102 protein-coding genes, 1 tRNA gene, 5 pseudogenes and 1 riboswitch (2 of these 109 only partly in view) are annotated in these 113,052 nt (G+C 70.7%); of the genes and pseudogenes, 44 read left to right on the plus strand and 64 right to left on the minus strand.

Going from position 1 to position 113,052, the window contains the following annotated elements; genetic code table 11:
* Positions 1-199 (minus strand): annotated as a pseudogene (locus EDD90_RS59040) (hypothetical protein); its annotated part reaches 59 nt to the left of the window's first position; the annotation flags it as partial.
* A 151-nt stretch (positions 200-350) separates the two neighbouring features.
* On the opposite strand from EDD90_RS59040, the gene EDD90_RS19130 reads away from it, so the two are divergent.
* On the plus strand, positions 351-1,670 hold the full coding sequence (locus EDD90_RS19130) for a sulfatase (RefSeq protein WP_260327934.1): 1,320 nt from the start codon (positions 351-353) through the stop codon (positions 1,668-1,670).
* Positions 1,671-1,801: 131 nt separating this feature from the next.
* On the opposite strand, the gene EDD90_RS19135 is transcribed toward EDD90_RS19130, so the two are convergent.
* Positions 1,802-2,641, minus strand: coding sequence for a rhomboid-like protein (locus EDD90_RS19135; RefSeq protein WP_123974189.1), 840 nt, complete (start codon positions 2,639-2,641; stop codon positions 1,802-1,804).
* 255 nt (positions 2,642-2,896) lie between these two features.
* Between EDD90_RS19135 and EDD90_RS19140 the strand changes: the two genes are divergently transcribed.
* From EDD90_RS19140 to EDD90_RS19155, 4 genes are all read left to right on the plus strand, one after another.
* On the plus strand, positions 2,897-3,592 hold the full coding sequence (locus EDD90_RS19140; RefSeq protein ID WP_123974190.1) for a spermidine synthase: 696 nt from the start codon (positions 2,897-2,899) through the stop codon (positions 3,590-3,592).
* 110 nt (positions 3,593-3,702) lie between these two features.
* Positions 3,703-4,443, plus strand: a complete 741-nt coding sequence (locus EDD90_RS19145) for a response regulator transcription factor (RefSeq protein ID WP_123974191.1) — start codon at positions 3,703-3,705, stop codon at positions 4,441-4,443.
* Positions 4,440-5,573: a HAMP domain-containing sensor histidine kinase gene (locus tag EDD90_RS19150; protein WP_123974192.1), complete on the plus strand. Its 1,134-nt coding sequence runs from the start codon at positions 4,440-4,442 to the stop codon at positions 5,571-5,573. The genes EDD90_RS19145 and EDD90_RS19150 overlap by 4 nt, the downstream gene beginning before the upstream one ends.
* 362 nt (positions 5,574-5,935) lie before the next feature.
* On the plus strand, positions 5,936-9,760 hold the full coding sequence (locus EDD90_RS19155; protein ID WP_123974193.1) for a multifunctional oxoglutarate decarboxylase/oxoglutarate dehydrogenase thiamine pyrophosphate-binding subunit/dihydrolipoyllysine-residue succinyltransferase subunit: 3,825 nt from the start codon (positions 5,936-5,938) through the stop codon (positions 9,758-9,760).
* A gap of 75 nt (positions 9,761-9,835) precedes the next feature.
* Here the strand turns inward: EDD90_RS19155 and fxsT (EDD90_RS19160) are convergent, their stop codons facing one another.
* The 13 genes from fxsT (EDD90_RS19160) to EDD90_RS19225 all read right to left on the minus strand — a co-directional run bounded on the left by fxsT (EDD90_RS19160) (position 9,836) and on the right by EDD90_RS19225 (position 31,879).
* Positions 9,836-12,781, minus strand: a complete 2,946-nt coding sequence (gene fxsT, locus EDD90_RS19160) for an FxSxx-COOH system tetratricopeptide repeat protein (protein WP_398928545.1) — start codon at positions 12,779-12,781, stop codon at positions 9,836-9,838.
* Between the two features lie 653 nt (positions 12,782-13,434).
* Positions 13,435-14,745 (minus strand): hypothetical protein, encoded by a 1,311-nt coding sequence (locus EDD90_RS19170; protein ID WP_260327936.1) that lies wholly within the window; start codon positions 14,743-14,745, stop codon positions 13,435-13,437.
* The gene (locus EDD90_RS19175) at positions 14,742-16,529 is read right to left on the minus strand and encodes a magnesium chelatase (protein WP_123974194.1); all 1,788 of its coding nucleotides are present in this window, start codon (positions 16,527-16,529) and stop codon (positions 14,742-14,744) included. Before EDD90_RS19175 ends, EDD90_RS19170 begins: the two co-directional genes overlap by 4 nt.
* A 10-nt stretch (positions 16,530-16,539) precedes the next feature.
* A complete protein-coding gene (locus EDD90_RS19180) occupies positions 16,540-17,484 on the minus strand; it encodes an AAA family ATPase (RefSeq protein ID WP_185149152.1) in 945 nt (314 codons plus the stop codon).
* Positions 17,481-17,858 carry a CU044_2847 family protein gene (locus EDD90_RS19185; RefSeq protein ID WP_260327937.1) on the minus strand — a complete coding sequence of 126 codons (378 nt, stop codon included), beginning with the start codon at positions 17,856-17,858 and terminating at the stop codon, positions 17,481-17,483. Before EDD90_RS19185 ends, EDD90_RS19180 begins: the two co-directional genes overlap by 4 nt.
* A gap of 99 nt (positions 17,859-17,957) precedes the next feature.
* Positions 17,958-20,963 carry an FxSxx-COOH system tetratricopeptide repeat protein gene (gene fxsT / locus EDD90_RS19190; RefSeq protein ID WP_123974195.1) on the minus strand — a complete coding sequence of 1,002 codons (3,006 nt, stop codon included), beginning with the start codon at positions 20,961-20,963 and terminating at the stop codon, positions 17,958-17,960.
* A 121-nt stretch (positions 20,964-21,084) separates the two neighbouring features.
* Positions 21,085-22,485: an aKG-HExxH-type peptide beta-hydroxylase gene (locus tag EDD90_RS19195; protein WP_123981382.1), complete on the minus strand. Its 1,401-nt coding sequence runs from the start codon at positions 22,483-22,485 to the stop codon at positions 21,085-21,087.
* Positions 22,485-23,639: an FxsB family cyclophane-forming radical SAM/SPASM peptide maturase gene (locus tag EDD90_RS19200; RefSeq protein ID WP_123974196.1), complete on the minus strand. Its 1,155-nt coding sequence runs from the start codon at positions 23,637-23,639 to the stop codon at positions 22,485-22,487. The genes EDD90_RS19195 and EDD90_RS19200 overlap by 1 nt, the downstream gene beginning before the upstream one ends.
* 178 nt (positions 23,640-23,817) lie before the next feature.
* Complete coding sequence (gene fxsA / locus EDD90_RS19205; protein ID WP_123974197.1) at positions 23,818-23,970, minus strand: FxSxx-COOH cyclophane-containing RiPP peptide; 153 nt, start codon at positions 23,968-23,970, stop codon at positions 23,818-23,820.
* Between the two features lie 27 nt (positions 23,971-23,997).
* Complete coding sequence (locus EDD90_RS58585) at positions 23,998-27,297, minus strand: SAV_2336 N-terminal domain-related protein (protein ID WP_123974198.1); 3,300 nt, start codon at positions 27,295-27,297, stop codon at positions 23,998-24,000.
* Between the two features lie 727 nt (positions 27,298-28,024).
* Positions 28,025-29,056 (minus strand): MoxR family ATPase, encoded by a 1,032-nt coding sequence (locus EDD90_RS19215; RefSeq protein WP_123974199.1) that lies wholly within the window; start codon positions 29,054-29,056, stop codon positions 28,025-28,027.
* A gap of 112 nt (positions 29,057-29,168) precedes the next feature.
* A complete protein-coding gene (locus tag EDD90_RS19220) occupies positions 29,169-31,421 on the minus strand; it encodes a trypsin-like peptidase domain-containing protein (RefSeq protein WP_123974200.1) in 2,253 nt (750 codons plus the stop codon).
* A complete protein-coding gene (locus EDD90_RS19225; RefSeq protein ID WP_123974201.1) occupies positions 31,418-31,879 on the minus strand; it encodes a CU044_2847 family protein in 462 nt (153 codons plus the stop codon). The genes EDD90_RS19220 and EDD90_RS19225 overlap by 4 nt, the downstream gene beginning before the upstream one ends.
* 226 nt (positions 31,880-32,105) lie before the next feature.
* Between EDD90_RS19225 and EDD90_RS19230 the strand changes: the two genes are divergently transcribed.
* Positions 32,106-32,285 carry a DUF6104 family protein gene (locus EDD90_RS19230; protein WP_023586593.1) on the plus strand — a complete coding sequence of 60 codons (180 nt, stop codon included), beginning with the start codon at positions 32,106-32,108 and terminating at the stop codon, positions 32,283-32,285.
* Between the two features lie 133 nt (positions 32,286-32,418).
* Here EDD90_RS19230 and EDD90_RS19235 read toward each other — a convergent pair whose 3' ends face one another.
* Positions 32,419-33,231, minus strand: a complete 813-nt coding sequence (locus EDD90_RS19235) for a hypothetical protein (protein ID WP_123974202.1) — start codon at positions 33,229-33,231, stop codon at positions 32,419-32,421.
* Positions 33,232-33,499: 268 nt separating this feature from the next.
* Between EDD90_RS19235 and EDD90_RS19240 the strand changes: the two genes are divergently transcribed.
* Both EDD90_RS19240 and EDD90_RS19245 read left to right on the plus strand, forming a co-directional pair.
* Positions 33,500-34,438: a DUF4097 family beta strand repeat-containing protein gene (locus tag EDD90_RS19240; RefSeq protein ID WP_123974203.1), complete on the plus strand. Its 939-nt coding sequence runs from the start codon at positions 33,500-33,502 to the stop codon at positions 34,436-34,438.
* 1 nt (position 34,439) lies between these two features.
* On the plus strand, positions 34,440-35,522 hold the full coding sequence (locus EDD90_RS19245) for a PadR family transcriptional regulator (protein ID WP_123974204.1): 1,083 nt from the start codon (positions 34,440-34,442) through the stop codon (positions 35,520-35,522).
* Between the two features lie 51 nt (positions 35,523-35,573).
* Here EDD90_RS19245 and EDD90_RS19250 read toward each other — a convergent pair whose 3' ends face one another.
* Positions 35,574-36,539 carry a zinc-binding dehydrogenase gene (locus EDD90_RS19250; protein ID WP_123974205.1) on the minus strand — a complete coding sequence of 322 codons (966 nt, stop codon included), beginning with the start codon at positions 36,537-36,539 and terminating at the stop codon, positions 35,574-35,576.
* 290 nt (positions 36,540-36,829) lie between these two features.
* Positions 36,830-38,062 carry an NADP-dependent malic enzyme gene (locus EDD90_RS19255; RefSeq protein WP_123974206.1) on the minus strand — a complete coding sequence of 411 codons (1,233 nt, stop codon included), beginning with the start codon at positions 38,060-38,062 and terminating at the stop codon, positions 36,830-36,832.
* Positions 38,063-38,646: 584 nt separating this feature from the next.
* On the opposite strand from EDD90_RS19255, the gene EDD90_RS19260 reads away from it, so the two are divergent.
* From EDD90_RS19260 to EDD90_RS19270, 3 genes are read left to right on the plus strand one after another with little or no spacing between them, the layout of a single operon-like run.
* On the plus strand, positions 38,647-39,609 hold the full coding sequence (locus tag EDD90_RS19260; RefSeq protein WP_123974207.1) for an ABC transporter substrate-binding protein: 963 nt from the start codon (positions 38,647-38,649) through the stop codon (positions 39,607-39,609).
* Positions 39,610-39,657: 48 nt separating this feature from the next.
* Entirely contained in the window at positions 39,658-40,587 is a 930-nt protein-coding gene (locus tag EDD90_RS19265) for an amino acid ABC transporter permease (RefSeq protein WP_123974208.1), read from the plus strand.
* Positions 40,584-41,384 carry an amino acid ABC transporter ATP-binding protein gene (locus EDD90_RS19270; RefSeq protein WP_123974209.1) on the plus strand — a complete coding sequence of 267 codons (801 nt, stop codon included), beginning with the start codon at positions 40,584-40,586 and terminating at the stop codon, positions 41,382-41,384. Before EDD90_RS19265 ends, EDD90_RS19270 begins: the two co-directional genes overlap by 4 nt.
* Positions 41,385-41,461: 77 nt before the next feature.
* Here EDD90_RS19270 and EDD90_RS19275 read toward each other — a convergent pair whose 3' ends face one another.
* From EDD90_RS19275 to EDD90_RS19285, 3 genes are all read right to left on the minus strand, one after another.
* Positions 41,462-42,190 (minus strand): hypothetical protein, encoded by a 729-nt coding sequence (locus EDD90_RS19275; protein ID WP_123974210.1) that lies wholly within the window; start codon positions 42,188-42,190, stop codon positions 41,462-41,464.
* Positions 42,187-42,675, minus strand: a complete 489-nt coding sequence (locus EDD90_RS19280; RefSeq protein ID WP_123974211.1) for a SigE family RNA polymerase sigma factor — start codon at positions 42,673-42,675, stop codon at positions 42,187-42,189. Before EDD90_RS19280 ends, EDD90_RS19275 begins: the two co-directional genes overlap by 4 nt.
* A 146-nt stretch (positions 42,676-42,821) precedes the next feature.
* Entirely contained in the window at positions 42,822-43,592 is a 771-nt protein-coding gene (locus EDD90_RS19285; RefSeq protein WP_123974212.1) for a trans-aconitate 2-methyltransferase, read from the minus strand.
* Positions 43,593-43,692: 100 nt separating this feature from the next.
* Here EDD90_RS19285 and EDD90_RS19290 point away from each other — a divergent pair, with 100 nt between their 5' ends.
* Complete coding sequence (locus tag EDD90_RS19290; RefSeq protein ID WP_123974213.1) at positions 43,693-44,334, plus strand: ABATE domain-containing protein; 642 nt, start codon at positions 43,693-43,695, stop codon at positions 44,332-44,334.
* Here EDD90_RS19290 and sodX read toward each other — a convergent pair.
* On the minus strand, positions 44,226-44,672 hold the full coding sequence (sodX, locus tag EDD90_RS19295) for a nickel-type superoxide dismutase maturation protease (protein WP_123981384.1): 447 nt from the start codon (positions 44,670-44,672) through the stop codon (positions 44,226-44,228). The two genes, EDD90_RS19290 and sodX, sit on opposite strands and share 109 nt — an antisense overlap.
* A 145-nt stretch (positions 44,673-44,817) precedes the next feature.
* Here sodX and sodN point away from each other — a divergent pair, with 145 nt between their 5' ends.
* Positions 44,818-45,213 (plus strand): superoxide dismutase, Ni, encoded by a 396-nt coding sequence (gene sodN, locus EDD90_RS19300; protein WP_055634112.1) that lies wholly within the window; start codon positions 44,818-44,820, stop codon positions 45,211-45,213.
* A 7-nt stretch (positions 45,214-45,220) separates the two neighbouring features.
* Here the strand turns inward: sodN and EDD90_RS58590 are convergent.
* Positions 45,221-45,755 (minus strand): annotated as a pseudogene (locus EDD90_RS58590) (site-specific integrase); the annotation flags it as partial.
* A gap of 244 nt (positions 45,756-45,999) precedes the next feature.
* On the opposite strand from EDD90_RS58590, the gene EDD90_RS19310 reads away from it, so the two are divergent.
* Positions 46,000-47,241 carry a PP2C family protein-serine/threonine phosphatase gene (locus tag EDD90_RS19310; RefSeq protein WP_123974214.1) on the plus strand — a complete coding sequence of 414 codons (1,242 nt, stop codon included), beginning with the start codon at positions 46,000-46,002 and terminating at the stop codon, positions 47,239-47,241.
* Between the two features lie 14 nt (positions 47,242-47,255).
* Here EDD90_RS19310 and EDD90_RS55545 read toward each other — a convergent pair whose 3' ends face one another.
* Entirely contained in the window at positions 47,256-47,423 is a 168-nt protein-coding gene (locus tag EDD90_RS55545) for a hypothetical protein (RefSeq protein ID WP_185149153.1), read from the minus strand.
* Between the two features lie 5 nt (positions 47,424-47,428).
* Positions 47,429-48,034 (minus strand): DUF5994 family protein, encoded by a 606-nt coding sequence (locus tag EDD90_RS19315; RefSeq protein ID WP_123974215.1) that lies wholly within the window; start codon positions 48,032-48,034, stop codon positions 47,429-47,431.
* Between the two features lie 88 nt (positions 48,035-48,122).
* On the opposite strand from EDD90_RS19315, the gene EDD90_RS19320 reads away from it, so the two are divergent.
* A complete protein-coding gene (locus EDD90_RS19320; RefSeq protein WP_260327941.1) occupies positions 48,123-49,748 on the plus strand; it encodes a GNAT family N-acetyltransferase in 1,626 nt (541 codons plus the stop codon).
* Between the two features lie 37 nt (positions 49,749-49,785).
* On the opposite strand, the gene EDD90_RS19325 is transcribed toward EDD90_RS19320, so the two are convergent.
* From EDD90_RS19325 to EDD90_RS19365, 9 genes are all read right to left on the minus strand, one after another.
* Positions 49,786-50,271 (minus strand): DUF5994 family protein, encoded by a 486-nt coding sequence (locus tag EDD90_RS19325; RefSeq protein ID WP_123974217.1) that lies wholly within the window; start codon positions 50,269-50,271, stop codon positions 49,786-49,788.
* A 284-nt stretch (positions 50,272-50,555) separates the two neighbouring features.
* Entirely contained in the window at positions 50,556-50,828 is a 273-nt protein-coding gene (locus EDD90_RS19330) for a hypothetical protein (RefSeq protein ID WP_123974218.1), read from the minus strand.
* 43 nt (positions 50,829-50,871) lie between these two features.
* Positions 50,872-51,081 (minus strand): hypothetical protein, encoded by a 210-nt coding sequence (locus EDD90_RS19335; RefSeq protein WP_123974219.1) that lies wholly within the window; start codon positions 51,079-51,081, stop codon positions 50,872-50,874.
* Positions 51,082-51,088: 7 nt separating this feature from the next.
* A complete protein-coding gene (locus EDD90_RS19340; RefSeq protein WP_123974220.1) occupies positions 51,089-51,619 on the minus strand; it encodes a DUF5994 family protein in 531 nt (176 codons plus the stop codon).
* A gap of 195 nt (positions 51,620-51,814) precedes the next feature.
* The gene (locus tag EDD90_RS19345; protein WP_123974221.1) at positions 51,815-52,792 is read right to left on the minus strand and encodes a magnesium transporter CorA family protein; all 978 of its coding nucleotides are present in this window, start codon (positions 52,790-52,792) and stop codon (positions 51,815-51,817) included.
* Positions 52,793-53,046: 254 nt separating this feature from the next.
* Positions 53,047-53,601 carry a GNAT family N-acetyltransferase gene (locus EDD90_RS19350; RefSeq protein ID WP_123974222.1) on the minus strand — a complete coding sequence of 185 codons (555 nt, stop codon included), beginning with the start codon at positions 53,599-53,601 and terminating at the stop codon, positions 53,047-53,049.
* Positions 53,602-53,719: 118 nt separating this feature from the next.
* On the minus strand, positions 53,720-54,634 hold the full coding sequence (gene ppk2 / locus EDD90_RS19355; protein WP_123974223.1) for a polyphosphate kinase 2: 915 nt from the start codon (positions 54,632-54,634) through the stop codon (positions 53,720-53,722).
* 40 nt (positions 54,635-54,674) lie between these two features.
* Positions 54,675-54,905 carry a hypothetical protein gene (locus EDD90_RS19360; protein WP_123974224.1) on the minus strand — a complete coding sequence of 77 codons (231 nt, stop codon included), beginning with the start codon at positions 54,903-54,905 and terminating at the stop codon, positions 54,675-54,677.
* Between the two features lie 14 nt (positions 54,906-54,919).
* A complete protein-coding gene (locus EDD90_RS19365; RefSeq protein ID WP_123974225.1) occupies positions 54,920-56,074 on the minus strand; it encodes an inorganic phosphate transporter in 1,155 nt (384 codons plus the stop codon).
* 106 nt (positions 56,075-56,180) lie between these two features.
* Here EDD90_RS19365 and EDD90_RS19370 point away from each other — a divergent pair, with 106 nt between their 5' ends.
* The 6 genes from EDD90_RS19370 (at position 56,181) to EDD90_RS19395 (ending at position 60,143) form a co-directional block, all read left to right on the plus strand.
* Positions 56,181-56,579 carry a helix-turn-helix transcriptional regulator gene (locus EDD90_RS19370; protein ID WP_123974226.1) on the plus strand — a complete coding sequence of 133 codons (399 nt, stop codon included), beginning with the start codon at positions 56,181-56,183 and terminating at the stop codon, positions 56,577-56,579.
* Between the two features lie 147 nt (positions 56,580-56,726).
* A complete protein-coding gene (locus tag EDD90_RS19375; protein WP_123974227.1) occupies positions 56,727-57,095 on the plus strand; it encodes an effector-associated constant component EACC1 in 369 nt (122 codons plus the stop codon).
* 1 nt (position 57,096) lies between these two features.
* Positions 57,097-58,416: a caspase domain-containing protein gene (locus EDD90_RS19380; protein ID WP_123974228.1), complete on the plus strand. Its 1,320-nt coding sequence runs from the start codon at positions 57,097-57,099 to the stop codon at positions 58,414-58,416.
* Positions 58,397-58,894, plus strand: a complete 498-nt coding sequence (locus EDD90_RS19385) for a Clp protease N-terminal domain-containing protein (protein WP_123974229.1) — start codon at positions 58,397-58,399, stop codon at positions 58,892-58,894. The genes EDD90_RS19380 and EDD90_RS19385 overlap by 20 nt, the downstream gene beginning before the upstream one ends.
* A 37-nt stretch (positions 58,895-58,931) precedes the next feature.
* Complete coding sequence (locus EDD90_RS19390; protein ID WP_123974230.1) at positions 58,932-59,351, plus strand: VOC family protein; 420 nt, start codon at positions 58,932-58,934, stop codon at positions 59,349-59,351.
* Positions 59,352-59,369: 18 nt separating this feature from the next.
* Complete coding sequence (locus EDD90_RS19395; protein ID WP_123974231.1) at positions 59,370-60,143, plus strand: VOC family protein; 774 nt, start codon at positions 59,370-59,372, stop codon at positions 60,141-60,143.
* Here EDD90_RS19395 and EDD90_RS19400 read toward each other — a convergent pair.
* The 4 genes from EDD90_RS19400 to EDD90_RS19415 all read right to left on the minus strand — a co-directional run bounded on the left by EDD90_RS19400 (position 60,103) and on the right by EDD90_RS19415 (position 63,472).
* Positions 60,103-60,441 carry a DUF952 domain-containing protein gene (locus EDD90_RS19400; protein WP_123974232.1) on the minus strand — a complete coding sequence of 113 codons (339 nt, stop codon included), beginning with the start codon at positions 60,439-60,441 and terminating at the stop codon, positions 60,103-60,105. The two genes, EDD90_RS19395 and EDD90_RS19400, sit on opposite strands and share 41 nt — an antisense overlap.
* A gap of 9 nt (positions 60,442-60,450) precedes the next feature.
* A complete protein-coding gene (locus EDD90_RS57420; protein WP_123974233.1) occupies positions 60,451-60,681 on the minus strand; it encodes a hypothetical protein in 231 nt (76 codons plus the stop codon).
* 170 nt (positions 60,682-60,851) lie between these two features.
* Entirely contained in the window at positions 60,852-61,952 is a 1,101-nt protein-coding gene (locus EDD90_RS19410) for a family 2 encapsulin nanocompartment cargo protein polyprenyl transferase (RefSeq protein ID WP_123974234.1), read from the minus strand.
* Positions 61,953-62,065: 113 nt separating this feature from the next.
* Positions 62,066-63,472: a family 2B encapsulin nanocompartment shell protein gene (locus EDD90_RS19415; protein WP_123974235.1), complete on the minus strand. Its 1,407-nt coding sequence runs from the start codon at positions 63,470-63,472 to the stop codon at positions 62,066-62,068.
* A gap of 286 nt (positions 63,473-63,758) precedes the next feature.
* Here EDD90_RS19415 and EDD90_RS19420 point away from each other — a divergent pair, with 286 nt between their 5' ends.
* Together EDD90_RS19420 and EDD90_RS19425 are read left to right on the plus strand one after the other, a co-directional pair.
* Entirely contained in the window at positions 63,759-64,349 is a 591-nt protein-coding gene (locus tag EDD90_RS19420) for an N-acetylmuramoyl-L-alanine amidase (protein WP_123974236.1), read from the plus strand.
* Positions 64,350-64,382: 33 nt separating this feature from the next.
* On the plus strand, positions 64,383-65,264 hold the full coding sequence (locus EDD90_RS19425) for a 1-aminocyclopropane-1-carboxylate deaminase/D-cysteine desulfhydrase (RefSeq protein ID WP_123974237.1): 882 nt from the start codon (positions 64,383-64,385) through the stop codon (positions 65,262-65,264).
* 36 nt (positions 65,265-65,300) lie between these two features.
* On the opposite strand, the gene EDD90_RS19430 is transcribed toward EDD90_RS19425, so the two are convergent.
* On the minus strand, positions 65,301-66,896 hold the full coding sequence (locus tag EDD90_RS19430; RefSeq protein WP_123974238.1) for a Na+/H+ antiporter: 1,596 nt from the start codon (positions 66,894-66,896) through the stop codon (positions 65,301-65,303).
* 61 nt (positions 66,897-66,957) lie between these two features.
* On the opposite strand from EDD90_RS19430, the gene EDD90_RS19435 reads away from it, so the two are divergent.
* The 3 genes from EDD90_RS19435 to EDD90_RS19445 all read left to right on the plus strand — a co-directional run bounded on the left by EDD90_RS19435 (position 66,958) and on the right by EDD90_RS19445 (position 69,048).
* The gene (locus tag EDD90_RS19435; RefSeq protein ID WP_123974239.1) at positions 66,958-67,218 is read left to right on the plus strand and encodes a UBP-type zinc finger domain-containing protein; all 261 of its coding nucleotides are present in this window, start codon (positions 66,958-66,960) and stop codon (positions 67,216-67,218) included.
* A 289-nt stretch (positions 67,219-67,507) separates the two neighbouring features.
* Complete coding sequence (locus tag EDD90_RS19440) at positions 67,508-67,921, plus strand: anti-sigma regulatory factor (RefSeq protein ID WP_004925829.1); 414 nt, start codon at positions 67,508-67,510, stop codon at positions 67,919-67,921.
* A 17-nt stretch (positions 67,922-67,938) separates the two neighbouring features.
* Positions 67,939-69,048: an RNA polymerase sigma factor SigF gene (locus tag EDD90_RS19445; protein ID WP_260327944.1), complete on the plus strand. Its 1,110-nt coding sequence runs from the start codon at positions 67,939-67,941 to the stop codon at positions 69,046-69,048.
* Between the two features lie 116 nt (positions 69,049-69,164).
* Here the strand turns inward: EDD90_RS19445 and EDD90_RS19450 are convergent, their stop codons facing one another.
* Positions 69,165-69,605, minus strand: a complete 441-nt coding sequence (locus tag EDD90_RS19450; protein ID WP_123974241.1) for a hypothetical protein — start codon at positions 69,603-69,605, stop codon at positions 69,165-69,167.
* A gap of 137 nt (positions 69,606-69,742) precedes the next feature.
* Between EDD90_RS19450 and EDD90_RS19455 the strand changes: the two genes are divergently transcribed.
* Both EDD90_RS19455 and EDD90_RS19460 read left to right on the plus strand, forming a co-directional pair.
* Positions 69,743-70,711 carry a diacylglycerol kinase family protein gene (locus tag EDD90_RS19455; RefSeq protein WP_123974242.1) on the plus strand — a complete coding sequence of 323 codons (969 nt, stop codon included), beginning with the start codon at positions 69,743-69,745 and terminating at the stop codon, positions 70,709-70,711.
* A 320-nt stretch (positions 70,712-71,031) separates the two neighbouring features.
* Complete coding sequence (locus EDD90_RS19460; protein ID WP_010353616.1) at positions 71,032-71,289, plus strand: WhiB family transcriptional regulator; 258 nt, start codon at positions 71,032-71,034, stop codon at positions 71,287-71,289.
* 169 nt (positions 71,290-71,458) lie between these two features.
* On the opposite strand, the gene EDD90_RS19465 is transcribed toward EDD90_RS19460, so the two are convergent.
* The gene (locus EDD90_RS19465; RefSeq protein WP_185149613.1) at positions 71,459-72,925 is read right to left on the minus strand and encodes a sensor histidine kinase; all 1,467 of its coding nucleotides are present in this window, start codon (positions 72,923-72,925) and stop codon (positions 71,459-71,461) included.
* Positions 72,926-73,526: 601 nt separating this feature from the next.
* Between EDD90_RS19465 and nagB the strand changes: the two genes are divergently transcribed.
* Entirely contained in the window at positions 73,527-74,312 is a 786-nt protein-coding gene (nagB, locus tag EDD90_RS19470) for a glucosamine-6-phosphate deaminase (protein ID WP_123973602.1), read from the plus strand.
* A gap of 97 nt (positions 74,313-74,409) precedes the next feature.
* On the opposite strand, the gene EDD90_RS19475 is transcribed toward nagB, so the two are convergent.
* The 4 genes from EDD90_RS19475 to EDD90_RS19490 all read right to left on the minus strand — a co-directional run bounded on the left by EDD90_RS19475 (position 74,410) and on the right by EDD90_RS19490 (position 79,208).
* Entirely contained in the window at positions 74,410-75,894 is a 1,485-nt protein-coding gene (locus EDD90_RS19475) for a glycoside hydrolase family 3 protein (RefSeq protein ID WP_123974244.1), read from the minus strand.
* A 9-nt stretch (positions 75,895-75,903) separates the two neighbouring features.
* On the minus strand, positions 75,904-76,743 hold the full coding sequence (locus tag EDD90_RS19480) for a carbohydrate ABC transporter permease (RefSeq protein WP_123974245.1): 840 nt from the start codon (positions 76,741-76,743) through the stop codon (positions 75,904-75,906).
* Positions 76,740-77,714: a carbohydrate ABC transporter permease gene (locus tag EDD90_RS19485; RefSeq protein ID WP_123974246.1), complete on the minus strand. Its 975-nt coding sequence runs from the start codon at positions 77,712-77,714 to the stop codon at positions 76,740-76,742. Before EDD90_RS19485 ends, EDD90_RS19480 begins: the two co-directional genes overlap by 4 nt.
* 204 nt (positions 77,715-77,918) lie before the next feature.
* Positions 77,919-79,208 carry an extracellular solute-binding protein gene (locus tag EDD90_RS19490; RefSeq protein ID WP_123974247.1) on the minus strand — a complete coding sequence of 430 codons (1,290 nt, stop codon included), beginning with the start codon at positions 79,206-79,208 and terminating at the stop codon, positions 77,919-77,921.
* A gap of 310 nt (positions 79,209-79,518) precedes the next feature.
* On the opposite strand from EDD90_RS19490, the gene EDD90_RS19495 reads away from it, so the two are divergent.
* From EDD90_RS19495 to mctP, 3 genes are all read left to right on the plus strand, one after another.
* Positions 79,519-80,283 (plus strand): GntR family transcriptional regulator, encoded by a 765-nt coding sequence (locus tag EDD90_RS19495; protein WP_123974248.1) that lies wholly within the window; start codon positions 79,519-79,521, stop codon positions 80,281-80,283.
* 222 nt (positions 80,284-80,505) lie between these two features.
* Positions 80,506-80,778: a DUF3311 domain-containing protein gene (locus EDD90_RS19500; RefSeq protein WP_123974249.1), complete on the plus strand. Its 273-nt coding sequence runs from the start codon at positions 80,506-80,508 to the stop codon at positions 80,776-80,778.
* A complete protein-coding gene (mctP, locus tag EDD90_RS19505; RefSeq protein WP_123974250.1) occupies positions 80,775-82,403 on the plus strand; it encodes a monocarboxylate uptake permease MctP in 1,629 nt (542 codons plus the stop codon). Before EDD90_RS19500 ends, mctP begins: the two co-directional genes overlap by 4 nt.
* A gap of 31 nt (positions 82,404-82,434) precedes the next feature.
* Here mctP and EDD90_RS19510 read toward each other — a convergent pair whose 3' ends face one another.
* A complete protein-coding gene (locus EDD90_RS19510) occupies positions 82,435-86,061 on the minus strand; it encodes an ATP-binding protein (protein WP_123974251.1) in 3,627 nt (1,208 codons plus the stop codon).
* Positions 86,062-86,218: 157 nt separating this feature from the next.
* Here EDD90_RS19510 and EDD90_RS19515 point away from each other — a divergent pair, with 157 nt between their 5' ends.
* The 3 genes from EDD90_RS19515 to EDD90_RS19525 all read left to right on the plus strand — a co-directional run bounded on the left by EDD90_RS19515 (position 86,219) and on the right by EDD90_RS19525 (position 90,401).
* Positions 86,219-86,725 (plus strand): GNAT family N-acetyltransferase, encoded by a 507-nt coding sequence (locus EDD90_RS19515; protein ID WP_123974252.1) that lies wholly within the window; start codon positions 86,219-86,221, stop codon positions 86,723-86,725.
* A gap of 45 nt (positions 86,726-86,770) precedes the next feature.
* A riboswitch (cobalamin riboswitch) is annotated at positions 86,771-86,903 on the plus strand.
* Positions 86,904-87,027: 124 nt separating this feature from the next.
* Complete coding sequence (locus tag EDD90_RS19520) at positions 87,028-89,388, plus strand: ribonucleoside-diphosphate reductase subunit alpha (protein ID WP_123974253.1); 2,361 nt, start codon at positions 87,028-87,030, stop codon at positions 89,386-89,388.
* Positions 89,388-90,401 carry a ribonucleotide-diphosphate reductase subunit beta gene (locus EDD90_RS19525; RefSeq protein ID WP_123974254.1) on the plus strand — a complete coding sequence of 338 codons (1,014 nt, stop codon included), beginning with the start codon at positions 89,388-89,390 and terminating at the stop codon, positions 90,399-90,401. The genes EDD90_RS19520 and EDD90_RS19525 overlap by 1 nt, the downstream gene beginning before the upstream one ends.
* A 15-nt stretch (positions 90,402-90,416) precedes the next feature.
* On the opposite strand, the gene EDD90_RS19530 is transcribed toward EDD90_RS19525, so the two are convergent.
* Both EDD90_RS19530 and EDD90_RS19535 read right to left on the minus strand, forming a co-directional pair.
* Entirely contained in the window at positions 90,417-91,196 is a 780-nt protein-coding gene (locus EDD90_RS19530; RefSeq protein WP_123974255.1) for a hypothetical protein, read from the minus strand.
* A 34-nt stretch (positions 91,197-91,230) separates the two neighbouring features.
* The gene (locus EDD90_RS19535) at positions 91,231-91,425 is read right to left on the minus strand and encodes a hypothetical protein (protein ID WP_260327945.1); all 195 of its coding nucleotides are present in this window, start codon (positions 91,423-91,425) and stop codon (positions 91,231-91,233) included.
* Between the two features lie 93 nt (positions 91,426-91,518).
* Here EDD90_RS19535 and EDD90_RS19540 point away from each other — a divergent pair, with 93 nt between their 5' ends.
* Positions 91,519-92,484, plus strand: a complete 966-nt coding sequence (locus EDD90_RS19540; protein ID WP_123974257.1) for a helix-turn-helix domain-containing protein — start codon at positions 91,519-91,521, stop codon at positions 92,482-92,484.
* A gap of 24 nt (positions 92,485-92,508) precedes the next feature.
* On the opposite strand, the gene EDD90_RS19545 is transcribed toward EDD90_RS19540, so the two are convergent.
* The 10 genes from EDD90_RS19545 to EDD90_RS19590 form a co-directional block, all read right to left on the minus strand.
* Complete coding sequence (locus EDD90_RS19545) at positions 92,509-93,960, minus strand: cytochrome P450 (RefSeq protein ID WP_260327946.1); 1,452 nt, start codon at positions 93,958-93,960, stop codon at positions 92,509-92,511.
* Positions 93,957-95,042, minus strand: a complete 1,086-nt coding sequence (cyc1, locus tag EDD90_RS19550) for an epi-isozizaene synthase (RefSeq protein ID WP_123981388.1) — start codon at positions 95,040-95,042, stop codon at positions 93,957-93,959. The genes EDD90_RS19545 and cyc1 overlap by 4 nt, the downstream gene beginning before the upstream one ends.
* 292 nt (positions 95,043-95,334) lie before the next feature.
* Positions 95,335-95,985: a peptide deformylase gene (gene def / locus EDD90_RS19555; RefSeq protein ID WP_123974258.1), complete on the minus strand. Its 651-nt coding sequence runs from the start codon at positions 95,983-95,985 to the stop codon at positions 95,335-95,337.
* A gap of 123 nt (positions 95,986-96,108) precedes the next feature.
* The gene (locus tag EDD90_RS19560) at positions 96,109-97,089 is read right to left on the minus strand and encodes a hypothetical protein (protein ID WP_123981390.1); all 981 of its coding nucleotides are present in this window, start codon (positions 97,087-97,089) and stop codon (positions 96,109-96,111) included.
* Between the two features lie 114 nt (positions 97,090-97,203).
* Complete coding sequence (locus tag EDD90_RS19565) at positions 97,204-98,433, minus strand: HD-GYP domain-containing protein (RefSeq protein WP_123974259.1); 1,230 nt, start codon at positions 98,431-98,433, stop codon at positions 97,204-97,206.
* Positions 98,430-99,782 (minus strand): HD-GYP domain-containing protein, encoded by a 1,353-nt coding sequence (locus EDD90_RS19570; RefSeq protein WP_123974260.1) that lies wholly within the window; start codon positions 99,780-99,782, stop codon positions 98,430-98,432. Before EDD90_RS19570 ends, EDD90_RS19565 begins: the two co-directional genes overlap by 4 nt.
* Positions 99,783-99,928: 146 nt before the next feature.
* Positions 99,929-100,240 (minus strand): mycothiol system anti-sigma-R factor, encoded by a 312-nt coding sequence (gene rsrA / locus EDD90_RS19575; protein WP_123974261.1) that lies wholly within the window; start codon positions 100,238-100,240, stop codon positions 99,929-99,931.
* A complete protein-coding gene (gene sigR / locus EDD90_RS19580) occupies positions 100,237-100,920 on the minus strand; it encodes an RNA polymerase sigma factor SigR (RefSeq protein ID WP_221305112.1) in 684 nt (227 codons plus the stop codon). Before sigR ends, rsrA begins: the two co-directional genes overlap by 4 nt.
* Positions 100,921-101,176: 256 nt before the next feature.
* Positions 101,177-101,809 (minus strand): alpha/beta family hydrolase, encoded by a 633-nt coding sequence (locus tag EDD90_RS19585; RefSeq protein WP_123974263.1) that lies wholly within the window; start codon positions 101,807-101,809, stop codon positions 101,177-101,179.
* Positions 101,810-101,818: 9 nt separating this feature from the next.
* Positions 101,819-102,634, minus strand: a complete 816-nt coding sequence (locus EDD90_RS19590) for an SOS response-associated peptidase (RefSeq protein WP_123974264.1) — start codon at positions 102,632-102,634, stop codon at positions 101,819-101,821.
* A 50-nt stretch (positions 102,635-102,684) separates the two neighbouring features.
* Between EDD90_RS19590 and EDD90_RS19595 the strand changes: the two genes are divergently transcribed.
* The 4 genes from EDD90_RS19595 (at position 102,685) to EDD90_RS19610 (ending at position 106,329) form a co-directional block, all read left to right on the plus strand.
* Positions 102,685-103,407 carry a M50 family metallopeptidase gene (locus EDD90_RS19595; RefSeq protein ID WP_123974265.1) on the plus strand — a complete coding sequence of 241 codons (723 nt, stop codon included), beginning with the start codon at positions 102,685-102,687 and terminating at the stop codon, positions 103,405-103,407.
* A gap of 170 nt (positions 103,408-103,577) precedes the next feature.
* Positions 103,578-104,906, plus strand: coding sequence for a 3-phosphoshikimate 1-carboxyvinyltransferase (aroA, locus tag EDD90_RS19600; protein ID WP_123974266.1), 1,329 nt, complete (start codon positions 103,578-103,580; stop codon positions 104,904-104,906).
* A 12-nt stretch (positions 104,907-104,918) separates the two neighbouring features.
* The gene (gene rsgA / locus EDD90_RS19605; protein ID WP_123974267.1) at positions 104,919-105,929 is read left to right on the plus strand and encodes a ribosome small subunit-dependent GTPase A; all 1,011 of its coding nucleotides are present in this window, start codon (positions 104,919-104,921) and stop codon (positions 105,927-105,929) included.
* A 76-nt stretch (positions 105,930-106,005) separates the two neighbouring features.
* Positions 106,006-106,329, plus strand: a complete 324-nt coding sequence (locus EDD90_RS19610; protein ID WP_123974268.1) for a multidrug efflux SMR transporter — start codon at positions 106,006-106,008, stop codon at positions 106,327-106,329.
* Positions 106,330-106,340: 11 nt separating this feature from the next.
* Here EDD90_RS19610 and EDD90_RS19615 read toward each other — a convergent pair.
* From EDD90_RS19615 to EDD90_RS19625, 3 genes and pseudogenes are all read right to left on the minus strand, one after another.
* A pseudogene (locus EDD90_RS19615) lies at positions 106,341-108,255 on the minus strand (dipeptide ABC transporter ATP-binding protein).
* The gene (locus EDD90_RS19620; protein ID WP_123974269.1) at positions 108,252-109,148 is read right to left on the minus strand and encodes an ABC transporter permease; all 897 of its coding nucleotides are present in this window, start codon (positions 109,146-109,148) and stop codon (positions 108,252-108,254) included. Before EDD90_RS19620 ends, EDD90_RS19615 begins: the two are co-directional and overlap by 4 nt.
* Positions 109,145-109,537: pseudogene (locus EDD90_RS19625) on the minus strand (ABC transporter permease); the annotation flags it as partial. The gene EDD90_RS19620 and the pseudogene EDD90_RS19625, both read right to left, overlap by 4 nt.
* Between EDD90_RS19625 and EDD90_RS19630 the strand changes: the two are divergent.
* Positions 109,518-109,718 carry a hypothetical protein gene (locus EDD90_RS19630; RefSeq protein WP_398924808.1) on the plus strand — a complete coding sequence of 67 codons (201 nt, stop codon included), beginning with the start codon at positions 109,518-109,520 and terminating at the stop codon, positions 109,716-109,718. The pseudogene EDD90_RS19625 and the gene EDD90_RS19630 overlap by 20 nt on opposite strands.
* A gap of 8 nt (positions 109,719-109,726) precedes the next feature.
* Here the strand turns inward: EDD90_RS19630 and EDD90_RS19635 are convergent, their stop codons facing one another.
* A complete protein-coding gene (locus EDD90_RS19635; RefSeq protein WP_123974270.1) occupies positions 109,727-110,332 on the minus strand; it encodes a TetR/AcrR family transcriptional regulator in 606 nt (201 codons plus the stop codon).
* A 218-nt stretch (positions 110,333-110,550) separates the two neighbouring features.
* Between EDD90_RS19635 and hisN the strand changes: the two genes are divergently transcribed.
* A complete protein-coding gene (gene hisN / locus EDD90_RS19640; RefSeq protein ID WP_123974271.1) occupies positions 110,551-111,351 on the plus strand; it encodes a histidinol-phosphatase in 801 nt (266 codons plus the stop codon).
* A 182-nt stretch (positions 111,352-111,533) separates the two neighbouring features.
* A complete protein-coding gene (locus EDD90_RS19645; RefSeq protein ID WP_123974272.1) occupies positions 111,534-111,926 on the plus strand; it encodes a cyclic nucleotide-binding/CBS domain-containing protein in 393 nt (130 codons plus the stop codon).
* A gap of 87 nt (positions 111,927-112,013) precedes the next feature.
* Here the strand turns inward: EDD90_RS19645 and EDD90_RS19650 are convergent.
* A pseudogene (locus EDD90_RS19650) lies at positions 112,014-112,301 on the minus strand (catalase-related domain-containing protein); the annotation flags it as partial.
* 115 nt (positions 112,302-112,416) lie between these two features.
* On the opposite strand from EDD90_RS19650, the gene EDD90_RS19655 reads away from it, so the two are divergent.
* Positions 112,417-112,836 carry a Fur family transcriptional regulator gene (locus EDD90_RS19655; protein WP_123974273.1) on the plus strand — a complete coding sequence of 140 codons (420 nt, stop codon included), beginning with the start codon at positions 112,417-112,419 and terminating at the stop codon, positions 112,834-112,836.
* Between the two features lie 144 nt (positions 112,837-112,980).
* On the opposite strand, the gene EDD90_RS19660 is transcribed toward EDD90_RS19655, so the two are convergent.
* Positions 112,981-113,052: transfer RNA gene (locus EDD90_RS19660), tRNA-Met, on the minus strand; it runs 2 nt beyond the window's last position.

A 113,052-nucleotide genomic window follows, 5' to 3' on the forward strand; every position in this document is an offset into this window, starting at 1 on the left:
CCATGCCGCGAACCCAACCACCGTGTTCCCACCCGCGCACGCAATCGATCGACATCACCCTAGTGAGTGACTGGACAGCCCCGCCGAAGCGGCAACCCGCTGCCGATGCCTCAGCTTTCCTCGCCCAGACCGGGAAGGGCCGGGCATCCCTCCAAGCACGACGATTCGCACCCAGCAGCCGGTCCCCGGCCACTGCCATGACTTCGCTAGGGCATCGCTACATCACCGCAACGCGACTCACAGGTAGCTCCCCCAAACTGCCAGCGGATTCACAGCGCACAGCGCCATGTGCCGGGGACTCGGGGGGACTTGTGGACGGGAAGCCAGCGCGCGGGCCCGGGCGGCGTGCCGTGATCACCGACGCCGCGGTCGTCGCGGCCGGGGCCGCCGTCCCGTTGGCCGCAGGGGCCGTGGACGACGGCGGTGCCGCGCCCGTCGCCGGACGCACCGCCACGGCCGCACCGGTCGCGAGCCGTCCCCCGGCCTCGCCGCTCCCCCGCACCGACCCCCGGCCGAACATCCTCTTCGTGCTCACCGACGACCAGCCCAAGGAGACGGACTGGGCGATCCGCCGTACCGCCGACTGGCTGGGCGGGCAGGGCGTGACCTTCGCGCGGGCGCACGCCAACACCCCGCTCTGCGCGCCCTCCCGGGCCTCGATCATGTCGGGGCGGTACGCGCACAACCACGGCGTCCTCGACACCCGCCACCCCTACCACCTGGACCAGCACACCACCGTCCAGCGCCGGCTGCACGAGGCCGGCTACCGCACCGGTCTGTTCGGCAAGTACCTCAACTACTGGCACACCGGCGACAACCTGCCCCACTTCGACGAGTGGCTGCTGCAGGAGCCCGTGGCGTACTACGACGGCCACTACAACGACAACGGCACGGTCCGGAACATCCCCGGCTACAACACCACCGTCATCAGGGACCGCGCCCTCGCCTTCATCGACAGGTCGCGCACCGACACCCGGCCCTGGTTCGCGTACGTCGCCACCCGCAGCGCGCACGAACTCAACATCCCGGAGCGCAGGTACCGGCACACGCGCGTGCCGGAGTGGCCCGGCCGGCCGGCCGTGTACGAGGGCGACAAGAGCGACAAACCCCCGTTCCTGCGCGCGGCGAAGCACACGTACGAGCGGGGCGAGGCGCTGCGCACCCGGCAGTTGCGCACCCTGCTCTCGGTGGACGACGCGATGCGCGACTTCCACGACGAGCTGCGCGCCCTGGGCCAGCTGGAGAACACGCTGGTGGTGTACACGAGCGACCACGGGCTGTGCTGGGCGGACCACGGCTGGCTGCGCAAGTCGGTGCCGTACCGGCCCAGCCTCGAGGTGCCGTTCTGGCTGTCCTGGCCGGCCCGGGGGCTGGGCGAGGGCACGGTCGACGACCGGCTCACCGGCCATGTGGACATCGCCCCGACGTTCCTGGACGCGGCCGGCCTCACCCCGGACACCCCGCACGACGGCCACTCGCTGCTCGACCCCCGCTACGACCGCGACCGCCTGCTCGCCGAGTGGTGGTGGAACCGGCAGGACCAGGAACCGATCCACACCTGGGCCACCCTCATCGGCAGGTCCACGCAGTACACCGAGTACTACCGCACCCGCCTCGACCGGCCGGCAGGGCCGCCCCACGCAGGGCGACGGCGAGGTCCTCTTCCGTGAGCTCTACGACCTGGCCGCCGACCCGTACCAGCTCACCAACCGCCTGCACGGCGCGACGCGGGAGCGGGAGCAGGCCCTGGGGGTGCCGGAGTCGGCGAAGAGGCTGGCGGCGGCGCGGCGCGCCTGAACGGTCAGGCTGCCGGGACGGGGGCGGCCGGGCTCTGCTCCCGGTACCAGCGTCGTACGAGCGGCCAGAGCGCCGTCCCGATGCCCAGCGAGATCAGATGGCCCCAGTTGGTCATCGGGTCCTCGAAGGCGATGAGGTCCTCGATGAGGTCGTAGCCGACCAGCGCGAGCAGGGGCCAGCGCAGCCAGGGGGGCAGGATGCCGGAGAGGGCGCCGATGCTGGCGGCGACGCCGAAGCTGATGCCGTAGTCGAGGCGGTGCAGGGAGGTGTCGGGGAGGTGGCCGACCAGGACCGCGAGGCCGACCGGGACCTCGGTGGCGAGGGTGGCCAGCACATGCCCCGTCAGGAAGACGAGGATCGCGCGGGCACCCCCTATCCGCCGTTCCAGCGCGGTCAGGACCAGCACGAAGGCGAGGGCGTACGGCGACAGGAGCCCGCCCGCGATCCACAGCGCGCTGGCCAGCAGGACGAGGACGGGGGTGCGCAGCAGGTGCGCCACGTCGGTGCTGGAGTCCTGGTAGAGGGCGTACATGAGGCCGCTGCCGGCGTAGCTCGCGAAGATCGAGGTGAGGGCCAGGATCGCCGTGTACGTGAAGGTCACCGGTGTGCCGGTGGGGGTGGGGAGCAAGCGCCAGGGGCGCAACCGGAGGACGGGGAGCAGATGCCGGGGGCCCAGGCGGAGGTCCGGGGCCGCCGTCCGCGGCAAGGGGGCGGTGACCGGGCCTCGCTGGCGGGGCACGCCGTCGAGGAGGGCGGCGACCTGGATGGCCGGGAGGGGCCCGGGCGACGTGGCCGCAAGGGGCTCGGGCGTGGGCGTCGATGCGGCCCTCGCGGTCCGTTCCACGGTGAGGCGCTCCTTCCGTTTCACCCCACCCTTCGCCGTCTCACGAGCCGCTGTCTATGACCGACACCACGCGGGGGCCGATTCACAGGATTTTCCGAAGAACCGCGGACGGACAAGAGGAACCATATGAGCCCCATCCGGCCGGCGGCGGGCGCGGAACGCCGGGCGGCCCCTCGAACGAGTGACACGCGTGCGGCTGTCCGACACCCGTAATTCGCATGGCGGCAAAGCCCTGTTGGGGGCAGGATGGCGGACATGACCACCCCGGCCTCCGCGTACGACAGTCATCCCGTGGTCCTGGACCGGCGCGAAGGGCCGTACGGCGAGGTGGTCCTGCGCAGACACGGGGAACTCCTGCAGATCATCGCCAACGGCTGCTTCCTGATGGACACCTCCGACGGGCGTTCGGAGCGGTTGCTCGTGGACGCGGCCGCCACCCACCCGGCCCTGGACGGGCGGACGGAGCCGGCGGTGCTGATCGGCGGGCTCGGCGTCGGGTTCTCGCTCGCGCACGCCGCGCGGGACCCGCACTGGGGGCGGATCACTGTCGTGGAGCGGGAGGCGGCGGTCGTCGCCTGGCATCGCGACGGACCGCTTTCCGCGGTTTCCGCACACGCGTTCGCAGATCCGCGTACGGTGATCATCGAGGACGACCTCGTGATGTACGTCAATGAGACTTGCGACACGTTCGACGCGCTGTGCCTGGACATCGACAACGGGCCCGGCTGGACCGTCGACGAGGACAACGCGGGTCTGTACTCGGCGGCCGGACTCGCAGGTTGCGCAAGGGTGTTGAGGCCGGGCGGGGTACTCGCCGTATGGTCGGCGCAACCCTCTGCGGAATTCGAAGAAACCTTGCGGAATGCCGGGTTCACGCAGGTGCGTACCGAAGAGGTGCCGGTTGCCCGGGGCGTTCCGGACGTCGTTCACCTTGCCGTCGGCCCTGGATAGCGAGTGCGCCTCCTGTCCCCGTAGGGTGCATCCCTGACGCGGATCATTCAAGCGTCAATCGCAGTCATGGGATCACCCCACTGATTCCGGAAAGCACACAGGGGCGGGCGATGGAGCAGACACACACCTCCCACAACGGCGCGGCGACGGCGACTCCGGGCGCCCAGCGCCGCGTTCTGGTCGTCGAGGACGACCCCACGATCGTCGACGCCATCGCGGCCCGCCTGCGCGCCGAGGGGTTCCTCGTGCAAACAGCGGGTGACGGCCCGGCCGCCGTCGACACCGCCGAGGCCTGGCAGCCCGACCTGCTGATCCTCGACATCATGCTGCCCGGCTTCGACGGTCTGGAGGTCTGCCGTCGTGTGCAGGCCGCCCGGCCGGTGCCGGTGCTGATGCTCACCGCGCGCGACGACGAGACCGACATGCTGGTCGGCCTCGGGGTCGGCGCCGACGACTACATGACCAAGCCGTTCTCCATGCGGGAGCTGGCGGCACGCGTGCACGTACTGCTGCGGCGGGTGGAGCGGGCGGCCATCGCGGCCTCCACGCCCCGCTCCGGCATCCTGCGCCTGGGCGAACTGGAGATCGACCACGCACAGCGCCGGGTGCGGGTGCGCAGCGAGGACGTGCACCTCACCCCGACCGAGTTCGACCTGCTGGTCTGCCTCGCCAACACGCCGCGCGCGGTGCTCTCCCGTGAGCAGCTGCTCGCCGAGGTGTGGGACTGGGCGGACGCCTCCGGCACCCGCACGGTCGACAGCCACATCAAGGCGCTGCGTCGGAAGATCGGCGCCGAGCGGATCCGCACCGTGCACGGTGTGGGCTACGCGCTGGAGACCCCGACGCCATGAGCGCCGGGCCGGCCGGACCGAGAGGCCCCGGGGGCTCCGGGGGTCCCGGGAGCCCTGGCGAGGAGCCCTGGGGCGGGGTACGCCCGTTCTCCATCAAGACCAAGCTGGGCGCGCTCGTCGTCGTCTCGGTGCTGATCACGACGGGTCTGTCGATGATCGCGGTGCACACCAAGACGGAGCTGCGCTTCATCACGGTCTTCTCGATGATCGCCACACTGCTGATAACGCAGTTCGTGGCGCATTCGCTCACCGCACCGCTGGACGACATGAACCTGGTGGCCCGGTCGATCTCGCAGGGCGACTACACGCGCCGCGTGCGCGAGAACCGCCGGGACGAGCTGGGCGACCTGGCCGAGACGATCAACGTCATGGCCGACGAGCTGGAGGCCCAGGACCGCCAGCGCAAGGAACTGGTCGCGAACGTCTCGCACGAACTGCGCACGCCCATCGCGGGCCTGCGGGCCGTCCTGGAGAACGTGGTCGACGGGATCGCCGAGCCCGACACCGAGACGATGCGCACGGCCCTGAAACAGACGGAACGCCTCGGCCGCCTCGTGGAGACCCTGCTGGACCTCTCCCGCCTCGACAACGGGGTCGTACCCCTGCGTCAGCGCCGTTTCGAGGTGTGGCCGTACCTCTCGGGCGTGCTGAAGGAGGCCAACATGGTCGCCGGCGCACGCGGCCTCGCCTCGAACTCCGGCAGCCACACGCGTACGGACGTCCATCTGCACCTCGACGTCTCCCCGCCGGAGCTGACCGCGCACGCCGACCCGGAGCGCATCCACCAGGTCGTGTCGAACCTCATCGACAACGCGGTCAAGCACAGCCCGCCGCACGGCCGGGTGACCGTGAAGGCACGGCGCGGGCCGCTGCCGGAGTCGCTGGAGCTGGAGGTCCTGGACGAGGGCCCCGGCATTCCGCGCTCGGAGTGGCACCGCGTCTTCGAGCGCTTCAACCGAGGGACCGTACGACGGCCGCACGGGCCCGGCAGCGACGGCGGCACCGGACTCGGTCTGGCGATCGCCCGGTGGGCGGTGGATCTGCACGGCGGCCGGATCGGTGTGGCCGAATCCGACCGGGGCTGCAGGATTATCGTCACTCTCCCGGGGCTTTCATCCGTGCCAAGTTGACGTAAAGTTCGATCCGGAGCCTCAAGATCCACCTGTGGTCCGCACGGTCGTCGGCGCAGCCGGACACGTGTGATCAGGTCCGGCCTCCCCGCACTCCCCCACGCTCGGCTTCGCTCGCGCGGGGGGACCCCCACCGCCGGGGGCCGGTGCGAGGTGATCTCCGGCACGGCGGAGCCATGCCTGGTTCAGTCCATTCACAGCGGAACCACGCTTGTTTCCCGCCATTTCAAGCCCTGAAACACGGTTTCCGATGTGACTTACGCGACGATGAACCGGCCCGACCTGACCTTCACGGTCTTGGAGGCGTAGCCTTTATTCCCGCTGTCCATCACCTTGTGAAGCGGAAGAGGGCGGTTGCCGCCGTGTCGCCACAGTCCCCCAGTAACTCGAGCATCTCGACCGACGCAGACCAAGCGGGCAAGAACCCCGCGGCCGCGTTCGGACCGAACGAGTGGCTCGTCGACGAGATCTATCAGCAGTACCTCCAGGACCCGAACTCGGTAGACCGAGCCTGGTGGGACTTCTTCGCCGACTACAAGCCGGGAGCGCCCGCCGCCTCGGCTCCGGCGGGTACCGCGGCCGCGGGGGCCGCGGGCACCACCACGACACCCGCGCAGACGCCGCAGGCCGCGGCTCCGGCCGCGCCCGCCGTACCGGCGCCCGCCCCGGCCGCCCCGGTGCAGCCGCAGGCCGCGGCGCCCGCCCCGGCGCCCGCGAAGCCCGCCGCTGCTCCGGCCGCTCCGGCCCCGGCCGCCGCCAAGCCGGCCGCCGCCGCGAAGGCCGCGCCCGCCGCCGCGGCGCCCGCCGCCGCGGCGCCCGACGGTCCCGATCTGGTCACCCTGCGTGGTCCCGCCGCCGCCGTCGCGAAGAACATGAGCGCCTCGCTGGACGTGCCGACGGCCACCTCGGTCCGCGCGGTCCCGGTGAAGCTGCTGTTCGACAACCGCATCGTCATCAACAACCACCTCAAGCGCGCCCGGGGCGGGAAGATCTCCTTCACGCACCTGATCGGCTTCGCGATGGTGCAGGCCCTCAAGGCCATGCCGTCGATGAACTACTCGTTCGCGGAGAAGGACGGCAAGCCGACCCTGGTCAAGCCGCCGCACGTGAACTTCGGCCTCGCCATCGACCTGGTGAAGCCCAACGGCGACCGCCAGCTCGTCGTCGCGGCCATCAAGAAGGCCGAGACCCTGAACTTCTTCGAGTTCTGGCAGGCCTACGAGGACATCGTCCGTCGCGCCCGCGACAACAAGCTGACGATGGACGACTTCACCGGTGTCACGGTCTCCCTGACCAACCCCGGCGGCCTCGGCACCGTCCACTCGGTCCCGCGTCTGATGCCCGGCCAGTCGGTCATCATGGGCGTCGGCTCCATGGACTACCCCGCGGAGTTCCAGGGCACCAGCCAGGACACCCTGAACAAGCTCGGCATCTCGAAGGTCATGACGCTCACGTCGACCTACGACCACCGGGTCATCCAGGGCGCCGCCTCCGGCGAGTTCCTGCGCCAGGTCGCGAACCTCCTCCTCGGCGAGAACGGCTTCTACGACGAGATCTTCGAGGCGCTGCGCATCCCCTACGAGCCGGTCCGCTGGCTCAAGGACATCGACGCCTCCCACGACGACGACGTCACCAAGGCCGCCCGCGTCTTCGAGCTGATCCACTCCTACCGGGTCCGCGGCCACGTCATGGCCGACACCGACCCGCTGGAGTACAAGCAGCGCAAGCACCCCGACCTGGACATCACCGAGCACGGCCTCACCCTGTGGGACCTGGAGCGCGACTTCGCGGTCGGCGGTTTCGCCGGCAAGTCGATGATGAAGCTGCGCGACATCCTCGGTGTGCTGCGCGACTCGTACTGCCGCACCACCGGCATCGAGTTCATGCACATCCAGGACCCGAAGCAGCGCAAGTGGATCCAGGACCGCGTGGAGCGCCCGCACTCCAAGATGGAGCGCGAGGAGCAGCTGCGGATCCTGCGCCGCCTGAACGCGGCGGAAGCCTTCGAGACCTTCCTGCAGACGAAGTACGTCGGCCAGAAGCGGTTCTCCCTGGAGGGCGGCGAGTCCGTCATCCCGCTGCTCGACGCGGTGATCGACAGCGCGGCCGAGTCCCGCCTGGACGAGGTCGTCATCGGCATGGCCCACCGCGGCCGCCTGAACGTCCTCGCCAACATCGTCGGCAAGTCGTACGCGCAGATCTTCCGCGAGTTCGAGGGCAACCTCGACCCGAAGTCGATGCACGGCTCCGGCGACGTGAAGTACCACCTGGGCGCCCAGGGCACCTTCACCGGCCTGGACGGCGAGCAGATCACGGTCTCGCTGGCCGCGAACCCGTCCCACCTGGAGACGGTCGACCCGGTCATCGAGGGCATCGCCCGCGCCAAGCAGGACATCATCAACAAGGGCGGCACGGACTTCACGGTCCTGCCGGTCGCGCTGCACGGCGACGCGGCCTTCGCGGGCCAGGGCGTGGTGGCCGAGACCCTGAACATGTCGCAGCTGCGCGGCTACCGCACCGGCGGCACGGTCCACATCGTCATCAACAACCAGGTCGGCTTCACGGCGGCGCCCGAGTCCTCGCGCTCCTCCATGTACGCCACCGACGTGGCCCGCATGATCGAGGCCCCGATCTTCCACGTCAACGGCGACGACCCCGAGGCCGTCGTCCGCGTCGCCCGCCTGGCCTTCGAGTTCCGCCAGGCGTTCAACAAGGACGTGGTGATCGACCTCATCTGCTACCGCCGCCGCGGTCACAACGAGTCGGACAACCCGGCCTTCACCCAGCCGCTGATGTACGACCTGATCGACAAGAAGCGCTCGGTGCGCAAGCTCTACACCGAGTCCCTGATCGGTCGCGGCGACATCACCCTGGAAGAGGCCGAGCAGGCCCTGCAGGACTACCAGGGCCAGCTGGAGAAGGTCTTCACCGAGGTCCGCGAGGCCACCTCGCAGCCGGCCGCCGGTGCCGTCCAGGAGCCGCAGGACGGCTTCCCGGTCGCGGTCCCGACGGCGATCTCCGCGGAGGCCGTCAAGCGCATCGCCGAGTCCCAGGTCAACATCCCGGACTACTTCACCGTCCACCCGCGTCTGCTGCCGCAGCTGCAGCGCCGGGCGGCGATGATCGAGGACGGCACGATCGACTGGGGCATGGGCGAGACCCTGGCCATCGGCTCGCTGCTGATGGAGGGCACCCCGGTGCGCCTCTCCGGCCAGGACTCCCAGCGCGGCACCTTCGGCCAGCGGCACGCGGTCCTGATCGACCGCGAGACGGGCGCGGACTACACGCCGCTCCTCTACCTGACCGAGGACCAGGCCCGCTACAACGTCTACAACTCGCTGCTCTCCGAATATGCCGTGATGGGCTTCGAGTACGGCTACTCGCTCGCCCGTCCCGACGCGCTCGTGATGTGGGAAGCCCAGTTCGGTGACTTCACCAACGGCGCCCAGTCGGTCATCGACGAGTACATCTCGGCGGCCGAGCAGAAGTGGGGCCAGACGTCCGGCGTCACCCTGCTCCTCCCGCACGGCTACGAGGGCCAGGGCCCGGACCACTCCTCGGCCCGTATCGAGCGGTTCCTGCAGCTCTGCGCCCAGAACAACATGACGGTGGCCATGCCCACCCTCCCGTCGAACTACTTCCACCTCCTGCGGTGGCAGGTGCACAACCCGCACCACAAGCCGCTGGTCGTCTTCACCCCGAAGTCGATGCTGCGCCTCAAGGCGGCGGCCTCGAAGGCGGAGGAGTTCACGAGCGGGCAGTTCCGCCCGGTCATCGGCGACTCGTCGGTGGACCCGAACGCGGTCCGCAAGGTCGTCTTCTGCACCGGCAAGGTCTACTACGACCTGGAGGCCGAGCGGCAGAAGCGCGGTGTCACGGACACGGCGATCATCCGTCTGGAGCGCCTGTACCCGCTGCCGGGTGCGGAACTCCAGGCCGAGGTCAACAAGTACCCGAACGCCGAGAAGTACCTGTGGACGCAGGAGGAGCCGGCGAACCAGGGTGCCTGGCCGTTCATCGCGCTCAACCTGATCGACCACCTGGACCTGGCGGTCGGCGCGGACGTCCCGGCCGGCGAGCGCCTGCGCCGCATCTCCCGCCCGCACTCGTCGTCCCCGGCCGTGGGCTCGGCGAAGCGCCACCAGGCGGAGCAGGAACAGCTGGTGCGCGAGGTGTTCGAGGCGTAGTCCTCAACACCCGGAACACAGTGAAGGGCCCGGTCCCCGTCGGGGGCCGGGCCCTTCGGCGTTTCCCGGTGCGTGTCAGGTGGTCTGGGGTTCGAAGTCCCACTTCGGGCGTTCGCGTCGGCGGGCCGCAATGGTGTGCGGATGCCGGTCGCCAAGGGTCGCCGTCAGATCCGAGATGGTCTCCGCCTCCATCCGGTCGGCCTGTGAGTGCTCCCCCGAGCTGCGCAGATCGGCCGCGAGGGCGGTCCGGGCGGACAGGCTCAACGGGTGCATACCGCCGAGGCTCTCGACGGCCCCGGCGACGGTGAGCCTGCTGAGCCCGGCCGCGGACTCGATGTCGCCGGCCGCGTTGCGCAGGGCCGAGGCGTTGAGGGCACAGCCCAGGGTGTACGGGTGCCGCTCCCCCACCGCGGTGGTCATCTCGGCCAGCGCCTGCTCGATGAGGGCGTGGGCGTGCTCCCGTTCGCCGGCCGCGCCCAGGACCAGGGCGTGATTCGCGCGTACACCGGTGATGAAAGGGTGACCCTCCGGGAGGAGCCGCCCATAGCGGGCGACAAGGATCTCACTCGCTTCCCGGGCCCGGCCGAGGTCGCCGCGCCGGCGGGCGAAGCAGCTCTGGCTGACGGCGGCGCCCAGCGTCTCCAGATGGGTCTCGCCCAGTTTGCGCTCGTAACGTTCCAGGACATGCGTCAGGAAGGACTCGGCGCGCTCGTAGTCGCCGCAGCGGTAGCGGCACAGGGCCAGGTTGTGCTCGGCGCGCAGGGTCTGGGGGTTGTCGGGGCCGAGGACCGTCCCGTGCTCACGGACGTTCATCGTCTGGAGGGTCTCGGCCTCGGCGTACCGGCCCATCAGGCGCAGGTCGACGGCGTAGGAGACCTCGGAGAAGAGGGTGAACACATGGCGTCCGGACAGGATCCGGCGGCGTGCCTCCAGCGTCTGCCGGTCCAGCTCCAGAGCCTGCCGGTAGCGTCCGAGCTGGCGCAGCGAGAAACCGAGGTTGTTCAGCGCGTTCAGGGTGCGCGAGTCCTCCTCGCCCAGGAGGTCCCGGTATGCCGTGTGGAGCGACCGGCTCAGCTCCAGCGCCTCCTCGTACCGGCCGAGGCCCCGTAGGTCGGCGGCGAGGCCGCTGGCCATCCTGAGGTGGTCGATGTCGTTCGGGCCGCGCTCTTCGCGCAGCAGCCGCACGGCGACGCGTTCGATGGCCTCGGTCTGCGCGTAGTGGCCGTCGGCACGCAGCAGGTTGGCGTAGTGGTAGGTCAGTTCCCAGATCTGCGGGTGCGACTCGCCCAGCAGCGCTCGCCAGAACTCCAGGGTCCGGCGCCCGAGTTCGATCCCTTCCGCGTACTCGCCGATGAACAGCAGATAGCGCAGGGAGTTGAGCACCAGGGTCTGCACCCCGTGGTCGTCGCTGCGGAGCGCGTCCGCGTGTCTCAGGTGGGGCACGATCTCCGCGTACGCGTCCCAGTCACGGCTGTCGCCGGGACGGCCGGGGTCGGCCGCGGCCAGCGCCCTCCGCACCACGTCGCCGTAGACCCGCAGTTCCTCCGTCGTCATGTCCTGGCGGACGATCCGGTGGACCATCCGGTGCAGATACAGCGACGCTCCGGCGGACAGCGGCGCGTCGGACGTCGGCTCGTACGACTCCAGGCGCACCACGGAGTACTGCCGCAGCTGGTTGATCGCCCTGGCCCAGAGCGAGGAGTCGCCGAGCAGGCCCGCCAGCTGATCGGGCAGGCCGTCGTGCGGCACGTCCCGCAGCAGGCGTACGGGGATGAAACCCGGCGCGAAGAAGGTGCACAGGCGCAGCAGGTCGACCGACTCCGGGACGGTGTCGCGCAGTTTGTCCAACATGATCGACCACGCGGTCTGGAAGGCCTGGGGGAAGTCCGGGGACACCTTGACGACGTCCTGGTCGAGTCCCGAGTCCAGCAGGGCGATGTAGTCCGCGACGGACAGTTCGGAGTCGCCCAGCCAGCCGGCCGTCTGGTCCAGGAGCAGCGGCAGGTCCTCCAGCGCCTCCGCGAGCTGGCCGGCGTCGGTGTCCGTCAGCCGGGGTGCCCGGAGCCTGATGAAGGCGACCGACTCGTCACGGTCGTAGACCGGTATCTCCAGGAGGCGGCTATGGCGGTCGGCCCACTCGGGATTGCGGGACGTGATGAGCACATGCCCGGGGCCGGCGGGGACCAGGTCCTCGATCTGGCCGGGGTCGTCGGCACCGTCCAGGACCAGCAGCCAGCGGGAGTACGGCTCGCCCCGGCGCAGCGCCTCCCGTGCCGCGCGCAGCCGTTCGCCGTACTCGTCGCCCGTGGACAGGCCCAGTTTCGGGGCGAGTTCGGCCAGCAGGCGCCGGCAGGTCACTCGTTTGCCGGCGTCGACCCACCAGACCACGTCGTACTCGGAACCGAAGCGGTACACGTATTCGGCGGCGAGCTGTGTCTTGCCCACCCCGGACATTCCGTGCAGGGTCAGCAGGCCGGCACCCGGCTCACTGTCCCGGAGCAGGCGATAGGCCTCGTCGAGGAGCGGCTCGCGGCCTGTGAAGCGGGTGTTGCGGCGCGGTACCCCGCCCCACACCGCGGGTGCGGCGAAGGGGAAACGCGGACCGCGTGGCGCGCCGGGCGGCTCGTGCGGTGTCTGCGCGGGCAGGTCCAGCCGGGCCAGGAGGCGTCGTTCGGCTTCGTCGGCGTCGATGCCGGTCAGGTCGGCGGGGGCCAGCGCGGCGACGGCCGAGGGCACCGGGGCGTCGGTGATGGAGACGGCGGCGAACCGGGACGGGTCCGGTGCCACGACCTCGCGCAGGGCCGCGTCCCACTCCTCGTGCGTACGGGTGCCCAGCCGGAAGTACCGTTCGCTGACGATGACGAGAATCCGGCCCGCGTCGAGGGCCAGGTCTCTCAGCAGGTGCACCAGCGGGAACTCCGCCGGCGCGTCCCAGCGCAGGTACCGCACCCGTATGCCGCGCCGCTCCAGCCGGTCGCCGATCCAGGCCGCCCAGGCCCGGTTGAATCCGGCGAAGCTGATGGTGACCGTCTCGCGCCCGTCCTGGCCTGCCTGTTCGTCCGGCCGGGGGGCCTGGACCGCCTCGGGGGCCGTCCCGGACCGGCCCTGTGCGTCCGCCGCGCCCCCTCCGAGCAGACGCGACAGCACGCCCCGGGTGCCGCGCCGGTCCCGGTCCGCCGGGGGTGCCGTCGGATCGTCCGCCCCGGCCAGGAGAAACGGCTGGTCCGGGGCCGGGCCGGCCGCCGGCGGGCCGCCGGGCTCGCGCTCCAGGATCTCCGAGCGCAGTTCCGCCTTGCGCACCGGAAGGCCCCACTGGTTGCTGATGGTCAGCCAGAGGGACGCGGTGCCCGGCTCGCTTCCCGTCGACACGGCGAAGCGCGCCGGGCCGTAGGTGCCGCCGAACCGGTGCAGGACGACGGCGGGTTCGTCGAGGGCCGCGCAGACGACCTCCGGGCCGGCGCCCTCCAGGGACACGGTGAAGGTGAACTCCTCCTCCGTCCAGGGCCAGTTCGGCTCGGTGCCGGCCTCGGCCGGGAGCGGGCCGCGCAGGTCGACGGTGACGAGGTAGTCGCAGTCGGTCTCCGCCTGGCGCGGCCAAGCGACGACGGGCTCGATCAGCAGCGGGGCCTCGTCGGCAGCCACGGCGATCGTATGCTCCGGTCCAGCGCGCCCGTTCATCCTCCGATGCTCCGTCCCTCGTCGTGGCCGACGAGCCGCAGCGGGGTGCGCGGGTGCCCGTAGTAGTGGAACATGAAGGCGTAGAGGAGCCTGAGGACCCGCTTCTGCCCGACGGCGTCGACCTCCCCGTCATCGTTGCGGACGCTCGGGATGACGGCCAGTCCCCCGAACTCCTCGACGGCCTCGGCCCGGAAGGCCCGGAGCTTCTCCGCGAGGGGCTGCCAGGACCGGGCGGTGACCTCGGTCACCAGGCGGTGCACCATCGCCCGTGCCTCCGGGTCGCCGATCGCTCCCGCCGTGACGATGCAGCCGCCCGCGCCCTTGCGCAGGAACAGTTCGGCGAACCCCCGCCATGCCTCTTCGCCCTGGGCCCTGTTGTCGACGAAGCGGCCGGAGTGACAGGCGTTCAGGCAGACCAGGGAGTGGTCCCTGCGCAGCAGGTCCATCTTCTCCTCGTTGAACTCGGCCCAGGTCCGTCCCCCGAGCTGGAGTCTGGTGACGGAGTGGCCGTACTCACCGTGGCAGCCCATGTAGACGAGGCCGGTCCGGTCGGCGGGGACGTCGAGGGCCTTGAGGAACGGGGTGAGTTCCTTGTGGGGCCGTGGGGCGTAGGGCGCGAGGGCGATGTGGTCGTGTGCCATGTCCCGGTGCAGATAGGCGAGGACGCCGCCCTGGAACGCGCCCGGGTCGCGCGGCAGGCCGAGGTCGACGTGGTGCAGCGTGGTCCACCGCGAGACGGCGACCAGGGCGCCGAGCAGGCCGCCCGGCAGGCCGAGTTCCGGTTCGCCCGGGAGTCTGAACAGCTCCCAGGGCAGTTCGTAGCCGGTGTCGTCCCAGATGATGAGGCGCAGGTCCGCGCCGTGCCGTGCCCGGATCCGGTTGATCCAGTCGGCGAGCCGCTCCTGGTTGTCCGACCAGTGCAGGACGGCGCGCAGGACCTCCGAGGGGAACTCGCCGTCGCCCCGCCGGAGGTTGCCCAGGCTGACGCCGGGGGCGGCCAGCCTGGTCGGGCCGGGCTCGCAGGTGACCTTGAGCGGGCCGCACCAGCCCCGCAGCCGGTATCCGTCCCGGATGCCGGGGGTGTGGCTGCGCTGCACCTGGAGGAGCGCGAATCCTTCGGGGAGCCGGGACCAGGGGCTGGCCGCGGTCCGGCCGAGTCCGGCCGCCGACTCCTGGGTACGGCGCAGATGCAGCACGGGACTCACTTCCCGGCGCACTGCCGCCTTCAGCCCGGGAAGCGCGGCACGGCGTACGGCGCTGCCGGCCTCCGCCATCCAGCGAGGGGCACGCGGCTGTTCGGCGTTCACCCTGGCTCCCCCCGCCCCTCGATCACCAACCCGCCGAGGGCGTCGGCCAGTTGACCGGGCAGGTGCGCATAGGCGGCCCGGGCCGGGTCCACCACCGCCGTGTGCACCCGGGTGCGGTCCATGGCCGCGATCCGCCGTGCGGCCTCCAGGGCGTCCGTGACGCCGGCCGCGCCCACCGCGTCGGTCGTCCGTCCGCCGTGGCTCACGCTCAGCGGAACGTTGCCCCGGCCGTCGGTGACCACGACCACCCAGGCCTCGGTGAGCCCGTTCCCGTGCTGCCGGAAGGCCCGGCGCAGCACCCGTACCGCCTCCTCGATGCCGTGGGCGAGCGGGGTCGCCCGGCCCGCCTGCCGGTACAGGGAGGCGAGTACCCGGGGGTCCAGGACGCTGCGCGCCGGGAAGGAGTCGGCTCTCAGCTCGTCGGCGGCCAGCGCGCTGCCGACCTCGATCGTCTGCACGGCGGCCCGCTCGGTGTACGCCCACTGCAGGAACGGCGTCAGGGCGTCCTGCCAGTCCCAGTCCTCGTCCCGGCAGGTGTGGTCCAGGACCAGTACCAGCATGCGTTCGGGGGCGCCCGCCCGGGCATGGCTGTGCAGGTCGACCGGCGAGATGGTGAACCGGTCGGCGCGGCGCAGGCGTTGGTGCACCGCGGCTTCGCGGACCGTGCGCACGTAGGCGAGGTCACGGAGGTTCCCGGCCCGCCGGGTGCCGACGACCGTGCCGCGCGCGGAGGCCGGGCCCGCAGTGCGCTGCCAGGGGCTGCGCAGCGGCGCGAAGTCCCGCAGCACCACCGCCTCGTCCTCGGGGAAGGGCGTGGCGAGTACGGCGGGGGTGCCGCCGGGGGCACTGCCGATCGGCTCCGCGGGCCCGGTGTCGAGCAGCGGCTGCGCGGAGGGGGCGGCCTCCCGCTCCGGGACGGCCTCGCCGGCCCGGCCACGGGGTGGCTCGGGGCGGATCCGCTTCGGCGGGGCAGGCGGTGGCACGGCGGGCGATGGATCGGCGGGCGCGGTGGGCGGCGGGGCCTCCGGCACGGTCAGGCCCATGAGCCGGGCCGCCGCGTCGCAGTGCGCGGCGGTCGCCGTGGGCTCGCCCCGGACCGCCGCGACGGCACGGGCGAGGCGGGCCAGGGCGAGTTCCCTGCGCACACCGGTCCCGCCGCCGAGCAGCGTCCGTACCCGGTCCAGTGCCTCGTCGGTGACCGGCACGGACGGGGCGCCGCGGCCGGCCGGCTCCGGGTCCGGCAGTGGCGGCCTGAGGCCTGCCACCGAGAGTCGTACGGCGAACCTGTCCAGCAGATGGAGGCTCAGCCGTCCCGCCTCGGCGGACGGGCAGGCCGCCAGCCAGCGTCCCCTCGGACGTGCCGTGCGGCTCAGTCCGGTGTGTTCGACCACGGCGACGTCGGCGCCCACGAGTTGTACCGCGGCCCGCATGCCGGCGACGCTCAGCCGGGTCAGGTCGGGCACCACGACCAGCGGTGGCGGCGCGCCGCGGCCCTCTTCCCCGACCAGGGGGCCCGGTTCGGTGCGGAAGGAGATGCCGTCGCGTTCGCGATGGAGCCGGGTGCGGGTCCAGAGGTCCTCGTCGCGGCTGGTGGCACCCAGCATGACGGGTGTCCCGCCGCCGAGTATGCCGGCGAAGAGACGGGCGACCGGGTCGATCAGCCGGGGGTCCAGGTCGAAGAGCAGGACGCCGGAGAGGGCGGGGTCGGCGGCGGCGCAGGTCAGGGCGAGGGTGAGTCTCGCGGCGAGGTCTTCCGGTTCCGTGGGCGTCCCGTCGGTGGCCATGGGGGGCGCCTCAGACCGTCCCGAAGAGTTCCCCGACCTGGGCCTCGTCGTCCGGCCCCCAGTCGAAGACGGCACCGTGGGCGGTCTCCGGCCGTCGGTGGCGCAGCGCCATCGGCAGGACCCGGCGCAGGTGTCCCGGACCGACCTCGTCCGCTCCCTCCAGCGCCGCCAGTGCGCGGGCGGCCAGCATCGCGACGATCTCGCCCCGCTGGCCGACGGCGTCGACCTGCTCGGCCGCCGCCGCACACAGCCGCAGGACGTCGTCGGGTACGTGGAGGTACGGCGCGCGGCGACGGGCGTCCGTCAGGCGTTCCCGGACGTCCGCGTCGTCCTTCTCCGCCGCGGCCAGCCAGTCGGATTCCTGTTTCGTGAGTTCCTGTTCGAAGTCGAGAACGGTGCGCAGCATGTGCCGGCGCGCATCCGTGTCGAGCTGCCCGGCGGTGACCATCAGGCCGAACCGGTCGAGGAGTTGGGGCCGTAGTCCGCCCTCCTCCGGGTTCATCGTGCCGACCAGACCGAACGAGAGGTGCTTCGCGGTGGCCAGCCCCTCGCGCTGTACGGACAGCACGCCGGTGGAGACGACGTCGAGGATGATGTTGACGAGGTGGTCGTCGAGGAGGTTGACCTCGTCCACATAGAGCAGCCCCTTGCCGTCCGCCTCCTCCAGCAGGCCCGGTTGCGGGCGGGCCTCGCCGCGGATCAGGGCGTCGAGGTCCCAGCCGCCGAGGACCCGGTCGTCGGTGGCGTTGATGGGCAGCGTGACCGGGAGTTCGCCGTGCGCCATGAGGGCGAAGGCGCGGACGAGGGTGGACTTGGCGGTGCCGCGCGGGCCGGCGATCAGGACTCCGCCGATGCGCGGCACAATGTGGTTGAGCTGGAGCGCCAGCTTCAGCTCCGCCTGCCCCACGACCCGGGCGTACGGCAGGATGTGGACGCCGTTCGCGGCCCGGGTCACGAGGCGGCTCCGGGCCCGGTGCGCCACCGGAAGGTGATCTGCAGCTGGGCCTCCGCACCGCTCTTGACGAGGGCGGCCACCCCGGCGTCCACCTTGATGGCGAGCTGCATCTCGATCTCGTCGGGCCGGGCCTCCTCGCCCAGCTCCCCGAACCGCCGGACCGCCTGGGCGGCACACCGGCGGGCCAGGTCGAGGGCGTCGGTGTAGGCGTCACGGGCCACTTGTACGACGCGCTGGGCGGCCCCGTCCCGGGTCGCTTCGTCGCCGTACACCAGGTCGAGACCGTCGTACGAGGCCGGACGCAGCTCGGTCTCGACCTCGATGGGTATGGGCCCGTCCGCGCCTTCCGGTTCGGGCCCGACCAGGATCACCACACGTCCCCCTGAGTGAACTCACGTGTGTTGCAGGCTTGTTGGACTCCACTCCTTCCCCGGCGGCCGGACTTTATGCGCACCGGGGAGGCGCGGCGGGCGTCAGCTGGCCTGGGGCTCGAAGTCCCAGTAAGGCCGGTTGCGGGCGCGCGCGGAGATGGTGTGGACGTGCTGCTTGCCCAGGGTCGACTCCAGGTCGGCGAGGGCTTCCTGCTCGGTCTTCTCGGCCTGCTGGCGGGCGCGCAGTCCGCGCAGGTCGGCCGCGTAGGAGACACGGGCGGACAGGGTGAGGGGGTGGGTACGGCCGAGGGTCTCGGTGGCCCTGGCGATGGTGATCCTGCTCAGTTCGGCGGCGGACTCCGTGTCGCCGATGAGGTTGCGCAGGGCAGAGGCGTTGATGGCACAGCCGAGCGTGTAGGGGTGGTTCTCGCCCACGGCCTCGGCCATGTCGGCGAGCGCCTGTTCGATCAGGACGTGGGCGTGCTCCCGCTCGCCGACGTTGCGCAGGATCAGGGCCTGGTTGGCTCGGGCGCCGATGATGAACGGGTGTCCCTGCGGGAGTAGTTGGTCGTACCGGGCCAGAATGGACTCGCTGGTCTCGCGGGCCAGGTCGATGTCGCCGTGCTCGCGGTGGAAGCAGCTGTGGCTGACGGCGGCGGACAGGGTGAGGAGGTCCACGTCGCCGAGTTTGCGTTCGAACCCTTCCAGGACCCGGGTGAGCAGTTGTCCGGCCGCGGCACGGTCGCCGCCGCGCAGCTGGCACAGCGCCAGGTTGTGCTCGGCGCGCAGTGTGTACTGGCTGGTCTCGCCGGCCACGATCCGGTACTCGCGCACGTTCCGGGCCTGCACGGACTCGGCGTCCGAGTAGCGGCCCAGCAGCCTCAGGTCGATCGCGTAGGACACCTCGGAGAAGAGGGTCCACAGGTGCCGGCCGGTGAGCACCAGACGGCGCTGTTCCAGTGTCTTCTGGTCGATGGCCAGCGCTTCCTTGTACTGGCCGAGCAACCGGTGCGCGAAAGCCAGGTTGTTGAGAGCGTTCAGGGTGCGGGAGTCCTGCTCGCCCACGAGCTCCCGGTAGGCCGGGTGGATCCACGAGTACAGGTCGAAGGCCTCGCGGTACCTGCCGAGACCCCACAGGTCGGCCCCCAGCCCGTTGGCCACCCGCAGATAGTCCAGGTCGTTCTCGCCCCGCTCCTCCCGCAACCGCACCATCGCCGCCCGGTCGATCGCCTCGGTCTCCTCGAACCGGTTCGCCGCCCGCAGCAGGTTGGCGTAGTGGTAGGTGGCCTCCCAGACCCTCGGATGCGACTCGCCCAGCAGCTCGCGCCAGGCGTTCAGGGTCCGCCTGCCGAGTTTCCAGCCCGCGGTGTACTCGCCCGCGAAGTACATGTACCGCAGACAGTTGAGGACCAGGGTCTGCACCTTGCGGTCCTTGCTGTTGATCGCGTCCGCGTACTTCAGGTGCGGCACGATCTGCGCGTACGCGCTCCAGAAGCGCGTGTCGGTGGGACGGCCCGGATCGGCGGCGGCCAAGGCCTGACGCACCACGTCGATGAACTCCTTCCGGTCCGCCTCGGGCATGTCCTTGCCCACGATCTGGTGGACCATGCGGTGCAGGTACACCGACTCTCCGGAGGAGGCGGCCTCCTCCGAGCCGGCCTCGTGGGACTCGAGGCGGACGACCGAGTACTGACGCAACTGGTTGATCGCCCTGTTCCACAGCAACGGATCGTCGAGCAGCCCGGTCAGCTGTTCGGGTACGTCGTCGTGCGGCATCTCCCGCAGCATGCGCACCGGAATGAAGCCCGGTGCGAAGAACGTGCACAGGCGCAGCAGGTCGACCGACTCCGGGACGGTCTCGCGGAGCTTGTTCAGCAGTATCGCCCACGCGGTCTGGAAGGCCAGCGGGAAGTCCGCCGACACCTTGACGACGTCCGGGTCGGCGCCGTCCTCCAGCAGGGCGATGTAGTCCTCGACGGAGAGGTCCGAGTCGTTGAGCCAGCCCGCCGTCTGGTCCAGCAGCAGCGGCAGGTCCTCCAGGGCCGCGGCGAGCTGGTCGGCGTCCTCGTCCGACAGCCGTGGCGCCCGGCGCCTGATGAAGGCGACGGACTCGTCGCGGTCGTAGACCTTGACCTCCAGCAGCTTGCTGTTGTGCTCGCCCCACTCGGGGTTCCGGGAGGTGATGATGACGTGCCCCGGGCCGGTCGGCACCAGGTCCCAGATCTGGTCGGGTTCGTCGGCGCCGTCCAGGATCAGCAGCCAGCGGGAGAAGGGATTGCCCCGGCGCAGCGAGTCGCGGACCGCGCGGAGGCGCTCGCCGTACTCGTCGCCCGTGGACAGTCCGAGTTTGGCGGAGAGTTCGGCCAGCACCCGGCGGTAGGTGACCCGGCTCTCCGAGTTGACCCACCACACCACGTCGTACTCGGAACCGAAGCGGTAGACGTACTCGGCGGCCAGCTGGGTCTTGCCCACTCCGGGCATGCCGTGCAGCGTGAGGACGCCCGCGCCCGAGTCGCTGCCCTGGAGCAGGTGGTACGCGTCGTTCAGGACCGGCTCACGCCCCGTGAAGCGCGTGTTGCGACGCGGTACGCCACCCCATACCTCCGGCAGTGCGGCGGGGAACCGCGGGCCACGGGAGCCGTCCGGCACCGGCCGGCCGTCGGCCGGCAGGTCCAGCCGGTCCAGCAGGCGGCGTTCCGCCTCGTCGGCGCCCATGTTGGTCAGGTCGACCGGGCCCAGCACCGCGATCGCCGCGGGCACCTGCGTGTTGGTGACGGAGACGGCCGCGAACTTGGACGGGTCCGGCCCGACCACCTCGCGCAGCGCCGCGTTCCACTCCTCGAAGGTCCGGGGACCGAGTTGGAAGTACCGCTCACTGACCAGGATCAGGATCCGGCCCTCCGCGAGCGCGAGACCGCGCAACAGGTCCACCAGGGTCTCCTCGGCCGGGGAGTCCCAGCGCACATAGGAGACCCGGACGCCCCGCCGCTCCAGCCTGTCCCCGATCCACGCCGCCCAGGCCCGGTTGAACCCGGCGAAGCTGATCGTGACGGTCTGCCTCGCGGCCCCCCTCTCGGTCGACCTGACCGGCGTACGAGTTTCAGACATGCGACGGCCTCCACGCGTAGTCATAAAATCCTAGAACCTCGGTGCGGCCCTGGGGAGTCCGCCGACTTCGGAACCGGCACCTCGGCTCGACGATCTTTGCGCAGCGGGGCCTGAGAAGTCGTCATTTCCGGGATTCACCACGGGGTTGGCGCTGAGTCCACAGCGTACGCACCACCTTGACGTACTCCTGCGCGCGCGCCGCGTGTCCCCGGGGCGCGGGGTGCGCCGTGTGCCGTTCGTGCGCCGCCGCCATCTCGTCCACGAACCGCCGGCCCACCGCCGTGAGGTCCGAGGAGGCGACCAGCGCGGGCAGCGCGGCCCCCACCTGGGCGTGGTAGCGCGCGTACTGCGCCCACGCGCCCTCGCTGAGCGCCGGCTCCACGGTGAGCGCCCGGCGCTGGAAGAAGTCCGCCAGGGCGAGATGCGAGTACGCGCCCTGCAGCAGGCCGTCGTACGGCCTCGGGTCCGGGCGCCAAGGCGCGAAGTACAGGGCCGCAGGACCCGCCCGGTGCAGCTCCACCATCTCGCTCAGCGCCGCCAGTTTGGTGTGCTGGAGCTCATGGACGAGGGTCGCCGCGAAGGCGACCGGGGTCACGGGAGCGCTGCTGAGCAACGCGCCGAATGCCTCCCGCCGGGTTCCGCTGCAACTGCCCCGGCCCCCCGCCCCGGGCGGCATCTCCAGCGGGACCAGGCACCGCAGCAGCGCCAGCGCCTCCATGAGCCGCCCCTCGCCGCCCGTACGGAGTACCGCGGCCGTGCCGGACCAGCTCTGCAGCCACCGCTTGCGTTCGGCGTCGTCCGGGCCGGCCGGACCGCTCAGCGCGTACTGGTCGGGTTCGCGGGGCGGTACGCGGTAGGGGTCGAGGTCGTCCAGGGGCATGGGGGCCGCGCCGGGCACCAGGCCCGGCAGCGCGTACGCCGAGGTCCAGGCGAGCGAGCCGGACCAGGCACCGGTCCCGTTCTCCAGGAAGACAGTGGTGTCCTCGTCGAGGGTCATACGTGACCCGTCGTAGGACACCCGAACCCGGACGTCCCTCTGTTCCGCCGTGCGCAGGGCGCCCAGCGACGGAAGGACCAGGATGCCGTCACGGGCCGTCAGGTGCACGGCGAACGGGATCCCGGCGCGGGCCGCGGCCACCGCCGCCACCGCGCTGAAGTAGGCCAGATCGCAGGCGAGTTCGCGACGCTGTTCCTGCGTCGGGGGACCGGTCCGCGGGTCGAGGCCGGTCAGGCAGCGGCGGACCCAGGGGCCGAGCAGTGGATACCCCAGCCTGGTCCGCGCCGGGGAGTCCGGGCCGCCGGCCCGGTCCGCCGCCGTCAGCAGCGCCCAGTCCTCCCGCAGCCTCGCCTTCGCCGCCGGCGGGCACAGCTCCGGATCCGCGGTCTCCGCCGCGTCCAGTACCGCGCGCAGCAGGAGGAGCCGGCGGGTGTCCTGGTCCCGGACGAGCAGGGCCAGCGTGTCGGCGTCGCCGTCGGTGCGCCCGAGTTCGGCGAGGGCCGTCTCCGGGACCGCCGGAAGTATCACGGGGTGCCCCCTTCACCAGAGGCCACAGCCGGCACCGCGTCCGCGGCGAGCCGGCCGGCCGCATGTCGGATGAAACGCTCCAGGTCGGCGCAGTACACCGAGGGATTGCGGAAGCCGTGCCCGGCCCGGTACCGGTGGGCGTAGTGGCCGCCGCCGCACACGGACAGCAGCGGGCAGGACCGGCACTCGTCGGCGAGGGCCGCCGCGCCCGCCTGCCGGGCGGCGACCCCCGGGTGCCGCAACGCTTCGTCGAACGCGTGCCGGAAGACGTCCAGGCCGGTCCGCGCGGCCCCCTCGTACGCCGACTTCAGGGAGTCGACCTGCTCGATCGACCCGTCCGTCTCCACCACGAGCGCGTCGAAGGGGGCCAGGCCGAGGGATTCGGTGGCCGCGGGCAGGCCGAGCAGCAGGGCGAGACACTCCTCGAAGAGGCGGACCCGGGTCTCCCGGCGGCCGGCCGACCACCAGCGGTCGAAGACCGCGCAGAGCCAATCGCCGTACCGGGAACCGGACTTGTGCGGCGGGGGCACCGACCAGTTGCCGTGCGGGAGGAGCAGGTCGATGGCGGGTGGCCGGAGTTCGAGCAGGGAGTCGTATGTCTCCACCGGATCCAGCATGGGGTCCACGACCGTCAGAAGGCCCGCGTACGACTCCGGGAAGCGGTCGGCGACCAGGCGCACCCCGCGTGCCGCGGCCGGCCAGGACGGGCGGCCCGCGTGGTCGACGCGACGCGCGTTGTGCCGCGCGCGGCCGCCGTCGAGGCTGATGCCGATCTCGATACCGTGCCCCGCCAGAACGCTCACGCGGTCCTGCGTCAGCAGGGTGGCGTTGGTCTGGACGGTGGCCCGGACCGTGCAGTCCGCGGGGATGCGCAGGCGTACGGCTTCGGTGAAGCCGGCGAGCGTGCCGACGCCCGCCAGCAGGGGTTCGCCGCCGTGCAGGACCAGGGAGACCGTGGTCAGGCCGTGGGTGCGGGCGTGTTCGGCGATACGGTCGGCGGTGCGGTCGAGGACGTTGGGCGGGGCGGTGGCGGGGCGGGCGCGCCAGGTGCTGTCCGGGCCCTCGTAGAGGTAGCAGTAGGTGCAGGCCAGGTTGCAACGGCCGTGCACCTTCACTATGAACTGACGGAAAGGGTGACCGGTCGCAGACACTCCAGCACCCCCATGCCGTACGCCTTTCCACCCGTTTCAGGCCGCATCAGGCCGCATTCCCGGTCGAAGGCCGGACGCAAACCCGTCGCGATCGAAGTAGCCCTCTTCTGATTCCATTTGACCGAACGCGACCGTTTTTCGCTGCGCCATCTGGCTCACAGCGCGCCCTCCGTGCGGTTCACATCGCGTTGTTGAAACCCCAGAGCATCTCGCTCGGCCGTTCCGCCCGTTCTCGCAGTCCCTCCAACACCTCGCGCAGGACCGGGTGCTGAGCCGTCCTCAGCTCCTCCAGATCCAGATCCAGCAACTCCGGCAACGGCTCGTCCGACATGTCCCCGTTCCTCTCCCTCGTCCCCGCTCACTCCAGCGCAGCCAGCCGCTCCGCCGTGTCGTGCGCCGTCGGCTCGCCCGTGCTCAGCGTGCCGTCCGGCAGTCGTGACCACTCCGTGCGGGCGGCCCGGTAGGCCTCGCGGGCCGCCCTCGGGCGGGCGGCCGCCTCATAGGACATACCCCGCCAGTGGTGGGCCTGCGCGCCCAGCACCACCGCTTCCTGGCGGCGGCGCTCGGTGCGGGCCTCCTCCTCCGCCTCGCGGGCCGACTCGGCGGCGAGCCGGAAGGCGTCCACCGCCTCGTCGAGCCTGGTCGGACGGCCCAGGCTGCGGTAGGCCTCGTACTGCGCCTGGCCCAGCTCCAGCCGGCAGCGGGTGGCCAGCAGCGGGTCGTCGGCCGAGATCGCCGCATGCGCCGCCAGACCGAAGAGGTACTCCGCCTCGCGCAGGTCCACCCGGTCGCCGCGCCGGCGGTAGCGGAGGATCAGGGCCCTGCCGAGCAGGAGCAGACGGTAGCCCGTCTCACGGTGTCCGGACGGGGTCTCCCGGCGGCAGTCCCGGAGCACCCGGATCGCCTGGGACAGGGGTGCCCAGGCGCGGTCGCCCGGCTCCGAGGCCGCCCGGCGCAGCAGGGCCTCGCCCCACTCGGCCAGGACCTGGGAGTAGGCCGGGTCGTCCCGGGACGTCTCCGCGGCCGCGTCCGCGAACGCGGCCGCTGCCTCCTGCAGTTCGCGCGGGTCGCCGGTCTCGGTGTACCGGGCGACCCGGATGCGCCCGGCCCTCAGGTGCAGGGCGGCGCGCTGGCCGCGCTTGCGGGTGACCGCCAGCACCTCGTCCACCCGGTCCTGGGCCTCGTCCAGGGCGCCCCCCGCACGCAGCAGGGCGTCCACCAGGTCGAGTCGTACCGTGACCCGGTCGGGGGCCTCCGCGCCGGACTCCAGGGCGTCGCGCAGCGAGCGGGACGCCTGTTCGGCGTAGCCGCGGGCCAGTTCGGGGTCGGCCGTCGCGTCGGAGAGGCGGAGGAGGATGCGACCGTGGGCCCGGGGCAGTTCGGGCGGCCGGTTGCGGCGGTCCGGCCAGGCGTCGGCGAACGCCTCCAGCATGCCGACCGCGCCCTGCAGCAGCGCGCTGTCCCCGCCCAGGCTCCACTGCGCCTCCAGAGCGCCGACCCGTTCCAGGGTCAGCCGCAGCGCCTCCCGCTGGTCGAGGTCGGGGGCCCCGCAGGCCACCACGTACTCCCGGTCGGCGCGGCGCAGCAGGTCTAGGGCGCCCTCCTGGTCGCCGCGCCGCCTGCGGTCGGTGGCGGCCGCCCGCAACACCCGTGCCAGCACGGCCCGTTCACGCTGGGCGTGCGGATGGGCCACGGCCCGTTCCGCCGCCTCCTCGGCCTCGCGCAGCAGATCGGCGCCGCCCTGCACCTCCCACAGCCGCAGCGTGCAGAGGGCGTACTCCGCCCACAGCTCCGGGTCGGCGTCCACGGGATCCTCGTGCTCGGTGGCCCCGCGCAGCAACTGCACGGCGTCGATGAGGTCCTGCACCATGCCCTCGGTGTCGAACCGGGCGAGCAGGGCGCGGGCCCGGCCGACCGCCTGATGGGTGGGGCGTTCGCCCGGTCGTGCGGCGGTGTCGCGGCCGCCGTAGAGACGGAACTGCTCGGGGAGCGGCATGAAGCGCTCCAGCACCCGGGCGGCGACCTCGGCGAAGGGCTGCGGGACCAGGGTCGCGTGACCGTTGTCGCCGTTGCGGACCGGGTAGCCGGTGCCGGGCGGGGTGTACGGCCGTCCCGAGCCGCCGTCGCCGAGCTGGGCGAGGGCGAGGGCCGGGAAGTTGGGGCCGCCCTTGCCGAAGCGCTGTTCGATGTACTCGGAGCAGTGCTTGAGGACGAGGAGGGCCTCGTCGCGGCCGAGGGTGGACAGGAGTGCCTCCTGGACCTCGGGTTCCATCTCGTACCACTGGGTGCCGTCCGTGCCCTGATCGACATGGTCCTCGCGGGCGCGGCTGACCAGGCCGCCGAGCAGGACCTCGGCGAGTTCGGAGGGGCCGGAGTCGGGCAGCATGGTCCGCTGGACCAGTTGCATCACCGGCAGGCAGAGCGGGGCGGCGGCCAGATAGACGGCGAGGCGGCCGGCGCTCGGGGAGGCCACGGACTGGAACCTGCTGACCCGCTCGATCGGTGACGGCTGCCGCCCGGGGCGGGCCCCCGGCGCGGGCGGCTGGTCCGCGCGCACCCAGCCGACCGCGCCCGCGACCGGTCCGGCGCCGATCCCGGAGAGCAGCCTCGCCCACGCCCCGAGCGCCACCGGCTCGGGCGGCAGCACCGGCACCGGTACGGCGCCCCGAGGCCCGCCCGAGGCGGCACCCGCGAAGGTGCGCACATGCAGTGCGGTGGCGCCGCCCAGCGTCTCACCTCGACTCAACTCGCCGTACGTCACGGGCAGTCGGGTGCGGCTCCACATCCGCTGCGGCAGTGGCTGGAGCACGGCAACCGGGGCCTGCCGGGACAGGTGGTACAGCAGCCGGTGGGCCCGGCCGCTGCGCCACAGCGGTCCGGCGCAGTCGCTGACGAGGACGGTGATACGGCGCCCGGTCGGGTCGCTGAGCCGGTCGGCGGTGTGCAGCGGGGCCGCGTGCACGTCGGCGCTGCGGCTGACCGCCGCCTCGCCGTCGGGCCCGGTGTGCAGATGACTGATCTGGATGTCGCCGAAGGCACCCAACTGACCGAAGACCTGGACCAGTTCGGCGAACATCCGGTCCCAGACCCGCATCGACGGGGAGGCCTCCAGGACCAGTTGGAGCCGGGCGTCGCCCCGGGTCACCGCGCGATACACGGGCAGGATCAGGCCGCCCGCGCGGGCGCTGTGCTCGGCGGTCCCGGTCTCGTCCAGCTCGGTCCGCAGCGGCGGTGCGGCGCTGCGGTAGGCCTGCAACGGCCGTAAAGCGCGCTGGAGTTCGAGTGGCGCGGGCAGGGCGGGGGCCGCGGGTACACCGACCGGCAGCCCGGCGATCCGCCCGGCCGCCCGGCTGTGCCCGGCGCCGTGCTGTGGCAGGGGATAGAGGGAGGCCCGGCGGTCGGCTCCGGTGGCCTCCGCGCCGACGGGTCGTGTCCGGGGCGGCGTGCCCGGTCCGGCCTCGGACGGGGTGTCCCGCCGCGGCTCGCTCACCGGGGCGGCGGCCCCGGACGAACCCCTTGGGCCGGACCCGCCGACCGACGGCTCCTCCGCCGCCTCGACCGCGGGCCGCGCCCACCGGGCCAGCCAGATGGCGTCGCTCAGCCCCTCGGTATCCGGATCGAGCCCGACCTCCCGCAGCCTGCGGACGAGTTCGGCCAACGGATCCCCGCCGGAGGACCCACCCGGGTCACCACCACCGCCGTCACCATCACCGAACCCACCGGGAGGCCCACCCGCCCCAGGGCCCCCGCCGGAGCCACCGGCACCATCCGCCCGCGAACCACCACCGGAAATGCCGGCACCATCGCCCCCGGGACCACCACCGGGCACGTCGGCACCATCCACCCCGGGACCACCACCGGACACGCCGGGGCCACCCGGCCCAGGAACCCTGTCGTTGACGTCGGTGAACCCGGCTGCCGCAGCCAACGCCGGCGCGACAGAGTCGGTCGGCGCCGTACCCGGACCACCCTTCGGTACGCCGAAGCCACCCGTCGCCTCATCGGACCCACCCACCGGCGCGACGAAGTCGGTCGGCGGCACGCCGGAGCCACCGGTAGGTGCACCGGAGTCGCCCGTCAGCGCGGCGGAGCCTGTCGGCGACGTACCGGAGCCACCCGCCGGCCCAGCGAAGCCACCCGTCGGCACGGCGGAGCCTGTCGGCGACGTACCGAAGCCCCCCGCCGGCACGGCGAAATCGCCCGTCGGCCCAGCGAAGCCACCCGTCGGCCCGGCGAAGTCGCCTGCCGGCGCGGCCAAGTCGGCTGCCGGCGCGGCGGAGTTGGGCGGTGGTGGGGCCGTGGTTGGTGTGGGTGGCCCGCTCGGTGGTCGGTTGGGGGTGGGTGGGACCGGGCCGTGTCGCGGTGCTGCGTCCGGCATCAGCGGCTCACCTCGGGCGGTCGAGTCGCTGGATGAGCAGGTCGGCGAGGCGGTCGCGGCTGGGCGGGGCGGCCGCGTCGGTGAGGTAGATCGCGTTCAGCAGCTGGTCGGCGGCGAGGAGTTCACTGCGGGAGCGCTCCAGGAACCGGTTGATCAGGTCGTCGCCCGCACGGGCCGCCTCGTCGCCGAGGTGGGCGCGGACGAACGTGGCGAGCCGGTTGTGGTCGGGGCGGTCCAGCTGGAGATGGATGCAGCGGCGCATCAGCGGGGCCGGGAAGTCCCGCTCGCCGTTGCTGGTGAGGACCACGAACGGGAAGGCCCGGCAGCGCACCCGGCCGTCCCGGACCCGGACCTTCGTGCCGTCGGCGGTCAGCACCTCGGCCTCGCCGTCCGGCAGCCGGTCGGCGATCCGCTGCAGCTCGGGTATCTCGAACTCGCCCTCCTCCAGCACGTTCAGGAGGTCGTTGGGCAGGTCGATGTCGCTCTTGTCGAGCTCGTCGATCAGCAGGACGCGCGGCGTGTCGGAGGGCAGGAGCGCGGTACCGAGCGGGCCGAGTCGGATGTAGCTGCCGATCGCCTCGACGGCGCCGGGGTTGCCGCCCGCCGTGCCGTAGCCGCCCTGCGCGGCGATCTGCACGTCCTGGAGGCGGGCGATGGCGTCGTAGTCGTACAGACCGTCATGGAGTGTGGAGCGGCTGACGATGGACCAGCGGAGCACGTTGCCCAGGCCCAGCTCGTACGCCACCGAGTGCGCGAGGGTGCTCTTGCCCGCGCCGGGGCTGCCGGTGACGAGGAGCGGGCGGCGCAGGTACAGCGCCGCGTTGATCATCTCCAGCTCCTCGGCGCCGGGCCGGTGCAGCTCGGCCAGATGCCGGTGCGCGCCGAGCCGGCGGTCCCGGGAGCCGTCGCCTCCGTCGGCGCCTTCCTCGGCGTCCCGGCCGGAGAAGTCCCGCCAAGGGGGCGGCGGGGGCAGCCGGTCCATGCCGTCGTGGGGTTCCCCGGCGCCTCGGTAGATGAGCCACTCACTGGATTCGGTCATGTCCGGTCCTCGTCGTCACTCGTCCGTCCCGTCCCCACGGCAGCCGTCGAACGTGCATCACGTTATCGACCTTCACGAGACCTCGTAAGGGCCTCACACAGGGCGCGTGAGTTCACGGCGCCTCCAGCAGGTCACCGGCGCCGGGCAGGGGTTGGTGCGGGTCGTCGTACAGGAGAGCGATGTCCTTGGCCCAGAACGCCTCCGTGAGCCCCTCGCGCACCTGTTTGCGCAACCCGTACACCAATTCGGGCAGCGCGCCCGCGCCGACCGCGTCGTAGACGGTCATCCGGGCGCCCCGGTGGAACTCCCCGCACACGGAGTCGGTCCGGCGATTCCAGCGGCGCCACAGCACCACGCCGTACCCCGCCCGGACGATCCGCCCGAGCGCGGTGGCGTCGTCCGGGTAGCGCTGGTCGCCCTGGCGGCACAGCACCGGGACGGTCCCGTGCGCGAGGCCGCGCAGTACCGCCACGTCCGACACGGGCCGGCGCACCGCGTCGTCGCAGTCCAGTATCTCGGCCCTGGCGCGGGTGTCCGGGCGGTCGTGCCGGTCGTGCACCCACTGCCAGCGTTCGCGGCGGTCGGACTCCTCGTCGTCGCCGGGGAGTTCACCGCCGTAGCCGTCGTAACCGCCGGAGCCGTCGTAACCGGCGTACTCGCCGTCCTCGCCCGGCAGTTGGTCGCGGTCCTTGCAGCGGACCACCACCGGCCGTTCGGCGCCCAGCGGTTCGGCACCGGACCGCAGCCGCCACTCGTCCACCGGCAGGTCGAGCAGCAGGTACGGAAGGGCGGCGTGCAGCGGGACCGGGCGCCCGGGCTCGTCACAGCGCCGGAAGGCCTCGGCGAGCGACTCGGCGACCCGGCCGGCGAGATCGTCGAGCGGGGCGCCCTGTCCGTCGCTCAGCGGGGTCGCCTTGCCTTCGGGCCCCACCACGGCGATCGACCAGTCGCAGTGGCCGCGGTTCCAGGCCAGATGCTCCACTTCGAGCAGGACGGAGAGGGAGACCGGGACGGCCCCGTCCCGCGAGGTGCCGGGCCGGTGCGCCCGGGCCGGCTCAGCCGGCGCGCCCCCGGTCCGGTGTTCGGCGCGGTCGCGGTCGCGGTCGCGGCCGGGCCGCTCGCGCCGCCGGTCGCCAACGTGCTGGGCGCGCCTGCGGGCGAGATCGCTGCGGGTGTCGCTGTCCAGCCGGGTCGCCGCCTGCTTGATCCACTCCCACAGGGCCTGTTCGGCGTCGAGCACGAAGGGCGTGACCGGGCGCTCCGCGGTCATGACCCGCATCGCGTACTCGGCGACGAGCCGGAGGGTGCCGTCCTGCCGCGCGTTCTCGTACAGCGCGCCCAGTCCGTCGCGCCAGCCGCGCGGTGCGGGCGACAGCGTCGGCAGCCGGAAGCCCGGCAGCGAGTGGAGGATGTCGAGCAGGCCGCGGGTGCTCTCCGGAGGCGGCAGATCGGCGAGCCGGCCGAGCAGGTCGACCCGCTCGTCGGGGCTCAGCGTCCGGCCCGGACGGGTGCCCAGTTCGGCCTGGAGGTCGGTCCAGGTGGGGCGCCCGGAGTCGGTGGGCTGCTGCCGGTCGCGGTGGTAGCGGTCGTGGGCGTGGAAGACGGCCTGGTAGAGGTCGTGCTGGTACGGGTCGTGATGACGCAGACCGTGCCGGTACAGGTCGTGCGGCCGGTCGCCCGGCGCCACCGGCAGGGTGCGCAGCCGCTCGATCCCGATCGACGTGCCGCCCGATCCGTGGTCCGCGCGGGACTTCAGCACGCCGACGACCTCGCCGCGCGCCGGGTCGATCACGGGCCCGCCGGAGACGCCGAGCGGCAGGTCGTTCTCCCCGAGGCGCAGCTGGGCGCCCGTCGACCAGCCGCCGATGGTGCCGTGCACGGTCAGCGAGCCGTCGTGCGGCTGCGGCTGCCCCTGGAAGGGGGCCCAGCCGGCGTAGAACACCCGCCCCTCGGTGTAGTGCGGCATCGGCCGCTCGGACACGTAGACACACTCGTGCTCCACCGGTTCCCGCAGCCGGACGAGCGCCAGGTCGGGAGCGGGCCAGCCGCCCTGCCCCGGGCGGTCGACATGCTCCGGAAGGGTCGCCGCGACCTTGCCGGGCACGGCTCGGGGCTCGTCATAGGGACCGGGCTGGTAGATCACGGTGACCTCGCCCCCTTCCCCGCCGTGGATCACATGGGCGCAGGTCAGCACCCAGTTCGGTGCGATGAAGAAACCACTGCCGAGAAACGCCCCGGACTCGTCCGGGGCATACCCGACACCTGTGCGATGAATGCGCACGGTGGCCGCCATCACGAGTTCACGCAGCGCGTGATGGGCCGGCTCCGAGCCGCCGGACGCGCCCCCGTCGTACCGGTCCGTCATTCCGCGCCCCCGGACCCGGCCCCCTGGGCGCCCCCGTGCACCGGGGCGCCGTGCGACGCGCCCGCGTGCGAGGCCGGGGAGCCGTCGTGGCCGGGGGCGTCCGGATCGGGCGGACCGCCCCCGTGCCAGGTCAGCGTCACCGTGATCGCGGCCTTCGCCTCCCCGTCCGCCAGCAGCCCCACGACCTTCCCGGCCTTCGCGGTCAGCTCGATCCCGAACTCGACGCTCACCTCGTCGGGCCGCACGGCGCGCAGCGGCTCGGCGAGCGACCGCGCGACCCCGTTCACCAGCGAGTGCAGACTCTCCACGCTCGCCTCCACCCGCTCGGCGAACCCGGTGTCCGTGTACGACAGCTCCCCCGTCGGCACGGTCAGTTCCTCGGCGCCGGAGATCCGCGCCCACACCGGCGTACCGTCCGGCAACCGCACCCGCGCTATCCGCGTAGCGTCCTGCTCCATCCCGCTCCCCCGTTCCCCCGAGCCCCGTGTGCTCCCTACGCCCTGTCGTTCGTGGTTTCCCGCCCTCTCCGCACGGGAAGACATCGCCGCTTCCGTCCCACGGGGAAAGACTCCTTCCCTCCGGAGACGAGCCCTACCCTTCGGCGACGGCACACCTTCGCCGTCAGCCTAGGCTGGTAGGCGCCCATCACCGGGCACCCACACTTGTCATGCAGGAGAGCAACCCATGTACTTCACCGACCGAGGCATCGAGGAACTGGAGAAGCGGCGCGGCGAGGAAGAGGTCACCTTCGAGTGGCTCGCGGAACAGCTCCGCACGTTCGTCGACCTGAACCCCGACTTCGAGGTCCCGGTGGAGCGGCTGGCGACGTGGCTGGCACGACTGGACGACGAGGACGAGGAGTAGGCGACTCCTGGGCCGGCCTCGGGGGCGGTGCTCCGCTGCACCGGGAGGGGAGAGCGCCCCCTCAAGGGGCGCGGGGAACCGCCCGAGCAGCCACGGACGGCCCGCAGCCGAAGTACGACGTGCACCCGGCCGGTCAATCACGCGGAAACACGGTCTCGTACGACAGCTCCAGCCCCCCGTGCGCCATCAGCGCCATCCCCACCGCAGCCCACCCCGCACTGCGCCGCCGCACCCCCCACGCGGCGACCGGCACCCCCACGGCCACCTCGGCCAGGGCCAGCCGATGAGCCCTCGGCATCCCTCCCGCCACCGCGACACCCCGGACACCCCGGATACCCCCGACGCCGCCGACATGCCTCACGTCGGCCCCGGCGCCGGCCACCTCGCGGAGACGGTCGCCGGGCTCACCGGGCGCGAACCCCTCCGGGAGTTCCACCCCCGCGTGCGTGAGGACCGCGATCAGCCCCATCAGGCGCGCGCGGGCGTCGGCCGCCGGATCCCGCGCGGTCAGCCCGTCGAGGAGCTGCCCGTCCAGCACCGGGTCCAGCCCCAGCCGCGCCGCGAACGTGTGCATCGCCTCGCTCTTCCCCGCCGGCGTGCCGTCGGGGAGCCACGCGTAACCGACCGGGCGGCGGAAGCCGGACGCGAGGACGCAGCCGGCCCGGTCGGCGTCCCACCACAGCGCGAGCACGGGCCACGCGGAACCCACCGCGAGCGTGGCGGCCCAGCCGGTGAGGACGCGGTCGGCGGGCTCGCCCCCGCGCAGCCACGGTGAGCCCTCGGGAACCAGGACGCTCCACTCACCGGCCCTGGTCAGCAGCATCCGTTCCCGCAGCAGAGGGGCGAGCGGGACGACGGCGTCGGGGGCGGCCCGGCACAGCAGCAGCGCCCCGGGGGCGGGCGCGGAGGCAGGCCGGGAGACGGCCTTCGATTCGTCCGGCGGCATGGACACACGCTAAGCAATCCATCCGCCTACCGCCCGATATGCACCCCCGCATGCACCCTGCATGCACCCTGCATGCACCCCCGCATGCCCCTGCACGCACCCCGCCAAGCCCGCCCGAGGTCAACCTCGGACGCAACCCATCACGCGAAAGGGTGTCTTGACTTCCCGCAGCCACGATATATCGTGTTTCACGGAAGACGCGATATGGCGCGAGCCGTGCATGCGCGTCCTTGTCAGCCGTAGTGCCCGGCCGAGGGAGGTCCGCACCATGTCCAAGTCCGAGTGGTCCGTCGCCAAGCCCAGCAAGCTCGACTTCGACACCCCCGTGAGCGATCTGCACGTCCGCATCGTCAACGGAACAGTCAACGTCGTGGGCACGGACGAGGGTTCCGCCCGCCTCGAAGTCTCCGAGATCGAGGGCCCACCCCTGATCGTCACGTATGAGGGCAGCACCCTCACGGTGGCCTACGAGGACCTGCCCTGGAAGGGTTTCCTCAAGTGGCTCGACCGCAAGGGCTGGCGGCGCCATGCGATCGTCTCGCTCGCCGTCCCGGCGGACACCCGCGTGGAGGTCGGCGTGGTCGGCGCCGCCGCGGTCGTCTCCGGGATCAGCGGCGCCTCGGTGGTCAGGGGCGTCACCGGCGACACCACCCTGGTCGGCCTCTCCGGCGAGGTCCGCGCGGACACCGTGTCCGGGAACCTGGAGGCCCAGGCCGTCACCGGCGACCTACGGTTCAACTCCGTCTCCGGCGACCTGACCGTCGTCGAGGGCTCGGGCCCCGCCGTCCGCGCCGACTCGGTCAGCGGCTCCATGATCATCGACCTGGACCCGGACGGCCCGACCGACGTCAGGCTGACCAGCGTCTCCGGCGAGATCGCCATCCGGCTTCCGCACCCGGCCGACGCCGAAGTGGAGGCCAACACCGCGAGCGGCACCATCTCCAACGCCTTCGACGGACTGCGGGTGCACGGCCAGTGGGGCGCCCACAAGATCACCGGCCGCCTCGGCGCGGGCACCGGCATGCTCCGCGCCACCACGGTCTCCGGCTCCATCGCCCTGCTGCGCCGCCCGCCCAAGGAGGACGACGACGAGAGGGCGGCCTGGGAGGCCGAGCCGCCCACCGGCGCCGGGCCGCACAGCGAGCCGGGAGACAATGCCGACGCCGCTGCTCCGGCCGACGGCACGACCGACAAGAAGGTGCTCTGACATGCCTCCCGTCTTCGCCCATGGCCGCCTCCGCCTCTACCTGCTCAAGCTGCTGGACGAGGCTCCGCGCCACGGCTACGAGGTGATCCGCCTCCTCGAAGAGCGCTTCCAGGGCCTGTACGCCCCGTCGGCGGGCACCGTCTACCCCCGCCTCGCCAAGCTGGAGGCCGAGGGCCTGGTGACCCACACCACCGAGGGCGGCCGCAAGGTGTACGCCATCACGGACGCCGGCCGCGCCGAGCTGGCGGACCGCAGCGGCGAGCTGGCCGACCTGGAGCTGGAGATCCGCGAGTCGGTCGCCGAACTGGCCGCCGAGATAAGGGCCGACGTGCGCGGCGCGGCCGGCGATCTGCGCCGCGAGGTGCGGGCGGCCGCCTCCGAGGCCCGGCACGGCGGCGCGGGGGCGGGGGCCGGGGCCGGGGCCGGGGATTACGGCGACCTCGGTGACAAGGAGTCGTGGCGGGCCGCCAAGGAGGAGATGCGCCGGGTCAAGCAGGAGTGGAAGGAGCAGGCCCGCCGCGCCAAGGACGAGAGCCGCCGGGCGCGTGACGAGGCCCAGCGGGCCCGACGGCAGGCCCAGGAGGCCCAGACCCGGGCGCGGGCCCAGGCACAGGAGGAGATGCAGCGCATCGCCCGCCGGGTGCAGGAGCACGTCCAGGACCACTTCACGCGCGGCGACTGGCCGACGGGCGTCCGCGAGGGCCTCACCGAACTCGCCAAGGAGTTCGGCGAGTTCGGGAAGGACTACGGCAAGGAGTTCGGCAAGGACTTCGGCTTCGGCAGCCGTACCGAGCCGGAGCCCGGAACCGGCCCGGACCTGCGCAAGTCGGCACCGGCACCGGAGTACTCGGGCACCCCGGAGGACTTCCCGGCGCAGTACGCCCCGGCGTGGGCGCACGGCGACGAGACCGGCACCGGCGACCCGGCCCGTGACCTCGACCGGCTCCTGGACCGCTTCCGCGACGACATCCGCGACGCGGCCCGCGACCACGGGGTGACGGCGGACCAGCTCCGTGACGCCCGCCGCCATCTGTCGACGGCGGCGGCCCACATCGGAGCGCTGCTGCGCAGCCCGAAACCCTGAGCCCCGGTGGACGAAGGCGGGCCCGACCGCATAGCGCGGGCCCGCCCCCGTTCAGGAATTCGTCAGCACGATCTTCCCGAACTGGTCGCCGGACTCCAGCCGCTCGAAGCCCTCGCGGGCGCGGTCGAGCGGGAGCAGTTCGTCGATGACGGGGCGCACGCCGGTGGCGGCGCAGAAGGAGAGCAGGTCCTCCAGCTCGTCCTTGGTACCCATCGTCGAGCCGACCACCTTCAGTTCGAGGAAGAAGATCCGGGTCAGCTCGGCGTGCGAGGGGCGGTCTCCGCTGGTGGCGCCGGAGATGACGATGGTGCCGCCGGGCCGCAGCGACTTCACCGAGTGGGACCAGGTGGCGGCGCCGACGGTCTCGATGACGGCGTCCACACGCTGCGGCAGCCGGGCCTCCGGCTCCAGGGCCTCGACGGCGCCCAGTTCCAGGGCCCGCTTGCGCTTCGCCTCGTCGCGGCTGGTGGCGAAGACCCGCAGCCCCGCGGCCTTGCCGAGCACGATCGCGGCCGTGGCGACACCGCCGCCGGCGCCCTGCACGAGGACCGAGTCGCCGGGGCGTACACCCGCGTTGGTGAAGAGCATCCGGTACGCCGTCAGCCAGGCGGTGGGCAGACAGGCGGCCTCCGCGAAGGAGAGCTCCCTGGGCTTGGGCAGGATGTTCCAGGTGGGTACGGCGACCTGCTCGGCGAAGGTGCCCTGGTAGCGCTCGGTGAGGATGGAGCGGGGCTCGTCCGGCCCGACCCCGTGACCGCTCTGCCCGATCACGGAGTGCAGGACGACCTCGTTGCCGTCCGCGTCGACGCCGGCGGCGTCACAGCCGAGGATCATCGGCAGCCGGCCCTCCGGGAGGCCGACCCCGCGCAGGGACCAGAGGTCGTGATGGTTGAGGGAGGCGGCCCGGACGTCGACGGTACTCCAGCCGGGCCGGGCGGCGGGGGCGGGACGGTCCCCCAACTCAAGTCCGGAGAGCGGCTGGTCGCGGTCGATTCGGGCGGCGTAGACGGCGAACATGAAGCCGACGATAGGTTTTCGCGGCCGAGGGCGAAACCGGGGACCGCTGTGACACATACCCTCTTGCGCACAACGCCCCGCACTCGGCGCCCCGTACGATGCGCCCCGTAGGGGCGCGGGGAACTGCGCGCTCGGTCTCCACTCACCAGCACCCGACGACAGCGCCCACCACCCCCATACGGGGGTCCGGGGGCGGAGCTCCCAGGGGGACGGTCACCTCGTAAGCACCCGATCGGGTGGGCGGGCGGGCAAAGAAATGGCCCCGCCCAAGCAGGACGGGGCCATTCGAGTTAGCGCCGGGCAACACCCTCGGCCCGCGCGGCCGCGGCCACCGCCGCGGTCACGGCAGGAGCAACCCGCTCGTCGAAAGGAGACGGGATGACATAGTCGGCGGCCAGATCGTCGCCGACGACCGCCGCCAGCGCCTCCGCCGCCGCGATCTTCATCCCCTCGGTGATCCGGGAGGCCCGGACCTGGAGGGCACCGGCGAAGATGCCGGGGAACGCCAGCACGTTGTTGATCTGGTTCGGGAAGTCCGACCGCCCGGTGGCCACGACCGCCGCGTACTTGTGGGCGACGTCGGGGTGCACCTCGGGGTTCGGGTTGGCCATGGCGAAGACGAAGGACCCCTCCGCCATGGAGGCGACGGCCTCCTCCGCGACCGTACCGCCGGAGACGCCGATGAAGACGTCCGCGCCGGCCAGCGCGTCCTCCAGGGTGCCCTTGAGTCCGGCCTTGTTGGTGAACCCGGCGACCTGGCGCTTGACCTCGGTGAGGTCGTCGCGGTCGGCCGAGATGATGCCCTTGCGGTCGGCGAGGGCGACGTCCCCGATGCCGGCCTCGACCAGCATCTTGGCGATGGCGACCCCGGCCGCACCGGCGCCCGAGATCACCGCCCGCAGCTGACCGATCTCGCGTCGGCTGAGCCGCGCGGCGTTCCGCAGCGCCGCCAGCGTCACCACGGCCGTACCGTGCTGGTCGTCGTGGAAGACCGGGATGTCGAGCCGCTCCTGGAGCTTGCGCTCGATCTCGAAGCACCGCGGTGCCGAGATGTCCTCCAGGTTGACCCCGCCGAAGGAGGGGGCGAGCCGGACGACGGTCTCCACGATCTCGTCGACATCGGTGCAGGCCAGGGCGATCGGGACCGCGTCCACGCCGCCGAACTGCTTGAAGAGGATCGCCTTGCCCTCCATCACGGGGAGGGAGGCCTCGGGACCGATGTCCCCGAGGCCGAGCACGGCCGTGCCGTCGGTGACGACGGCGACGACGGACGACTTCCATGTGTAGTCGTTGACCAGCTCGGGCTGTTCCGCGATCGCGGTGCACACGCGCGCGACTCCGGGCGTGTACGCGAGGGAAAGGTCGTCCTTGTCACGGAGCGGCACGGTGGCCTGCACGGCCATCTTGCCGCCGCGGTGCAGCGCGAACGCCGGATCGAAGGAATCGAGGGGCTCGGCCCCGCCTTCCTGGTCCGAACTGCCCGACGCGCTGTCGCTGCGAGGATTGACGATCTCCGCTGCCACTTGTCTTACCCCTTAGGTATGCATGGTTTGAGGGTCGGCCACTCCCGGTGAGGGGGTGGGCGGGCACCGCGCAGGGCCCGATCACTGATACGTACGAGTGGCACGTACGAGCACCTGCGCGACGGGCGCGCCGCACACGCGCCCTGAGCCCCGGATGAGGGGTGTAAAGAACCTTCTTACCGGACCGACGGCACCCACGACGAGTCGAATAGGTGCAAGGTCACATCACGGATGTCGTAGACAACCGACAGATGAGCGCGCAGATGGCGGACGAACGCCACCCGGCCGCACCGCGAGATGAACCGGGGATGAACCGAAGATCTTCCGGCCGGAAGGTCAGATTCCCGCAGATGCGCGGGGACGACGGGCCGAGGAAGGACCGACCTGACGGGTCTCGGGGGTCACCCGTTATCCGATTTTGACATGGTCGCACGTCTGAATGGAGCAATCCGAATGGCAGGATGCCGTAAACCCGCGAGGTCGCGACACCCGAAGGTGTGTGTTTCCGTCGACCCATCGGCACATCGACATATCAGACACATCGGTATATCGGCTTGTTCAACCCACCGCCGGAGGAACTCACCATGACCGCAAGCACCACCCGTCGTACCACCGCCTCGCGCTCCAGGATTGCTGCGTTCGGTGCGATCGCGGTCGCAGGCACCCTGATCCTCACCGGCTGCGGTGACCACACGGACAAGGGCAGCGGCAGCGGCTCTTCGTCGGCCTCCTCCTCGGCCCCGCTGGCGAGCAAGCTGCCGGCGGACATCCGCAAGGCCGGCGTGATCAAGGTCGGCTCGGACATCGCCTACCCGCCGGTCGAGTACATGGAGAACGGCAAGGCCGTCGGTGTCGACCCGGACATCGCGGCCGCGCTGGGCAAGCAGCTGGGCGTGACGTTCGACTTCCAGAACGGCAAGTTCGACCAGCTCATCGTGGGTCTGCAGGCCAACCGCTTCAACGCGATCATGTCGGCGATGAACGACACGAAGGACCGCCAGAACGGCATCGACTCCGACACCGGCAAGAAGGTCGGCAACGGCGTCGACTTCGTCGACTACTTCACCGCCGGTACCTCGATCCTGGTCCAGAAGGGCAACCCGAAGGGCGTCAAGTCCCTGGACGACCTGTGCGGCCAGGTCGTGGCCCTGCAGAAGGGCACCACGTCCGAGGGCATCGCCAAGGCGCAGAGCACGAAGTGTACGAAGGACGGCAAGAAGGCCATCACGCTGCAGACCTTCGACACCGACCCCGAGGCGCTGCTCCGTCTGAAGCAGGGCGCCTCCGTCGCCGACCTGAACGACTTCCCGGTGGCCGCCTACAACGCCAAGACCTCCGGCGGCGGCAAGGACTTCGAGGTCGTCGGCGACCAGATCGAGGCCGGCCCGTACGGCATCGCGGTCAGCAAGGAGAACACCCAGCTGCGTGACGCGATCCAGGCCGCGGTGGCCGCCATCATCAAGAACGGCGACTACCAGAAGATCCTGGAGAAGTGGAACGTCTCGCAGGGCGCGGTCACCGAGGCGAAGACCAACGGCGGCTCCTGAACAGCCCGGGCACGACTGAAGACATAAAGGGCATGAAGGGCTGTCACTGTGACTGACACGGTCGACAAGACTCCGGCGCCGTCGGTGCCGCCGGAGCAGATCAAGGCCATCCCGGTCCGCCACTACGGCCGCTGGGTGGCCGCCGCGGTGGTCATCGCCATCCTGGTGCTGATCGGCATCGCGTTCTCCAACGCGAAGATCAACTACAGCATCATCCCGGACTACATCACCGACGGGACCATCCTGTCGGGCGCCTGGCACACGCTGTACATCTCGGTGCTCGCCATGGCGCTCGGCCTGGTCCTGGGTGTGATCCTGGCGATCATGCGGATGTCGTCGAACCCGGTCACCAGCACGGTGGCCTGGTTCTACGTCTGGTTCTTCCGGGGCACCCCGGTCCTGGTCCAGCTGCTGCTCTGGTACAACATCGCGCTCGTCTTCCCCATCCTCAACCTGGGGTTCTACAAGGACGAGATGAACCAGGTGATGACGCCGTTCCTGGCGGCGCTGCTGGGCCTCGGCCTGAACGAGGCCGCGTACATGTCGGAGATCGTCCGGGCCGGCATCCAGTCGGTGGACGAGGGCCAGACGGAGGCCTCGCACGCACTCGGCATGACGCAGGGCAAGACGCTGCGCCGGGTGATCCTGCCGCAGGCGATGCGCGTCATCGTGCCGCCGACCGGCAACGAGTTCATCAACATGCTGAAGACCTCGTCGCTGGCGTACGTGGTCCAGTTCAACGAGCTGATCAAGCGGGCCACGGACATCTCCAGCACCTCGCTCGCGGTGGTCGAGATGTACTTCGTGGCGTCCATCTGGTACCTGATGCTGACCACGGTCTTCAGCATCGTCCAGTACTACATCGAGCGCCGTTACGCCCGCGGCTCCTCGCGCAGCCTCCCGCCGACACCGTTGCAGCGCCTGCGGAAGAACCTGTCTCAGTGGGCTTCGTTCCGTCGCCCGGAGGTGGCCCGATGAGCGGTCTCGCCAAGGACATCACCCCGCCCAGCAGCGGCGCCCCCATGGTCAAGGCCGAGGGCGTGCACAAGTCGTTCGGCCTGGCGCACATCCTCAAGGGCATCGACCTGGAGGTACTCCCGCGCGAGGTGTTCTGCCTGATCGGCCCCTCCGGTTCCGGCAAGAGCACGTTCCTGCGGTGCATCAACCACCTGGAGAAGATCAGCGCCGGCCGCCTGTACGTCGACGGCCAGCTGGTCGGCTACCGCCAGCACGGCGACAAGCTCTACGAGCTGAAGGAGAAGGAGGTGGCAGCGCAGCGGCGGGACATCGGCATGGTGTTCCAGCGCTTCAACCTCTTCCCGCACATGACGGCCCTGGAGAACGTCATGGAGGCGCCGGTCCAGGTCAAGCGCGAGACCAAGGCGGTGGCCCGGGAGCGCGCGGAGCGCCTCCTCGACCGGGTCGGCCTCGGCGACCGCACCGGGCACTATCCGGCACAGCTCTCCGGCGGCCAGCAGCAGCGCGTCGCGATCGCCCGCGCGCTCGCCATGCAGCCGAAGCTGATGCTCTTCGACGAGCCGACGTCCGCGCTCGACCCGGAGCTGGTCGGTGAGGTCCTGGACGTGATGCGGGACCTGGCCGAGGACGGCATGACGATGATCGTCGTGACCCACGAGATGGGCTTCGCCCGCGAGGTCGGCGACAGCCTGGTCTTCATGGACGACGGCGTGGTGGTCGAGTCCGGCCACCCGCGCGACGTCCTGACCAACCCGCAGCACGACCGGACGAAGTCGTTCCTGTCCAAGGTGCTCTAGCGGCGGAGCAGTACGACGTGGAAGGGGCGGTACGAGGATCCCGTACCGCCCCTTCCGCATTGCCGCACCGCGTGCCGTCACGGCAACAGATCGGACTTGAGCACCAGTTCACGCAGTTGCGCCCGGGTGAGCGGGTAATTCTTCATGACCGGGCCGAGCGACCCCTGCCCCGCGAAGCCCGTCCAGTCCCGGACGCTCAGCAGGGTGCCGTTCCTCAGCAGCAGCGTGGCATGCAGTTCGGGCCCGCTGTACGCGGGCTGGACCGCCTTCTGCGCCGGCCAGCGCCAGATGGTCAGCACCGCGCCGCCGGACACCGTCTCGCGGGTGCACTGCTCCTTGCGGGGCGTCTCGTGGGGCATGCCGCACGGATCCGGTTCGGGATTCTTCACGTGCTTCGCCGTGTACACGGTGACGAATCCGGTGCCGCCGTCCCGGGAGACGGCATAGTCCCCGTCGTAGGGCCCGACCTTCTTGCCCCCGAGCGGCTTCTTGGTCCCCTTGAGGAGCTGCCCCAGCGACACCTGACGCACTTTCCCGACACCCGCGGGCAGCAGCTTCCCGAACCCCGTCAGCTCGGCGGCCGGCGAGGCGGCCGGGCTCTGCCCCTGCCCGCCCGACAGCGCCCCTGATCCGAGCACGACCGCCGCCGCGACGGCCGCCGCGGCCACCCCGGTCACCCCCGCCCGCCGGCGCAGGCGCAGCCGCGCGGCCCGCGCGAAGACCGACTCGCTCCCCCGGCTCTCCGGCACCGGTACCGCGCCCGCCGCCTTCCAGAGCAGTTCCCGCACCATCTCGTTCTCGCTCATACGAATTCCTCCTGCACCGCGGCCCGCAGCGCCGCGAGCCCCCTGGCCGTGTGGCTCTTGACCGTGCTCTCCCGCATCCCGAGCAGTTCGGCGGTGGCGGCGACACTGAGGTCCTCCCAGTAGCGCAGCACCAGCACCGCCCGCTGTTTGGGCGCGAGCGAGGCGAGAGCGGCCCGCACCATCACCCCGGTGTCGCTGTCGACGCCCTGTCCCGGTACGTCTGGCAGCTCGCCGTACGCCTGCTCGCGCCGCCAGAAGCGGCGGCGGGCCGAGATGAAGGTGTTGACCAGCGTCTTGCGCGCATAGGCGTCTAGATTCTCCAGCCGCCCGTGTCTGCGCGCGCCGAGAACGACCCTGACCAGCGTCGTCTGGACGAGGTCCTCCGCCTCGTCGCGGTTGCCGCACAGCAGATACGCACTACGGAACAGCGCCGTGCGCCGGCCCTCGACGAAGGCGTGCAGCTGCGCTTCCGCGCCCCGCGTCATCCCTCCCCCTTCCCCGGTCCACCGGGTGACGGACCGTCTCACCCGTATCAGTGCGGTGACCCGCGCGCGGGGACGCGGAAGAGGCGGTACGAATTTTCCGTACCGCCTTCTTCGCTTTCTCGCACCGCCTCTTGCGCCGTGGGCCCCTACTTGAGCGCGAGCAACAGCGTGTCCGAGGGCGAGCACCACACCGCCCGGGCCTCCCCGAACCCCTTCTCCCGCAGTGTGTGCGCGTGCCACGCCGCCGAAGGCATGTCCCCGTCCGAGTGCTCGCCGTAGATCTCGAACCGGCGGGCCGTCGGCCCGGCCAGCACCGGGTCCTGAGCCGCCAGCTGCCACCACTCCGCCCAGTCCAGCGCGCCCGCCGCCTTGGCCTGATCCATATGGCGATGGCGCAGCGCCCGCTCCGCCGCATTGATCCGGGGCGTGCTGTCGTCGATCATGTGGTCCGCGTTCATGAAGACACCGCCGTCGCGGACGAGTCCCGCGACCTGACCGTAGAGGACCGCGAGGGGTTCGCTGTGCAGCCAGTGCAGGGCCGTGGCGGTCAGGACGGCGTCGTACGAGTCGTACGGCAGCCCCGCCGCCCACCGCGGGTCCTTGAGGTCGGCGGTGACGAACGAGACCCGGTCGTCGCCCGCGAAGGTGCCCTCGGCGATGGCGAGCAGGGCCGGGTCGAGGTCGACGCCGGTGCTGACCGCGTCCGGGAAGCGGGCAAGCAGCCGGGCGGTGATGCTGCCGGTGCCGCACGCGAGGTCCAGGACCCTCGGGGCCGTACCGACGAGCGCCTCGACCATGTCGAGCATGATCCGGAACCGTTCCTCGCGGTCCGGCATGTACCACTCCTGCTGCCGGTCCCAGCTCTCCTGCCAGGCAGCCCAGTCGGCACCGGCATCGGTCGTCGTAGCGTCCGCCATGACACCCCTCCACACCGCTTGTCGCGTAATACCCTGGAAGCACGACCGGCTGTTACCCGACCGCACCACCGACCATAGAGCGCCCCGGTAAGGACTACAAGTGGAACTGGCCTATTACTCGGATTACGCCGTCCGTCTCGTCAACAGCGAGGAACCGGCCCGGGGCAAGGACTCCCTGACCTCGGTCGAGGCCGTCCGCAGCCTCTTCGGCGGCAACCATCAGGCCGCCCGGCGCGCCACCGAAGCCGACGTCACGCGCTTCCGCTCGGTACGGGCCCGGCTGCGCGCGGTCTTCGAGGCGGCCGACAAGGGCGAGGAGACCCTCGCGGTCGACCTGCTGAACTCACTCCTCCTGGAGTTCCCGGTCAGCCCGCAGATCTCCGGCCACGACCACCGGGACGAGGACGGCCGCCCGCTGTGGCACATGCACCTGGCCGACCACCCCTCCAACGCCACCGCGGGCTACGCGGCGATCGCGGCGATGGGCCTGGCCTTCCACCTCACCGAGCACGGCGTCGACCGGCTCGGCCTGTGCGAGGCAGCACCGTGCCGCAACGCCTACCTCGACACATCCACCAACCGCTCCCGGCGCTACTGCTCGGACCGCTGCGCGACCCGCGCCAACGTGGCCGCCTACCGGGCCCGCAAACGCCTGGAGGCGGAGCGTCCCGAACGGTCCGACGACAGCACCGGCCGCGCCGCCGAGAGCGCCCAGCGCACCGTCGCCAGCGGCGAACGCTGACCGGCCCCGCGCGGCCGCCAGCGGAACAGGGCCCGCCCGAGGATCAGTTCCTCCGGCACGGTCCCGTAGTCCGTGCTGTCCCCGCCCGCGTACGCGTTGTCCCCGAGCACCCACCAGCCGCCCTCGCGCGGCTCCACGGCCCGCTTGACGACCAGCAGGTCCTGCTGGAACGGGTGACGCAGGACGACGACGTCACCGGCCCTCACCCGGGCCCCGTACCGCACCAGGAGCTGATCCCCCTGGTACAGCGTGGGCACCATCGACGGGCCGGTCACCTCGGCCAGCCCGAAGGGCGCGGCGCCCCTCCCCCGCTCGGTCTCCTGCGACAGCTCCGGCATCCCCGGCACCTCCCCGGTCCGTTCCTCCACCAGTCTCAGTCTGACCCTGGACTTTTGTCCTAAGCCCATGGGGGCACTCGCGAAATCACGCTTCCCAGGGAGTAATGTCCCACCTGAGAAGACGATCACGAGGAAGGAATGCTCCATGCTTTCCCGCCTGTTTGCCCCCAAGGTCAAGGTCAGCGCGCACTGCGACCTGCCCTGCGGTGTGTACGACCCGGCCCAGGCCCGCATCGAGGCGGAGTCGGTGAAGGCCGTGCAGGAGAAGATGGCCGCCAACGACGACCCGCACTTCCAGGCGCGCGCCACCGTCATCAAGGAGCAGCGCGCCGAGCTCGCCAAGCACCACGTCTCGGTGCTCTGGAGCGACTACTTCAAGCCCCCGCACTTCGAGAAGTACCCCCAGCTGCACGTCCTGGTGAACGACACCCTGAAGGCCCTGTCCGCCGCCAAGGCGTCCACGGACCCGAAGACCGGCGAGAAGGCCCTGGAGCTCATCGCCGAGATCGACAAGATCTTCTGGGAGACCAAGAAGGCCTGATCCTCGATCAGACCTTGTGCCCTGCGGTCACTTCGGTCGCAGTGCCTCCCTGTCCGCACCCGGCCCGCAGGCCGCCGAGAACGGCGTCCATGGCGGTCCGGGTGCGGTCTTCTTCGCCCGGCCACGGGTGGGCGTAGCTCCGCAGCGTGATGAGGGCGGAGGCGAAGAAGTGACGCAGGTCGTGGGTCACCATGTGCGGCAGCTCGACGGGCTTGGGGCCCTCGCGCTCGGCAGCCTCGATCTCCGTCGTGAAGAGCCGCTCCTTGGAGGGGAGGGCGGCGAGGTGCGTCAGGAGAACATCCGTGACGACCTCACAGACCGGCACGGTGCGCCGGGACTTGGCGGTCTTCGGCGGGCCGGTCTCCCCGGCTGGAGGCGATGACCTTGTGCTCGGCATCTGCGGTCATGAGGCGTACGAGGACGTCGTAGATGTTGCGCACGCTGCCGGGGCCGAGTTGCTCGGACAGGCTCTTGAACAGCACCAGCCGGAGCGCGTCGTCGGTGATGCGCGCGGCCGCCTCGCCGGCGATGAGCGACTCCTGATCACGTATGACATGCCACGTTTGACGTAATGGGCACTTCGGGCTGGTCCGCTGCGTCACCCTGGAAGGGTTGATCACGGTCGTGTCAGGAGCCCTGTGTACGGATCACGTGAGAGGGCCGAGCGGATCGGCTATGACCGCCGGATGGTCCCGAGCGTGTCCGGGCGGGCGCCGCATCTGCGGTACGAGTCCGGCAGGGACATGGGGACCGGGACTTTGAGGACACCGGCGCAAGGCCGCGGCCATGGCACAAGGTGAGCGGCGACCGGACAGCGGCATGACGGACCGTTCCGAAGGGTTCGGTGAGCGGCTGCTGGGGGTGCTGCTGGACCGGGCACACGAGATGCCGCCGCAGCTGATCGCCCCGCTGATCGCGGAAGAGGTTGCCAGGGTCGGTGGCCGCGACGTCTCGATCCTGCTGCAGGACTACGGCCAGTTGGTGCTGGTGCCGCTGCCGGGTCGGCGGCTGACGGTCGGCGAGCCCGAGCCGATCGGTGACTCTCCCGCCGGCACCGCCTTCCTGCAGGCGACCACTGTCGAGGTGCCGCGGCCCGACGGCGTCCGGATGTACCTACCGCTGCTGGACGGCAGCGACCAGGTGGGAGTGATGGGCCTCACCCTGGACAGCGTCGATGACGACGACCGGCGACTACTGCGCAGGCTCGCCGGTCTGGTCGCCGACATGCTGGTCACCAAGCACAGCTACACCGACCAGTTCTTCCTCGCCCGGCGCCGCGAACCGATGAGCGTGGCCGCGGAGATCCAGTGGTCCCTGCTGCCGCCGCTGGCGATGTCCGTCCCGCAGGCAGCGGTGGCCGGAATCCTGGAGCCCGCCTACAGCGTCGCGGGCGACAGCTTCGACTACGCCCTCAACGAGGACATCCTGCACGTGGCCATGGTCGATGCGATGGGGCACGGTCTGGACGCCGCCACGATGGCGACCGTCGCCGTCGGGGCCTACCGGCACGCCAGACGGGCCGACATCGGCCTGTCCGAGATCTATGCGTTCATGGACCGGGCCATCGCGGAGCAGTTCGGGCCCGACCACTTCGTCACCGCGCAGATGATGCGTCTGAACGTCGCAACGGGCCACCTGCAGTGGGTCAACGCGGGCCACCCCGCACCGCTGCTGATCCGCGACCACCAGGTCGTCCGGCAACTGACCGGCCCGACCACCTTGCCGGTCGGCTTCGGCGGTGAAGAGCCCCGGATCAGCGAGCAGATGCTCCAGCGCGGCGACCGGGTGCTGTGCTTCACCGACGGCCTGATCGAGGAACACGAAGCCGGTGAAGAGCAGTTCGGCGAGGAGCAACTCATCCACTGGGTCAACCGCGTCGAACACACGGAGAAGGGAGTACGCGCGGTGGTGCGCGCACTCTCCCACGCTCTGAAGCAGCAACGGGGCGGCCGCACCAGCGACGACGCGACCCTCTTCCTGATCGAATGGCGCGGGGGCGCCGCCGACCACCTCGCCCTCCTGGAGTGAGTTCCTTGGGGGGTTCACTTCTCCGTACGGTGCCACGGCCATGGCCGCCACCGCCGGGGGCGGCCATGGCCGAAGGTCAAGGTCGCCATGCGGTCATCGTGGCTCGCGGTGAACAGCTGGATCACGATCACGCCCAAGGCGATCATCGCGAGGAGCACGCCCACCGTCGCGACGATGTCCATGCCTCTCACACTCCTTCTGCCGGGGTCGGCACGGGGCCGACGACCGTTCTGTCAGAAGTACGTGAGGCAGGGTGGCGGGCGTCATGGCCGCCTTCGGAGTCCCAGACCGCCTCCCGGAACGAGTCCGAGTCGGCCGCTGCCTCCGCCGCGGCCCGGAAGCGTTCGGCCTCATGGATCAGGCCGGTCGCCGTGAGGCTCCGCGCCGGGTCGGTGGCCGTGGCCATCAGCCGGGCCGCGGTGGCCGGCGCTGTCTCCGGTGGGATCACCAGCAGGTCCCAGCGGCCGACGGTGTAGGAGAGCAGCAGCAACTTGTGCGGGTCTTGCTCGGCCTCGAACCAGCCGACGTGCACCACGTGCCCGTGGGCGGGCACCCTTCGCGGGATGACCGGCCAGAACGTGGGGTTCACCGTCACCTGGGTGATCCGCCCCCACAGCGGGTCGAGGACCTCGATGAGCGCCGGAAGCTCCGCCGTCAGGTCGCGGGAACGGGGCCACCAGGCACCGTCGATCAGGGCCGGAGCGGTGCCGGCGGGTGCCAGCACGAGTCGGGGCGGCGACGAGGAAGGGGTCCGCTCCTCGACCGCGGGCGTCAACAGAATGGTCGCGGTCATGATGCGGACCCAACCCCGGGCCGGTCACGGCCGACCCGGTTGTCGTGAATCGCCGAGAACGACGTCAGCGTGGAAGCCGGTGTACGAGATGCTCTCGGTAATCACCAGGGTACTCCTCGTCGAGGTCCGGCGGACTGACAACGTGAGCGTGGATGTGTCGGCGGTCGCCCACTTCCGGGTCGTCGACGCCGTGAAGTCGGTCGTCGCCGTCGAGAACGTCGATGCGGCGATCAACCGGACCGCCCAGACCACCCTGCGGAAGGTCGTCGGCCGGCACACGCTCGACGAGACGCTGTCGGAGACGGACCACCATCACCGCGTACCGCGGTGGTCGTGCGAGCGAGCGATCCGTGCCACCAGGGCTGACTCGTGGCGGACGTCTGTCGCGCGCGCCCCTGGGGCATCGGCCGATGATGGGAGTACGGCCGAACACGCGGAGCTGATCATGACGGGTTGGCGGGTCAGGGACTACACCCAGGACGATCTCGAAGCCCTGATCCGAGTCGACATGGAGAGCGGCACGACCGAGGAGCCGCCGCTCTTCCCGCTCTCGGACGCCGTGACGGCTCTCCAGGCCGGCCACCCCGCTGTGGTGGCCACGGCAGACGACGCGCTGATCGGCGCCACGGTGAGCAGGGTGGAGGGCGAACAGGCATGGATCCTGCGCATCTGCATGGCGTCCGGCTGGCGGCAGCGCGGGCTGGGCAGTGCCCTGATCACCGCCCTTGAGCAACGGCTCTTCGCCGCCGGCGTCCGGGCGGTGCACGCCGTCCTGCCCGAGGGTGAGACCGGTGCCGCCGCTCTGCGCAACTGCGACTTCGGCGCCCGCCCCGGGCTGGTCTTCTTCGAGAAGCGCGGGCCGGTGACTCCGCAGTCGGCCGGCACGCTGTCCTCGCTCGGAGCGGAGCTGCCGCCGGGGGGACTGTGGCAGAAGGTCGCGGGCATGCAACGGGAGAAGCAGCTCATCGAGCGGCGCCTGGTCCTGCCGCTGGCCCATCCCGAACTGGCCGCCCAGCACGGAGTGGAACTGCCGCGGGCGGTGATGCTGTTCGGCCCGCCCGGGACCGGCAAGAGCACGTTCGCGCACGCGATCGCCAGCCGCCTGGGATGGCCCTTCCTCGAACTGTTCCCCGCCCGTCTGGCCGCCGAGTACGGCCTGGCGACCGGGCTGAACCGGCGCTTCGACGAGATCGCCCGGCTCGACCACGTCCTGGTCTTCATCGACGAGGTCGAGGAGATCGCCGGCGAACGCGGCGGCGCGGACGCGACCGCTGTCGGCGTCGTCAACGAACTGCTCAAGGCGATCGTCCGGTTCCGAAGCCAGGACGGACGGCTGCTCGTCTGCGCCACGAACAACGTGACCACGCTGGACTCCGCGTTCCTGCGGCACGGTCGCTTCGACTACGTGCTGCCGATCGGCCCTCCCGACCACACCGCCAGGACCGCGCTGTGGGAGAGCTACCTGGCCCGGGCGGGCGCACGGGCCGACAGCGCGGTACTGGCGTCCGCCAGCGAGGGATTCACCCCCGCCGACATCGCCCACGCGGCGCGAACCGTCTCCCAGGCCCAGTTCGAGCGCACCTTCGACACCGGAACCCGGACCGCGCCCACCACGGACGACTACCTGGACACGGTCAGTGACACCAAGCCCACGGTCAGCGCCGCCATGGCCCAGGAATTCGCACAGCAGACGGAGAAGTTCGCCCGCATCTAGCGTCCAGGCCGATGGGGGTCGATCTGCGACGGACGTGTCAGGTCGGCATAGGAGGCGTGTCGCTGCCCGTATCGATGAGGATCTGTGTGGCCTCGGTGACGTTGTCGGCCCGTACTGCCCTGGCCATCGCGGCGCGTGCCGCGTCGGGCGACGTGTCCGGAGGGATCAGCATCAGGGAGAAATGGTCCCGGTCGCCCCGGGTGATGAGGACGGTGTCGTCACCGACCGGGAAGGAATCGATGTGGACGACCCGGCCGTCGGCCATCACCCGGGTCGGCAGTCCGTCCCAGGCGCTGCCGTCCAGACCGACGTGGGTGACAGGCCCGAGGTGCTCGGTCAACGCGGAGATCAGCGAGGGGAGTTCGGCACCGATGTCCCGGGACCGGGGCCACCATGCACCGTCCAGGATTCCCTCGCGTGAGTGCGTCGTCTCCAGCCGCAGCAGCACCGTGCCGGGTTTCACCGACCGGTGGACGGCGTCCGGCAGGAGCCTGGGGAGGTCGGGGGTGTCTGAGTCGGCCATGGTGTCCGTCCGTCCGCAGAGAGCAGTGCGACCGCAGAGCGTGCGACCGCGATTCGCCCCTGTTGCCTCACCGTACTCCGCCCGACGCTCGCGCGAGCGCTCCGCCGCAGGGCGCGGTTACGGAAACAGGCAACGGCTCCGGCGTATACCCGCCGGAGCCGCCCTTCCAGGTCATTGCACGTGAGCGTGCGCCGACCTGATTCCTACATTACGCCAAAGGGATTAATCCGGCATGAACCATCCTTGCGAAGGTTCACTCCGGTCCGAGAAGGCGACGCGGCGACTCAGCCACGCCCTTCCTCATCTGTCTCCATCTGCCGGATCCCCTGGTGCGTCAGCGTGATCATCGCGGGCGTGTTGCCCCTCCCCCAGTCCACGACGACCCAGCCTTCGCCCGCCAGATACGTACAGGCAGCGGCCATGTCCTGCTCGGGGATGCCGAGGTCGGTACGGAGCTTCGCCCCATCGACACCCAGGAGGCGATTGCCTTCGGCGGCTTGGTACAGAGCCTGCATGATCCTCTCGCGGTACGTCTTCCGGTCTCGCAATATCGCCATGACGTGCCTTCTTCCACCTCCCCTGGTCGGGCCCGAGTCGATGTCATCCGCGGTCGCTGTCGCCGTTGGGCGTGTCGGCGGTCCCGTCCGCAGCCCGTCGGCGATGCCTCCGGAGCCGGCGACCGATCCCCGGCAGGGCATCGCTGTAATGGAAGGCAGCGATCCGTTCGCTGTGCTGTGCGTTGAGCCGGTGGATGAGAACGACTCCGAGGGCGATCACGACGAGCAACACCGCCACGGCGATGAGAGTCATGGTCCTCTCACCTCCGCCGGCGGGCGGGCAGACGCCCTGTCGAACCCATGGGCCGGGACAGGGACGACGGCGGACGTGCTCCGCCATCGGTCTCCCACGCTTCTTCCCTGCTTCGGGCATCGATCCTTTCTGCTGCTCCCTCCAGGGCCGGGGCATCGATGTCGGCGCCGGCCATCAGCTGTGCGGCGGCTTCCGCACCGGATTCCGGCGGAATCACCAGCACGTCCCGACGACCATCCGCGGTGAAAAGGGTGACCCTGTGCGGATCCTGCTCCTCGGTGGACCAGCCCACCTGCACGGTGCGCCCGGTGACGGACACCCGACGCGGGATGACAGTCCAGTAGGCCGGGTTCACCGTGATTCCTGTGATGCGGCCCCAGACGTCGCCCAATGCCTCCGTCAGGAGTGGCAGCTCGCGGGTGAGGGCACGGGAGCGAGGCCACCACATGCCGTCCAGCCCGCCCGGCCCGGGGGTCAGGGACAGCCGGGCCGGCGGCGCGGGCCTGCTCGATGTCGTACGGTCAATGGTCACGGGCATGCCGCGAACCGATCCCCGGGCTCATGGATGCGACCCGGTGTTGTCGATCACCGGAAACGGCACCCGCAGCGGAGCCGGTGCGCGAAGAACTCCCGGTGCTTTCACACTACTCCGCCCGCTGATCCAAGAGGTCGCGGATGACCTGGTATTTCCCTGCCTTCAGGACCTGCTCCCGAATGCCCGAGGCGCCCCCTGTCAGAGCCAGTCCTTGCGCTTGAACGTCAGATAAAGAACGACGGACAGGACCACGATGACGGCAGCGGAGGTGATGAATCCCGACTCGCGGCCGAACCCGGGATAGGGGAGGTTCTGGCCGTAGTAGCCGGTGATCGCGGTGGGTACGGCGAAGATCGCGGCCCAGCTCGTCACCTTCTTCATGATCAGGTTCATGGTGTTGGCCTGGACCGAGAGGTTCGTCTCCATGACCGAGGCCACCAGGTCCCGCAGTGATTCCGTCCATTCGGTGGCACGCAGCACGTGGTCGTAGACGTCCTGGTAATACGGGACGAGAGGGGTGGTGATCACGTGCAGGCCGGGGCGCATGAGGGTGTTGACCACCTCCCGCATCGGGAGCACGACGCGGCGCAACTGGACGAGCGATTTGCGCAGCGCGAAAGCCCGGCGTTGCACGGCTTCGATCTCACGGCGCCCGGCCACGAAGAGCAGACCCTCCAACTCCTCGATGCCGTCGTCCAGTTGCTGGACCGCGGCGAAGTGGCCGTCCACGAGATGGTCGAGCAGGCCGTGCAGCAGGAATCCGACACCGTGGCCGGCCAGGTCCGGGCTCTCGTCCCAGCGGCTGACGACGTTCTCGATGTCGAAGCCGTCATCCTTGCGGACGGTGATCATGGCCTGACCGGTGAGGAATACGGCGATCTCGCTGTACGACAGTTCCGCATCGTCCGGACTGACGGTGACGGAATAGGCGCTGAGGAACTCGTGGGTGCGATAGCGGTCGAGTTTCGGCCGCTGCCCACGCTGTGCGGCGTCCTCCAGAGCAAGTTCGTGGATGCCGAACTCCTGGCCGAGCATGGTGAATTCGGCGGTCCCGGGCCGGTACAGGTCCAGCCACAGGACCGACGCCGGATCGGCGAGATACGCGGAGACGTCACTGGCGGGAAAGTCCTCCAGGGCGAGAGTGCCTTCGCGATACAGCCGGGTACGCGTCACCATGGCCCGAGGCTAGTGTCTTGCGCCCCGATCATGCCGCTTCGCCCCGATCGCCAGCGTGGCAGGCTCCCGACATCACCGGACAGCGGACGCACCCGCGCACATGCTCTCCGGCCAGTACCGCAACGAGACGATTCGGCGCCCCAACGGTCCCGCGAGCGGGACAGCAGTCCGCACGCAGTCAGCAGGTCACCGGCCCAGCCCACTACAAGGAGACCAAGAAGGCCTGAACCGCGACTGTTCGAGTTGCGAAAGCCTTACCCGACCGCACCCGGACCCCGGCTTGCCGACGGTCCGGGTTCGGTTGATCCGAACGGCTGGTGTGCGGCGTCCGGAGCCTGGGACGCCAGGGACTTGAGTGGTTCACCGGTCAGGCGGCAGATCCGCCACTCGTCCAGGAACTCCGCGCCGAGGGACTCGTACAGACCGATCGCCGGTTCGTTCCAGGCCAGCACCCACCACTCGAAGCGCTCATAGCCGCTGCGCAGGCAGAGCGCGGCGAGGGCGGCGAGCAGGGTCCTGCCGTGGCCGCCGCCGCGGGCGTGCGGGCGTACGTAGAGGTCCTCCAGGTGCATGCCCCGGGTTCCGGTCCAGGTGGAGAAGCGCGGGTACCACAGGGCGTAGCCCACGACCTCGCCCGTGGTGTCGTCCTCGGCGATCAGCGCGTAGGCCGCCGGGTGGATGCCGAACAGCGCCTCGCGGAGCTGCTCCTCGGTGGCCCGGGCCTGCTCGACGGCCCGTTCGTACTCGGCGAGTTCGCGGATCATCGCGCGGATCGCGGCGACGTCGTTCTCGGTGGCGGCCCTGATCATGCTGCAGATACTCGTCGATCGCGCCGAGGCGTGTCCACCGAGTCGATCACGTCCATCGCGTTCCGAAAGGCGCAGAGGCCGACCGGTCGTCCGGGCGGCCTCTGGAGTGTGGTGCCGGTCAGTGCCGGCCGTCGTGGTCGTCCTCGCCGACCTCCAGCAGGCCGGCCGCCGCGCCCACGACCCGCGGGTCGGGGCTGCCGACGACCTCCTCGTCCTTGTCGGCGTAGTCGAAGCGGGCCAGGACGCTGCGCATCGCCTCGACGCGGGCGCGCTTCTTGTCGTTGCTCTTGACCACGGTCCAGGGTGCGTACTCGGTGTCCGTCTCGCGGAACATCGCGACCTTCGCCGCCGTGTAGTCGTCCCAGCGGTCCAGCGAGGCCAGGTCCATCGGGCTGAGCTTCCACTGCCGTACCGGGTCGACCTGGCGGATGGTGAAGCGGGTCCGCTGCTCGCTCTGCGAGACCGAGAACCAGAACTTCACCAGGTCCACCCCGTCGTCCACCAGCATCCGCTCGAACAGCGGCGCCTGGCGCATGAAGCGCCGGTACTGGTCGTCCGAGCAGAAGCCCATGACCCGCTCGACGCCGGCCCGGTTGTACCAGGAGCGGTCGAACATCACGATCTCACCGGCGGTGGGGAGGTGTTCGACGTAGCGCTGGAAGTACCACTGGCCGCTCTCGCGTTCCGTGGGCTTCTCCAGCGCCACGACCCGGGCGCCACGCGGGTTCAGGTGCTCCGTGAAGCGCTTGATCGTGCCGCCCTTCCCGGCCGCGTCGCGTCCCTCGAAGACGATGACGATCCGGCGTCCCGTCTCCTTGATCCAGTTCTGCAGCTTCAGCAGTTCGATCTGCTGCAGCCGCTTGTGCCACTCGTACTCCTTGCGCTCCATGCGGGTCGCGTACGGGTAGTTCTCCCGCCAGGTGTCGATCGGGGATCCGTCCGGGCGGATGAGTACGGGGTCGTCGGGGTCGCTGTAGTCGACCTTCAGATGGGCCAGGTCGGCCAGGTCGGACAGCAGGTCCGGCGTCGTCATCCAGTCCTCCTCAGCGGCTCATGGGTTCGGGGTTTCGGGGTCAGTGGAACTGCGGAACGATCAGGTAGATGCCGTAGGCCACCACCGCCACGCAGGCGAGGAAGCACAGCCCTGCCTGGGCGGCGCCGACGGTGCTGGTGCTGCCCTGTTCCTTGGCTCCTTCGTAGCGTGCGAGGCCGAGGACACCGAAGGCGAAAACGACCACCACTGCGACTGTAACTCCGATGCTCACAGCGGTGACCTGGCCGAGTGCGGTCCAGTCGATGGTCATGGGAACTCCCTCACTCAGGCGGCGGTGTCGACGTGGGACGGGGGCGTGGTGCGGATGGCGACCTCGTGGTGGTCGTTCACGTTGTCGGCGTGGATCGGGTTGCGGCGCGACAGCAGGACGATGCCCGCCGCGAGCGCGGCGCCGACCAGCGCGACGACGATCGTGCCGAAGTTGCCGCCGTGCTTGACCGCGGCCGCGGAGATGCCGCCTACCAGCGCGGCGCACGGCAGGGTGATCAGCCAGGCGGCCACCATGCGGCCCGCGACGCCCCAGCGGACCTCCGCGAGCTTCCGGCCGAGGCCCGCGCCGAGGATGGAGCCGGAGGCGACCTGCGTGGTGGACAGGGCGAAGCCCATGTGGGCGGAGGTCAGGATGACGGCCGTGGAGGCGGTCTCGGCCGCGAAGCCCTGCGGGGACTGGATCTCGGTGAGGCCCTTGCCCATGGTGCGGATGATCCGCCAGCCGCCGATGTAGGTGCCGAGGGCGATGGCGAGACCGGCGCAGAGGATCACCCAGACCGGCGGTCCTGCCCCGTCCGGGAGCGCGCCGACGGAGATCAGGGTCAGGGTGATGATGCCCATGGTCTTCTGGGCGTCGTTGGTGCCGTGGGCGAGCGAGACCAGCGAGGCGGAGCCGATCTGGCCGAGCCGGAAGCCCTTGGTCACGGAGTCCGCGCGGCCCCGGGTGGTGAGCTTGTAGGCGGCGTAGGTGGCGATCAGGGCGGCGACGCCCGCCACGACCGGCGAGGCGAAGGCCGGGATGATGATCTTCTCGACGACCTTGTCGAAGTTCACCGCACCGGAGCCGGCCCCGACCCAGACCGCGCCGATCAGCCCGCCGAACAGGGCGTGCGAGGAACTGGAGGGAAGTCCGACCAGCCAGGTCACCAGGTTCCACAGAATCGCACCCACGAGCCCCGCGAAGATCATCGCCGGACTCACCTTGGCGTCGTTCACAATGCCGCCGGAGATCGTCTTGGCGACCTCCGTGGAGAGGAAGGCTCCGACCAGGTTCAGCACACCACTGATCAGAACAGCTGTCTTCGGCTTGAGCGCACCGGTTGCGATGGACGTGGCCATCGCGTTCGCCGTGTCGTGAAATCCGTTGGTGAAGTCGAAAGCGAGTGCAGTGACGATCACGACCGCCACGAGGAACGTGATGTGGTCCATTCCTTTATGCAAACAAGGATGCGCCAATTGCGCGAGAACTGGAGGGAAACGAACGCACAAGAACAAACCCGGTCCGTGTGCACAATGTGCATGCCATCCTGGTGCGATGACCCTGGAGGACCTGAGACGGCTGCGCCGGGCCCGCGACCGGATGGACCGCGAGTACGCCGAGCCGCTCGACATGGCCGAGATCGCCCGTACCGCCCTCATGTCCCCCGGCCATTTCCAGCGCAGCTTCCGCAAGGCCTTCGGCGAGACGCCGTACAGCTACCTCATGACCCGGCGGGTCGAACGGGCCAAGGCGTTGCTCAGGAGGGGCGACCTGACGGTGACGGAGGTGTGCATGGCCGTCGGCTGTACGTCGCTGGGGTCCTTCAGCTCGCGCTTCACCGAACTGGTCGGGGAGACACCGAGCGCCTACCGGGCGCGGGACCACGAGGAGAGCACGGTGATCCCGTCCTGCGTGGCCCGCACGTTCACCCGCCCGCGCCGCCGGCCGTACTGACCGTCCGGGAAACAGTCGGGAAGCGGTGCGTGCCGCACCGGCCCAGGTCACTCCCCGCTCCCCGGCCGTACACTGGGCGTCATCATCAACTCCGTTGCCCGACAAGGCGTGTGGACGACCAGGCCTTTGCACACATCCGGGGGAGCCGTGGCAACCGCGTTCATCTGTGTCCTGAGCCCCGACCCGGTCATGGACGCCGAGTCCCTGACCGACTGGCTCACCGGCGAGCCCGAGCTCTCCGGCAGGGTCCGGCTGACCGGGGGCGCCCCGGCCGCGGGCCAGTTGGGCGTCCCGCTGGACACGGTGTCCGTCCTGCTGGGCGCGGGCGGCCCGCTCACCGTGCTCGCCTCCTGCCTGCGCGCCTGGATCACCCAGCCGCGCCGCAGCGACGTCAAGCTCAGCGTCAGTCGCGAGAACGGCCCCGCGATCGAGATCGACGCCAAGCGGGTCAGCCGCGAGGACATGGCGGAGCTGCTGCGCCAGGCCCTGGACCGGCACCAGGATCCGCAGGCGTGACGTGCGCCTTCCCGACCCCCTCCGCTCCCGGGTCGTGCTGATCGGCGCGAGCCGCTACTCCGACCCGGCCCTGCCCGATGTGCCGGTCGTCGAGAAGACCGTCACCGATCTCGCCGGGCTGCTCACCGAGCCGCACCACGGGCTCGTCCCCGAGAGCCATTGCACGGTCCTCCTCGACGACGGCGACCTGCGCACGGTCGGCGACCGGCTGCGCTCGGCCGTCGCCGGGGCCGAGGACCTCCTGCTGGTCCACTACGCCGGTCACGGCCTGGTCGCCGGCCGCCGCCACACCCTGTACCTGGGCCTGCCGGACAGTCGCTGGGAGGCGCCCGAGTTCAACTCCCTGGAGTACGACAAGCTCCGCGACGCCGTCCTCGACTCCCCCGCCGAGACCAAGGTGGTGATCCTCGACTGCTGCTTCTCCGGCCGGGCGGTCGGCGACCCGCTCGGCGGCGGCGCCGTCGGCCGGATCGAGCAGCTGGCGGTGGCGGGCACCTATGTCCTGACCTCGGCCCAGCGCGACCAGGTCGCCCTCGCCCTCCCGGACGAGGAACACACGGCGTTCTCCGGCCGGTTGATACGGCTGCTGCGCGAAGGGGTGGTCGGCGGCCCCGAGTTGTTCACGGTCGACGACCTCTACCGCCGGCTGCGCGCCATCATGGCCGCCGAGGGCCTGCCCACCCCGCTCAACCGGGGCGCCGGCACCGCCGCTTCCATCGCCCTCGGCGTCAACCGCGCGTTCGCCGCGACCGCGGGACCCGAACTGCGCCGACGGCACGGCGCCGCCGTCGAACAGGGCAAGGCCGGAGACTGGGCCGGGGCCGCCGAACAGCTCCAAAAGACCGTCGCCGAACAGACCAGGATCCTGGGCGCCGAACACCAGGACACTTTGCGCGGCCGCCAGTCCCACGCGCACAGCCTGGGCGGCGCGGGCAGTCCGGCTCAGGCGGCGGACCTGCTGCGCCGGCTCCTCGCCGACCAGCTGCGGCTGCTCGGCCCCGACCACGAGGACACCCTGCGCACCCGGCAGTTCCTCGCCGTCAACCTCGGCGAGGCGGGGCACCGGGAGGAGGCGGCCGGCCTGCTCCGGCTGCTGCTCGCGGACCGGGAGCGGGTGCTGGGCGGGGAACATCCGCACACGCTGCGGACCCGCCATCTGCTGGCCCGGAACCTGGCGTTCACGGGTGGCCGGGAGGAGGCGCAGGCGCTGCTCGGTGAGGTGGTGGCGGTGCGGGAGCGGCTGCTGGGGACGGACCACCCGCACACCCGGCGGGCTCGGGAGGATCTGGCGGGGGTGAGCGGTGTACGAGAGGTTCGGTGAGCGGGCCCAGGGCGTGGTGGAGACCGCCCGCGACGTGGCACGGCGGCTCAGGCACTGGTACGTGGAGCCGGGGCATGTCCTGCTGGCGCTGCTAGAACTGGACGAGGAGGACACCGTACGGATGCTGGGCGCACCCGCCGAGGCGCTGCGCGGCGGGGTGATCGGCGCGCTCGGCAGGGGAACCGTGGCGCCGGGCGATCACCTGCCGCTGACGGGCGAGACCGTCGCGGTGTTCGAGCTGGCGCCCCGGGAGGCGGACCGGTTCGGCGACCGGACCGTGGAGCCGTTCCATGTCCTGCTCGCCCTGTTGTCCGCCGGGAACACCCTGGTCATGGACGTCGTCGCGGCCCACCGGGTCGCCCCGGGGCGGGTACTGCGGCCGGCCACGGGATCGCCGGCTCCCACCCCTGCGGACTCCGGGTCCCGGGACCCGGCCACGGCCCCGGCCCACGACCCCTATGTCTGGGCCATGAGCTGACCGGGCACGGCGGCCCGTTTGCTCCTAGCCTGACCCCATGGACGTAAAACTCGCGCAGTGTTTCATCGCCGTCGACGACCACGACAAGGCGCTGGCCTTCTACCGTGACGTCCTCGGTCTGGAGGTCCACAACGACGTGGAGTTCGAGGGGATGCGATGGGTGACCGTCGGGTCGCCGCAGCAGCCGGGCGTGGAGATCGTGCTGGAGCCGCCCGGTGCCAACCCGGACGCCTCCCCCGCCGACCGCCAGGCCATGGCCGAGCTGCTCGCCAAGGGCATGCTGCGCGGGGTCATCTTCTCCACCACCGACTGCGACGCGTTGTACGAGCGGGTGCGGGAGTACGGCGGTGATGTGATCCAGGAGCCGATGGACCAGCACTGGGGCGTGCGGGACTGCGCGTTCCGGGATCCGGCGGGGAACCTGCTGCGTTTCACGGAGCGCCGGGACGCCAGGTAGCGCACTTACGATCACCGTATGACCATCCGCTGGACGTACGCCTTCGCCGACCGCCCCGCCGCGCACCTCGCCGCCGCCCGGGACTTCTGGACGGCCGTCACCGGCACCCGGCTCTCCGCACCCCGCGGTGAACACGAGGAGTTCGTGACCCTGTTGCCCGCCGCCGGCGCGGACGCCTGCGTCAAACTCCAGGGCGTCGGGGCGGGCCCCGGCGGAGCCCACCTGGATCTCTGCGTCGAGGACGTGCCGGGCCTGGTGGAGCGGGCCCGGGAACTCGGCGCCGCGCCGGTCGCCGAGCACGAGGGGTGGGCCGTACTGCGGTCGCCCGCCGGGCAGTTGTTCTGCGCGGTGACCTGGCACGGCGAGTCGGTACGGCCACCGGTGGTGGCCGGCAGCAGGCTGGACCAGGTCAGCCTCGACATCCCGCCGTCCGCGTACGACGCGGAGACCGCGTTCTGGGCGGAGCTGACCGGCTGGGATCTGCTGACCGGTTCGCTGCCGGAGTTCCGGGTGCTGAGGCCGCCGGCCGGCCTGCCCGTCCGGGTCCTGCTCCAGCGGCTCGACGACGAACGGCCCGCCGCCGCCCATCTCGACCTGGCCTGCGCGGACATCGCGGCGACCCGGGCCCGGCACGAGGAGCTCGGTGCCGTGCACCTGACCGACGGCCGGCACTGGAGCGTGCTGCGCGACCCGGCGGGCGGTGTCTACTGCCTGACCGGCCGGGACCCGGAGACGGGCGGTCTGCCGGCCGTCACGCCCGGGGCCACGGCTCCACATCCACCACGGCCGTGACCGGGATCGGCCCGTACACGTGCGGGAACTCCTCGCCGCCCGGCTCCGGCGCCTCCCACTTCACCGGCACGCCGACCCGGGCCGGGTCCACGACCAGGACCACCAGCTCGTCGGGCCCGTCGTAGGAGCCGTACAGGAAGGCGGCGATGCGCGGGAGTTGGTCGCGGGTGGAACAGTGGATGAAGCCCTCCTCCTGGAGGGTGCGGCCGCGGGTGGAGATCTCGTAGCCGCCCCGCGCGCGGGCCTCCTCCCACAGGGAGCGCTCGGTGATGTGCAGGATGTTCGGGAGTTCGGTCATACGGTCACGCTACGGCGTCGGCCGGGCACGGGGCTCGGGATGATGCGCGTCGGCTCCGGGTGGAGGCGGCGACCGCCGCTCCTGCCCACGCGACGGCCCGGTGCACTCGGCGCAGTCGGGGTTGCGGCAGGGCCCGGGCCCCCACACCGGAACCCAGGCGCCCAGCGTCTTGTGCCGCCGCACCACGCTCTCGACGGGCTGCCCGCAGACCGGACAGGTCTGACGGCGCTGGCTGTCCATGTCCCCAGCGTAGGCCCGGGCGGTGCGTGGCGCCCGCTGCCCGCTGCCCGCGGGAGGGGCGGAAGCGGCGGGCCCCGCACACCGTGGGGATGTGCGGGACCCTTCGGACCGGAGCCCCCAGGGGGCCGTGCGGGGTCAGGAGCCGCGCGGTCCCGGGGACTCCGGGGTCTTCACCTGCTGCGCCGGGTCACGAATTCGGCGAGCGCGAGCAGGCCTCCGGCCGGCTCGGGGTCGGGCACGGCGCGGGCGAGCTCCTGCATCGCCCGGGCCATCCGGTCGGCCGCCTCGGCCTGCGCCCAGTCCCTGCCGCCCGCCCGCTCCACGGCCAGTGCGGTACGCGCGATCGCGTCGGTGTCGGCCCGCACATGCGGCTCGGCGTACAGCTCGGCGAGCTCGGCCGCGGCCGGCGTGCCGGAGGCGAGCGCCGCGACGACCGGCAGGGACTTCTTGCGGGCCGCCAGGTCGGCACCGGCCGGCTTGCCGGTGCGCCGGGGGTCACCCCATATCCCGATGACGTCGTCGATCAGCTGGAAGGCGAGTCCGGCCTGTCGGCCGAAGCCGTCGAGGGCCGCCACCTCGTCGTCTCCCCCACCCGCGTACAGCGCGCCAAGGGCGCAGGCGCAGCCGAGCAGGGCCCCGGTCTTGGCTTCGGCCATGGTGAGCACCTCGTCGAGGGTGACCTCGTCGGGGGCCCGGTTCTCCATGGCCGTGTCCGCGTGCTGCCCGGCGCACAGTTCGAGGACGCAGTCCGCGAGCCGGGCGGCGGCCGCGCCTGACGCGGGGTGCGGGTCCTCGGCGAGCAGCCGCAGGGCCAGCGCCTGGAGGGCGTCCCCGGCGAGGATCGCGTCGGCGTCGCCGAACACGGTCCAGGCCGTGGGCCGGTGCCTGCGGGAGGTGTCCCGGTCCATGACGTCGTCGTGCAGCAGTGTGAAGTTGTGCACCAGCTCCACGGCCGCCGCGGCCCGTACGGCGGCCACCCGGGCCCCCGGGCCGCCGAGCGCGTCGGCGGCGGCGAGGACCAGCGCGGGCCGGATGGCCTTGCCCGCGTTGCCGGAGGCCTCAGTGCCGTCCGCGTGCTCCCATCCGAGGTGGTAGCGCGCGATCCGCCGCATCGAACCGGGCAACGACTCGACGGCAGCACGCAGTTCGGGGTCGACGGACGCCCGGGCACGCTCCAGTATCGCCACCGCCTCGCCACCGTCGAGCGGCTCGGCGTGCTCCGGCGGCACCCCCGCGGAACGCTCCTGCCTCTCCGTCACGAACTCGGCCATGACCTCCCCCTCGCGGAGTGCGCATACGGTGGCGTGTCCGCCCCGGCTCGGCACGTACCCCGAGGGTGTACCCGCCCCGGAGGGCGGGGACACGGCCACCAAGTGCGGAAACGTCACCTCCAGCGGCCGATTTCGACGTTCTCCAGCACGCCGAGGGCGTCCGGGACCAGGACGGCGGCCGAGTAGTAGGCCGTGACCAGGTAATTGATGATCGCCTGCTCGTTGATGCCCATGAAGCGGACCGAGAGACTCGGCTCGATCTCGTCGGGGAGCCCGGACTGCCGCAGTCCGATGACCCCCTGGTCGGCCTCGCCCGTACGCATGGCGATGATCGAGGTGGTCCGGGCCTCGGTCACCGGGATCTTGTTGCACGGGTAGATCGGGACTCCGCGCCAGGTCGGGATGCGGTTGCCGCCGATCTCGACGCTCTCCGGGACCAGTCCGCGCTTGTTGAGCTCTCGCCCGAAGGCGGCGATCGCGCGCGGGTGGGCGAGGAAGAGCTTGGTGCCGCGCCGGCGGCTGAGCAGCTCGTCCATGTCGTCCGGGCTGGGCACGCCGTCGTGCGGCTGCAGCCGCTGGTCGTACTGGCAGTTGCTGAGCAGGCCGAACTCCCGGTTGTTGATGAGCTCGTGCTCCTGGCGCTCCTTCAACGCCTCGACGGTGAGCCGCAGCTGCTGCTCGGTCTGGTTCATCGGCTGGTTGTAGAGGTCGGCCACCCGGGTGTGGATGCGCAGCACGGTCTGGGCGATGCTCAGTTCGTACTCACGCGGCCGGGCCTCGTAGTCGACGAAGGTGTGCGGGATGTCGGGCTCGCCGCTGTGCCCGGCCGCCAGGGCGACCTCCTTCTCGCCGTACTTGTTGGTGCGCTGCTCGGGGATCGCGCGCAGCTCCTGAAGGTGCTCGCGCAGCGAGTCGGCGCGCTCCGCGACCTGCTCGAAGTCCTGCCGGGACAGGGTCAGCACGGTGCAGGCGGTGTCCGCGCGGGCCGTGTACTCCCAGATGGCGTCGGGGTCGAGCAGGCCCGCCTCGCCGAAGTACGCGCCGTCGGCGAGGACGCCGAGCACCGCGTCGTCGCCGTACGGGCCAGTGCCGATCTTCTCCACGCGGCCGTGGGCGAGCAGGTACACCTCGTCCGTCTGGTTGCCGAACGAGGCGATGACCTCGCCCGGGGCGAAGTCGCGCTGCCGGCAGCGCTGGGCCAGCTCGCCCAGCACCGCGTCGTCCTCGTACGCCCGCAGGACCGGCAGCTCGCCCAGTTCCGCGGGGATGACCTCGACACGGTCGCCGGTCTTCACGAACGTGATACGGCCGTCGCCGACCGTGTAGGTGAGCCGCCGGTTCACCCGGTAGGTACCGCCCTGGACGTCGACCCATGGCAACGTGCGCAGCAGCCAGCGCGAGCTGATCTCCTGCATCTGTGGTGCGGACTTGGTGGTGGTGGCCAGGTTCCGCGCTGCCGCCGTGTCCAGAGACTGCTGCGGCTTGCCCTGATCCGTGCGGACCTCTTCGCCTACCGACATAAGGAAATGCCCTCCCATACCTGCGCGGGCGCCGAACTGCCCGCGCATCGGTCTCACGGGCCACCCTGTCATCACCGAGCGTGTCTGGACCATTACCCGAAAGAGCGGGAATAGATCATCGGACTACTGGGCATGCCGAGCGATTGCGCGATACGGAGCCCGTGATATACGGACTTGTCCTGATCAGTTCGCACGCGATACGAACGGACTTGAGGAGTCTGGTCCGAAAAGACCGACTTCTGTAGAAGTTCCATGACAGGCCGGCACGAATGCGAAGGAGGCAGTCATGGCCCCACCCATGTCCGCGGATGCTTTCCTCGACACGCTGCGGAGCACGGGCGTCAGGGTCGTCGAGGTCGGCGACTGGAGGGAACACAACCGGAACCACAAGGGCCCCTGGGGCCCCGTCCACGGCGTGATGATCCACCACACGGTGACCCATGGCGCCGAACACACGGTCCGGCTCTGCCGCGACGGGCGCCCCGGTCTCCCCGGCCCGCTCTGCCACGGGGTCGTCACGAAGGACGGCACGGTCCACCTCGTCGGCTACGGCCGTGCCAACCACGCGGGCCTCGGCGACGACGACGTCCTGCGTGCGGTGATCGCCGAGAAGGCCCTGCCGCCGGACAACGAGGCGAACACCGACGGCAACCGGCACTTCTACGGCTTCGAGTGCGAGAACCCGGGCGACGGCGCGGACCCCTGGCCGCAGGCTCAGCTGGACGCGATAGAGAAGGTGGCCGCGGCGGTGTGCCGGCGGCACGGCTGGTCGGAACGGTCGGTGATCGGGCACGCGGAGTGGCAGCCGGGGAAGGCGGACCCCCGCGGCTTCACGATGGCCTGGCTGCGCGCCCGTGTCCGGGACCGCCTGAAGTGAGCCCGCACCGGTACCCCGGGCGACAATGACGACGTGACCAGCGCCGACATACTCACCCCCCGGCTCCCCTCGCCCCTCGACGAGGTGACCGACGACCGTTTCGCCCGTCACGGCGTCCGCCTCCTCCTCAAGCGGGACGACCTGATCCACCCGGACCTGATCGGCAACAAGTGGCGCAAGCTGGTCCCGAACATCGAGGCGGCGGCGGGCCGGCCGGTCCTCACGTTCGGCGGCGCGTACTCCAACCATCTGCGGGCGACGGCCGCCGCCGGCCGCCTCCTCGGCTTCCCCACGACGGGAGTGGTACGGGGCGAGGAACTGGCCGGCCGGCCCTTGAATCCGTCCCTCGCCCGGTGTGCGGCCGACGGGATGCGACTGCACTTCGTCGACCGGCCGGCCTATCGGCGCAAGGCCGAGCCGGAGGTGCTGGCCGCTCTGCTGCGGGCGGCGGGCGCCGAGGACGCGTATGTGGTGCCGGAGGGCGGCAGCAACGCGGCGGCCGTACGAGGGTGCCGGGCCCTGGGCGAGGAGTTGCGAGGGCGGGCCGACGTGGTGGCGGTCGCGTGCGGCACCGGGGGCACGCTGGCCGGGCTGGCCGCCGGACTGGGGCCGGACCGGCGGGCGTTGGGGGTGCCGGTGCTCAAGGGCGGTTTTCTGGCGGGGGAGATAGCGAGACTTCAGGTGGAGGCGTTCGGGGGGCGGCGGGGGCAATGGTCGCTCGACGAGCGGTTCCACTTCGGCGGATACGGGCGTACGACACCGGAACTCCACGCCTTCGCGGAGGACTTCGAGGACCGGCACGGGGTGCGGGTGGAGCGGTTGTACGTGGCCAAGCTGCTGTACGGACTCGTGACGATGGCGCAGCAAGGGGCGTTCGGGCGGGGGACGGCCGTGGCGGCCGTGATCACGGCCTGACCGGCGCGTGGGAGCGGCCTGCCGACGGCTTCCGGCTCACGCCGCCTCCCGGTACGCAGCCGCCTCCTCCAGGTCCAGTCGGCGCAGCAGCGTGCGGAGCATCTCGTCGTCGATGTAGCGGTGGTCCCGGAGGCGGACGAAGACCTCGCGCTCGGCGCTGATCATCTCGCGGGACAGCCTGCGGTACGTGTCGTCGACCGTCTCGCCGGTGACGGGGTTGGTCTGGCCGAGGCGCTCCCAGACGGCGTTGCGGCGGCGTTCCAGGACCGTGCGGAGGCGGTCGGCGAGGGGCGGCGGGAGTTCGTTGCGGTCGTCGGAGAGGAGCTCGTCGAGCCGGTTCTCGGCCGCGCGGGATGCCTGCGCCTGGGCGTTCGCCTCGGCGAGGGTCTCGGCCTGCACGTCCCGGGGCGGGAACTTCATGAGGCGGATCAGCGGGGCCAGGCTGAGGCCCTGGACCACGAGGGTTCCGATGACGGTGGTGAAGGTCAGGAACAGGATCAGGTTGCGCTGCGGGAACGCGCCGCCGCCGTGCACGGTGAGCGGCAGCGAGAAGGCGATGGCCAGGGAGACCACGCCCCGCATGGCCGCCCAGGACGCGACGACGGGGCTTCTCCAGGTGGGGTTGTCCTCCCGCTCGCGGATCCGCCGGGACAGCAGCCGTGGCAGGAACGCGGCCGGGTAGATCCACACGAACCGGGCCGCGACCACCACGACGAAGAGGGCGATCGCGTACCAGGCGGCGTCGATGCCCTCGTACGCCCCGAGGCCCTTGAGGACCACCGGCAGCTGCAGTCCGATCAGGGCGAAGACCGCCGATTCCAGCAGGAACGCCACCATCCGCCACACCGCCTCCTCCTGGAGACGGGTGGCGAAGTCGACCTCCCAGGCGCGGTGGCCGAGATAGAGGGCGACCACCACGACCGCCAGTACACCGGAGGCGTGGAACTGCTCGGCGACGGCGTAGGCGACGAACGGGATCAGCAGCGACAGCGTGTTCTGGAGCAGGGGCTCCCTCAGATGCGTACGCAGCCAGTGGATCGGCACCATAAGCAGCACACCGACCACCACGCCGCCGAACGCGGCCAGCAGGAACTCGCCGATTCCGTCGACCCAGGACGCGCCCTCGCCGAGGGCGGCCGCGACGGCCACCCGGTAGGCGGTGATCGCCGTGGCGTCGTTCAGCAGGGACTCGCCCTGCAGGATCGTGGTGAGCCGGGACGGCAGCCCCACCCGGCGGGCGATCGCGGCGGCCGCGACCGCGTCCGTGGGCGCCACGACCGCGCCCAGCGCGAGCGCGGCGGGCAGCGGCAGTCCGGGCACGATCGCGTAGGCGGCCCAGCCGACGACGAAGGTGGCGAACAGGACGTATCCCACCGACAGCAGCGCCACCGGCCGCATGTTCGCCCGCAGGTCGAGATACGAACTCTCGGTGCCCTCCTTGTACAGCAGCGGGGGCAGCACCAGTGGCAGCACGATCTCCGGGTCGAGGGTGTAGTCCGGGACTCCGGGGACGTACGACACCAGCAGTCCGACCGCGACCAGCAGCAGGGGCGCCGGCACCGGAGTGCGCCGGGCCGCACCGGCGATCGCGGCGCTCCCCGCCACCAGCAACAGCAGTGGCATCACGTCCATGGTCCTCGCCCACCCTCGTTTTCCGCGCGGCCACCCGCACGCCCGTCGTAATCTGGCAATCATGAAACAGTGCACGCACCGCGACGCGCTGCCGCACCCGGAACCCGAGCCGCTGAACGAGACTTGCCCGGAGTGTCTCGCCAAGGGCTGGCACCCGGTCCAGCTGCGGCTCTGTCTGACCTGTGGCCACGTCGGCTGTTGCGATTCCTCGCGGGGAAGACACGCGACCGGTCACCACGAGACTTCCGGTCACCCGGTGATGCGGACCTTCGAACCCGGCGAGGACTGGCGCTGGTGCTTCGTGGACCACGTCCTCGTGTGACACTGCACCTCGTGTGACACTGCACTACGGCTGGTGAAGTACGCCGCACCGACGATTCGACGGTTCGACGCCGGGGTACGTCAACCCGGCGCGCGCTCTTCCCAATTGGGCAGGGCAACCCCCTAGACACGGAGCGTATCCACAGGTTTACTGTGAGTGACGCCAGGGGGTTGGGGTCCCGGGGACAGAAAAGTTCGGAGCGCGGTAGCGTCACCGCTGAACCACGTAGTGCGTTACCCCGGGGGGCGACCCTCGGCCCCGAATAGCTTGTACCACCATGGAGGTGAGGGTGTCCCAGATCGCAGGCGAGCCCGCGACCCAGGACTTCGTGGAAGTCCGGCTGCCGGCTGCGGGTGCCTACCTGTCGGTGCTGCGCACGGCCACGGCCGGTCTCGCCGCCCGCTTGGACTTCACCCTGGACGAGATCGAGGACCTGCGCATCGCAGTGGACGAGGCCTGCGCGATCCTGCTCCAGCAGGCCGTTCCCGGCTCGGTGCTCAGTTGCGTCTTCCGCCTCGTCGACGATTCGCTGGAGGTCACGGTTTCCGCCCCGACCACCGACGGCCACGCCCCTTCGCGCGACACCTTCGCCTGGACCGTGCTCTCGGCCCTCGCGGGCAAGGTGTCGTCGGCCGTCGACGAGGACAAGACCGTGTCGATCAGCCTGTACAAACAGCGCGGCGCGGGACCCGGGCCGGCGTGAGGAACGGGGACGGGCCGGTGCGGGACGAAGAACGCGGCACACGGGGGCTGCCGGCCGGGGGCGAAGGCCCCGAGGCCGGCTCCCGCCGCATGGCTGACGGCATCGACGGCATCCCGGAACAGGCCAGGCAGCACCCGGAGGACCCCTCCGCGCAGCTCGGCCCGGACGGTGCCGTGCAGAGCACGCCTCCGGACGAGCGGAACGGGGTCGCGGCCCTGGACCATGGGGGTGCCCCCGCTCAGGCGAAGTCGAGAGTGGCGGAGGCGGCGAGGGCTCGTGGAAGGGCAACGGGCGGGACGATGAGCGAGCACGAGCGATACGCCGAGGACCAGGCGCTGGCCGCGGAGGTCGTGCAGGCGACCCAGCACACACCTCAGGACCGCAGCGGGGCGCGCGCCTTGTTCGTCGAGCTGCGCACGCTGAAGGAGGGCAGCGCCGAGTACGCGGAACTGCGCAATCGGCTGGTCCGGATGCATCTGCCGCTCGTCGAGCACCTCGCGCGCCGGTTCCGCAACCGCGGCGAGCCGCTGGACGACCTCACCCAGGTCGCCACCATCGGCCTGATCAAGTCGGTCGACCGTTTCGACCCGGACCGGGGCGTGGAGTTCTCCACATACGCCACCCCGACCGTGGTCGGCGAGATCAAGCGTCACTTCCGCGACAAGGGCTGGGCGGTCCGCGTACCGCGCCGGCTGCAGGAGCTGCGCCTCGCTCTGACGACCGCCACCGCGGAGCTGTCCCAGCAGCACGGCCGCTCCCCCACGGTCCACGAACTGGCCGAGAAGCTCGCGATCTCCGAGGAGGAGGTCCTGGAGGGTCTGGAGTCGGCCAACGCGTACTCCACGCTGTCCCTGGACGTCCCCGACACCGACGACGAGTCCCCTGCGGTCGCCGACACGCTCGGCGCGGAGGACGAGGCCCTGGAGGGCGTCGAGTACCGCGAGTCCCTCAAGCCGCTCCTGGAAGACCTCCCGCCCCGGGAGAAGCGGATCCTTCTCCTCCGCTTCTTCGGCAACATGACCCAGTCCCAGATCGCCCAGGAGGTCGGCATCTCCCAGATGCACGTCTCACGGCTGCTGGCGAGGACCTTGGCTCAGCTCCGGGAAAAGCTGCTGGTCGAGGAGTAGGCCCGTCGGCCCGGTCTTCACGACGCCCCGCACTGAAGCGCCCCGAAAGGGGCGCGCGGCTGTATTCATATGCGGCTCCGCCGCGTGGGCGCGACCAACCCCCACCGGCCCGCAGATCAGCTACTGCGCCCCGGCCCCTTGATTCCAAGGGCCTGGGTAGTAGCCGAGTTCACGAGCAACACCAGCGAGGCGATCGAGACCACCGCGAGAGCGATCCCCACCGGGATCGCGATGCTGTCGGCCTGCAGCAGGTTGTAGGCCACCGGCAACGCCATGATCTGCGTGATCACCGCCGGCCCCCGGCTCCAGCTCTTCCGCAGCAGCAACCCGCGCGCGGCGAGCAACGGCAGCAGCGCCAGCACGATCACGGTGACGCCCCCGGTGACCGCCTGCCCCCGGTCGTCCGGCGACCCGGTGAGCCCGAGCACGAGCATCCACACCCCGCCGGCCACCAGTGCCAGCCCTTCCAGCCCGGCCAGCGCGGCGGCATACGTCAGCCGCCGCGGACGGGGTCCGTCGGTCACATCGGCCTTCTCAGCCGTAGGCGCATCGCTCACGCCGAGAAGAGTAGCCCTCGCCCCGGAACGCCGGCCGCGGCCCCGCGGGGACACGTGTTCAGACTCACGCCCCTTTCTCTTACCCGATCCCTAACTCGGTCTGGGCCGGGTACTTCCCAGTAGGTACGCTGCAATCCATGCGTGCACTTCTCGTGGTCAATCCGGCGGCAACCACCACAAGCGCACGTAGGCGCGATGTCCTGATCCACGCACTCGCGAGCGAAGTGAAGCTCGAGGCGGTCACCACCGAGTACCGCGGCCACGCCCGCGACCTGGCCCGGCAGGCGGCGGAGAGCGACGACATCGACCTCGTCGTGGCACTCGGCGGCGACGGCACGGTCAACGAGGTGGTCAACGGCCTGCTGCACGGCGGCCCCGACCCGGACCGGCTGCCCGGCCTCGCCGTGGTCCCCGGCGGCTCCACCAATGTCTTCGCCCGCGCCCTCGGTCTGCCCAACGACCCCGTCGAGGCCACCGGCGACCTGCTGGACGCGCTGCGCGAGAAGCGTGAGCGGTTCGTCGGTCTCGGTCTGACCGCGGGCACGCCCGGCACCGTGGACGAGGCGGTCCCGGCCCGCTGGTTCACCTTCAACGCGGGGCTCGGCTTCGACGCCGGCGTGGTCGGCCGGGTCGAACAGCAGCGCGAGCTCGGTAAGAGATCCACGCACGCTCTGTACGTTCGTCAGGTCGTCCGGCAATTCCTCGGCGAGCAGCACCGCCGGCGCGGCACGATCACCCTTGAGCGGCCCGGCGCCGACCCGATCAACGATCTTGTCGTGGCGATAGTCTCGAACACCTCGCCCTGGACGTATCTCGGCAATCGCCCGATGTACACGTCGCCTAAGGCCTCGTTCGATAAGGGCATCGACGTACTCGGTCTCAGCCGTCTGTCGACCGCCGCGGCTGCCCGGTATGGCACACAGTTGCTCACTTCGTCCCCCGAGCGCGGACCCCATGGAAAGCATGCGGTGTCCCTGCACGACCTGGACCAGTTCACCTTGCATTCGAAGGTGCCCCTCCCCCTCCAGATGGACGGCGACCACCTAGGACTGCGTACGAGCGTGACGTTCACAGGCGTACGCCGCGCACTGCGTGTGATTGTGTGAGCGGAACGGGCTAAAGTCCTTTCACTCGAACGTTTAGGCCAGGATCCACCCCATGGAAGTACGGCTGTGACCCAGTCGACACCGAGGAATCAAAAAAAACTTTCCGGAAGGGGTTGTATCCGTCGCTGAGGTTTGCGAGGCTCTACGTGGCGATCGGGACGGCCCGCAAGACCGGCCTCCACTGATCACCGGAATCCCCCTTCAACTCACAGGACCCCTGCCAGGGAACCTGGCGGTCGGCCCTTCACTTGTTGAGGGATTCGTGAAAGCGTTCACATTCACAAGCAACGTGCATGTAATACCAAGGAGAGGTAGCAGCCATGGACTGGCGTCACAACGCCGTTTGCCGCGAGGAAGACCCCGAGCTCTTCTTCCCCATCGGCAACACTGGTCCTGCGCTGCTGCAGATCGAGGAAGCCAAGGCCGTCTGCCGTCGCTGTCCTGTTATGGACCAGTGTCTGCAGTGGGCGCTTGAGTCCGGCCAGGACTCCGGCGTCTGGGGTGGCCTCAGCGAGGACGAGCGTCGTGCGATGAAGCGCCGTGCCGCCCGCAACCGGGCCCGTCAGGCCACCGCCTGACCCGACCCACCCCGCTAGCCTGAGCTTGGCGGCGCGTACAGCGAGTACGCATCTCCCGCCCCCGAGCCGCAGCGCGCAGTACCCCCGATGCGCTTAGCAAGAGCGAGAGCAGCAACGAGCGAGCAGCCCCGAACCCACCAGGTTCGGGGCTCTTTGCTGTCCGGGAGACCTACTTCTGCGGGCGCACCGGCACGTCCAGGATCACCCGGGTCCCCCGTTCCGGCGCCGGCACCATGTCGAACGTGCCGCCCAACTCGCCCTCCACCAGCGTTCGTACGATCTGCAGACCGAGGTTGCCGGAGCGGTGCGGGTCGAAGCCCTCGGGCAGGCCGACGCCGTCGTCCTGGACGGTGACAAGGAGTCGGGCCTCCTTGGTGGTACCGCCGCGGACCGCCGTCACCTCCACGCTGCCGGTGTCGCCCTCGCGGAAGCCGTGTTCCAGGGCGTTCTGCAGGATTTCGGTGAGAACCATCGACAGCGGGGTCGCGACCTCGGCGTCGAGTATCCCGAAGCGGCCGGTGCGCCGGCCGGTGACCTTGCCGGGTGAGATCTCGGCGACCATCGCGAGCACCCGGTCGGCGATCTCGTCGAACTCGACCCGCTCGTCCAGGTTCTGGGACAGCGTCTCGTGCACGATCGCGATGGAGCCGACCCGCCGTACGGCCTCCTCCAGGGCCTCCCGGCCGCGCTCGGACTCGATACGCCGGGCCTGGAGGCGCAGCAGCGCGGCGACCGTCTGGAGGTTGTTCTTCACCCGGTGGTGGATCTCCCGGATGGTCGCGTCCTTGGTGATCAATTCCCGCTCACGGCGCCGCAGTTCGGTGACGTCCCGGAGCAGCACCAGTGAACCGATGCGGGTGCCCTTGGGCTTGAGCGGGATCGCCCGGAACTGGATCACCCCGTCCTCGGACTCGATCTCGAACTCGCGCGGCGCCCAGCCGCTGGCGACCTTGGCGAGCGCCTCGTCCACCGGCCCCTTGGTCGGGGCGAGTTCGGCCGTGGTCTGGCCCAGGTGGTGGCCGAGCAGATCGGCGGCGAGGCCGAGGCGGTGGTAGGCGGAGAGGGCGTTCGGGGAGGCGTACTGGACGACGCCGTCCGCATCCACCCGGATCAGGCCGTCGCCGACGCGCGGCGAGGCGTCCATGTCGACCTGCTGGTTGGCGAAGGGAAACGATCCGGCGGCGATCATCTGCGCCAGGTCCGAGGCGCTCTGGAGGTAGGTGAGCTCAAGGCGGCTCGGGGTGCGAACGGTCAGCAGGTTGGTGTTGCGGGCGATGACCCCGAGGACCCTGCCCTCACGCCGTACCGGGATGGACTCGACCCTTACGGGGACCTCTTCACGCCACTCCGGGTCGCCCTCGCGGACGATCCGGCCCTCGTCCAGGGCGATGTCCAGCATGGGGCGGCGGCCGCGCGGGACCAGGTGGCCGACCATGTCGTCCTGGTAGGAGGTGGGGCCGGTGTTGGGGCGCATCTGCGCCACCGAGACATACCGAGTGCCGTCCCGGGTGGGGACCCACAGGACCAGGTCGGCGAAGGAGAGGTCGGAGAGCAGCTGCCACTCCGAGACCAGCAGATGCAGCCACTCGAGGTCGGAGTCGTCGAGGGCGGTGTGCTGGCGGACCAGTTCGTTCATGGAGGGCACGTCTGTGAGCGTACCTGGCGGTATGTGGATGGCCGAAAAAGAGCGGGCCAGGGAAGCCGGAAGGGCCCGGAAACACCCGCGGGCCGCGGCGCCTGGGAGGGACCCTCAACCCTCCCGGCACCGCAGCCCGGAGCAGCAACGGCCGCGGGGTGTGCGGTCCCGGTCGGCCGAAGGTGAGGATCCGGGGCAGTCAGGGCAGAGAGCTCCGGTTCCTCGGTCCGCCTTCCTGTGCGGGGAAGACGGAAGAATGCACCTACGCAATTGTGGACTAGACCACGATGTGTGTCCATGCGTTGGAGTCTGTTCACAGTTGGTGCGGTGGCAGCCTAGCCCGCCGCGGTCGGCCGTGGGGGCGGATGGCCGGGGCAATTTTCCGGGACCGGGCGGAGCCCCCGCCCCACCTCGAGGAAGTTTTCCGTTATTCACCCCATCTGACGTATTCACGTAACCTCACCCTTGTCCCCTATCTCTGCTTTCTCTGCACCGGACCCATCGGCGCCAGGGGCTGGTTCTGTTAGATTGATCCCATCAGATTGGTCTAAACCACATAGCACTCCAGACCCCCAGCCCTCTTCAGAACGGCAGGCCCAGCGTGGAAGTTGTCATCGTTCCGGATGTCGCGGCGGGTGGCGAGCTGATCGCCGAGGCCATGGCGCGGTTGCTGCGGCGCAAGCCGGACGCGCTGCTCGGGGTGGCCACGGGCTCGACCCCGCTGCCCGTCTACCGGGCGCTCACGGCCAAGGTGCGCGCCGGTGACGTGGACATCTCGCGGGCGCGCATAGCCCAGCTCGACGAGTACGTGGGCCTGCCGGCCGAGCATCCGGAGTCCTACCGTTCGGTGCTGCGCCGTGAGGTGCTGGAGCCCCTCGGGATCGGGATGGAGGCGTTCCTCGGCCCGGATGGCACGGCCGAGGACGTGCAGGCCGCCTGCGAGGCCTACGACACGGGGCTGGCGCGGGCCGGCGGTGTGGACCTGCAGCTGCTCGGCATCGGCACGGACGGGCACATCGGGTTCAACGAGCCCTGCTCCTCGCTGGCCTCCCGGACCCGGATCAAGACCCTGACCGAGCAGACCCGTGCCGACAACGCCCGGTTCTTCGACGGTGACGTCGACCAGGTGCCGCACCATGTGATCACCCAGGGCATCGGGACGATCCTGGAGGCACGGCACCTGGTGCTCCTCGCCACCGGCGAGGGCAAGGCGGACGCGGTCGCGGCGACCGTCGAAGGGCCGCTTGCCGCGGTGTGCCCCGCGTCGGCGTTGCAGCTCCACCCGCATGCCACGGTCGTGGCGGACGAGGCTGCGGCTTCCAAGCTGAAGCTCGCGGATTACTTCCGGTACACCTTTGTCAACAAGCCGGAGTGGCAGGGGATCTAGCGGTCGTGGGTCCGGCGCGGGCCGATGGGGGGATCGCGCCCGCGCGGCGGTAGCCGCACATCCAATACAGCCCCGCACCCCTATCGGGGCGCGAAGCCTAACGGGGTGCCATTACTTCCGCCGCTGCCACACCGCACACCCTCGCCGCGCCGTGGGTCGCGATGTGCAGGGCGCCCCTCGGCGGTGCCTGGGGTACGCCCATCTCCACCACGATCGTGTCCGGGCGGGCCTTGAGCAGGACGTCCAGGGCCCGGCCCATCCACGGGTGACGGTGTTCGTCCCGTACCACCGCGACGATACGGCGGTCCCCCGCCGCGACGAACGCCGCGTGGCCCGCATCCTCGCCCGCGAAGCTGCCGGTCTCGGTGCCGGGCAGGAGGCGGGTCAGTTCGGCGGCCACGCCCCAGGGGGTCTCGTCGCCCACGGCGATGTTGGCCACCGGGGTGAGGGAGGCGACGAAGGGGGCTGCGGCCAGGGGCGTGAAGGAGTCGACGCGCGTCACACGGAGCGCGCGGCGGGCCGCGACAAGGCCGATGTCCGTGGGCGCGAGGTCCGGGTGGGCCGACTCCGCCGTCCTCGTCCAGCGGGCCAGCACCCGTACCCGTTCCGCCGCCTCCGTCAGGCGTTCCTCCGGTAGCTCGCCGGAGCGGACCGCCGCGACCAGGGCGTCGCGCAGCCGTCGTACCGTCTCGTCGTCCGCCAGACCGCCGCCCACGCAGATGGCGTCGGCTCCGGCGGCGAGGGCGAGGACGCTGCCGTGTTCGATGCCGTAGGTCGCGGAGATGGCCTGCATCTCCATGCCGTCGGTGACGATCAGGCCGTCGTAGCCGAGTTCGCCGCGGAGGAGTTCGGTGAGGACGCGGTGGGACAGGGTGGCCGGGCGGGCCGGGTCCAGGGCGGGGACCAGGATGTGCGCGCTCATGACGGCGCGGGTGCCGGCGGCGATGGCGGCCCGGAAGGGGGCCAGCTCGCGGGAGTGCAGGACCTCGGCCGTCGCGTCGATGCGGGGCAGGTCGAGGTGGGAGTCGACGGCTGTGTCCCCGTGGCCCGGGAAGTGCTTGGTGCAGGCCGCGACTCCGGCCGTCTGGAGGCCGGTGACATAGGCCGCCGTGTGGCGGGCGACCAGGTCCTGGTCGGCGCCGAAGGAGCGGACGCCGATGACCGGGTTGGCCGCGTTGGAGTTGACGTCCGCGGACGGCGCCCAGTTGAAGTTCACGCCGCAGGCGGCCAGGCGACGGCCCAGTTCGAGGGCGACCTGACGGGTCAGCTCCACGTCGTCGACGGCGCCCAGGGCGTGGTTTCCTGGGAAGGAGGAACCGGTGTGCACCTCAAGGCGGGTGACGTCACCGCCCTCCTCGTCGATGGCGACCAGGACGTCGTCGCGTTCGGCCCGCAACTGGGCGGTGAGAGCGGTGAGTTGCTCGGGCGAGGTGATGTTGCGTCCGAACAGGCCCACCGAGGCGAGGCCTTCGCCGAGCCGGCGCAGCAGCCAGTCGGGGGCGGTGGTGCCGGTGAAGCCGGGCTGCAGGACCGTCAGCGCGTCGCGGGTGAGCGTGTCTGTGCCGCTGGCGAGTGTCGTCATCGGATGGGGTTATCCCTTCACGGCGCCAGCGGTCAGGCCCGCGGCCATCTTGCGCTGGACGAGGAGGAACAGGACGACGATCGGCACGGCCATCATGGTGGAGCCGGCCATCATCGGGGCGTATTCGGTGCCGTGCTTGGTGGTGAAGTTGGCGAGCCAGACGGTCGCGGTCTGGTGCTCCTGGCTGAGCAGCATCAGGGCGTAGAGGTACTCGTTCCAGGCCTGGATGAAGGCGTAGACCGAGGTGGCGACCATGCCCGGGGCGAGCAGTGGGAAGACCACGCGGATGAAGGCGCCGGTGCGGGAGCAGCCGTCGACCATGGCGGCCTCCTCCAGCTCCTTCGGGATGTTGACGATGAAACCGCGCAGGGTCCACACCGTGAACGGCAGGATGAAGGTCAGGTAGGTGATGATCAGGCCGCTGAGCTTGTCGTACTGGTCCAGGTCGTTGAGGAGCAGGAAGACCGGGATGATCATGGCGACCAGCGGGACCATCTGGACCGCGAGGATGCCGACGATCACGATCTTCCGCCCGCGGAAGGCGAACCGGGAGATGGCGAGGGCGGCCAGCAGGCCGATGACCATGCCGATCGCGACGACGGAGAGGGAGACGATGAGGCTGCGGCCCACCGGACCCCAGAAGTCGGCGATGTCCAGGGCGCGGCGGAAGTTGGACAGGGTGATGCCCGTGGGCAGCAGGCTCGGGTCCGGGTCGATGGCGTCCTTCGCCGGCTTGAACGCCGTGTTCAGCATCCAGTAGACGGGGAAGCCCGCGGTGACGAAGACCAGGAGGCCGAGGATGTTCCAGCCCCAGCGGGACCCCTTGCGAGGGGTGGCGACGGTGCTCATTCGACCTCTCCGATCTTCAGCATCTGGCGCATGTACACGGCGACGACACCGAGCAGGAGGAGCACGGTGAGCAGGGCGATCGCGGAGCCCTGTCCGTAGTCGTTGACCACGAAGGCGCGGTCGTAGGAGTAGGTGGTCAACAGCTGGAACTCGGGCTCGGGGTGGCCGCCGCGCATCACGAAGACCTGCGGGAAGACGCCCATGTCCCAGATGACCGAGAGCGTCGTGAGCATCACGATGATCGGCTTGAGGATGGGCAGCGTGACGTAACGGAAGACGCCCCAGGCGCCCGCGCCGTCGAGGCGGGCCGCCTCCTCCAGTTCCGCGGGGACCTGGGTGAGCCCGGCGCTGAGCGTGATGACCACGAAGGGCACCGCCCCCCAGACCACCAGGAGCATGATCACGGCCAGCCCCTGCGGCCCGCTGGCGAACCAGTTGTGGCCGATCATCTCCACGCCCGGCAGCTTGCTGAGCAGGGCGTTGAGGATGCCGTAGTCGGAGTCGAAGAGCCACTTGAAGAGCGTGGTGGCGACGATGACCGGCATGCCCCAGCTGGCCACCAGCACGATGTTGACCAGGGTCTTCACCCAGCCGGAGACCCTCTGCAGCAGCAGGGCGATGAGCATGCCGACGACCATGGTGAAGACCACGCAGCCGACGGCGAAGACGATCGTGCGCAGCACGACCTGCCAGAACTCGGTGTCGCCCAGCACCTCGGAGAAGTTCCCGAACCCGACCCAGTCGGCGGGCTTGAACCCCCACAGCTGGGACTGACCGAACTCCTGGAAGGAGAGGGTGACCAGCCGGTAGAAGGGATACCCGAGGACGAGCCCGAGGATCGCCAGACAGGGCGCGAGCAGCAGCCAGGGAACGGCGGGCCCGCCGGCGCGCCGGTCCGTGTGTGGTCGTCGCGGGGAGTCCGGTGGAGGTGCCGGCACCTTGGCGGGTGTGGTCGTGTCAACGGCACTCATCGCGCACTCCTCAAGCAGATCGAGTCAGGCCCGCAGCAGCGCGCCCCCGAAGGGGCGCTGGGGGTCCCCCGGCCGAAGGTTGGGGGAGGAACTGCGCGACCAGCCACAACGAACCGGCACCAACCCACCGAGAGGTCGCGGCACTTTCCGAAATCACTGACCGGCCGGACCCGCCCCCGTCGCCCGGGCCCGGCCACAAACCGACTACTTGCTGTTGATGACCTTGTCGATGGCCACGTCGGCTTCCTTGGCGGCCGCCTCGACCGTCTCCTTGCCCGTGCCGATGTTCTGCAGCATGGTCTGCAGGACCTGAGCCTTCTCGACCTGCCCCCAGCCCGGTGCCATCGGGACGAACCAGTTGGACTCGGCCGCGGTGGCCGGGACCGCGGTCGCCGGGTCGCTCTTCAGCGTGGCGAGGTCGGTCTTGTTGTTCGGCAGGTTGCCCTTGGCCATCAGGCCCTTCTGGCCGGAGGGACCGGTGAACGCGTTGATCCACTCGGCGGCGACGCCCTGCGCCTTGGACTTCACCGGGATGGCGAGGTCGGAACCGCCGAGGAAGACCGGCATGTTCTTGCCGGACGGGCCGGGCATCACGAAGTTGACGAGGTTGTCCTTCAGCTTGCCGCCGGTCTTGTCGTTCTTCGGGTCGGCCGCGGTCGCGCCCTCCCAGGCGGCGCCGAAGATCATCGCCGACTTGCCCTGGCCGTAGACGATGTACCGGTCGGACTCGTCCTTGGTCTTGTCACCGTGCATGTACTTGTCGATGACGTTCTTGAACTCATTGAGACCCTTGAGGGACTCGGCCGAGGAGAGGTTGCCCTTCCACTGGCCGCCGTTCTCGACGGCGATGGAGCCGCCGGCGTCGTAGACGAAGGACATCGCCGCGTACCAGTCACGGGTCGGCTGGTACCAGGCGCTGAACTTGTCGCCCTCCTTCTTCTGGATCTTGTCCAGGTCGGCGGTCAGCTCGGTGTACGTCTTCGGCGTGGTCTTGATGCCGGCCGAGGCGGCGACGTCCTTGCGCCAGTTGGCGACACGGCCGCCGGCGTAGTACGGCACGCCGTAGGTCTTGCCCTGGTAGGTGACGGAGGCCTTGAGGCCGTCGAGCCACTGGTCGGAGCTGGTGAACTGGGAGGCGTCGACGGGGGCGAAGGCGCCCTTGACCATGTAGCCGAGCATCTCGGTGTTGCCCATCTCGACCACGTCGGGGGTCTTGTCCGTGGCGAGGACGGCGTCCAGCTTGGTGTTCTTGTCCGGCCAGCCGTAGTACTCGTGGTTGATCTTGATGCCGGGGTGCTTCTTCTGCACGGCCGCGTCGGCCGCCTTCACCAGGTCGGGCCAGTTGTTCTGCGCGTCCACCGTGAGCCAGACGGTCAGCTCCTTGGCGTCCGTCCCCTTGCCGGAGTCCCCGCCGTCCTTCTTGTCACTGCCACATGCCGCGATGGAGACGACCATGCCCGCGATACCGATCGCGGCTATCAGCTTGCGCTTCACGCCACCCTCCTCAGGATGCCCACACACCCCCCGGGCCATGAGGCCGGGAAACTGGACCAATGGTGTAGACCAGTACCGGGAGCTTGAACCAGACCACGAGCCCTGTCAAGAGACCCGGAAGCGGCCCTGACCAGCCGTTATGCGACCTATATATGCAAGAACCTTTAAGTAAGAAGGCAGCGAAAAGAGCGTCGGCGGAGTACGCTCGTCCGCTAGACCACTTGGCTTTGTGGACTAGACCAAAAGCGGCGGCGACGGTATACAGAAGGGATCACGACGTGACCCACGGCCGGAGCCGGGAAGGCGGAGCATGAGCACCGACGTCAGCAGTGCGGAGAACGAGAGCGGGACAGCCGTCCGTACCGCGCGCGTGCCCAAGTACTACCGCCTGAAGAAGCACCTGCTGGAGATGACGGAGACCCAGGCGCCGGGTACCCCCGTCCCGCCCGAGCGCACCCTGGCCGCCGAGTTCGACACCTCCCGCACCACCGTCCGCCAGGCCCTCCAGGAACTCGTCGTCGAGGGCCGGCTGGAGCGCATCCAGGGCAAGGGCACCTTCGTCGCCAAGCCGAAGGTCTCCCAGGCGCTGCAACTCACCTCGTACACCGAGGACATGCGCGCCCAGGGCCTGGAGCCGACCTCACAGCTGCTGGACATCGGCTACATCACCGCCGACGACCGGCTGGCCGCCCTGCTCGACATAAGCGCCGGCGGCCGGGTGCTGCGCATCGAGCGGCTGCGTATGGCCAACGGCGAGCCGATGGCCATCGAGACCACGCACCTGAGCGCGAAGCGCTTCCCCGCGCTGCGCCGCTCCCTCGTCAAGTACACGTCCCTCTACACCGCCCTCGCTGAGGTGTACGACGTGCACCTCGCCGAGGCCGAGGAGACCATCGAGACCTCGCTGGCCACCCCGCGGGAGGCCGGCCTGCTCGGTACCGACGTGGGCCTGCCGATGCTCATGCTCTCCCGGCACTCCCTGGACCGCGAGGGCCAGCCGGTGGAGTGGGTGCGGTCCGTCTACCGGGGAGACCGCTACAAGTTCGTGGCCCGGCTCAAGCGCCCGCAGGACTAGGACGGTTCACGACCGGCCGCCCCCTCGGCCGGTCGACCGGCAACCCCACCGGCCCCCTGCCGGGCCCCAACCGGCCCCCTCACCGGCATCTCCACCGAATCGACATACCGATATGCGGATGAGGTCTTCCGCTGACCTTGCGCGTTCGCCATGATTGCCTGCGCATTACACAGGTGAACAACGGTGATCGCCGTACGGTCAGTGAGGGGACGGAGCCGCGAGATGTCAGATGCGTCCGATGTGACCAAAGCGGCGGTGGTGACGCCTGTGCGCGTCGTCATCGCCATCTGCCTGATAGCGCCCTTCGTGGCGATGCTGTGGGTGGGCTCGTACGCCAAGACGGACCCGGTGTTCATCGGGATCCCGTTCTTCTACTGGTACCAGATGCTGTGGGTGCTGATCTCCACCGCGCTCACCGTGACCGCGTACCAGCTGTGGGAGCGTGACCAGCGCGCCCGCAAGGCCCGGAGCACGACCGGGGGTGCGCAGCGGTGAAGGACGGTGTGAACGGCGTCGCGCTCGGCGTCTTCGTCTTCTTCTTCCTGGCCGTCACGGTCATGGGCTTCCTGGCCGCGCGCTGGCGCAAGGCCGACAACGAGCACAGCCTCGACGAATGGGGCCTGGGCGGACGGTCGTTCGGGACCTGGGTCACCTGGTTCCTGCTCGGCGGCGACCTCTACACGGCGTACACCTTCGTCGCCGTACCGGCGGCGATCTACGCGGCGGGCGCGGCCGGCTTCTTCGCCGTGCCGTACACGATCCTCGTCTACCCGCTGATCTTCACGTTCCTGCCGCGGCTGTGGTCGGTGTCCCACAAGCACGGCTATGTGACGACCTCGGACTTCGTGCGCGGCCGGTTCGGCTCCAAGGGGCTCTCGTTCGCCGTCGCCCTGACCGGCATCCTGGCAACGATGCCATACATCGCGCTGCAGCTCGTGGGCATCCAAGCGGTGCTCGACGTGATGGGCGTCGGCGGCAGCGACGGCACCAACTGGTTCGTGAAGGACCTGCCGTTGCTCATCGCCTTCGGTGTCCTCGCGGCCTACACCTACTCCTCCGGCCTCCGTGCCCCCGCCCTGATCGCGTTCGTGAAGGACGGGCTGATCTACCTCGTCATCGCCGTGGCGATCATCTACATCCCGATCAAGCTGGGCGGCTTCGACGACATCTTCGCCAAGGCGGGCCACGCGTTCGCCCAGACCAACCCGGCGACCGGCAAGCCGCGCGGCACGCTGGCCCCGGCGGAGCCCGCCCAGTGGACGTACGCCACGCTGGCGTTGGGCTCGGCGCTCGCCCTGTTCATGTACCCGCACTCGATCACCGCGACGCTCTCCTCCAAGAGCCGTGACGTGATCCGCCGCAACACCACGATCCTGCCGCTGTACTCACTGATGCTGGGCCTGCTGGCCCTGCTCGGCTTCATGGCGATCGCGGCCGGGGTCAAGGTCACCAACGGCCAGCTGGCGATCCCGCAGTTGTTCGAGAACATGTTCCCGGACTGGTTCGCGGGCGTGGCCTTCGCGGCGATCGGTATCGGTGCCCTGGTGCCCGCGGCCATCATGTCCATCGCGGCCGCGAACCTCTTCACCCGCAACATCTACCGGGACTTCATCAAGCCGGACGCGACGCCGAAGCAGGAGGCCCAGGTCTCCAAGCTCGTGTCCCTGCTGGTGAAGGTGGGCGCGCTGGTCTTCGTCCTCACCATGGACAAGACGGTCGCCATCAACTTCCAGCTCCTGGGCGGCATCTGGATCCTGCAGACCTTCCCGTCGCTGGTGGGCGGCCTGTTCACCCGCTGGTTCCACCGCTGGGCCCTGCTGGCGGGCTGGGCGGTGGGCATGGTCTACGGAACGGTCGCGGCGTACGGCGTCGCCTCGCCCACCCAGAAGCACTTCGGCGGCAGCGCCAAGGAGATCCCGGGCATCGGCGAGATCGGCTACATCGGCCTGACGGCGTTCGTGATGAACGTAGTGGTGACGGTGGTCCTGACCTTCGCCCTGAAGGCGCTGAAGGCCCCTGAGGGCGTGGACGAGACCAGCCCGGAGGACTACACGGCGGACGCGGGCGACCCGGACGTGCAGGTCGAACTCCCGCCGGCCGTCGCGGGATCCGCACACTGACGAGGCCCGGCCCCGGCGCACGCGCGGCTCGCTAGTCGCGCGTACGCCCGGCCATCGCGTCCCAGAAACGATCCAGTTCACGGACGCGCATGCTCACCCAGGGCGGTGTCCTGCGGTGCAGGAGCCGGGGGAACCAACGGCGTACCCGGCCCGGCAGCAGGGCCTGCTGCTGGCGGCAGAACGGCTCGCGGATCTCTCCCCGGGGCAACCAGCCCCGGGGAGGGTACGGGCAGAGCTGGAACCTGCAGTCGGGCAGACAGGCGGATCCGGGTGCGGGCGGGGTGGATGTGCCGATCCGCAGTCCGGGACGCAGGGGCTCCCGGTTCGTGCGGATGCACGGCGGCAGTGGCGTACCGAGCTGCTCCGCGCGGGCCATGCGTTCCTCGACCTCGTCCGGATGCCCGTCGCGTTCGAGGAGGTTGAGCATGACCAGTACGTCGGCGACGAGGTGCTGGGCGCGCGGGTCGAGGGTGCTCCAGCCGACCGACGGCGGGATCCACAGGTTGTCCTTGCGGTAGCCCCCGGGGCGCTCGGCGCGGGCACCGATGTTGTCGGCGACACTCTTCTCGTCGATCCACAGGAACCGTTCGGGCTGTCCTGTCTCCAGAGCGAGGGCCACCAGATCACCCGTCTCGGCCACGAACGGATGCAGGCGGCGCCGGACCTGATCGCCGTTCTCTCCGGGCTGTCCCGGCGCCGCGCTCTCCGTGCCCGCCATGGACAGCCAGCGCTCCACCGTCTGTACGGCGGTGGCCCCACCGCGCGGCTGCACCGGCCGGGACCCGCGGGCACGGCCGCCGTTCGGCCCCGGCATGGCGTACCCCTGGCGGTCGCAGCCGGCGGCCATGTCCGCGAGCTCCCACAGGCACAGTGCCTGGAGCAGGCTGAGTTGCGCGTACCAGCACCGGGACTGTTGCAGCACGGTCTCCGCCTGGCGGATCAGGTCGATGCGACCGCCCGGGTAGGTGTGGGGGTGCCGTTGGCGTCGGTTGGCCGCGTACTTGAAGCCCTGGGCCAGCGCCGCTTCCAGGGGCAGCGGCAGGTCGGGGGTACCGCCGGTGAACTTCGGGTCCAGGTGGCGCAACCACTTGGCAAGGCGTTCCCGGGCCTCGTCGCGGTGGACCTCGTCGACCGAGCCCAGGAGCATCGGGAGCGTCCAGGCCCGTATCACGAACTCCCTGAAGAGAGCCACCCGCCGCTGACGGTAACGCCGGTTGAGCTCCTGCCGGTCGTGCTGCAGCCGCCGGATGTGCTCGGACGTCGCGGCCCGCCCGGACGCTCCGGCCGATCTCGCACGCCCCATACACTCGGCCCACGTCTCGTACTCCCGCCTCTTCCGGGCCCTCAGGTTCTCGAGACGGTTGTTGTACTCCTCCACGGGATCGCTGTTCAGGCCCACCCGCTCGCGGATCACGGCGAACGCCGCGTTGCCGCCGGCTCCGATCTCCTGGGCGACGGCCAAGCGGATGGAGTAGGAGGGTTCTTCGATGCCCAGCAGGACGAACTCCCAGTACAGCGGGGTGGTGTCGATACGGTCGCCGACCTTGCGCAGCGTGGCTCCGAGTTGCTTGATCAACCTCCGCTTCGCGTCCCTCAGGGTGCGCCGGTCGCCCTTGACGCCGGGCCAGCGCTCGCGCACCGCGGCGACGATGTCACCCAGCCGTCTCGGATCCTCCTCCCCGCTCTCGATCTCCAGAGCCGCCGCGTAGAGGTCGAGGGCTTTCGGGTCGTCCGTACGACGGCTCGCGGCCGCGCTCAGGCGGTGGGCCGGAGTGCGGCCCCGCACGGGTGCCTGCCGGACCAGTTCGGCGATCTCCCTGCGTATTTCGGCCCGGATCCCGCTCTCCTCCCTCCCCGCAAGGCCCGCCGACCGCGCGCGGGACAGCAGCACCAGGGCGATGAGCAGCTCACGGCTGGGACCGGGCGGCTGCAGTGCCTGCTCGACCAGTTCGCCGGCACCCCGCTCCCCCAGCTGGTTCAGCACACGGCAGCCGAAGTACGCCTGCATGATGCTGTGCGGGAAACGGACCCGGTGCTCGAAGCCCTCCACCAGCTTGAGCTTGCTCGCATGGGCCGTGAGGCGGGCGAGGCCGGCCCGGCACTGGTCCATGTTCCCCTCGCTCAGCCGTCTGCGTTCCTCGTCGCTGAGCCGCTGGCACAGCACGCCCCAGATGTGTTGCCGGTCCCACTGGGAGAGGACGTTCCCGCGCTTCCCGTACTGGTCGAAGGCACGGCCGGTCCACATGTGCTCCGCCCGCGCCCGGGCACGCCGCGCCGGCCCGGGGTGGAGGACCTCCGGGTCGAGCAGTTCGGCGAAGTCCACCTCCAGCTTGTCCTGGAGCAGTCCGGCGCAGGCCAGAGCCGAGACCGTTTCGAGGGCGTCGCGGCGCTCCTGCGGGGTCAGCGCGACGTCCTCGCGCAGTTTCCCCTCGCACAGCGCCTCGGCCCAGGTGTCCAGCAGCCACAGCCGCAGGGCGGCACGATCACGGCCACGGCCGTTCAGGTGCCGCGGATCGTCGCCCGGGCGATCCTGCTCCAGGGCTCCGCGCCGGTGGAGTTCACGGGCGATGTGGAGGTAGATGGGTGAATCGGTCACCTCCGCCGTCTCCACGATCCAGCCGAGCCGACGCTCGTCGGAGTCCGGTACGCCCGCTTCGACGAAGCGCAGCGCCGCCTCCTCGCCGAGCGGCTCCAGTTCGACGATCGCGGCGGAGGTGCTCTCCAGCGGACTGTGCGGACGGGATGCGATGACCAGGGGAAGCTTCTCCTCGTGGGCACGTTCGATGGCCTGGCGGATGACGTTGTCCCGGTTCTGCTGCTGACCGTCGTCCAGAAGGGCCTCTTCCAGCCCGTCGGCAAGGACGACCGGCTTGTCGTCGGCGAGGAGTTGTTGCCAGACCCGGTCGGTCTTGCTGCGCGCCAGGATGCCCTTGGGCGCCTCGTCGGTGAAGCGCCGCTTGGCCAGGTGTTCGAAGTTCAGGTCGGCTCCGTCGCCTGCGTCCCGCAGCCGGATCGGGACCGGTACGGCGTTCTGGCAGGCCAGGAGTTCGGTGAGCCGTACGAGGACGGCGGTCTTGCCCGCGCCGACCCCGCCGACGAGCAGATACGGCCGACGGGTGTCGCGCTCCCGCAGCCGCTCGGCGATGACCTGGGCGATCTCCTCCCGGCCCACGATCTCGGCGGTGTCGGGCCCGGCAGTGGGCACCAGTCTGCCGGGGTCCCGCAGCGCTTTGGTGAGGTAACGCCGTTTGGTCCAGCGGTACCACCAGAACAGGAAGAGCGCGGCGGCGATCGAGGCGGCGAGGATCGGACCGACGAACTTGAAGACGATGTCGAACGCCTGGCTTTTCTCCCGCCAGTGCTCGAACGGGGTGGTGTGGTGCACTCCCACGATGTACAGGCCCTCGATGCTCCACGCGAGCAGCGTGAGCACGGCGACCAGCCAGATCAGCCTGGTGACATTGGCGTAGGAGGCCCATCTGCGCCACTTCTTGGGGCGGGCGGTCCCCCGGCGGGCCTCCAGACGGATCGTCAGGGAGTGCCAGTGGCGGGCGAGACGGCGTCCGGCCCGGCTGCCCGTGCGTCTCAGACCAAGTGTCGCCATCGGCGCGGCGCGCGGTCGCTCCTTGCCGGGCGGGTGACGGACGACCCTCGTCATGGCGATTTCCTTCCGAGATCTGTGCTCGGGGCCAAGGAACTGAGGGGGCGACCACACCTAGTTCCATGGAATCACTCCCGCCGCTCCCCGCAACCCGGCCGCATCACGGCGGAAACACCGTGGCTGGGCCGTGGGGGCCTCCGGCAGACTCGGTGGCATGGACATCGCGATCCGGCCCGCCGACGCCGCCGAGTACGAAGCCCTCGGCGAGATCACCGCTCAGGCCTACCTCCGGGACGGCCTTCTCGACTTCGGGGAGAGCGACAGCTACCTGGGCGAGCTGAGAGACGTGGCCGGGCGGGCGGCCGCGGCCGACATACTCGTGGCCGTACGGAACGGCGCGCTCCTCGGCGGAGTCACCTTCGTCCCCGCCGGTGGTCCCATGGCCGACATCGCGCGCCCCGGGGAGGCCGAGATCCGGATGCTCGCGGTCGACCGCGCGGCCCGGGGCCAGGGTGCCGGCGAGGCACTCGTACGCGCCTGTGTCGAGCGGGCCCGCGCCACCGCGGGTTGCTTCCGCATCGTGCTCTCCACACAGCGCACCATGCTCGCCGCCCACCGGATCTACGAACGGCTGGGCTTCGTCCGCACACCCGAGCGGGACTGGAATCCGCTGCCGGAGCTGGACGACATCACTCTCCTCACCTACCAGCTGACGCTCTGACACCACCGCGACACAACATCTGGGGGTGACACGACAGCCCGGCACTAGATGTATGCTCATGCTCGCTGTCACCACAGGGGAATCCGGTGCGAATCCGGAACTGTCCCGCAACGGTGTACTTGCGCACATCTGTGCGCAGGAGTCAGTCCGAGGACCTGCCGACAGCACATCCGGCCATCCGGCCCGGGTGTTCTGACGTCCGGGCCTCGTGGAGTGGGCCGGGGACGCGACACGCGTGCGCTCGCCCGTGTGCTGCCTCCTGCCCTCCGCCAGGCCCTGTGCCGAGCGAGGGAGAGCCCCACGTGACCATCGCGCCAGCCGACCCGGCTTCAGCGACCATCTCTGTGGAAGAGAACGGTCCCGGAACCGCGCTGCTGCGGACCCTGACCGAGCTGACCGCCGACCTCCCCGACGCCGACCCCGGCCGGGTCGCCGCCGCCGCGCTGCGCGGCCGGTCCGCCCGGGCCGACGAAGCGGAGTTGCGCGAGCTGGCCACGGAGGCGGCCGCCGGCCTGATCTCGGAGGACCCCGCCTACTCGCGGCTGGCCGCCCGTCTGCTCACGGTCTCCGTCCGCGCCGAGGCCGCCTCGCAGGGCGTGACGTCCTTCACCGAGTCCGTGGCGGTGGGGCACCGGGAGGGGCTCATCGCCGACCGGACCGCCGAGTTCGTACGGCTCCACGCGGCCCGCCTGGACGCCCTCGTCGACCCGGACGCCGACGACCGCTTCGGCTACTTCGGGCTCCGCACGCTCCACAGCCGCTACCTGCTCCGGCACCCGATCACCCGGCGCGTGATCGAGACGCCCCAGCACTTCATGCTCCGCGTCGCCGCCGGTCTCGCGGAGGACGACACCCTGCGCGCACTGGACGAAGTCACCGCGCTCTACCGCCTGATGAGCCGCCTCGACTACCTCCCCTCCTCCCCCACCCTCTTCAACTCCGGCACCCGGCACCCCCAGATGTCGTCCTGCTACCTCCTCGACTCCCCGAAGGACGAGCTGGACTCCATCTACGACCGCTACCACCAGGTCGCCCGCCTCTCCAAGCACGCAGGCGGCATCGGTCTGTCGTACTCCCGGATCCGCAGCCGGGGTTCGCTGATCCGCGGCACCAACGGGCACTCCAACGGCATCGTGCCGTTCCTGAAGACCCTGGACGCCTCGGTCGCCGCCGTGAACCAGGGCGGCCGGCGCAAGGGCGCGGCCGCGGTCTACCTGGAGACCTGGCACTCCGACCTCGAGGAGTTCCTGGAGCTGCGCGACAACACGGGTGAGGACGCCCGCCGTACGCACAACCTGAACCTCGCGCACTGGATCCCGGACGAGTTCATGCGCCGGGTGAACGCCGACGAGCAGTGGTCCCTCTTCTCCCCCGCCGATGTTCCGGAGCTGGTGGACCTGTGGGGCGAGGAGTTCGACGCGGCCTACCGCAAGGCCGAGGCCGACGGCCTCGCGCGCAAGACCGTCCCGGCCCGTGACCTGTACGGCCGGATGATGCGCACCCTCGCGCAGACCGGCAACGGCTGGATGACCTTCAAGGACGCGGCCAACCGCACCGCCAACCAGACGGCGACCGCCGGCCATGTCGTCCACTCCTCCAACCTCTGCACGGAGATCCTGGAGGTCACGGACGACGGCGAGACGGCGGTCTGCAACCTGGGCTCGGTGAACCTGGGCGCCTTCGTGACCGGCGGGGACATCGACTGGGAGCGGCTGGACGAGACCGTCCGCACCGCCGTCACCTTCCTCGACCGGGTCGTCGACATCAACTTCTACCCGACCGAGCAGGCCGGCCGTTCCAACGCCAAGTGGCGTCCCGTCGGCCTCGGCGCCATGGGCCTCCAGGACGTCTTCTTCAAACTGCGGCTGCCCTTCGACTCGGCCAAGGCGAAGGCGCTCTCCACCCGGATCGCCGAGCGGATCATGCTCGCCGCGTACGAGGCCTCCGCCGACCTCGCCGAGCGCAACGGCCCGCTGCCGGCCTGGGAGAAGACCCGTACCGCGCAGGGTGTGCTGCACCCCGACCACTACGGCGTCGAGTTCACCTGGCCCGAGCGGTGGGCGGCGCTGCGCGCGCGGATCGCGACCACCGGCCTGCGCAACAGCCTGCTCCTCGCCATCGCGCCCACCGCCACCATCGCGTCCATCGCGGGCGTGTACGAGTGCATCGAGCCGCAGGTCTCCAACCTCTTCAAGCGCGAGACGCTCTCCGGCGAGTTCCTCCAGGTCAACTCCTACCTGGTGCAGGACCTCAAGGACCTCGGCGTGTGGGACGCCCGCACCCGCGAGGCGCTGCGCGAGGCGAACGGCTCGGTGCAGGACTTCGTGTGGATCCCCGAGGACGTACGACGGCTCTACCGCACGGCGTGGGAGATCCCGCAGCGCGGTCTGATCGACATGGCCGCCGCCCGGACCCCGTACCTGGACCAGGCCCAGTCCCTGAACCTCTTCCTGGAGACGCCGACGATCGGCAAGCTCTCCTCGATGTACGCGTACGCCTGGAAGTCGGGCCTGAAGACGACGTACTACCTGCGCTCGCGTCCGGCGACCCGTATCGCCCGCGCCGCCCAGGCCCAAGCCACCATCCCCGTCCAGCAGGCGACCCCCGAAGACGCCGTCGCCTGCTCCCTTGAGAACCCCGAGTCCTGCGAGGCCTGCCAGTAATGACCAGCGAGAACAAGAACCTGCTCGACCCGGGCTTCGAGCTGACTCTGCGCCCCATGCGCTACCCGGACTTCTACGAGCGCTACCGGGACGCCATCAAGAACACCTGGACCGTGGAGGAGGTCGACCTCCACTCGGACGTCGCCGACCTCGCCAGGCTCACGCCAGCCGAGCAGCACCTCATCGGCCGTCTGGTGGCGTTCTTCGCGACGGGCGACTCGATCGTCGCGAACAACCTGGTGCTGACGCTGTACAAGCACATCAACTCCCCGGAGGCGCGGCTCTACCTGAGCCGGCAGCTCTTCGAGGAGGCCGTCCACGTCCAGTTCTATCTGACCCTGCTGGACACCTACCTCCCCGACCCGGAGGACCGGGCGGCGGCCTTCGCCGCGGTCGAGAACATCCCCTCCATCCGGGAGAAGGCCGAGTTCTGCTTCAAGTGGATGGACTCGGTGGACAACCTGGACCGACTGGAGTCCAAGGCCGACCGCCGCCGCTTCCTGCTCAACCTGATCTGCTTCGCCGCGTGCATCGAGGGCCTGTTCTTCTACGGCGCCTTCGCGTACGTCTACTGGTTCCGCAGCCGGGGTCTGCTGCACGGTCTCGCCACGGGCACCAACTGGGTGTTCCGTGACGAGACGATGCACATGAGCTTCGCGTTCGACGTCGTGGACACGGTCCGCAAGGAGGAGCCGGAGCTCTTCGACGACGAACTCCGGCAGCAGGTCACCGACATGCTGCGGGAGGCCGTCGAGGCGGAGCTGCAGTTCGCCCGTGACCTGTGCGGTGACGGTCTGCCGGGCATGAACACCGAGTCGATGCGCCAGTACCTGGAGTGCGTCGCCGACCAGCGGCTCGGCCGCCTCGGCTTCGCTCCGGTGTACGGCTCGGAGAACCCCTTCTCCTTCATGGAGCTGCAGGGCGTCCAGGAGCTGACCAACTTCTTCGAGCGGCGCCCGTCCGCGTACCAGGTGGCGGTGGAGGGCACCGTCGACCTCGACGAGGACTTCTGAGCCGCCCGGGGCCGGCTACTTCAGGTCGAGTGCGTCCCCGGCCGACACCCTCATCGAGGTGGTCGTCGTGCCGGGGAAGTACCAGCGCCAGCTGCCCGCCGAGGTGACGGTCACCCTGGTGCTCAGCTTTCCGGCGCCGTCCGTCGTCACGGTCCGCACCGTGCCGTACTGGGCGGCGCCCTTCTTCCTGAACTGGAGCCTGACCTGCTGCCCGGGGAACCCGTGGTACTTCCGGTCCTCCCAGTTGGCCCGCGACAGCTTGCCGGTGACGGTCACCGCGGCGCCCTTGGCGACCTTCTCGGGCGCGATCACCGTGGTGAGCTGGGCGGCTCGCTTGACCTTGTACTCGGCGATGTGGTCGGAGATCCAGTAGTCGCCGTCGTTCGCCTTGACGGTGGCGTTGACCTGCCACACTCCGGCGAGCCTGTTGCTGTCGATGTCGTCGCTGTCGGCGATCCAGGCGGGGTCGATGGTCATCGTCGCCCGGCACACCGAGGTGGTCGCGCTCTTCTTCGTGCAGGACGAGTCGTCGTTCCAGTCCGCGAAGGAGTACAGGAGCGTCTTGCTGAAGGTGCTGACGTGCGTGAGCCCCTTCACCCCCGAGTTGTCCTTGACGGTGATGTCGATCGGGTACCGGATCGTCTTCGACGTGCCCACGATGACGTTCCCGCCGCCGTTGACGACGGTCTTCACCACCCGGATGTCGCCCCGCCCCTCCGCGTGCGCGCCGGTCGCCGTCGTCAGCACCAGGGCCGCCGCCCCGCCGGCCGCGGCCCAGGCCGTTCTGCCTCGCATAGTCCTACCCCTGTCGTGTGCGTGTCAGGAGAGGCTACGCAATCACAGACCTCCTGCGGTGTCCGGTCCTGCGACCGTGCCCGGCTTCCTCGGTCCGCCGCGCTTCCCTGATCTGCCGGTCGAGGCGCCTGTCGCGCAGGACGCCGAGCACGGAGGGGAGGGCCATGAGGACGAGGATCCCGAGGACCAGGACCATTCCGACGAGACCTTCGATCTGGTTTCCATTCATGGACACCACTGTGGCTCCGGACAGACCTGACCGTGAGTGGCAGGACTGCCGTACACCCTCGAATAACTGCCAGAGCCGAGGCAGACTGGCAGCATGCTGAAGAACGTGGCGACAGTTCTCCTGGACGGTGTGCACCCCTTCGAACTCGGAGTGGTCTGCGAGGTCTTCGGCCTCGACCGCTCCGACGAGGGGCTGCCGGTGTACGACTTCGCCGTGGTCTCGGCGGAGGGAGCGGCGCTCGGCACCCATGTGCCCGGCCTCACCGTCTCCACGCCGTACGGCCTCGACCGGCTCGACGAGGCCGATCTGATCGCGGTCCCGGCCTCCGACGCCAACATCGCCCGGGAGTATCCCCCTGAGTTGCTCGCCGCCCTTCGCCGGGCGGTGGACCGGGGTGCCCGGGTGCTCAGCGTCTGCTCCGGAGTCTTCGTGCTCGGCGCGGCCGGGCTGCTGGACGGGCGCCGGTGCGCGGTGCACTGGCGGCACGCGCAGCAGCTGGCCCGCCGCTTCCCGCGCACCCGGGTCGAGCCCGACGTGCTGTACGTCGACGAGGACCCGGTGATCACCTCGGCCGGTACCGCCGCCGGTATCGACGCCTGTCTGCACATCGTGCGCAAGACCCAGGGACCCGAGGTCGCCGCGAAGATCGCCCGCCGGATGGTGGTGCCCCCGCACCGGGACGGCGGACAGGCCCAGTACATCGAGCGCCCGCTGCCGGCGGGCCCCTGCGACACGGTCGGCGGGGTGCTGGCCTGGATGACGGAGCATCTGGACGAGGAGGTCACCGTCGAGCAGCTGGCCGCCCGCGCCCTGATGTCGCCGCGCACCTTCGCCCGCCGCTTCCAGCAGGAGACCGGCACCACGCCGTACCGCTGGGTCCTTCGGCAACGGGTGTTGCTGGCACAGGAGTTGCTGGAGGGGACGGACGAGACGATGGACGCCATCGCGGACCGCACCGGCTTCGGTACGGCGGCCGCGCTGCGGCACCAGTTCGTGAAGGCGCTGGGCACCACACCGAACTCCTACCGGCGCACGTTCCGGGGGCCGGAGGCCGCCTGAGCGCGCGCCGGTATCAGGAGGCCGTCACCAGGGCGCAGGCGTCAGCAGCAGGCGCTGGGGGCGCAGGGTGATGCCCACCCGGGTCGCGTCGTCCGACCCGGGGACCTGTTCGAAGCGGTACTTGGCACACAACGCCGCCGTGATCAGGCTCAGTTGGGTCATCGAGAAGTGGTCGCTGGGGCACTTGCGGTTGCCGACGCTGAAGGGGCTCATGGCGTGCTTCGGCACGTCCTTCGCCCGTTCCGGCAGCCAGCGGTCCGGGTCGAAGTCGAGGTGCCCGGTGTACGAGTGCGGGTCGCGCTGGACGGCGTAGGGGCTGTAGACGATGTCGGCGCCCGCCGGAATGCGATAGCCGCCGAGCTCGGTGTCGGTCTTGGCGCGCCGCGTCAATATCCATACGGCAGGACGCAGACGCATCGCCTCGACGACGACATTGTTGGTGTGCGTGAGCCGCCGAACGTGCTCAAAACCAACCGGTTGACCGCCCGTCACGGATTCGACCTCGGTCCGTACCTTCTCGGCGTGTTCCGGATGTTCGGCGAGCACCTGGAGCAACCACATGATCGTGGAGGCGACTGTTTCGCTGCCGGGGGTGAGTATCGCGACGACCTGGTCGTGGATCTCCTGTTCCCCGATGGGGTCGCCATTCTCGTCCTTCGCCGCGAGCAATGCCGTCAGCAAATCGTCCGGCTTTTGACCAGATGACCGGCGCTCGGCGACGATCTCGTCGACGAGGAGATGCAAATCGGCCAGTGCCCGGTTGAATTCACGGTTGGCGGGCAGCGGCAGCCGGTAGAGCGGGCCCAGTGGTACGACCATCCGTCGGTACATACCGCGGAAGACGCTCGCGAGGTCGACGCTGAGCCGCTCCGCGCGCTCGTCCATGTACTCGCCGCGCAGCAGGCAGCGGGCGGCGATACGGACGGCGACCCGGAAGGACTCGGAGGTGCAGTCGATCGTCTCGCCGGGCCGCCAGCGCTCGGTCAGCGCATGCGCCTCCTCCTCCATGACCGGCCCGTAGCCGGGGATCGCGGACAGGTTGAACGCGGGCTGGATCGTGCGGCGCTGGCGCCGGTGGCGGGGGCCGTTGGCGGTGGCCACGCCTTCCTTGCCGAGCAGTCCCTCCAGGGACTCCCACAGCGGGCCGGCGATGATGAAGTCGGGGTTGAGGGCGAGGGCCCCGGTGAGCGCCGGTGTGGTGACGGCGTACACCTCCTTGGGGCCGAGGCGCAGCCGCACCATGTCGCCGTGCTCGCGCAGCCGGGACATGAAGGCCAGCGGGTCGCGGACCAGCTTCCAGCCGTGACCGAGCACCGGCACCGCGCCGCCGGCGAGGGGCGGTTCACGCAGTTCGGTCGCACCGGTCGCACCGGTCGCTTCGGTCGCGCCGGTAGCTCCGGTCGGATCGGTCGGATCGGTCGGATGACTCGGTTCGGAAGTCTCCGCGGTCGCGGGCTTCACGGACTCGACGGTCATTTCTCACCTGCCGTTTCGTTGTCGACGTACGGGGGCGTGGACCGGTCGTCCCAGCTGTCGACCATGTATCGGCCGGATTCATGGTGGAACCAGTAGACGGAACTGAACCAGTTCCGCATATTGGCGACACAGGCCAGGACCGCGACACCGAGTTCCTTTCCGTGCACGGTGCCGTCATCGAGTTGCTCGGCGAGCCGAAGGGCGTCCTGCTCGGCGACCAGGAATTCGCGAATGCATTCCTCGACGCGTCGCCTGATTTCTTCGACCGCCTGTTCCAGACTCATTCCCTCGTGGGTGACGAGACTGATTCCGAGATTGTGCACCTCGTCGCCCGCCATTTCCTTCGGCAGCGAGCAGAGGTCGTTGTACCAGGCGGCGAATTCCTGGCTGAGCAGCGCCGGACGGCGGTATGCCGGGTGTTTCCTCACAGAGTCCGGGAGTTCGGTCCCGGCACTCGTTTCCAGCAGGTCCGTCCATATCCAGTGGGCGAAGGTGAGGCGCCGCAGGGCGAGGTACTCGTCGACCTTGGGAACGTATCCCTTCGTGCGATTGCGGAACTCGCGGTCGTATGCCTCGATCACCTGGTGGAAGTGCCCGGCGAACCGCCGGCTCCAGGTCTGCGGCAGGAACGAGTACAGCCGCGCGACGCTGTCCGCGAACCCGGCCACCAGGATGTCCGGGTGGTGCAGATGGTGCAGGGGGGCGTCGAGGGCCGCGTGCAGCCGGAATCGCAGCCGCCGCCAGTCCCCGGTCCGGCCGTGCACGACGTCACGGTCGTGCCGGTCGTCCCAGACGAAGAACCAGGCGCTGTAGTCGCATATCGCCTGGATCACCTCGTCTGAGGCGCCCAGGTAGTACCCGGCCATCAGGTCGGTGTAGCAAAGGCCGTCGGCATATTCATGCACCTTGTCCGCCGGCATCAGCCGTTTTTCCAGCAGCCAGAGGCGGGTGTTCTCCTGGAGCTGTGGCCAATACGGATGCAGTTGCCGGGGAAACTCGTCCTCGATCAACGGCAGGGCGAGTTGTGGTGGAACCGCGAGCGCCGTCGGCGTCGATGTGGTGCTGTGTGGGAAAGCATGCACGAACAAACCCCTCTCAGCCGCCAGGAGCGCACGCCCCTCCCGCGATGCCGGGCGTGCGCCGTTGTGTATCCCCGCACTTCTATTCAGCACCACAACTGACCGGTCTGGGAACGGATTTGCTTCACTCACTACCCCACAGTGCCGAGAATCTCCCCTTGCGTGACTGGTTGGGGATCGCTAGGGGCGCACAAAGGATCGAATGTACGACGGACAGATGAGCGAGCTTGACCGAACATGACGAACGCCTGGTCGAGACGTTCTCGACCAGGCGTCACAACGGCCCTTGTACGTCTCAGTCGTTGGCGACCACGGGGTAGCGTGGCTCGTTCTCGGCCATCTGGCGAAGCGCGTCCTTGCGCTCGCGCTTGGAGAGCCGGTCGATGTACAGGTAGCCGTACAGGTGGTCGGTCTCGTGCTGCAAACACCGTGCGAAGTAGCCGGTGCCGCGCACCTTGATCGGGTTGCCCTTCTCGTCCTGCCCGGTGACCTCGGCGTAGTCGGGGCGGGCGAGCGCCGCGTACGCGCCCGGCACCGACAGGCATCCCTCGTTGCTGTCGTCCAGCCGCCGCTTCTCGGCAGGCAGGTCGACGAGCTTCGGGTTGCACACCACACCCACGTGCCGGGCGCCCTCGTCGTCCTGGCAGTCGTAGACGAAGACCTTCAGGTCGACGCCGATCTGGTTGGCGGCGAGCCCGACGCCCTCGGCGGTCCGCTGGCTCGCGAACATGTCGGCGACGAGCTGGTCCAGCTCCGCGCCGAACTCGGTGACGTCCTTGCACTCCTTGTGCAGCACCGGGTTCCCGACGACGGTGACGGGCCGCGAGGTCCCCCGCTCACGCCAGGCGTTCTCGCGCTCCTCGGTTCCCTCGGTGTCGACGACGAATCCCTCGTCGTCCACGGGGAGCACGCCCGCGTGCTGCTGATCGGTGTCCTGCTGCGCCATGACCGACGATGCCTTCCTAAACCAAACAGGGAGTGATGTTGCTGATACAGGGTACGTGTCTGTCTTTAGGGGCGCGGGGAACTGCGCGAGCAACCACTCACGACCCGCGGTGATCCACCGGCCTCAGCAGACCTCTTCCAAATCCCGCCAATCCCGGGAGTCAGGGCTGTCCGCGACCCACCCGTCCAGCAACCCCCTCACCAGCGAAGCCGGCGCAGCCACCCCGCACTCCCGCTCCGGCACCCACAACTGCCCGTCGGTCCGATGCCCGAGCGGCCCGGGATGCCCCGGCTCGCTGTGGTCGTGGGGATCGAGGTGCACCCCGTCGCCCTCGTCGGACGGCATCCTCGACTCGGAGCACATCCGGCACAGCAACCGCACCGAAGAGGACCAGTCCTCCGCGGCGAACCCGGCGTCCCCGGCCAGCTGCTCCAGCGCGTCCCGGTCGGCCTCGGTCGCCGCCTCCAGCAGCACCACCCACGTCGGCACCGGCGACGGAGCCCACAGCTCGATCTCGTCGAAGACGGGGTACGCGTGCCCGGTCGCCGTGGTCCGTTCCCCGTGCGGCACGCCGTCGTGGAGCACGACCTCGCCCCAGCGCCGCCCGGACGAGGGCAGCGGAATGGACTGCACCTCGATACGGGCGGGGTCCAGCCGCCGCCCCCACACCACCTCGGCCTCCCCCTCCGGGGACAGCCGTACGGCGGCACTGCCCAGGTCCATGCCGTCCGGCTCGGCGGACGCGGTGGCGCCGCCCGGTACCCGCAGCCCGTACGCCTGCCAGGCCCGGCGGGCCAGCGGCCAGTCCTGCAGCGCGGTCGCCGCGATACCCACGTTCCACCAGTCGGGCGCCCCGGTCTCCCGGTCGAGCAGGGCCACCGCCCGCAGCCCCGCGGCGCGCGCCTGCTCCCAGTCGTGCCGGAACTTGTGCAGCAGGGCGAGGTTGAACCAGGACTCGGACAGCCAGGGTTCCAGATCGGCGGCGCGTGTCAGCAGCTCGCCCGCATCCTCGTACCGGCCGTCACCGATCAGCGTGAACGCGCGGTCGGTGGCCTGCCGCCAGGAGGCGGAGGGCCGGTGCCGTCCCTTGCCGAAGATCCTCACGATTCCCGCCTGCCAGTTCCATTTCCGCACAGTGGGCTGGCTTGTGCCCCCGGACATCACCCTCTCCCTCGCATCCAACCACGTACGGCGGGAGAGCCGCTCATTACCCATGGGTTACCCAGCCGCGCGCAAGGTCAGACAGTCCCTGGAGAGCACGCGCGCCAGCGACTCCACAACCTCGGGAGCGTAGTCCCCGGCGGTGGCCAGGCGTAACTCCTCCAGCGCGGTCAGCGGCCCGCCGGGCCCGGAATCCCGGGACTTCTCCTCGTACGCGTTGACGACCCGTACGATCCGCGCGGCGACCGGCTGCTCCCGGTACGGGTCGGCCTGCCGCTCCACGACCACGGCGACGGCCGCGTCCACCCCGGTCTGCCGTACGACCGCTCCGCCCAGCAGGGCGATCCGCCGCTGCTCCTCCGCCGGCAGTACGGCCGTGGCCCCGGCCTGCACCGGGTCGACCAGGCTGAGCTGGCCGATGTCGTGCATCAGCGCCGCGTACTCCAGCACGGTGAGCTCCGCTCCGGACAGCCCCAGGTCCCGCCCGACCGCCTGGCTCAGCGTGGCGACCCGGCGGGCGTGCCCGGCCGGGGTGTACCCCGCTATCTCGGTGGCGCGGGCGAGGGAGGCGATGGTCTGCCGGTAGGTGGCCCGGACGGCCGCGTACCGGCGCAGGGACAGCTGGGTGAGGAGGAGGGGCAGACAGAAGACGGGCAGCGCCCACAGCCCTACGACGGCGACGGCCAGCGCCATCACCGCGCCGGTGGCACAGACCGCGGACCCGATGCCGAGCAGCCCGCGCAGTTCGTCCCGCAGCAGCGGCCCGAACCGCCACCCGGTCCGCGAGTGCGCCTGTGCTGCCGCCAGCACGACGTCGCACAACGCGGTGAGCACGAGCAGCGCGATGAGCAGCAGCGCGTACGCCGGTCCGCCCCACTGCTCCAACACGCCCCTGCTGTAGAGGGGTTGGAAGCAGACGGCGGCGAAGCCGACGGTGAGGACGCGGCGGGCGAGATGGTCGAGGGTGGGCCGACGCCCGCAGGCTATATGGGGCACGCTGCCGAGCAGCGAGGCCGCGCACACGACGGTGACGACCTGAAAGGCCCCGTCGTGCGTGGCGACGCCGGCATCACCCCCCAGCAGGGCGTACGCCAGCCCCCCGGCGGCCCCGAGCGGCGCGGCCTCGCGCACCTCGGCCCCGGTCCACCGCCCCCACTCCCCGACACCGACGAGCACCCCGAAGGCAAGGGCGGCACCACGGTCGTCGAGGCCCGCCCAGAGTGTGCCGGCGAGACAGCCGAGAGCAAGGAGGAGAGCGGCGAGCCGGATGCCCCGCAGCGCGATCAAGGGGCGCCCCGGCCGACGCTCTCGCGGTCACCTTTCGGACGGCCGGAAGCGGGTGCGCCCGGTTGGCAGACGTCTGCGGTGACCGCGGGGTGCCAGCCCTCCTTGCCCAGCGCTCGCACGAGGGCGTCGACGACGCCCGCGTCGAACTGGCGCCCGGCGCAGCGTCGTAACTCCTCCACCGCAGCCCCTACCGGCCGGGCCCGGCTGTAGGAGCGCGTCGAGGTCATCGCGTCGAAGGCGTCGGCGACGGCCACCACCCGCGCGGACTCCGGGATCTGGCCGCCCGCCAGGCCGTAGGGATAGCCGCTGCCGTCGATGCGCTCGTGGTGGTGGAGGATCGCCGCGCGGGCCTCGCCGAGGAAGGAGATCCCGCGCACCATCTCATGGCCGTACTCGGGGTGGAGTTCGATGATCCGCCGCTCCTCGGGGGTGAGCGGGCCGTCCTTGCGGAGCAGCCTCGTGGGGACGCCCAGTTTCCCGACGTCGTGCAGGATGCCGGCGAAGCGGAGCACCTCCACCCGCTCGTCGTCCATGCCCAGCTCGCGCGCGATCATCACGGAGGCCTGTCCGACCCGCTCGCTGTGCCCCCGGGTGTACCCGTCCTTGATGTCGACGGCCTGGACCAGCGCGCGGATGGTCGCCTGGTGGGCGGCCTGCTCCCGGTGGTACTGGGCGAAGACCCACCAGGACACGCACATCGGCAGCAGCACGAGAAGCGCGGCGACGGGACCGTAGGGGCTGCGCCAGAGCACCGCCATCATCAGCCCGGCCAGCCCGTGCACCCCGATCGGCGCGAGGGAGCGGGCGAGGAGGCCGCGCCAGGCCCGTTGTACCGGAACCCTCCCCCGCTGCCCGAAAGGCGTGGGGGGTGCCCCCACCGCGACCGCCAGGATCCCGCCGTCGAGGAGGGCGAGGACCGTGCAGAAGGCGAGTACCGCCGCGGCGCACGGCAGCAGCGCGTACGGGAACTCGCAGCCCACCACCGCGTCCCGCCCGCCCAGAACCCAGTGCGCACAGCCGGCGCCCCACACCGCGAGGGCCAGTTCGGCGGCCCGCCACACCCGCCGTACCGCCTGCGGCCGCTGCTCGACGTGCGAGAGAAGGGCACCCGGCAGGGGTACGAGCGCGGCGGCGGCCGGCGGCAGCAGAAACGCCCCGGCGAGCAGCACCGGGTAGAAGGTGCCGCCGAGGCGTTTGCGCAGAACGTGCTCGCCGCCCGCGTACAGCGCGGCGAGGAGAGCCACCGCCGGCCAAGGCGTATGCGTACCCGGGAGCGGCAGCAGACAGGTCAGGGCGCTCAGGGCGACACCGGCCACGTAGGCGCGTACCCGTACCGGAACCGCCTCCATCACGCCCCTCCCCCGACTCCCCCGACCGTGCCCGTCCAGGCTCCGGAGCCTAGGGCGGCAGCCGGAGGGCCCGGGAGGTTATGACCGGAGGATTAGCACGTTCGGGTGAAGGGTCACCGGAGTGGCGACGCCCGGCGGGGAAGCGCTCAGCTCTCCTGCGGAGTGACGGGGGCGGCCGCCACGTCGTGCTCCGGGACCGTCTGCCCGGAACGGATCAGGTCAAGCCGCCCCAGCACCTTGGCCCGCAGGTCGCTCGGTACGTCGTCATGCCCGCAGCACCGCTTGACCAGCTTCTTCACGGCCTGCTCCAGCCCGTACTTCTCCAGGCAGGGGGAGCACTCGTCGAAGTGCTGCCTGAACTTGACGCGATCGACGTCCGGCATCTCACTGTCGAGGAACTCGTAGAGATGATCGAGTACCTCACTGCAGTCCGTCTCGTGCGGCTCTCCGCAGCTCATGAGCCCGAGCCTTTCGCTTCGTTCGACTCTCCGGCGCCGGCCGGGACGAGCCCGCGCTCACGGGCGTAGTCCTCCAGCATGCCGCGCAGCTGGCGCCGGCCACGGTGCAGCCGGGACATCACCGTACCGATGGGGGTCCCCATGATGTCTGCGATCTCCTTGTACGCAAAGCCCTCTACGTCAGCGAGGTAGACGGCGATGCGGAATTCCTCGGGAATCGCCTGCAGCGCTTCCTTGACGTCCGAGTCGGGCAGATGGTCGAGCGCCTGCGACTCCGCGGAGCGCAAGCCCGTCGACATGTGCGACTCGGCGCGGGCGAGCTGCCAGTCCTCGATCTCCTCGGCCGCGGAGCGCTGGGGTTCGCGCTGCTTCTTGCGGTACGAGTTGATGAACGTGTTGGTCAGAATGCGGTACAGCCAGGCCTTGAGGTTGGTGCCCTCGCGGAACTGGTGGAAGGACGCGTACGCCTTGGCGTAGGTCTCCTGTACCAGGTCCTCGGCGTCGGCCGGGTTGCGCGTCATGCGCAGCGCGGCCGAGTACATCTGGTCGAGGAATTCGAGCGCGTCCCGTTCGAAGCGCGCGGTGCGCTCCGCAGACGACTCCGCGCCCACGCCCTGGCCCTCGGGCTGCTCCGCCTGGCCGTTGTCGGTCCCTGCGTCGGTCCCAGTGACCGGACCCACCTCCTCAAGTTCCAGGGCAGGACCGAAACCGATCCCACTCGAATCGGAGGATAGAACACGACCCGTCCCTGCCGCCGCTCGAATAGGAGCGGTCTTGGCCGCATGCAGCACGGACCAGTCCAGGTCAATGCGGCTGTCGCGGCTCGGGCAGATGGTCGAACCCATGCGGCGGACTTCCTCTCGTACGGCGTCGGCGCTGGTGTCCCAGCACTTCTGTCCGCCTCAACAGTGGTCCGTCACTCAACATTCCCGGGCGTTACCCGAGTGACGTGGCCCACCCGACGACCGCGTCCGTGATGATCGCCACTACCTGTTCCGGCCCGATGTCCGCCCGTTTGGGTACCGCGAAGCCGTGATCGGCGCCCGGCACCTCGACGAGTCCGTACTCCCCCTCCGGGAACTCGGCCGGTTTCCCGAACGGGTCGTTCCCGCCCTGCACGACCAGCGTGGGCACGCCGGCCCCCAGCAGCTCCTCGGCACGCGACTTCTCCGGCTTCCCCGGCGGGTGCAGCGGAAAGCTCAGGGCGAGTACGGCCGCGGCCCCCAGCTCCGTCGCCGTACGGCAGGCGACCCGGGCCCCGGCACTGCGCCCGCCGGACACCACCGGCAGGCCCTTCGCGGTGAGCGCCGGCCACACCCCACGCCAGCCCGCGTCGAGCGTCTTCGGCGCGGGCGCGAGCTTCTTCCCGGCGACCCGCCAGGGCTGCTCGACGAGCGCGACGGTCACGCCGTGGGCGGGAAGGACGGCGGCGACCGCCTGGAGGTCACGGGCCTCGATCCCGCCGCCCGCGCCATGGCCGACGGCGAGCACCAGCCGCGCCCGCTCCGCCTCGCACCAGGTGATGCGGGCGTCCCCCGCCTCCGTACCGACGATCTTCGAGGTAGTCACCTGAGAAGGCTAGAAGAGTGTGCCCTCCTCGGGCCCCTCCAGCTCCTTCAGCAGCTCCGGGCCGTTGTTGCGGACGTTGCTCACGGCCGTGGAGACCGGGTAGGCCCGCATCAGGCCCTCCGGCGGCGGGGCCAGCAGCGAGCGCAGGTCCTCGACGTCCGTGTGCGCCGGGTCGAGCCAGGCGTCCCAGCGGTCGGGCGTGAGCATCAGCGGCATCCGGGGGTGGATGTCCGCCAGGGTCCGCGGCCCCTCGGCCGGGGCGACCGCCAGCGGCGCGGTCTCCGCCTCCGTGGTGATCACCGAGCAGGTCGCCCACCAGGCCAGCGGGTGCTCGTCGGGCAGTGTCCGGTCCCGCCAGAACTCGTACAGCCCCGCCATGGCGAACACCGACCCGTCGGCGGGCAGCACGAAGTACGGCTGCTTGCGCGGCCGCTTCTTCTTGCCCTCGACCTCCAGGTCGCGTTCGTCCTTGGCGGTGACCCACTCGTAGTAGCCGTCGGCGGGCACGATGCAGCGGCGGGCGGCGAAGGCGCGGCGGTACGACGGCTTCTCGTGCACGGTCTCGGCCCGCGCGTTGATCATCCGGGCGCCGCCCTCGGGGGTCTTGGCCCAGGAGGGCACCAGCCCCCACTTGAGTTTGCGCAGCTGGCGAACCGGGCGGCGGTCCTCGGCGTCTTTCAACGGACGGTCGAGGACGGCGTAGACCTCCTTGGTCGGCGCCACGTTGTAGTCGGGCTCCAGGGTCTCCTCGGGCTCCCACTTCTCGATCTCAAAGACTCCTGCGAGATCCTCGGGCCTACGACTGGATGCATACCGTCCGCACATACGTGCAACACTGCCAGACTCCACACCACCAGAGGGAGCAACGCCGGACCATGGACAGCCTCGCCGCCCTCGCGCTGCCCGACCTCTGGGACCGGCTGACCGGCACCCAGCCCGACCCTGATCTCTGGGTCGTGCTCGCGACCCTGGTCGCCGCGCTCGCGGTGGTCGTCCCGCACAACCTGTGGCGGATATCCCGCAACGCCATCACCATCGCCCACGAGGGCGGTCACGGTCTGGTCGCCCTGCTCACCGGGCGCCAGCTCACCGGCATCCGCCTGCACTCCGACACCAGCGGCCTCACGGTCAGCCGGGGCAAGCCGCACGGCATCGGCATGATCCTCACGGCGGCGGCCGGATACACGGCCCCGCCGCTGCTGGGCCTGGGCGGGGCGGCTCTGCTGGGCGCTGGCCGCATCACCCTCCTCCTCTGGGCCGCCACGGCGCTGCTCATCGTGATGCTGGTGATGATCCGCAACGCCTACGGCGTCATCACGGTGTTCCTGACGGGCGGCGCGTTCCTGCTGGTGTCCTGGCTGGCGGGTCCCCAGGTGCAGGCGGCGTTCGCGTATGCGGTGGTGTGGTTCCTGCTGCTGGGTGGGGTACGCCCGGCGTTCGAGCTGCAGGCGAAGCGCTCCCGGGGCGGCGCCGGCGACTCGGACGCGGACCAGCTGGCCCGGCTCACCCATCTCCCGGCGGCCGTATGGCTGTTCCTGTTCCACACGGTGTCGCTGTGCTCGTTGATCGGCGGGGGCAGGTGGCTTCTTCACATGTGACAAGCCCCGAAGGGGCGATGTCACAGGGGCGCGGGGCTGTACCGATATGCGGCTCCGCCGCACGGGCGCGACCAGCCCCCACGACGCGGCACCTGACCACCGGCCTTCCCGCAAAGCGGCGCCGCACCCGCCCACCGGCTGATACCTCCCCTTGCCACTAAAGTGACCCCATGGCCGCAAACCCCACCGCACCAACCGCCCTCTGGCCCGCCCCCCACGCGCGCGGAGCCGTCGATGCGACGGTCCACGTGCCCGGGTCCAAGTCGGTCACCAACCGCGCCCTCGTCCTCGCCGCCCTCGCCTCCGAACCCGGCTGGCTGCGCCGCCCCCTCCGGTCCCGCGACACCCTGCTGATGGCCGGCGCCCTGCGCGCGATGGGCGTCGGCATCGAGGAGGGCGTGGGCCCCGACGGCTCCGGTGAGGCCTGGCGGGTGATCCCCGCGGGGCTCCGCGGCCCCGCCACCGTCGACGTCGGCAACGCCGGCACGGTGATGCGTTTCCTCCCGCCCGTCGCCACCCTGGCCGCGGGCGACATCCGCTTCGACGGCGACCCCCGCTCCTACGAGCGCCCCCTGCACGGTGTGATCGACGCGCTGCGCGCCCTCGGCGCCCGCATCGACGACGACGGCCGGGGCGCGCTCCCGCTGACCGTGCACGGCAGCGGCGCGCTGGACGGCGGCCCGGTGTCGATCGACGCCTCGTCCTCCTCCCAGTTCGTGTCGGCCCTGCTCCTGTCCGGCCCCCGTTTCAACCAGGGCGTGGAGGTCCGCCACACCGGCGCGACGCTGCCCTCGCTCCCCCACATCCGGATGACCGTCGACATGCTGCGCGCGGTCGGCGCCCAGGTGGACACCCCCGAGTCGGGCGGCGAGCCGAATGTCTGGCGGGTCACCCCGGGTGCCCTGCTCGGCCGCGACCTGACCGTCGAGCCGGACCTCTCCAACGCCCAGCCGTTCCTCGCCGCCGCCCTGGTCACGGGCGGCAAAGTGCTGATCCCGGACTGGCCGTCCCGGACGACCCAGCCGGGCGACCGGCTGCGCGAGATCTTCACCGAGATGGGCGGTTCCTGCGAACTGACCGAGTACGGCCTGGAGTTCATCGGCTCCGGCCGGATCCACGGCATCGACGTCGATCTGGGCGACGTCGGCGAGCTCACCCCCGGCATCGCGGCGGTCGCGGCCCTCGCCGACTCCCCCTCCACCCTGCGCGGGGTCGCCCACCTCCGGCTGCACGAGACGGACCGGCTGGCCGCGCTCACCAAGGAGATCAACGAACTCGGCGGTGACGTCGCCGAGACCGCCGACGGCCTGCACATCCGCCCGCGCCCGCTGCGCGGCGGGACCTTCCACACCTACGAGGACCACCGCATGGCCACCGCCGGTGCGATCATCGGCCTGGCCGTGGACGGAGTGCGGATCGAGAACGTGGCGACGACGGCGAAGACCCTGCCGGACTTCCCCGACCTGTGGACCGGAATGTTCGAAAGCGGCGGGGCGTAGGGGCGTACGACCATGCGCCGCTACGGCAAGCACACCGACGAGGACGACATCCGCAGCCGTCCCAACCGCAAGGGCACCCGGCCCCGTACGAACATCCGCCCCGCGCACGAGGACGCCGCCGAGGGCATGGTCCTCACCGTCGACCGGGGCCGGCTGACCTGCCTGGTCGACGACCGCACGATCCTCGCGATGAAGGCCCGCGAACTGGGCCGCAAGGCGGCGGTGGTGGGAGACCGCGTCGCCCTGGTCGGCGATCTGTCCGGCAAGAAGGACACCCTGGCCCGGATCGTCCGCATCGAGGAACGCTCCTCCGTGCTCCGCCGCACCGCAGACGACGACGACCCGTTCGAGCGGGTGGTCGTCGCCAACGCCGACCAACTGGCGATCGTCACCGCCCTGGCCGACCCCGAGCCCCGGCCCCGCCTCATAGACCGCTGTCTGGTCGCGGCCTTCGACGGCGGCCTCACCCCCCTCCTGGTCATGACCAAGTCGGACCTCGCCCCGCCGGACAAACTCCTGGAGCTGTACGGCCATCTGGAGATCCCCTACGTGGTCACCAGCCGCGAGGAGCTGGAGACGGGCGATGCGGCCCAGCGGGTCCAGGAACACCTCGACGGCAAGATCACCGCGTTCGTGGGCCACTCCGGCGTGGGCAAGACAACGCTGGTGAACGCGCTCGTCCCCGAGGACCGCCGTCGTACGACGGGCCATGTGAACGCGGTGACCGGCCGCGGCCGCCACACCACGACCTCCGCCCTCGCGCTCCCGCTCGCCGGTGAGGACGGCTGGGTCGTCGACACCCCGGGCGTCCGCTCCTTCGGTCTGGCCCATATCGATCCGTCCCGGGTGATCCACGCGTTCCCCGACCTGGAGCCCGGCACCGTCGACTGCCCGCGCGCGTGCAGCCACGACGAGCCGGACTGCGCGCTGGACCAGTGGGTGGCCGAGGGCCACGCGGACCCGGCCCGTCTCTACTCGCTGCGCCGGCTGCTGGCCACACGGGAGCGCACGGAAGGCGACTGACCACCGCGTTGTTTGTCCTGGCCCGAGTTCGGTAAGTGCATAATCGCACCGAGCCGGACGTACGGGAGGACAGCACATGGCGTGGCTGCTGGTGATCGTCGCCGGGATCCTGGAAACCGGCTTCGCCGTCTGTCTCAAGCTCTCCCACGGTTTCACCCGAATGTGGCCGACGATCGCCTTCGCCTCCTTCGCCCTGGGCAGCTTCGGTCTGCTGACCCTCTCCCTGAAGAAGCTGGACGTGGGCCCGGCGTACGCGGTGTGGACGGGCATCGGAGCGGCGGGCACGGCGATCTACGGCATGATCTTCCTGGGCGACCTGGTCTCCACCTTGAAGATCGTCTCGATCAGCCTGGTGATCGTGGGAGTGATCGGCCTCCAGCTTTCGGGCTCCGCCCACTGAAGCGCGCCCCGTCAAACGCCCGGGGCTGTATCGACATGCGGCAACAGCAGCCGACCAGGGGCGCTGGGGGCACCCCCGGCCGAAGGCTGGGGGAGGAACTGCGCGACCAGCCCCCCACCGGCCGGTAGCTCGACACCCACCCGCACCCGCGGAGAATGACAGGCGACCCCATCCCCTTCGAACACCGGCACCTCCCCGTCGCACAGCTCCCGCTCCCCCTCCCCCAGCTCCACGTACAACGGACACCGCCCCCGAAACCGACACCCTTCGTACCTCCGCGTAGGACTCGGCGGATCCCCCGCCAGCAGAATCCGCGTCCGCTTCCGCTCCCGCTCCGGATCCGGAATCGGCACCGCCGACAGCAACGCCTGCGTGTACGGATGCCGAGGCGCCGCGGACACCTCGTCCACCGGCCCTGCCTCGACCGTACGGCCGAGGTACACCACACTCACCCGGTCGGCGATGTTCCGCACCACCGACAGATCGTGCGAGACGAAGAGGTACGCCGGCCCCAGCTCCTCCTTGAGCCGCCGAAGAAGATCGAGCACTCCCGCCTGGACGGAGACGTCCAGCGCGGACACCGGCTCGTCCAGCACCAGCAGCTCCGGCTCCACGGACAGCGCACGGGCGATACCGATCCGCTGCCGCTGCCCGCCGGAGAACTCGTGCGGGTACCGCTCCGCGTGCGCCGGATCGAGCCCCACCTGCACCAGCAGCTCCCGCACCCGCCGGCCGGCGTCGGCTCTGCCCACTCCCTGCGTCCGCAGCGGCTCGGCGACGATGTCCCCGACCGGCATCCGGGGATCGAGCGACGCCATCGGGTCCTGGAAGACGATCTGGATCCGCCGCCGCAGCGCCTTGATCCCGGCCTTGCCCAGGCTGCCCGGCTCCTGCCCGAACAGCTCGGCCGTCCCGCCCTCGGGCCGGGCCAGTTCGAGCAGTTCGAAGAGGGTCGCCGACTTGCCGGACCCCGACTCGCCGACCAGCGCGAGCGTCTCACCGCGCCGCACGTCGAGATCGACGCCGTCCACGGCGTACACCGTGCCGACGCCGCGCCGGAAGGCGGTTCCCCTGAGGACGGGGAAGGTGCGGGTGAGCCCGCGCACCTTCAGCACCGGCTCCCCGCTGCCCGGCCGGGGCCGGTGCGTCGCGTCCAGGCGGGGCACGGCCGCCAGCAGTTCCCGCGTGTAGGGCTCCTGGGGCCGCCGGAACACGTCGTCCACCGTGCCCTTCGACGACCCGCCCGTCGCGCATCACGGCGACCCGGTCGGCCATGCCGGCCATGACCCCGAGGTCGTGGCTGACCAGCAGGACGGCCATCCCGGTCTCCCGCTGGGCGGTCCGCAGCACGTGCAGGACCCGGGCCTGGACGGTGACGTCGAGCGCCGTGGTCGGTTCGTCGGCGAGGATCAGGTCGGGGTCGTTGGCCATCGCCATGGCGATCATCGCGCGCTGGCGCATGCCGCCGGAGAACTCGTGCGGGAACGACCGTGCGCGCAGGGCGGGTTCGGGGATCCCGACGAGGTCGAGGAGTTCGACGGCGCGCCCGGCCGCCTGTTCCCGGGAGACGTCCTGGTGGGCGCGGACGGCCTCGGCGATCCGGTCGCCGATGCGGTGGACCGGGGTGAACGCGGAGAGCGGGTCCTGGAAGACCATCGAGATGCGGCGCCCGCGGATCCGGGTCAACTCCCGTTCGGGGAGGCCGAGAAGCTCGGTCCCTTCCAGTCGTACGGAGCCGTGCGCGGCCGCGTTGCCGGGCAGCAGCCCGAGGACGGCCAGGGCGGTCGCGGACTTCCCGGACCCCGACTCGCCCACCAGGCCGAGGACTTCACCTCGGTCGAGGGTCAGATCGACCCCGCGCACGGCCGCCCGCCCGTCGAAGTCGACGTCCGGACCGGCCACGTGGAGCAGCTCAGGGGTGCTCATCGCGCCCCTCCCCCGGAGGTCGGGTCCAGCGCGTCCCGCAGCCCGTCGCCGACCAGGTTCACGGCCAGCACGAACACGACCAGCAGCCCGGCGGCGAAGAAGAACATCCACGGGTAGGTCACCGCCGCGCTCGTCCCCGAGGCGATCAGCGTGCCGAGGGAGACATCGGGCTGCGGGACGCCGAAGCCGAAGCAGGACAGCGCGGTCTCGCTCATCACCGCGCCGCCGACCTGGATGGTCGCGTCGATGATGAGGAAGGAGGCGACGTTGGGCAGGACGTGCCGCCAGATGATCCGGAAGGGGCCGACGCCCATGAAGCGGGCCGCGCGCACGAACTCGCGCTCCTTCAGGGACAGGGTCATGGAGCGCACCACCCGCGCGGTGATCATCCAGGCGAACAGGCCGAACAGGGCGACCAGGCCGAGCCAGCTGCTCGACCTGAGGCGCGCCGAGACGACCGCGATGATCAGGAAGGACGGGAAGATCAGCAGCAGGTCGACGAAGAACATCAGCGCCCGGTCCGTCCAGCCGCCGAAGTAGCCCGCGCACGCCCCGACGAGCGAGGCCAGGCCCGTCGACAGCACGGCCACCAGCAGCCCGATGGCCAAGGACTTCTGGAGCCCGCGCACGGTCTGCGCGAACACGTCCTGGCCGATGCGGTTGGTGCCCCACCAGTGGTGCGCGTCCGGCGCCTGGCGCAGGGCGAGATAGTCGATGTGGCTGTACGACCACGGGGTGAGGTAGGGGCCGGCGAAGGCCAGCAGGAAGAGCAGCACGAGGCCGACGGCCCCGGCGAGCGCGCCGCGCCTGCGCAGGAAGCGGCGCAGGACGACCGTGGCACGGCCGGCGGCCGGGGCGGCGGCCGGGGCATCTTCCAGGAGGGTCGCGGTCATGATGCCTGCCTGATGCGTGGGTCGAGCGCGGCGTGCAGCGCGTCCGCGAGGAAGCCGGAGAGCAGCACCGTCACGGAGGCGAAGAGGTTCACGGCGCCGACCGAGTTCACGTCGTTCTTGCCGATGGAGTCGATGAACCACTCGCCCATGCCGTGCCAGCCGTAGATCGTCTCCGTGAAGATGGCACCGGTGAACAGCGCGAGGAAGCCGTAGGAGAAGTAGGTCGACATCGGGATGAGGGCCGTACGCAGCCCGTGGCGGAGCAGGACCGTCCGCGGCCCGAGACCCTTGGCCCGTGCGGTGCGCAGGTGGTCCGAGCCGAGGACGTCGAGCATGGTGCTGCGCTGGTAGCGGCTGTAGCCCGCGGCGGTGAAGAGCACGACGGAGACGACGGACACCGCCGCCGCGAACAAGCTGTACAACGAGGCCGACGCCAAGATCTGGGCGCTCGGCCACTCCATCCCGCTCTACCAGCGCCCTGAGGTCCTCGCGGTCCGCTCGAACCTGGCGAACTACGGCGCGGACGGGCTGGCCTCCAGGGACTACACGAAGGTGGGCTGGCTGAAGTGACGCGCTGATCAGGCGAGCTGCCGGTGGAGGGCCCCGCGGACCAGCTCCGGGATGCCGCCCTCCCCCGGGGGCGCGGCCACACAGGACAGAGCGAGCCGTACGACCGTTTCGCAGGAGCGGGCCAGCTCGCCGCTCTCGGCCCGGAAGGCACCGGAGCCGGCCAGCGCGGCCACCGCCCGGTCCCGCACGATCTGCACGAAGTCACCGGGCGAGGGCAGCGGTCCGTCCGCCCGCCGCTGCGCCGGCACGGCCGACGAGGACGGCACCGCGGACAGCGTCGGTGCGGGCAGCCGCTCGCTCCAGCAGCCCGTGAGCATCGCCCGTACCAGCACGTTGTCCCGGGCCGCCACGGTCATCCACTCGGCCGTCGCCGTCAGACGTTCCCGCGCGTCGCCATGGCCGCCCAGCGCCCGCTCCACCCCGGCGAGGTACCCGTCCGCCTCCCTGCGCACCAGCGCCCTCGCCAGGCCCTCCTTGCTGCCGAACTCGTTGTACAGCGTCTGCCGGGACACCCCGGCCGTCATGGCCACGTCGACCATCCGCACCGCGGCCCACGGTCGGCGCGCGAGCGCCGCGTACGCGGCGTCCAGTAGGGATTCGCGGGCTGCAGGCATCATCGCCTCCTGGGGCGAGCGACTCTGCGCCCAGATTTGACGCGCACGAATCCACTGTCAAGGGTTCGCGAAGGCACCGGGGGGCGCCCTTCGGCCAACACGCGCGGGCGCACCGAGATCACCGCCCGGTCACCGTCCGATCACCCCACGGCGTCCCCACAGCATCTCCGGCATCCGTGTGTAGCCCTGCCCCCACCCCGGCAGATACCGTTCGTCACATGCCGGACTACCTCGATGACCTGCGTCTCGCCCATGTGCTCGCGGATGCGGCGGACGCCACCACCATGGACCGCTTCAAGGCCCTCGACCTCAAGGTCGAGACCAAGCCGGACATGACCCCGGTGAGCGAGGCGGACAAGGCCGCCGAGGAGCTGATCCGGGGTCAGCTGCAGCGCGCCCGCCCCCGGGACGCGGTCCTGGGCGAGGAGTACGGGATCGAGGGCACCGGCCCGCGCCGCTGGGTGATCGACCCGATCGACGGCACGAAGAACTACGTCCGCGGGGTGCCGGTCTGGGCGACCCTGATCTCCCTGATGGAGGCGGCCGAGGGCGGCTACCAGCCGGTCGTCGGCGTGGTCTCCGCACCCGCGCTGGGCCGCCGCTGGTGGGCGGCGAAGGGCCACGGCGCCTTCACCGGCCGCAGCCTGTCCTCGGCCTCCCGCATCCATGTCTCGAAGGTCTCGAAGCTGTCCGACGCCTCCTTCGCGTACTCCTCGCTGAGCGGCTGGGAGGAGCGCGGTCAGCTGAACGGCTTCCTGGACCTGACCCGCGATGTGTGGCGCACGCGCGCGTACGGCGACTTCTGGCCGTACATGATGGTCGCCGAGGGGGCGGTGGACATCTGCGCCGAGCCGGAGCTGTCGCTGTGGGACATGGCGGCCAACGCGATCGTCGTGACGGAGGCCGGCGGCACCTTCACCGGCCTGGACGGCCGCCCCGGCCCGCACAGCGGCGACGCGGCCGCGTCCAACGGGCTGCTCCACGACGAACTGCTGTCGTACCTCACCCGGCGTTACTGAAACAGCCTCCTGAGGCACAACTGGGCAGCCCTCCGTGGCACATATGAGCGCGTGCGCCCTCAATTGGCGACACGCACCCCCTTGTTGACCCGCGCTTTACCTGCCACCCTGAGAGAACTCCCACTTGTGCATTTGTGAATCGCTGAACTATCTCCGCGATTCCCTAGGAGGTGGCACCTTTCATGCTCGTCCGTGACGCCATGAGTACGGTGGTCCTCACCGTCGGCCCCGCCCATACCCTCCGCCAGGCAGCCGCCCTGATGTCCGCGCGCCGCGTGGGCGCGGCGATCGTCCACGACCCGGACGCCGGCGGCATCGGCATCCTCACCGAACGGGACATCCTCAACTCCGTCGGCCTCGGCCAGAACCCCGACGCCGAACGCATCCACGCCCACACCACCAACGACGTCGTGTTCTGCACGCCGACCTGGACCCTGGAGGAGGCGGCCCGGGCGATGGCCCACGGCGGCTTCCGCCATCTGATCGTCCTCGACGGCGGCGAGCCGGCCGGCATCGTCTCGGTCCGCGACATCATCCGCTGCTGGGCCGGGGACCGCGCGCCGGCCCCCGTGTAACCCGCCCAGGCACGCCGAACGGGCCGGACCCCGGCCTCCCGGGGATCCGGCCCGCCCGCCCACGACAAGCGGTCCAGTGCTGGAGTGTCAGCCGCGAAGGGCCTGGACCGCGGCCTCCAGCCGCTTGCCGAAGTCTCCGTCGGCCCGACGGAAGTTCCCGATCGCGCGCTCGGCGATGTCGTCGCGCGACACCTTGGCGATGAAGCCGGCCTGGTTCTCGACCAGCCGTTCCCTCTCACCCTCGGACATCAGCCGGTAGAGGTTGCCGGCCGGCACGAAGTCGTCGTCCTCGGCGTGCACCGGCGCCGGGTGGCGGCCGGTCACGCCGGTCACCGCGGTGGCCTGCCACAGCGGGCGGTCCGCCTCCTGGCTGCCGGATGGGGGCATCTCCCACGCCACCCGATCCTATATTGGACTTAGTCCAAGTCAAGCTCAGCTCCAAAGTCACACATATTCGGGAAATGGTCCGGCTGCTGTTAGGCTGGGTGCCATGAGTGACCTTCTGGAACGGCTTCGCGGACGCGGCTGGCGGATGACCGCGCAGCGACGCGTCGTGGCCGAGGTCCTGGACGGCGAACACGTCCACCTGACGGCCGACGAGGTCCACGCCAGGGCTGTCGTCAAGCTGCCCGAGATCTCCCGGGCGACCGTCTACAACACCCTGGGCGAGCTGGTCACACTCGGCGAGGTCATCGAGGTCTCGACGGACAAGCGCGCCAAGCGGTACGACCCGAACGCGCACCGGCCGCACCACCACCTGGTCTGCTCCCGCTGCGGTTCGATCCGCGACGTCCACCCGACCGGCAACCCGCTGGCCGACCTGCCCTCCTCGGAGCGGTTCGGCTTCACGGTGTCGGACGTCGAGGTGACGTACCGCGGTCTGTGCCCGGACTGCGCGGCGGCCGTCTGACGAACGCTCCATACGTAAAGGCCCCGGCGCTCATGAAGAGTGCCGGGGCCTTCGCGTCGTACACGGCACGGGGTTCCCGAGGCATGCGTCGTAGAAATACCGAGGGCCGGAGTCCGTTTCCGGACTCCGGCCCTCGGCCTTCAGTAGCGGGGACAGGATTTGAACCTGCGACCTCTGGGTTATGAGCCCAGCGAGCTACCGAGCTGCTCCACCCCG

The sequence above is a fragment of the Streptomyces sp. Ag109_O5-1 genome, from assembly GCF_003814875.1.
In the GTDB taxonomy this organism is placed as follows: domain Bacteria; phylum Actinomycetota; class Actinomycetes; order Streptomycetales; family Streptomycetaceae; genus Streptomyces; species Streptomyces sasae.

Coding starts and splice junctions, on each gene's coding strand:
- EDD90_RS19655 (WP_123974273.1), top strand. CDS start 112,417: ATGAGTGACCTTCTGGAACGGCTTCGCGGACGCGGCTGGCGGATGACC.
- fxsT (WP_123974195.1), bottom strand. CDS start 20,963: ATGTCTGAAACTCGTACGCCGGTCAGGTCGACCGAGAGGGGGGCCGCG.
- EDD90_RS19460 (WP_010353616.1), top strand. CDS start 71,032: ATGGACTGGCGTCACAACGCCGTTTGCCGCGAGGAAGACCCCGAGCTC.
- EDD90_RS19475 (WP_123974244.1), bottom strand. CDS start 75,894: ATGACGACACTCGCCAGCGGCACAGACACGCTCACCCGCGACGCGCTG.
- ppk2 (WP_123974223.1), bottom strand. CDS start 54,634: ATGACGACGCCGGACCTGCTGTCCGACCTGGCCGACCTGGCCCATCTG.
- EDD90_RS19480 (WP_123974245.1), bottom strand. CDS start 76,743: ATGAGCACCGTCGCCACCCCTCGCAAGGGGTCCCGCTGGGGCTGGAAC.
- EDD90_RS19230 (WP_023586593.1), top strand. CDS start 32,106: ATGTACTTCACCGACCGAGGCATCGAGGAACTGGAGAAGCGGCGCGGC.
- EDD90_RS19455 (WP_123974242.1), top strand. CDS start 69,743: ATGCGTGCACTTCTCGTGGTCAATCCGGCGGCAACCACCACAAGCGCA.
- EDD90_RS19365 (WP_123974225.1), bottom strand. CDS start 56,074: ATGGACCACATCACGTTCCTCGTGGCGGTCGTGATCGTCACTGCACTC.
- EDD90_RS19330 (WP_123974218.1), bottom strand. CDS start 50,828: ATGGCGATATTGCGAGACCGGAAGACGTACCGCGAGAGGATCATGCAG.
- EDD90_RS19530 (WP_123974255.1), bottom strand. CDS start 91,196: ATGCGAGGCAGAACGGCCTGGGCCGCGGCCGGCGGGGCGGCGGCCCTG.
- EDD90_RS19545 (WP_260327946.1), bottom strand. CDS start 93,960: ATGACCGTCGAGTCCGTGAAGCCCGCGACCGCGGAGACTTCCGAACCG.
- EDD90_RS19220 (WP_123974200.1), bottom strand. CDS start 31,421: ATGACGGACCGGTACGACGGGGGCGCGTCCGGCGGCTCGGAGCCGGCC.
- EDD90_RS19175 (WP_123974194.1), bottom strand. CDS start 16,529: ATGGCCACCGACGGGACGCCCACGGAACCGGAAGACCTCGCCGCGAGA.
- EDD90_RS19360 (WP_123974224.1), bottom strand. CDS start 54,905: ATGACCATCGACTGGACCGCACTCGGCCAGGTCACCGCTGTGAGCATC.
- rsgA (WP_123974267.1), top strand. CDS start 104,919: ATGCGCCGCTACGGCAAGCACACCGACGAGGACGACATCCGCAGCCGT.
- EDD90_RS19350 (WP_123974222.1), bottom strand. CDS start 53,601: ATGATCAGGGCCGCCACCGAGAACGACGTCGCCGCGATCCGCGCGATG.
- EDD90_RS19525 (WP_123974254.1), top strand. CDS start 89,388: ATGACCAGCGAGAACAAGAACCTGCTCGACCCGGGCTTCGAGCTGACT.
- EDD90_RS19515 (WP_123974252.1), top strand. CDS start 86,219: ATGGACATCGCGATCCGGCCCGCCGACGCCGCCGAGTACGAAGCCCTC.
- EDD90_RS19370 (WP_123974226.1), top strand. CDS start 56,181: ATGACCCTGGAGGACCTGAGACGGCTGCGCCGGGCCCGCGACCGGATG.
- EDD90_RS19325 (WP_123974217.1), bottom strand. CDS start 50,271: ATGGCCGACTCAGACACCCCCGACCTCCCCAGGCTCCTGCCGGACGCC.
- EDD90_RS19595 (WP_123974265.1), top strand. CDS start 102,685: ATGGACAGCCTCGCCGCCCTCGCGCTGCCCGACCTCTGGGACCGGCTG.
- EDD90_RS19415 (WP_123974235.1), bottom strand. CDS start 63,472: ATGTCGGTAGGCGAAGAGGTCCGCACGGATCAGGGCAAGCCGCAGCAG.
- EDD90_RS19345 (WP_123974221.1), bottom strand. CDS start 52,792: ATGGTGACGCGTACCCGGCTGTATCGCGAAGGCACTCTCGCCCTGGAG.
- EDD90_RS19430 (WP_123974238.1), bottom strand. CDS start 66,896: ATGGACGTGATGCCACTGCTGTTGCTGGTGGCGGGGAGCGCCGCGATC.
- EDD90_RS19410 (WP_123974234.1), bottom strand. CDS start 61,952: ATGGCCGAGTTCGTGACGGAGAGGCAGGAGCGTTCCGCGGGGGTGCCG.
- sodN (WP_055634112.1), top strand. CDS start 44,818: ATGCTTTCCCGCCTGTTTGCCCCCAAGGTCAAGGTCAGCGCGCACTGC.
- EDD90_RS19335 (WP_123974219.1), bottom strand. CDS start 51,081: ATGACTCTCATCGCCGTGGCGGTGTTGCTCGTCGTGATCGCCCTCGGA.
- EDD90_RS19340 (WP_123974220.1), bottom strand. CDS start 51,619: ATGCCCGTGACCATTGACCGTACGACATCGAGCAGGCCCGCGCCGCCG.
- EDD90_RS19465 (WP_185149613.1), bottom strand. CDS start 72,925: ATGAACGAACTGGTCCGCCAGCACACCGCCCTCGACGACTCCGACCTC.
- EDD90_RS19485 (WP_123974246.1), bottom strand. CDS start 77,714: ATGAGTGCCGTTGACACGACCACACCCGCCAAGGTGCCGGCACCTCCA.
- EDD90_RS19420 (WP_123974236.1), top strand. CDS start 63,759: ATGGCCCCACCCATGTCCGCGGATGCTTTCCTCGACACGCTGCGGAGC.
- EDD90_RS19225 (WP_123974201.1), bottom strand. CDS start 31,879: ATGGAGCAGGACGCTACGCGGATAGCGCGGGTGCGGTTGCCGGACGGT.
- EDD90_RS19635 (WP_123974270.1), bottom strand. CDS start 110,332: ATGCCTGCAGCCCGCGAATCCCTACTGGACGCCGCGTACGCGGCGCTC.
- EDD90_RS19240 (WP_123974203.1), top strand. CDS start 33,500: ATGTCCAAGTCCGAGTGGTCCGTCGCCAAGCCCAGCAAGCTCGACTTC.
- EDD90_RS19235 (WP_123974202.1), bottom strand. CDS start 33,231: ATGCCGCCGGACGAATCGAAGGCCGTCTCCCGGCCTGCCTCCGCGCCC.
- EDD90_RS19590 (WP_123974264.1), bottom strand. CDS start 102,634: ATGTGCGGACGGTATGCATCCAGTCGTAGGCCCGAGGATCTCGCAGGA.
- def (WP_123974258.1), bottom strand. CDS start 95,985: ATGGCGCAGCAGGACACCGATCAGCAGCACGCGGGCGTGCTCCCCGTG.
- EDD90_RS19495 (WP_123974248.1), top strand. CDS start 79,519: ATGAGCACCGACGTCAGCAGTGCGGAGAACGAGAGCGGGACAGCCGTC.
- EDD90_RS19145 (WP_123974191.1), top strand. CDS start 3,703: ATGGAGCAGACACACACCTCCCACAACGGCGCGGCGACGGCGACTCCG.
- EDD90_RS19245 (WP_123974204.1), top strand. CDS start 34,440: ATGCCTCCCGTCTTCGCCCATGGCCGCCTCCGCCTCTACCTGCTCAAG.
- EDD90_RS19215 (WP_123974199.1), bottom strand. CDS start 29,056: ATGACCGAATCCAGTGAGTGGCTCATCTACCGAGGCGCCGGGGAACCC.
- EDD90_RS19645 (WP_123974272.1), top strand. CDS start 111,534: ATGCTCGTCCGTGACGCCATGAGTACGGTGGTCCTCACCGTCGGCCCC.
- EDD90_RS19570 (WP_123974260.1), bottom strand. CDS start 99,782: ATGGAGGCGGTTCCGGTACGGGTACGCGCCTACGTGGCCGGTGTCGCC.
- EDD90_RS19260 (WP_123974207.1), top strand. CDS start 38,647: ATGACCGCAAGCACCACCCGTCGTACCACCGCCTCGCGCTCCAGGATT.
- EDD90_RS19395 (WP_123974231.1), top strand. CDS start 59,370: ATGACCATCCGCTGGACGTACGCCTTCGCCGACCGCCCCGCCGCGCAC.
- EDD90_RS19280 (WP_123974211.1), bottom strand. CDS start 42,675: ATGACGCGGGGCGCGGAAGCGCAGCTGCACGCCTTCGTCGAGGGCCGG.
- EDD90_RS19500 (WP_123974249.1), top strand. CDS start 80,506: ATGTCAGATGCGTCCGATGTGACCAAAGCGGCGGTGGTGACGCCTGTG.
- EDD90_RS19535 (WP_260327945.1), bottom strand. CDS start 91,425: ATGAATGGAAACCAGATCGAAGGTCTCGTCGGAATGGTCCTGGTCCTC.
- sodX (WP_123981384.1), bottom strand. CDS start 44,672: ATGCCGGAGCTGTCGCAGGAGACCGAGCGGGGGAGGGGCGCCGCGCCC.
- rsrA (WP_123974261.1), bottom strand. CDS start 100,240: ATGAGCTGCGGAGAGCCGCACGAGACGGACTGCAGTGAGGTACTCGAT.
- EDD90_RS19620 (WP_123974269.1), bottom strand. CDS start 109,148: ATGACCGCGACCCTCCTGGAAGATGCCCCGGCCGCCGCCCCGGCCGCC.
- EDD90_RS19285 (WP_123974212.1), bottom strand. CDS start 43,592: ATGGCGGACGCTACGACGACCGATGCCGGTGCCGACTGGGCTGCCTGG.
- hisN (WP_123974271.1), top strand. CDS start 110,551: ATGCCGGACTACCTCGATGACCTGCGTCTCGCCCATGTGCTCGCGGAT.
- EDD90_RS19275 (WP_123974210.1), bottom strand. CDS start 42,190: ATGAGCGAGAACGAGATGGTGCGGGAACTGCTCTGGAAGGCGGCGGGC.
- fxsA (WP_123974197.1), bottom strand. CDS start 23,970: ATGTCGGACGAGCCGTTGCCGGAGTTGCTGGATCTGGATCTGGAGGAG.
- EDD90_RS19315 (WP_123974215.1), bottom strand. CDS start 48,034: ATGACCGCGACCATTCTGTTGACGCCCGCGGTCGAGGAGCGGACCCCT.
- EDD90_RS19250 (WP_123974205.1), bottom strand. CDS start 36,539: ATGTTCGCCGTCTACGCCGCCCGAATCGACCGCGACCAGCCGCTCTCC.
- EDD90_RS19150 (WP_123974192.1), top strand. CDS start 4,440: ATGAGCGCCGGGCCGGCCGGACCGAGAGGCCCCGGGGGCTCCGGGGGT.
- aroA (WP_123974266.1), top strand. CDS start 103,578: ATGGCCGCAAACCCCACCGCACCAACCGCCCTCTGGCCCGCCCCCCAC.
- EDD90_RS19400 (WP_123974232.1), bottom strand. CDS start 60,441: ATGACCGAACTCCCGAACATCCTGCACATCACCGAGCGCTCCCTGTGG.
- EDD90_RS19270 (WP_123974209.1), top strand. CDS start 40,584: ATGAGCGGTCTCGCCAAGGACATCACCCCGCCCAGCAGCGGCGCCCCC.
- EDD90_RS19610 (WP_123974268.1), top strand. CDS start 106,006: ATGGCGTGGCTGCTGGTGATCGTCGCCGGGATCCTGGAAACCGGCTTC.
- EDD90_RS19540 (WP_123974257.1), top strand. CDS start 91,519: ATGCTGAAGAACGTGGCGACAGTTCTCCTGGACGGTGTGCACCCCTTC.
- EDD90_RS19510 (WP_123974251.1), bottom strand. CDS start 86,061: ATGACGAGGGTCGTCCGTCACCCGCCCGGCAAGGAGCGACCGCGCGCC.
- EDD90_RS19320 (WP_260327941.1), top strand. CDS start 48,123: ATGCTCTCGGTAATCACCAGGGTACTCCTCGTCGAGGTCCGGCGGACT.
- EDD90_RS19390 (WP_123974230.1), top strand. CDS start 58,932: ATGGACGTAAAACTCGCGCAGTGTTTCATCGCCGTCGACGACCACGAC.
- EDD90_RS19435 (WP_123974239.1), top strand. CDS start 66,958: ATGAAACAGTGCACGCACCGCGACGCGCTGCCGCACCCGGAACCCGAG.
- EDD90_RS57420 (WP_123974233.1), bottom strand. CDS start 60,681: ATGGACAGCCAGCGCCGTCAGACCTGTCCGGTCTGCGGGCAGCCCGTC.
- EDD90_RS19310 (WP_123974214.1), top strand. CDS start 46,000: ATGGCACAAGGTGAGCGGCGACCGGACAGCGGCATGACGGACCGTTCC.
- EDD90_RS19140 (WP_123974190.1), top strand. CDS start 2,897: ATGACCACCCCGGCCTCCGCGTACGACAGTCATCCCGTGGTCCTGGAC.
- EDD90_RS55545 (WP_185149153.1), bottom strand. CDS start 47,423: ATGGACATCGTCGCGACGGTGGGCGTGCTCCTCGCGATGATCGCCTTG.